Origin of the sequence: Kribbella sp. NPDC051587 (assembly GCF_044453945.1) — a bacterium.
Classification (GTDB): Bacteria; Actinomycetota; Actinomycetes; order Propionibacteriales; family Kribbellaceae; genus Kribbella.
In genome coordinates this window covers 1-113,385 of sequence record NZ_JBITDE010000017.1, presented here as the reverse complement: position 1 = coordinate 113,385, position 113,385 = coordinate 1, and the positions used below count along the sequence as shown (strand labels likewise).

General features: G+C 68.1%; 105 protein-coding genes (1 of these 105 only partly in view). 45 read left to right on the top strand and 60 right to left on the bottom strand.

The window, feature by feature from the left end:
- Positions 1 to 1,615, top strand: partial view of a glycoside hydrolase domain-containing protein gene (locus ACIA49_RS38115; protein ID WP_396383152.1) — the 3' portion only. It extends 872 nt beyond the left edge of the window; 1,615 of the gene's 2,487 nt are visible here — the last part of the coding sequence; its start codon lies off the left edge, out of view; it ends in the stop codon at positions 1,613 to 1,615.
- A gap of 230 nt (positions 1,616 to 1,845) precedes the next feature.
- Here the strand turns inward: ACIA49_RS38115 and ACIA49_RS38110 are convergent, their stop codons facing one another.
- Both ACIA49_RS38110 and ACIA49_RS38105 read right to left on the bottom strand, forming a co-directional pair.
- Positions 1,846 to 2,076 carry a hypothetical protein gene (locus ACIA49_RS38110; protein WP_391543982.1) on the bottom strand — a complete coding sequence of 77 codons (231 nt, stop codon included), beginning with the start codon at positions 2,074 to 2,076 and terminating at the stop codon, positions 1,846 to 1,848.
- A 211-nt stretch (positions 2,077 to 2,287) separates the two neighbouring features.
- Positions 2,288 to 3,049, bottom strand: a complete 762-nt coding sequence (locus ACIA49_RS38105) for an SDR family NAD(P)-dependent oxidoreductase (RefSeq protein ID WP_396383151.1) — start codon at positions 3,047 to 3,049, stop codon at positions 2,288 to 2,290.
- A 95-nt stretch (positions 3,050 to 3,144) separates the two neighbouring features.
- On the opposite strand from ACIA49_RS38105, the gene ACIA49_RS38100 reads away from it, so the two are divergent.
- Positions 3,145 to 3,726, top strand: a complete 582-nt coding sequence (locus tag ACIA49_RS38100; RefSeq protein ID WP_396383150.1) for a MarR family transcriptional regulator — start codon at positions 3,145 to 3,147, stop codon at positions 3,724 to 3,726.
- Here the strand turns inward: ACIA49_RS38100 and ACIA49_RS38095 are convergent.
- Positions 3,723 to 4,550, bottom strand: a complete 828-nt coding sequence (locus ACIA49_RS38095; RefSeq protein WP_396383149.1) for a DUF3152 domain-containing protein — start codon at positions 4,548 to 4,550, stop codon at positions 3,723 to 3,725. The genes ACIA49_RS38100 and ACIA49_RS38095 overlap by 4 nt on opposite strands.
- Before the next feature lie 188 nt (positions 4,551 to 4,738).
- On the opposite strand from ACIA49_RS38095, the gene ACIA49_RS38090 reads away from it, so the two are divergent.
- Together ACIA49_RS38090 and ACIA49_RS38085 are read left to right on the top strand one after the other, a co-directional pair.
- Positions 4,739 to 6,550: a protein-arginine deiminase family protein gene (locus ACIA49_RS38090; RefSeq protein ID WP_396383148.1), complete on the top strand. Its 1,812-nt coding sequence runs from the start codon at positions 4,739 to 4,741 to the stop codon at positions 6,548 to 6,550.
- A gap of 244 nt (positions 6,551 to 6,794) precedes the next feature.
- On the top strand, positions 6,795 to 8,204 hold the full coding sequence (locus tag ACIA49_RS38085; protein WP_396383147.1) for an LCP family protein: 1,410 nt from the start codon (positions 6,795 to 6,797) through the stop codon (positions 8,202 to 8,204).
- A 3-nt stretch (positions 8,205 to 8,207) separates the two neighbouring features.
- Here ACIA49_RS38085 and ACIA49_RS38080 read toward each other — a convergent pair whose 3' ends face one another.
- Positions 8,208 to 8,972, bottom strand: a complete 765-nt coding sequence (locus ACIA49_RS38080; RefSeq protein WP_396383146.1) for an SDR family NAD(P)-dependent oxidoreductase — start codon at positions 8,970 to 8,972, stop codon at positions 8,208 to 8,210.
- A gap of 188 nt (positions 8,973 to 9,160) precedes the next feature.
- Here ACIA49_RS38080 and ACIA49_RS38075 point away from each other — a divergent pair, with 188 nt between their 5' ends.
- The 3 genes from ACIA49_RS38075 to ACIA49_RS38065 are packed head-to-tail and all read left to right on the top strand — an operon-like array spanning position 9,161 to position 11,823.
- Positions 9,161 to 10,009: a virginiamycin B lyase gene (locus ACIA49_RS38075; RefSeq protein ID WP_396383145.1), complete on the top strand. Its 849-nt coding sequence runs from the start codon at positions 9,161 to 9,163 to the stop codon at positions 10,007 to 10,009.
- Positions 10,010 to 10,066: 57 nt separating this feature from the next.
- Complete coding sequence (locus ACIA49_RS38070; protein ID WP_396383144.1) at positions 10,067 to 10,966, top strand: UbiA prenyltransferase family protein; 900 nt, start codon at positions 10,067 to 10,069, stop codon at positions 10,964 to 10,966.
- A gap of 56 nt (positions 10,967 to 11,022) precedes the next feature.
- Positions 11,023 to 11,823, top strand: coding sequence for a phytanoyl-CoA dioxygenase family protein (locus tag ACIA49_RS38065; protein ID WP_396383143.1), 801 nt, complete (start codon positions 11,023 to 11,025; stop codon positions 11,821 to 11,823).
- Here the strand turns inward: ACIA49_RS38065 and ACIA49_RS38060 are convergent.
- The 3 genes from ACIA49_RS38060 to ACIA49_RS38050 are packed head-to-tail and all read right to left on the bottom strand — an operon-like array spanning position 11,820 to position 13,745.
- Positions 11,820 to 12,164 (bottom strand): hypothetical protein, encoded by a 345-nt coding sequence (locus ACIA49_RS38060; protein ID WP_396383142.1) that lies wholly within the window; start codon positions 12,162 to 12,164, stop codon positions 11,820 to 11,822. The genes ACIA49_RS38065 and ACIA49_RS38060 overlap by 4 nt on opposite strands.
- Positions 12,165 to 12,198: 34 nt before the next feature.
- On the bottom strand, positions 12,199 to 12,783 hold the full coding sequence (locus ACIA49_RS38055) for a YdeI family protein (protein WP_396383141.1): 585 nt from the start codon (positions 12,781 to 12,783) through the stop codon (positions 12,199 to 12,201).
- On the bottom strand, positions 12,780 to 13,745 hold the full coding sequence (locus ACIA49_RS38050) for a helix-turn-helix transcriptional regulator (RefSeq protein ID WP_396383140.1): 966 nt from the start codon (positions 13,743 to 13,745) through the stop codon (positions 12,780 to 12,782). The genes ACIA49_RS38055 and ACIA49_RS38050 overlap by 4 nt, the downstream gene beginning before the upstream one ends.
- 181 nt (positions 13,746 to 13,926) lie before the next feature.
- Between ACIA49_RS38050 and ACIA49_RS38045 the strand changes: the two genes are divergently transcribed.
- Positions 13,927 to 15,093: a M66 family metalloprotease gene (locus ACIA49_RS38045; RefSeq protein ID WP_396383139.1), complete on the top strand. Its 1,167-nt coding sequence runs from the start codon at positions 13,927 to 13,929 to the stop codon at positions 15,091 to 15,093.
- A gap of 6 nt (positions 15,094 to 15,099) precedes the next feature.
- Here ACIA49_RS38045 and ACIA49_RS38040 read toward each other — a convergent pair whose 3' ends face one another.
- Entirely contained in the window at positions 15,100 to 15,945 is an 846-nt protein-coding gene (locus ACIA49_RS38040) for an NAD(P)H-binding protein (protein ID WP_396383138.1), read from the bottom strand.
- Positions 15,946 to 16,020: 75 nt separating this feature from the next.
- On the opposite strand from ACIA49_RS38040, the gene ACIA49_RS38035 reads away from it, so the two are divergent.
- Positions 16,021 to 16,956, top strand: a complete 936-nt coding sequence (locus ACIA49_RS38035) for an AraC family transcriptional regulator (RefSeq protein ID WP_396383137.1) — start codon at positions 16,021 to 16,023, stop codon at positions 16,954 to 16,956.
- 326 nt (positions 16,957 to 17,282) lie between these two features.
- Here ACIA49_RS38035 and ACIA49_RS38030 read toward each other — a convergent pair whose 3' ends face one another.
- Positions 17,283 to 17,972, bottom strand: coding sequence for a dienelactone hydrolase family protein (locus ACIA49_RS38030; protein ID WP_396383136.1), 690 nt, complete (start codon positions 17,970 to 17,972; stop codon positions 17,283 to 17,285).
- A 122-nt stretch (positions 17,973 to 18,094) separates the two neighbouring features.
- Between ACIA49_RS38030 and ACIA49_RS38025 the strand changes: the two genes are divergently transcribed.
- The gene (locus ACIA49_RS38025; protein ID WP_396383135.1) at positions 18,095 to 18,958 is read left to right on the top strand and encodes an alpha/beta fold hydrolase; all 864 of its coding nucleotides are present in this window, start codon (positions 18,095 to 18,097) and stop codon (positions 18,956 to 18,958) included.
- A 5-nt stretch (positions 18,959 to 18,963) separates the two neighbouring features.
- On the opposite strand, the gene ACIA49_RS38020 is transcribed toward ACIA49_RS38025, so the two are convergent.
- Entirely contained in the window at positions 18,964 to 20,187 is a 1,224-nt protein-coding gene (locus tag ACIA49_RS38020; protein ID WP_396383134.1) for an MFS transporter, read from the bottom strand.
- A gap of 82 nt (positions 20,188 to 20,269) precedes the next feature.
- Here ACIA49_RS38020 and ACIA49_RS38015 point away from each other — a divergent pair, with 82 nt between their 5' ends.
- The 4 genes from ACIA49_RS38015 (at position 20,270) to ACIA49_RS38000 (ending at position 23,215) form a co-directional block, all read left to right on the top strand.
- Entirely contained in the window at positions 20,270 to 21,163 is an 894-nt protein-coding gene (locus ACIA49_RS38015; protein ID WP_396383133.1) for a LysR family transcriptional regulator, read from the top strand.
- A gap of 123 nt (positions 21,164 to 21,286) precedes the next feature.
- Positions 21,287 to 22,357, top strand: coding sequence for an ABC transporter ATP-binding protein (locus ACIA49_RS38010; protein WP_396383132.1), 1,071 nt, complete (start codon positions 21,287 to 21,289; stop codon positions 22,355 to 22,357).
- Between the two features lie 9 nt (positions 22,358 to 22,366).
- A complete protein-coding gene (locus tag ACIA49_RS38005) occupies positions 22,367 to 22,786 on the top strand; it encodes a protein phosphatase (protein WP_396383131.1) in 420 nt (139 codons plus the stop codon).
- A 33-nt stretch (positions 22,787 to 22,819) separates the two neighbouring features.
- Positions 22,820 to 23,215 carry a RidA family protein gene (locus ACIA49_RS38000; protein ID WP_396383130.1) on the top strand — a complete coding sequence of 132 codons (396 nt, stop codon included), beginning with the start codon at positions 22,820 to 22,822 and terminating at the stop codon, positions 23,213 to 23,215.
- Positions 23,216 to 23,234: 19 nt separating this feature from the next.
- Here the strand turns inward: ACIA49_RS38000 and ACIA49_RS37995 are convergent, their stop codons facing one another.
- A complete protein-coding gene (locus tag ACIA49_RS37995; RefSeq protein ID WP_396383129.1) occupies positions 23,235 to 24,509 on the bottom strand; it encodes an FAD-binding oxidoreductase in 1,275 nt (424 codons plus the stop codon).
- A gap of 42 nt (positions 24,510 to 24,551) precedes the next feature.
- Here ACIA49_RS37995 and ACIA49_RS37990 point away from each other — a divergent pair, with 42 nt between their 5' ends.
- Complete coding sequence (locus tag ACIA49_RS37990; protein ID WP_396383128.1) at positions 24,552 to 25,532, top strand: helix-turn-helix transcriptional regulator; 981 nt, start codon at positions 24,552 to 24,554, stop codon at positions 25,530 to 25,532.
- Here ACIA49_RS37990 and ACIA49_RS37985 read toward each other — a convergent pair.
- Positions 25,522 to 25,923: a hypothetical protein gene (locus tag ACIA49_RS37985; protein ID WP_396383127.1), complete on the bottom strand. Its 402-nt coding sequence runs from the start codon at positions 25,921 to 25,923 to the stop codon at positions 25,522 to 25,524. The genes ACIA49_RS37990 and ACIA49_RS37985 overlap by 11 nt on opposite strands.
- Positions 25,924 to 26,005: 82 nt before the next feature.
- Between ACIA49_RS37985 and ACIA49_RS37980 the strand changes: the two genes are divergently transcribed.
- Positions 26,006 to 26,629: a MerR family transcriptional regulator gene (locus ACIA49_RS37980; RefSeq protein WP_396383126.1), complete on the top strand. Its 624-nt coding sequence runs from the start codon at positions 26,006 to 26,008 to the stop codon at positions 26,627 to 26,629.
- 283 nt (positions 26,630 to 26,912) lie between these two features.
- Here the strand turns inward: ACIA49_RS37980 and ACIA49_RS37975 are convergent, their stop codons facing one another.
- Genes ACIA49_RS37975 through dnaB form a run of 3 tightly spaced genes read right to left on the bottom strand, consistent with a single transcriptional unit; the run spans position 26,913 to position 30,693 of the window.
- The gene (locus ACIA49_RS37975) at positions 26,913 to 27,419 is read right to left on the bottom strand and encodes a hypothetical protein (protein ID WP_396383125.1); all 507 of its coding nucleotides are present in this window, start codon (positions 27,417 to 27,419) and stop codon (positions 26,913 to 26,915) included.
- The gene (locus ACIA49_RS37970) at positions 27,416 to 28,792 is read right to left on the bottom strand and encodes a hypothetical protein (RefSeq protein ID WP_396383124.1); all 1,377 of its coding nucleotides are present in this window, start codon (positions 28,790 to 28,792) and stop codon (positions 27,416 to 27,418) included. The genes ACIA49_RS37975 and ACIA49_RS37970 overlap by 4 nt, the downstream gene beginning before the upstream one ends.
- 44 nt (positions 28,793 to 28,836) lie before the next feature.
- Positions 28,837 to 30,693: a replicative DNA helicase gene (dnaB, locus tag ACIA49_RS37965; protein WP_396383123.1), complete on the bottom strand. Its 1,857-nt coding sequence runs from the start codon at positions 30,691 to 30,693 to the stop codon at positions 28,837 to 28,839.
- Positions 30,694 to 31,055: 362 nt separating this feature from the next.
- Between dnaB and ACIA49_RS37960 the strand changes: the two genes are divergently transcribed.
- Both ACIA49_RS37960 and ACIA49_RS37955 read left to right on the top strand, forming a co-directional pair.
- A complete protein-coding gene (locus tag ACIA49_RS37960; RefSeq protein WP_396383122.1) occupies positions 31,056 to 32,378 on the top strand; it encodes an MATE family efflux transporter in 1,323 nt (440 codons plus the stop codon).
- A gap of 26 nt (positions 32,379 to 32,404) precedes the next feature.
- Positions 32,405 to 32,899 carry a hypothetical protein gene (locus ACIA49_RS37955; RefSeq protein ID WP_396383121.1) on the top strand — a complete coding sequence of 165 codons (495 nt, stop codon included), beginning with the start codon at positions 32,405 to 32,407 and terminating at the stop codon, positions 32,897 to 32,899.
- On the opposite strand, the gene ACIA49_RS37950 is transcribed toward ACIA49_RS37955, so the two are convergent.
- Genes ACIA49_RS37950 through ACIA49_RS37910 form a run of 9 tightly spaced genes read right to left on the bottom strand, consistent with a single transcriptional unit; the run spans position 32,896 to position 42,594 of the window.
- On the bottom strand, positions 32,896 to 33,270 hold the full coding sequence (locus tag ACIA49_RS37950) for a DUF4913 domain-containing protein (protein WP_376033766.1): 375 nt from the start codon (positions 33,268 to 33,270) through the stop codon (positions 32,896 to 32,898). The genes ACIA49_RS37955 and ACIA49_RS37950 overlap by 4 nt on opposite strands.
- A complete protein-coding gene (locus ACIA49_RS37945; protein WP_396383120.1) occupies positions 33,260 to 35,110 on the bottom strand; it encodes a type IV secretory system conjugative DNA transfer family protein in 1,851 nt (616 codons plus the stop codon). Before ACIA49_RS37945 ends, ACIA49_RS37950 begins: the two co-directional genes overlap by 11 nt.
- A complete protein-coding gene (locus ACIA49_RS37940) occupies positions 35,103 to 36,737 on the bottom strand; it encodes an ATP/GTP-binding protein (protein ID WP_396383119.1) in 1,635 nt (544 codons plus the stop codon). The genes ACIA49_RS37945 and ACIA49_RS37940 overlap by 8 nt, the downstream gene beginning before the upstream one ends.
- Positions 36,734 to 38,242, bottom strand: coding sequence for an SCO6880 family protein (locus ACIA49_RS37935; RefSeq protein ID WP_396383118.1), 1,509 nt, complete (start codon positions 38,240 to 38,242; stop codon positions 36,734 to 36,736). The genes ACIA49_RS37940 and ACIA49_RS37935 overlap by 4 nt, the downstream gene beginning before the upstream one ends.
- Positions 38,229 to 39,887: a hypothetical protein gene (locus ACIA49_RS37930; RefSeq protein WP_396383117.1), complete on the bottom strand. Its 1,659-nt coding sequence runs from the start codon at positions 39,885 to 39,887 to the stop codon at positions 38,229 to 38,231. Before ACIA49_RS37930 ends, ACIA49_RS37935 begins: the two co-directional genes overlap by 14 nt.
- Position 39,888: 1 nt before the next feature.
- On the bottom strand, positions 39,889 to 40,806 hold the full coding sequence (locus ACIA49_RS37925; RefSeq protein WP_396383116.1) for a hypothetical protein: 918 nt from the start codon (positions 40,804 to 40,806) through the stop codon (positions 39,889 to 39,891).
- Positions 40,806 to 41,657 carry a hypothetical protein gene (locus ACIA49_RS37920; RefSeq protein WP_396383115.1) on the bottom strand — a complete coding sequence of 284 codons (852 nt, stop codon included), beginning with the start codon at positions 41,655 to 41,657 and terminating at the stop codon, positions 40,806 to 40,808. Before ACIA49_RS37920 ends, ACIA49_RS37925 begins: the two co-directional genes overlap by 1 nt.
- 29 nt (positions 41,658 to 41,686) lie before the next feature.
- Positions 41,687 to 41,926 carry a conjugal transfer protein TrbC gene (locus ACIA49_RS37915; RefSeq protein WP_396383114.1) on the bottom strand — a complete coding sequence of 80 codons (240 nt, stop codon included), beginning with the start codon at positions 41,924 to 41,926 and terminating at the stop codon, positions 41,687 to 41,689.
- Positions 41,927 to 41,976: 50 nt separating this feature from the next.
- Entirely contained in the window at positions 41,977 to 42,594 is a 618-nt protein-coding gene (locus ACIA49_RS37910; protein ID WP_396383113.1) for a DUF6668 family protein, read from the bottom strand.
- 252 nt (positions 42,595 to 42,846) lie between these two features.
- Here ACIA49_RS37910 and ACIA49_RS37905 point away from each other — a divergent pair, with 252 nt between their 5' ends.
- Together ACIA49_RS37905 and ACIA49_RS37900 are read left to right on the top strand one after the other, a co-directional pair.
- A complete protein-coding gene (locus tag ACIA49_RS37905; protein WP_396383112.1) occupies positions 42,847 to 44,298 on the top strand; it encodes a hypothetical protein in 1,452 nt (483 codons plus the stop codon).
- The gene (locus tag ACIA49_RS37900; protein WP_396383111.1) at positions 44,295 to 44,537 is read left to right on the top strand and encodes a hypothetical protein; all 243 of its coding nucleotides are present in this window, start codon (positions 44,295 to 44,297) and stop codon (positions 44,535 to 44,537) included. The genes ACIA49_RS37905 and ACIA49_RS37900 overlap by 4 nt, the downstream gene beginning before the upstream one ends.
- Positions 44,538 to 44,595: 58 nt before the next feature.
- Here the strand turns inward: ACIA49_RS37900 and rplI are convergent, their stop codons facing one another.
- The 5 genes from rplI to ACIA49_RS37875 form a co-directional block, all read right to left on the bottom strand.
- Positions 44,596 to 45,042, bottom strand: coding sequence for a 50S ribosomal protein L9 (rplI, locus tag ACIA49_RS37895; RefSeq protein ID WP_391544027.1), 447 nt, complete (start codon positions 45,040 to 45,042; stop codon positions 44,596 to 44,598).
- 14 nt (positions 45,043 to 45,056) lie between these two features.
- The gene (rpsR, locus tag ACIA49_RS37890; RefSeq protein WP_012924539.1) at positions 45,057 to 45,290 is read right to left on the bottom strand and encodes a 30S ribosomal protein S18; all 234 of its coding nucleotides are present in this window, start codon (positions 45,288 to 45,290) and stop codon (positions 45,057 to 45,059) included.
- Between the two features lie 78 nt (positions 45,291 to 45,368).
- Complete coding sequence (locus ACIA49_RS37885) at positions 45,369 to 45,947, bottom strand: single-stranded DNA-binding protein (RefSeq protein ID WP_396383110.1); 579 nt, start codon at positions 45,945 to 45,947, stop codon at positions 45,369 to 45,371.
- Positions 45,948 to 46,039: 92 nt separating this feature from the next.
- Positions 46,040 to 46,330 carry a 30S ribosomal protein S6 gene (gene rpsF / locus ACIA49_RS37880; RefSeq protein WP_132211461.1) on the bottom strand — a complete coding sequence of 97 codons (291 nt, stop codon included), beginning with the start codon at positions 46,328 to 46,330 and terminating at the stop codon, positions 46,040 to 46,042.
- A gap of 211 nt (positions 46,331 to 46,541) precedes the next feature.
- Positions 46,542 to 47,195 (bottom strand): DUF4241 domain-containing protein, encoded by a 654-nt coding sequence (locus tag ACIA49_RS37875; RefSeq protein ID WP_396383109.1) that lies wholly within the window; start codon positions 47,193 to 47,195, stop codon positions 46,542 to 46,544.
- Between the two features lie 73 nt (positions 47,196 to 47,268).
- On the opposite strand from ACIA49_RS37875, the gene ACIA49_RS37870 reads away from it, so the two are divergent.
- A complete protein-coding gene (locus ACIA49_RS37870; protein ID WP_396383108.1) occupies positions 47,269 to 48,072 on the top strand; it encodes a deoxyribonuclease IV in 804 nt (267 codons plus the stop codon).
- Here the strand turns inward: ACIA49_RS37870 and ACIA49_RS37865 are convergent, their stop codons facing one another.
- A complete protein-coding gene (locus ACIA49_RS37865) occupies positions 48,073 to 48,564 on the bottom strand; it encodes a hypothetical protein (protein ID WP_396383107.1) in 492 nt (163 codons plus the stop codon).
- A 36-nt stretch (positions 48,565 to 48,600) separates the two neighbouring features.
- Here ACIA49_RS37865 and ACIA49_RS37860 point away from each other — a divergent pair, with 36 nt between their 5' ends.
- Positions 48,601 to 49,143, top strand: coding sequence for an NUDIX domain-containing protein (locus ACIA49_RS37860; protein ID WP_396383106.1), 543 nt, complete (start codon positions 48,601 to 48,603; stop codon positions 49,141 to 49,143).
- Here ACIA49_RS37860 and ACIA49_RS37855 read toward each other — a convergent pair.
- From ACIA49_RS37855 to ACIA49_RS37845, 3 genes are all read right to left on the bottom strand, one after another.
- Complete coding sequence (locus ACIA49_RS37855; RefSeq protein WP_396383105.1) at positions 49,112 to 50,320, bottom strand: MFS transporter; 1,209 nt, start codon at positions 50,318 to 50,320, stop codon at positions 49,112 to 49,114. The two genes, ACIA49_RS37860 and ACIA49_RS37855, sit on opposite strands and share 32 nt — an antisense overlap.
- A 33-nt stretch (positions 50,321 to 50,353) precedes the next feature.
- Entirely contained in the window at positions 50,354 to 51,070 is a 717-nt protein-coding gene (locus ACIA49_RS37850) for an SDR family NAD(P)-dependent oxidoreductase (protein WP_396383104.1), read from the bottom strand.
- Positions 51,071 to 51,138: 68 nt separating this feature from the next.
- Positions 51,139 to 51,705 carry a TetR/AcrR family transcriptional regulator gene (locus ACIA49_RS37845; RefSeq protein WP_396383103.1) on the bottom strand — a complete coding sequence of 189 codons (567 nt, stop codon included), beginning with the start codon at positions 51,703 to 51,705 and terminating at the stop codon, positions 51,139 to 51,141.
- A 124-nt stretch (positions 51,706 to 51,829) separates the two neighbouring features.
- On the opposite strand from ACIA49_RS37845, the gene ACIA49_RS37840 reads away from it, so the two are divergent.
- From ACIA49_RS37840 to ACIA49_RS37830, 3 genes are all read left to right on the top strand, one after another.
- Complete coding sequence (locus ACIA49_RS37840; protein ID WP_396383102.1) at positions 51,830 to 52,759, top strand: SDR family NAD(P)-dependent oxidoreductase; 930 nt, start codon at positions 51,830 to 51,832, stop codon at positions 52,757 to 52,759.
- 66 nt (positions 52,760 to 52,825) lie between these two features.
- Positions 52,826 to 53,956, top strand: a complete 1,131-nt coding sequence (locus ACIA49_RS37835) for a lipid II:glycine glycyltransferase FemX (RefSeq protein WP_396383101.1) — start codon at positions 52,826 to 52,828, stop codon at positions 53,954 to 53,956.
- A 4-nt stretch (positions 53,957 to 53,960) separates the two neighbouring features.
- Positions 53,961 to 54,962, top strand: coding sequence for an alanine racemase (locus ACIA49_RS37830; RefSeq protein WP_396383100.1), 1,002 nt, complete (start codon positions 53,961 to 53,963; stop codon positions 54,960 to 54,962).
- Between the two features lie 41 nt (positions 54,963 to 55,003).
- On the opposite strand, the gene ACIA49_RS37825 is transcribed toward ACIA49_RS37830, so the two are convergent.
- Positions 55,004 to 61,288: an RHS repeat-associated core domain-containing protein gene (locus tag ACIA49_RS37825; RefSeq protein ID WP_396383099.1), complete on the bottom strand. Its 6,285-nt coding sequence runs from the start codon at positions 61,286 to 61,288 to the stop codon at positions 55,004 to 55,006.
- Between the two features lie 151 nt (positions 61,289 to 61,439).
- Here ACIA49_RS37825 and ACIA49_RS37820 point away from each other — a divergent pair, with 151 nt between their 5' ends.
- Positions 61,440 to 62,162 carry a methyltransferase domain-containing protein gene (locus tag ACIA49_RS37820; RefSeq protein WP_396383098.1) on the top strand — a complete coding sequence of 241 codons (723 nt, stop codon included), beginning with the start codon at positions 61,440 to 61,442 and terminating at the stop codon, positions 62,160 to 62,162.
- On the opposite strand, the gene ACIA49_RS37815 is transcribed toward ACIA49_RS37820, so the two are convergent.
- Both ACIA49_RS37815 and ACIA49_RS37810 read right to left on the bottom strand, forming a co-directional pair.
- Positions 62,130 to 62,762, bottom strand: coding sequence for a hypothetical protein (locus ACIA49_RS37815; protein WP_396383097.1), 633 nt, complete (start codon positions 62,760 to 62,762; stop codon positions 62,130 to 62,132). The genes ACIA49_RS37820 and ACIA49_RS37815 overlap by 33 nt on opposite strands.
- Before the next feature lie 43 nt (positions 62,763 to 62,805).
- Positions 62,806 to 63,954, bottom strand: a complete 1,149-nt coding sequence (locus ACIA49_RS37810) for an NAD-dependent epimerase/dehydratase family protein (RefSeq protein WP_396383096.1) — start codon at positions 63,952 to 63,954, stop codon at positions 62,806 to 62,808.
- A gap of 132 nt (positions 63,955 to 64,086) precedes the next feature.
- Here ACIA49_RS37810 and ACIA49_RS37805 point away from each other — a divergent pair, with 132 nt between their 5' ends.
- Positions 64,087 to 64,551 (top strand): GtrA family protein, encoded by a 465-nt coding sequence (locus tag ACIA49_RS37805; protein ID WP_396383095.1) that lies wholly within the window; start codon positions 64,087 to 64,089, stop codon positions 64,549 to 64,551.
- Here the strand turns inward: ACIA49_RS37805 and ACIA49_RS37800 are convergent.
- Both ACIA49_RS37800 and ACIA49_RS37795 read right to left on the bottom strand, forming a co-directional pair.
- A complete protein-coding gene (locus ACIA49_RS37800) occupies positions 64,487 to 66,589 on the bottom strand; it encodes a glycosyltransferase family 2 protein (protein WP_396383094.1) in 2,103 nt (700 codons plus the stop codon). The two genes, ACIA49_RS37805 and ACIA49_RS37800, sit on opposite strands and share 65 nt — an antisense overlap.
- On the bottom strand, positions 66,565 to 67,479 hold the full coding sequence (locus tag ACIA49_RS37795) for an NAD-dependent epimerase/dehydratase family protein (RefSeq protein ID WP_396383093.1): 915 nt from the start codon (positions 67,477 to 67,479) through the stop codon (positions 66,565 to 66,567). Before ACIA49_RS37795 ends, ACIA49_RS37800 begins: the two co-directional genes overlap by 25 nt.
- A gap of 481 nt (positions 67,480 to 67,960) precedes the next feature.
- Between ACIA49_RS37795 and ACIA49_RS37790 the strand changes: the two genes are divergently transcribed.
- Positions 67,961 to 71,836 carry a GH92 family glycosyl hydrolase gene (locus ACIA49_RS37790; RefSeq protein ID WP_396383092.1) on the top strand — a complete coding sequence of 1,292 codons (3,876 nt, stop codon included), beginning with the start codon at positions 67,961 to 67,963 and terminating at the stop codon, positions 71,834 to 71,836.
- Between the two features lie 23 nt (positions 71,837 to 71,859).
- On the opposite strand, the gene ACIA49_RS37785 is transcribed toward ACIA49_RS37790, so the two are convergent.
- From ACIA49_RS37785 to ACIA49_RS37770, 4 genes are all read right to left on the bottom strand, one after another.
- The gene (locus tag ACIA49_RS37785; protein ID WP_396383091.1) at positions 71,860 to 72,609 is read right to left on the bottom strand and encodes a hypothetical protein; all 750 of its coding nucleotides are present in this window, start codon (positions 72,607 to 72,609) and stop codon (positions 71,860 to 71,862) included.
- Positions 72,606 to 73,118 (bottom strand): SigE family RNA polymerase sigma factor, encoded by a 513-nt coding sequence (locus ACIA49_RS37780; RefSeq protein WP_396383090.1) that lies wholly within the window; start codon positions 73,116 to 73,118, stop codon positions 72,606 to 72,608. Before ACIA49_RS37780 ends, ACIA49_RS37785 begins: the two co-directional genes overlap by 4 nt.
- Before the next feature lie 263 nt (positions 73,119 to 73,381).
- On the bottom strand, positions 73,382 to 74,479 hold the full coding sequence (locus ACIA49_RS37775; RefSeq protein WP_396383089.1) for a hypothetical protein: 1,098 nt from the start codon (positions 74,477 to 74,479) through the stop codon (positions 73,382 to 73,384).
- Between the two features lie 112 nt (positions 74,480 to 74,591).
- Positions 74,592 to 76,823, bottom strand: a complete 2,232-nt coding sequence (locus tag ACIA49_RS37770) for a transglycosylase domain-containing protein (RefSeq protein WP_396383088.1) — start codon at positions 76,821 to 76,823, stop codon at positions 74,592 to 74,594.
- 173 nt (positions 76,824 to 76,996) lie between these two features.
- Here ACIA49_RS37770 and ACIA49_RS37765 point away from each other — a divergent pair, with 173 nt between their 5' ends.
- Positions 76,997 to 79,459: a family 43 glycosylhydrolase gene (locus ACIA49_RS37765; RefSeq protein ID WP_396383087.1), complete on the top strand. Its 2,463-nt coding sequence runs from the start codon at positions 76,997 to 76,999 to the stop codon at positions 79,457 to 79,459.
- Here ACIA49_RS37765 and ACIA49_RS37760 read toward each other — a convergent pair.
- Positions 79,449 to 80,933 (bottom strand): short-chain fatty acid transporter, encoded by a 1,485-nt coding sequence (locus tag ACIA49_RS37760; protein WP_396383086.1) that lies wholly within the window; start codon positions 80,931 to 80,933, stop codon positions 79,449 to 79,451. The two genes, ACIA49_RS37765 and ACIA49_RS37760, sit on opposite strands and share 11 nt — an antisense overlap.
- Before the next feature lie 213 nt (positions 80,934 to 81,146).
- On the opposite strand from ACIA49_RS37760, the gene ACIA49_RS37755 reads away from it, so the two are divergent.
- From ACIA49_RS37755 to ACIA49_RS37725, 7 genes are all read left to right on the top strand, one after another.
- The gene (locus ACIA49_RS37755) at positions 81,147 to 81,728 is read left to right on the top strand and encodes a helix-turn-helix transcriptional regulator (RefSeq protein ID WP_391544052.1); all 582 of its coding nucleotides are present in this window, start codon (positions 81,147 to 81,149) and stop codon (positions 81,726 to 81,728) included.
- Positions 81,725 to 82,804 carry an inositol-3-phosphate synthase gene (locus tag ACIA49_RS37750; RefSeq protein WP_396383085.1) on the top strand — a complete coding sequence of 360 codons (1,080 nt, stop codon included), beginning with the start codon at positions 81,725 to 81,727 and terminating at the stop codon, positions 82,802 to 82,804. Before ACIA49_RS37755 ends, ACIA49_RS37750 begins: the two co-directional genes overlap by 4 nt.
- A gap of 9 nt (positions 82,805 to 82,813) precedes the next feature.
- The gene (locus ACIA49_RS37745; protein ID WP_396383084.1) at positions 82,814 to 83,644 is read left to right on the top strand and encodes a DUF72 domain-containing protein; all 831 of its coding nucleotides are present in this window, start codon (positions 82,814 to 82,816) and stop codon (positions 83,642 to 83,644) included.
- Positions 83,645 to 84,393: 749 nt separating this feature from the next.
- The gene (locus ACIA49_RS37740) at positions 84,394 to 84,585 is read left to right on the top strand and encodes a hypothetical protein (protein ID WP_396383083.1); all 192 of its coding nucleotides are present in this window, start codon (positions 84,394 to 84,396) and stop codon (positions 84,583 to 84,585) included.
- The gene (locus tag ACIA49_RS37735; protein ID WP_396383082.1) at positions 84,582 to 85,541 is read left to right on the top strand and encodes a hypothetical protein; all 960 of its coding nucleotides are present in this window, start codon (positions 84,582 to 84,584) and stop codon (positions 85,539 to 85,541) included. Before ACIA49_RS37740 ends, ACIA49_RS37735 begins: the two co-directional genes overlap by 4 nt.
- A 100-nt stretch (positions 85,542 to 85,641) precedes the next feature.
- Positions 85,642 to 87,060 (top strand): MFS transporter, encoded by a 1,419-nt coding sequence (locus tag ACIA49_RS37730; protein ID WP_396383081.1) that lies wholly within the window; start codon positions 85,642 to 85,644, stop codon positions 87,058 to 87,060.
- Positions 87,061 to 87,086: 26 nt separating this feature from the next.
- Entirely contained in the window at positions 87,087 to 87,410 is a 324-nt protein-coding gene (locus tag ACIA49_RS37725) for a YciI family protein (RefSeq protein WP_396383080.1), read from the top strand.
- Between the two features lie 23 nt (positions 87,411 to 87,433).
- Here ACIA49_RS37725 and ACIA49_RS37720 read toward each other — a convergent pair whose 3' ends face one another.
- Positions 87,434 to 87,925, bottom strand: coding sequence for a hypothetical protein (locus tag ACIA49_RS37720; RefSeq protein ID WP_396383079.1), 492 nt, complete (start codon positions 87,923 to 87,925; stop codon positions 87,434 to 87,436).
- Positions 87,926 to 88,061: 136 nt separating this feature from the next.
- Here ACIA49_RS37720 and ACIA49_RS37715 point away from each other — a divergent pair, with 136 nt between their 5' ends.
- Entirely contained in the window at positions 88,062 to 89,243 is a 1,182-nt protein-coding gene (locus tag ACIA49_RS37715) for a M20 family metallopeptidase (RefSeq protein ID WP_396383078.1), read from the top strand.
- Positions 89,244 to 89,293: 50 nt separating this feature from the next.
- Here ACIA49_RS37715 and ACIA49_RS37710 read toward each other — a convergent pair whose 3' ends face one another.
- Positions 89,294 to 90,727, bottom strand: coding sequence for a pre-peptidase C-terminal domain-containing protein (locus ACIA49_RS37710; RefSeq protein WP_396383077.1), 1,434 nt, complete (start codon positions 90,725 to 90,727; stop codon positions 89,294 to 89,296).
- Between the two features lie 90 nt (positions 90,728 to 90,817).
- Positions 90,818 to 92,245, bottom strand: coding sequence for a PPC domain-containing protein (locus tag ACIA49_RS37705; RefSeq protein WP_396383076.1), 1,428 nt, complete (start codon positions 92,243 to 92,245; stop codon positions 90,818 to 90,820).
- 165 nt (positions 92,246 to 92,410) lie between these two features.
- Here ACIA49_RS37705 and ACIA49_RS37700 point away from each other — a divergent pair, with 165 nt between their 5' ends.
- Complete coding sequence (locus tag ACIA49_RS37700; RefSeq protein ID WP_396383075.1) at positions 92,411 to 92,848, top strand: YciI family protein; 438 nt, start codon at positions 92,411 to 92,413, stop codon at positions 92,846 to 92,848.
- Here the strand turns inward: ACIA49_RS37700 and ACIA49_RS37695 are convergent.
- Together ACIA49_RS37695 and ACIA49_RS37690 are read right to left on the bottom strand one after the other, a co-directional pair.
- A complete protein-coding gene (locus tag ACIA49_RS37695; protein WP_396383074.1) occupies positions 92,837 to 93,940 on the bottom strand; it encodes a zinc-dependent alcohol dehydrogenase family protein in 1,104 nt (367 codons plus the stop codon). The two genes, ACIA49_RS37700 and ACIA49_RS37695, sit on opposite strands and share 12 nt — an antisense overlap.
- A complete protein-coding gene (locus ACIA49_RS37690) occupies positions 93,937 to 94,353 on the bottom strand; it encodes an acyl-CoA thioesterase (RefSeq protein ID WP_396383073.1) in 417 nt (138 codons plus the stop codon). Before ACIA49_RS37690 ends, ACIA49_RS37695 begins: the two co-directional genes overlap by 4 nt.
- Before the next feature lie 23 nt (positions 94,354 to 94,376).
- On the opposite strand from ACIA49_RS37690, the gene ACIA49_RS37685 reads away from it, so the two are divergent.
- Together ACIA49_RS37685 and ACIA49_RS37680 are read left to right on the top strand one after the other, a co-directional pair.
- Positions 94,377 to 94,991, top strand: a complete 615-nt coding sequence (locus ACIA49_RS37685; RefSeq protein WP_396383072.1) for an alpha/beta fold hydrolase — start codon at positions 94,377 to 94,379, stop codon at positions 94,989 to 94,991.
- 18 nt (positions 94,992 to 95,009) lie between these two features.
- The gene (locus tag ACIA49_RS37680) at positions 95,010 to 96,338 is read left to right on the top strand and encodes an MFS transporter (protein ID WP_396383224.1); all 1,329 of its coding nucleotides are present in this window, start codon (positions 95,010 to 95,012) and stop codon (positions 96,336 to 96,338) included.
- On the opposite strand, the gene ACIA49_RS37675 is transcribed toward ACIA49_RS37680, so the two are convergent.
- From ACIA49_RS37675 to ACIA49_RS37660, 4 genes are all read right to left on the bottom strand, one after another.
- Positions 96,240 to 97,427 (bottom strand): ABC transporter permease, encoded by a 1,188-nt coding sequence (locus ACIA49_RS37675; RefSeq protein WP_396383071.1) that lies wholly within the window; start codon positions 97,425 to 97,427, stop codon positions 96,240 to 96,242. The genes ACIA49_RS37680 and ACIA49_RS37675 overlap by 99 nt on opposite strands.
- A gap of 95 nt (positions 97,428 to 97,522) precedes the next feature.
- Complete coding sequence (locus tag ACIA49_RS37670) at positions 97,523 to 98,215, bottom strand: ABC transporter ATP-binding protein (protein WP_396383223.1); 693 nt, start codon at positions 98,213 to 98,215, stop codon at positions 97,523 to 97,525.
- A gap of 14 nt (positions 98,216 to 98,229) precedes the next feature.
- Complete coding sequence (locus ACIA49_RS37665) at positions 98,230 to 99,525, bottom strand: peptidoglycan-binding protein (RefSeq protein ID WP_396383070.1); 1,296 nt, start codon at positions 99,523 to 99,525, stop codon at positions 98,230 to 98,232.
- Positions 99,522 to 100,589, bottom strand: a complete 1,068-nt coding sequence (locus tag ACIA49_RS37660) for a hypothetical protein (protein WP_396383069.1) — start codon at positions 100,587 to 100,589, stop codon at positions 99,522 to 99,524. The genes ACIA49_RS37665 and ACIA49_RS37660 overlap by 4 nt, the downstream gene beginning before the upstream one ends.
- A 113-nt stretch (positions 100,590 to 100,702) precedes the next feature.
- Between ACIA49_RS37660 and ACIA49_RS37655 the strand changes: the two genes are divergently transcribed.
- On the top strand, positions 100,703 to 101,401 hold the full coding sequence (locus tag ACIA49_RS37655; protein WP_396383068.1) for a response regulator transcription factor: 699 nt from the start codon (positions 100,703 to 100,705) through the stop codon (positions 101,399 to 101,401).
- Positions 101,391 to 103,265, top strand: a complete 1,875-nt coding sequence (locus ACIA49_RS37650; protein ID WP_396383067.1) for a sensor histidine kinase — start codon at positions 101,391 to 101,393, stop codon at positions 103,263 to 103,265. The genes ACIA49_RS37655 and ACIA49_RS37650 overlap by 11 nt, the downstream gene beginning before the upstream one ends.
- Here the strand turns inward: ACIA49_RS37650 and ACIA49_RS37645 are convergent.
- On the bottom strand, positions 103,215 to 104,252 hold the full coding sequence (locus ACIA49_RS37645; protein WP_396383066.1) for a hypothetical protein: 1,038 nt from the start codon (positions 104,250 to 104,252) through the stop codon (positions 103,215 to 103,217). The two genes, ACIA49_RS37650 and ACIA49_RS37645, sit on opposite strands and share 51 nt — an antisense overlap.
- A 9-nt stretch (positions 104,253 to 104,261) precedes the next feature.
- On the opposite strand from ACIA49_RS37645, the gene ACIA49_RS37640 reads away from it, so the two are divergent.
- Positions 104,262 to 104,687, top strand: a complete 426-nt coding sequence (locus ACIA49_RS37640) for an MmcQ/YjbR family DNA-binding protein (protein ID WP_396383065.1) — start codon at positions 104,262 to 104,264, stop codon at positions 104,685 to 104,687.
- Positions 104,684 to 105,292, top strand: coding sequence for a hypothetical protein (locus ACIA49_RS37635; RefSeq protein WP_396383064.1), 609 nt, complete (start codon positions 104,684 to 104,686; stop codon positions 105,290 to 105,292). The genes ACIA49_RS37640 and ACIA49_RS37635 overlap by 4 nt, the downstream gene beginning before the upstream one ends.
- On the opposite strand, the gene ACIA49_RS37630 is transcribed toward ACIA49_RS37635, so the two are convergent.
- The 6 genes from ACIA49_RS37630 to ACIA49_RS37605 are packed head-to-tail and all read right to left on the bottom strand — an operon-like array spanning position 105,289 to position 110,720.
- On the bottom strand, positions 105,289 to 106,233 hold the full coding sequence (locus ACIA49_RS37630; RefSeq protein WP_396383063.1) for an LLM class F420-dependent oxidoreductase: 945 nt from the start codon (positions 106,231 to 106,233) through the stop codon (positions 105,289 to 105,291). The genes ACIA49_RS37635 and ACIA49_RS37630 overlap by 4 nt on opposite strands.
- Positions 106,233 to 106,979 (bottom strand): SDR family oxidoreductase, encoded by a 747-nt coding sequence (locus ACIA49_RS37625; RefSeq protein ID WP_396383062.1) that lies wholly within the window; start codon positions 106,977 to 106,979, stop codon positions 106,233 to 106,235. Before ACIA49_RS37625 ends, ACIA49_RS37630 begins: the two co-directional genes overlap by 1 nt.
- Positions 106,976 to 107,635, bottom strand: coding sequence for a histidine phosphatase family protein (locus ACIA49_RS37620; protein WP_396383061.1), 660 nt, complete (start codon positions 107,633 to 107,635; stop codon positions 106,976 to 106,978). The genes ACIA49_RS37625 and ACIA49_RS37620 overlap by 4 nt, the downstream gene beginning before the upstream one ends.
- Position 107,636: 1 nt before the next feature.
- Positions 107,637 to 108,686: a phosphotransferase family protein gene (locus tag ACIA49_RS37615; RefSeq protein WP_396383060.1), complete on the bottom strand. Its 1,050-nt coding sequence runs from the start codon at positions 108,684 to 108,686 to the stop codon at positions 107,637 to 107,639.
- A complete protein-coding gene (locus ACIA49_RS37610) occupies positions 108,679 to 109,473 on the bottom strand; it encodes an SDR family NAD(P)-dependent oxidoreductase (protein ID WP_396383059.1) in 795 nt (264 codons plus the stop codon). The genes ACIA49_RS37615 and ACIA49_RS37610 overlap by 8 nt, the downstream gene beginning before the upstream one ends.
- Complete coding sequence (locus ACIA49_RS37605) at positions 109,470 to 110,720, bottom strand: acyl-CoA dehydrogenase family protein (RefSeq protein WP_396383058.1); 1,251 nt, start codon at positions 110,718 to 110,720, stop codon at positions 109,470 to 109,472. The genes ACIA49_RS37610 and ACIA49_RS37605 overlap by 4 nt, the downstream gene beginning before the upstream one ends.
- Before the next feature lie 78 nt (positions 110,721 to 110,798).
- On the opposite strand from ACIA49_RS37605, the gene ACIA49_RS37600 reads away from it, so the two are divergent.
- Positions 110,799 to 111,386 carry a TetR/AcrR family transcriptional regulator gene (locus tag ACIA49_RS37600; RefSeq protein ID WP_396383057.1) on the top strand — a complete coding sequence of 196 codons (588 nt, stop codon included), beginning with the start codon at positions 110,799 to 110,801 and terminating at the stop codon, positions 111,384 to 111,386.
- 178 nt (positions 111,387 to 111,564) lie between these two features.
- Here ACIA49_RS37600 and ACIA49_RS37595 read toward each other — a convergent pair whose 3' ends face one another.
- Positions 111,565 to 113,010, bottom strand: coding sequence for a M81 family metallopeptidase (locus tag ACIA49_RS37595; protein ID WP_396383056.1), 1,446 nt, complete (start codon positions 113,008 to 113,010; stop codon positions 111,565 to 111,567).
- Positions 113,011 to 113,385: the final 375 nt, after the last annotated feature.

Sequence of the window (113,385 nt, the reverse complement as noted above, 5' to 3'; positions counted from 1 at the left end):
GAAGTTCTTCACCGACCGCGGGACCGTCAGCAGGCTCGAGGGCTTCTGGGTCAACGCCGGCCCGGGGTACCTGACGCACTGGGACGTCGAGACGCTGGCCCGCGATGCCGACGGCAAGACGGTCAAGAAGAACGTCGTCTGGACCTCACCCGAGGCGGACAGCTTCATCAAGCAGTACGTCGCCGCCGTACGGGATCACGTGAAGGCCAAGGGCTGGGCCTCCAAGTGGTGGATGCATGTCGGTGACGAGCCGCAGGGTGAGTCGGGCCGCGAAGGCTGGTTCGGGATCCACGACAAGATCAAGGCGATCTGGCCGGACGTGAAGCTGGCCGACGCGACCTTCCACGACCCGGTCGCCTCCGAGGTCGCGCAGACGGAAGACATCCTGATCCCGAACCTGCTCAACTACGAGTGGAACCCGAAGACGTTCGACGCGGAACGGGCCAAGGGCAAGGATCTGTGGCTCTACAACTGCAACATCCCGACGCTCGGGTACCTCAACCGCTTCATCGACCAGCCGGAGTACTACCAGCGGCTGATCGGCTGGCTGGCCGCCGCCCGGAACGCGAACGGCCACCTGCACTGGGCGTTCAACAACTGGAACATCTCGATGGACGACCAGGACGTGAAGGGCGACTTCTGGATCGTCAACCCGGACAAGAACCACCCGGACCTGCTCGAGCGGACCATCCGGCTGGAGTCCCAGCGCGACGGCATCGAGGACTGGGAGGTGGTGAACATCCTGAAGAAGACGCATCCGCAACTGGCCATGGACCTGGCCAAGGCCCTCGTCAGTACGCCGGGCACGTTCACCGGCGATGTCACCTTCCTGGACCGCATCCGGACGCTCGTGCTGGACGCCGCCGCCGGCAAGCCGCTGGCCGCGCGGAACCTGGCCGCAGCGATTCGCTCCGGTGGCTCGGTTGATCTCGGGGCGCAGCAGCAGGTCGACGGCGTGTACCTGAAGTGGGGTACGACGCATCCGGCCGAGTACACGATCCAGACGTCGTACGACGGAGTGAACTGGGTCGACGCCGGGAAGCGGACGACGGCCGACGGTGGTGAGGACTTCGTCGGGCTGAACGCGAAGGCGCGCTACATCCGCCTGAAGGCGCCGGCTGAGGGACTGCTCGAGTTCAAGGTCGCGGGCGCGCGGTTGCCGCACGAGAACCTGGTCGCGGGCAGGACGTACACAAAGTCGTGGGAACCGCCGAGCGGCTACCCGGACACGACCGGGCGGGAGTCCACCGACGGCGTGATCTCCGACAACTTCGGTGACGGCCGGCCGTACGTGATCCAGGGCAAATCGGGTGAAACGAAGTCGTTCGACGTCAGCTTCGACCTCGGTGCACGGAAGACCGTGCGCGAGGTGGACGTCCAGGGGTACGTCGAGTACTCGGGCTACCGACCTGACACCGTCCGCGTGCTGACGAGTGACGACGGCGAACACTGGACCGACCGCGGCCCGGTGGTCACCCGCCCGAACGATGCCTCCGGCAACCGGTGGCTGGTCCGGTTCGACCCGGTCCAGGCCCAGCACGTGAAGGTCGCCTTCACCCGGACCTTCACGCCGTCGGCCGACGGGGTGTTCCTCGACGACATCGAGGTCTACTAACCACAAAACGTCCGCACCGGACTGGGGGGACCGGTGCGGACGTGAAAGTTGTTCAATTCATTCAGGCGCAATGCAGAGGAGAAATGCGGCGGCAAGTGAGGAGCAGAACGCCAACGCTCACTTGCCGCCGTACCGATGCCTTTGATGGTCGAGGTGAGGTTCTCGGCCGGCCGTTGTCCGGGTGGGTTGTCTGGTGAGAAACGGACGACGCAAAGGCTTCGGAAGCTTCTCTAGCGGGGTGCTACGTCCCACATGCGCTCGCCGGGCAGGGGGTCGGGGAGCCGGTCGACAGCAGGCATCGGGTCGTTGGTGACCCGCAGGCCGGCGAAACGACGGCTCATGGCGTGGGCGTACCGCTCGGCCAACGCCGGCTCGGCGTTGTAGTCGGCGATCACATGCTCACCGAACCAGACCCGCACGCGACGGCGCTCGATGATCTGGGTGGCGGTGGCGGTTGTCACTGGTCCTCCTGGCAAATTCGCGATGGTCGGCAAGGGAGAATTCGCGGGCGAGCGCGGTGACGATGCGCCGTAGGTGTTCACCGTCACATCAGATCCAACGGAGCATGTGAGCGGTTGGTCACGCAGCGATCTCGATTTCTCCGACTGCGGGCAAACTTTTTCGGACCACCGGTACTCGAATTGTTCGAGCACATTTTCGACTGTCGTGAATTCAGCCGAAGGGGCCGCGGACGGAGACGCCGCCGTCGAGGACCAGTTGCTGGCCGGTGGTGTAGGCCGCGGCGTCGGAGGCCAGGTGGACAACGGCGGCGGCGACTTCTTCGGAGCGGCCGTAGCGGCCGAGGGGGATCTCGTCGACCCATTCGTCCGCCGGCGCGGTGTTGACGGCGGTGGCGATGGCGCCCGCCGCGGCGACGTTCATGCGGATGCCGTCGGCGGCGTACTCGGCGGCGACGGTGCGAGCGAGGCTGAGGAGGCCTGCCTTCATCACCCCGTACGCCGCTTGTTCGGGAGCGGCCATGAATCCGGTGACCGAGCCGACGCTGACGATCGAACCGCCGGTGCCTTGCTCGAGGAAGACGCGTAATACGGTCCTGACCGCACGGGCGACGTACCGGAGGTTGACCTCGTAGATGGTGTCCCAGTCCTCGTCGGCCATCTCGTGCAGCTTCACCGCGGGGACGAACGCGACCTGGCCGCCGACGACGGTGACCAGGATGTCGAGGCCGCCGAGGTGCTCGACCGCGCTGGTGACCATGGCCTCGATGTCGGCGAGGGAGCGCACGTCACCACTCACCCCGTACGCCGTACCTCCGGCTGCACGTACTTGGTCGGCAGCCTCCGCCGGCCGGGCCGGATCGAGGTCCGCGATCACGACCGAGGCGCCCTCGACGCCGAAGGCGTTGGTGATCGCGCGGCCGATTCCGGCTCCGCCGCCACCGATGACCAGGGCTCGTTTCGCACTCAACTGCATGGCCGCGAGGGTAGACCACCCTCGGTTCTGGATTCATAGGGTTTCCTCAGGAACGACACGCCGAGCTGTCGGAAGGACTCCGTACGCTGGATCACGTGACCATCGAAGACGAGGAAACCCAGGCTCTGGCGCTGCGCAAACCGGCAGTCGACGGAGTCGTGGGATCGCCCGTACCGGTTCAAGCGACGGCCTTCGCCGCCGTGCAGACCGAGCACCTGATCGGGAACGCCGGTGACGCGCTGCGCCTGCTCGACGCTGTCGAGCGCGTGCGCGGGCATGCTCATCCGCTGATCCTCGGACTGCAGGACGCCGTCGGTCTGAAGATGCCGGCGGCCCTGGTGCTGAGCGCGATCGCGAACGGCCGGAGCACGGCCGAGGGCGTCGCCGAGCAGATCGGCACGACCACCGCCGAGGCCGAGCTGGCCATCTCCGACCTGGCCGCGCTCGGCATGGTCAAGATCGGTCGACAGGTGGTCGTCACCGGGCTGGGTCAGGCGCGCCTGTCCCAGCTGGACGGTCTGACCGTCCGCGTCCTCGATGTCGTCAACGGGATTCTCGGTCCGGACGATGCTGCTCATCTGGTCCGGCTGCTGCACACCGTGGCGGACGGTCTCGAAGGGGCTGCGGGCCCTGGTCCGAGCCAGGCCGTGCTCCCGCAGGTCTTCCTCCAGAACTAGGTACCGGGGATGGGGTCGTCGTACTTGCCGAGGCGACCCCGGTAGAGCGATCCGTCGCGGTAGGGCCACGCGTACGCCGTACAGCCGTGGAGCCCGAGGGTCTGCTGTTGCATGACCGGCGCGGGCTGGCCGTCGCCGGGGCAGAGCTGGTGAGCGTTGCCGAGGCGGTGCCCGGTCTCGTGGTTGACCATGTACTGGCGGTAGATGGTCAGTGAGGCGCCGTAGTTCGGGACGCCGTGCACCCAGCGGGCGATGTTGAGGACGACCCGGTCGCCGATCCGGCAGCTCGTGTAGCGGTCGGGCGCATAGCCGCAGTACGTGTCACGGGTTTCCGGCGTGACGAACATCAGCCGGAAATCCGCCTGCTCCCCCGGCCCGACCTGCTGGAACCGCCACTTACCGCCGGCGGTCCAGCCCTGCGGAGCGCCGTACGTGTCGCGGACGAACTCGGCCAGCTCCGCCTGGTTGATGCCCTTGATCCCGCCCTCGATCGCGATCTGGAAGGTCATCAGTCGGCCGGCGCGGCCAATCACTCGGTGGGCCGGGTCGCCGGGGAGCACGGTGAAGTTGACCGTGCCGCGCTGCGGATAGGTGATCGCCGGGTCGGGGCGGTCGGGCGCCTTCGACGACTGCTCATCGGCCGGCTTGTCACCCTTTGGCGTCTGTACGACGGTCCGTGCGGGCGGCTGAGCCTGGTCGACCACCGGCCGCTCGGGCTTGCCACCGCGATCGAACGGGCTGGCCGGGAGCTGGAACAGCACTCCGGCGCCGACCACCGCCACGGCGGCGAGTCCGACGATCCTGACAGCAGTCCAGCGGCGCATCCGGTCCCTCTCCTCACGACGCCCTGGCGGGCGTCCATCCATCTCCTCTTGCCTGCAAGCCCCAAAACCCTTCTCAGTGCCCATCTCAGGCCCTGGGTGGAGATCGATTCTCCACCTGCCGGTCCCGATACGACCGTGTTAGTTTCGAGGTGGAAAAAGTACGCTCGTATCACAAAGGAGAAGCTCCGATGAGACGCTGGACCGCGGGCCTCGCCGCCGCGACCCTGCTCGCCGCCGGAACCCCGGTGATCGCTGCCTGGGGCTCCGCACCACTCGCGCACCTGACCGCCGACGTGAACCGCGACGGCCTGCTCACCACCGCCGACGACGCCGGTCGATCCACCTGGACCGACGGTCGCGGCGCGATCTTCCTGCCGAACCTCGACGACGACGAACGCCGCTGCAAGGTCGCGCCGGCCGACCTCGACGCGAGCGACCGCGCGGTCGACGACAAGCTCGCCGCCTGCAACGACGCCGCCGACGACCGCATCAACGGCCCCCGGGATGCCGCGGATCTGGCTCCGCTGAAGATCGATGCCCTCAGCAACCTTTCGTCCACCGCGACGGGGACGTTGACGATCAGCCCCGCGAACAAGGCCCGTCTCTTCGCGGCCGGATCTGGCCGCGACGTGGGTTCATTCATCGATGCTCGGCCCGTCACGAGTCTGACGGCGGCCCAACTGCAGCGCGGCGTGCGGCTTGGGTTGGAGGGGCGCGATGTGGTTCGCGACCCGGCGAAATGGGACGGGCGGATCACGGTCACGCTGACCGTTCGGGACCACGGGCAGAGCAGTAGCGACGTCGTACAGCTGCGGGTTGCGCCTTTGTTGCTGCAGAACGACCTGCAGCCGGCTCAGACCGTGCTCGCGGGACGCCCCAACGACGGACCAGGCTGGTGGGACGGCACTCCGCCGTACCCGGATGGTGTGCCAGGTGAGTGGCAGCCGTTCGCTCGGTCGCTGCGTCAGGCGACCGCGGGGGCGCGACTGAAGTTCGTGAAGGGTACGGCGCATGGCTGGAAGGACATGTGGCTCCAGGACACGTTCGAACCGGCGACCGCGAGCATGCCGGCGGTCGGCGGGCCGCACACGATGCGGATCCTGATCCGGTCCGGCAATGTCTGGGAGTTCAACGGAGTCGCCACTCCCCGTCCGGCCGGTCGGCTGATCTATCGCGACCTGCGCGGCCCGGACGTCGGCGTCGTACAGGAGCTCGCGGCCAAGGCCTCCCCGAGTCTCGACGACCTGCTGAACATGGGCGGCAACCTCGAGGCCCTCCCGCCGTACGACGGTTATCCACAGGGCCGGGTCCTGTACGGCGCCGGTGCGCGGCGACCCGATCCGGCGTACCTGAAGCTGGTCACCGGGCAGGGTTATCAGCCACCAGTCACGATCGACTCCTCCTGGTTGATGGTCGGTCACGCCGACGAGACGACTCACGTCGTACGGGCGAACAACGCTCGCGGCTGGACCCTCGCGGTCGCCGACCCGCGGCTCGCGGCCAAGCTCCTGCGCGACGTGCAGCAGCACGGTGGCGGCAGCCAGCACCTCTTCGCCAACACCAACGCCAAGACCAAGCCGACCGTCGACGAACTGCTCGCCGACGCGAAGCTCGCCGACAACGAGGCCGCCGCCCAGCACATCGACGATCAACTCGCGATCCTGCTCAAGGCGACGGGTCTCCGCAAGGACGAGCTTGTCCGGCTCCCGGTCTTCTTCGACCGCGTTCCCGGCTACGGCCTGCTCAAGGCCATGACGCCCGGCCTCGTCAACGGTCTCTCGGTCTCCGCCCACCAGTTCGCCGCTCCTGACCCGCACGGCCCGCGGCTGAACGGCCGCGACGTCTTCCGCCAGACGGCCGAGCGCGCCCTCGCTCGCAACGGCGTCCACGTCAGCTGGGTCGAGAACTTCTTCTGGTCACACCTGGGCGGTGGCGAGGTGCACTGCGCGACCAACGCGCTCCGGGATATCTCCGGGGCCACCCCCTGGTGGAGGTCGTGATGCCGGCCGCAACCTGGTGAGAGCGATGGCAGAAACAGGACAGGATTCGCGGACCCGCCGAACTTTTTCCAAAGTCAGCGAATCGTAGGGCTGAGCGCGGTTCGGGGCCGCGCTCATTGTCCTGTCGCCGGTTTGATGAGTGGAGCCCATGTCCTCGAGCAGCAGATCCGGGTCCGGGCCTCGCCGTGCGCGGCGGGCCAAACGTCGCGAGCGGTCGGGGATCGCGGCGCTGGCCTTGGCAATCGTGGGAGTACTACTGCCGGGTGTCAGCTACCTGGCGGCCGGGCGGCGGCGCCTGGGTACGGCGGTCACGCTGCTCACTCTGAGTCTGTACGGCGCAGCGGCGTACCTGGCGCTTGCTCGTCGTGATGACGTGGTCACGTGGGCACTGAACCCCACCATCCTGCTCTGGATGGTGGTCGGGCTCGGCGTGATCGCCCTGTACTGGGTCGCGGTCCTGGTCTCGTCGTACAAGATGCTCCGGCCGTTGGCCGCCGGACCGGGAGCGCGGCTGGCGGGGTCCGCGGTGATCGGGCTGGTCTGCTTCGGGATGGCATCCAGTACGGCGCTCGGCGCGCAGACGCTGATGGCGCAGCGGCAGCTCGTCGAGAAGGTCTTCTCCGGCGACCAGTCGAAGAGCCAGACCCGGCCGAAGATCAAGAACACCAAGGACCCCTGGGCCCAGATCCCGCGGCTGAACATCCTGCTCCTCGGCGCCGACGACGGCGAGGGTCGCGACAACACCCGGACCGACTCGGTGATGATCGCGAGTATCGACACCCGGACCGGCAAGACCGCCCTGATCTCGCTGAGCCGGAACTGGATGCGGATGCCGTTCCCCGAGGGCACCCCGCTGCACAAGGAGTACCCGACCGGCTACTGGGACCCCAACGGCCCGAAGGACCAGCCGAACCACTACCTCGACGCGATGTACCGGTTCGTCCCGGCCGAGCACCGCGATCTGATCGGTCCGTCCGACAATCCGGGCGCCGACGTCCTGAAGCTCTCGGCCGGCGCGGCCATGGGCCTGAAGCTGCACTACTACGTGCAGGTGAACCTGGCCGGCTTCGCCCAGCTCGTCGAGGCGCTCGGCGGGATCACCGTGAACATCAATTACAAGGTCCCGGTCGGCGGTAACGACGACAAGAAGATCCCGGCCAGCCGCTACCTCGAACCCGGTCCGAACCGGCACCTGAACGGTGTGGACGCGCTCTGGTTCGCCCGCGGCCGTTACCAGGTCCAGGGCGCCGACGTCGCCCGCCAGGCCCGCCAGCGCTGCACCGTCAAGGCCATCGTCGAGCGCGCCACCCCGCAGAACGTCCTGGCCAACTACCTGGACCTGGCCAAGGCCGGCGAGAACCTGGTCCGCACCGACATCCCGCAGACCATCCTGCCCGCCTTCGTCACCCTCGGACAGCGGATGAAGAACGCCTCGATCACCAACATCGACCTGGACAAGAAGCACAACTACCCCAGCGGCCTGAACCCGGACTACGCCGCTATGCGCGCCCTCGTTCAGCAGCACCTCAACGCCACCGCCAAGCCCAGCACCCCCAAGCCCAAACCGACCACCACCACTCCCCACAAACCCACCACCGCCAAAACGCCCGCCCCCGACCTGGCCGAGGCCTGCGCCTACCACCCCGAGAAGTGAGCCTCAGGCGTAGCGGGTGCTGAGGCCGCCGTCGACGGACCAGTTGGCGCCGGTGACGAAGGCGGCGGCTGGGGAGGCCAGGAAGCAGACGACTTCGGCGACGTTGTCGGGGGTGCCGATGCGGCCCAGGGGGTGGACGGTGGTGGCGTGGTCGCGTTCGTGGGGGAAGGTGGTGAAGAACTCTTCGAGCAGGTCGGTGGCGATGTAGCCGGGGCTGACGGCGTTGACGCGGATGTTGTGGGGGCCGACGTCCAGGGCCAGGGAGCGGGTCATGCCGACCAGGCCTGATTTGGCGGCGGCGTAGGGGAACATGCCGGCGGTGGTGAGGGAGGCGTGGATCGAGGCGATGTTGACGATCGCGCCGTGCCGGTTCTCGATCATTGCCGGGAGCACCTGGCGGGCCATCAGCCACGCGCCCTTGAGGTCGACGTCGAAGACCGAGTCCCACTCCGCGACGGTCATCTGGGTGGCGTCGGCGTACGCGTTCTTGCCTGCGTTGTTGACCAGAACTGTCGCCGGGCCGAGGTCGGCGGCCAGCTGAGCGACTGCGGCCGCGACCGACGCCTCGTCGGTGATGTCGCCGACGACACCGGCTACGCGTGCGCCGGTTGCCTTCAGGTCGGCTGTCGTCGCGGCCAACTGATCAGCCAGTACGTCGATCAGCCCGACCGCCGCACCTTCCGCGGCGGCCTTCTCGGCCACCGCCCGCCCGATTCCGCGCGCAGCGCCGGTCACCAGGACGACTTCGTCGATCAAACGCCCAGTCACGAGAACCCCTTCGGTCGACTCCGTCCGACCCTAGTGCGAATCTCCACCACCCACTAAGTCGGTGCGTCTCCGATGCTTCACGCTCAAGACCTTCCGCTCGAACGGTGTACAGGTGGGTTGGTGGGTGCTGGCGGTCCGCCTGCGGTAGATGATGGGACGGTTTGTTGTCGATCGGGAGGTGTTCGGTGGTGTCGGTTCAGGAAGTCTCGGGTCCGGGTGAGGGGCCGTACGGCGTCGCGGTCGTTGGTGGGGACGTGTGGACGACACTCGTGCATGCGGGCGCTGTGGTTCGGCTGAAGGCGGGTACCACCCAGCGCTACGAACTGCCGGAGAACTCGCGCCCGATGGTGATCACGCCAGGCACCGATGGCGTGTGGTTCACTCGGAACGGCGACGACCACGTCGGGCATATTGATGCCTCCGGCAACGTTTCGGCGATCGCGGTGCAGGGATCGCCGTACGGGATCTGTACCGGGCCGGACAACGCGTTGTGGTGCACGTTGATGAGCACGGACCAGGTTGCGCGGGTGACAGTCGGCGGTGACGTCACGACGTATCCGATCGGGATCGACGGCGGGTTCCCCGCAATGATCACGGCGACCGAGGACGAGCTGTGGTTCACGGTGAACCAGGGCAACGCGATCGGGCGGATGACGACAGCCGGCGTTGTGACGACGTATCCGTTGCCGACCGAGGGCGCCGGTCCGGTCGGAATCAGCGCCGGGCCTTCGGCGGTGTGGTTCGTGGAGATCATGGCGGACCAGGCAGGGCGGATCAATGCCGACGGGAAGATCGAGGAGTTCCCGCTGCCGGCGGGGTCGAAGCCGCACGCGGTGGTGGCGACCGCGGATGGTGGATGCTGGATCACGTTGTGGGGTTCGGGTTCACTGACTCGGCTCGATGCGTCCGGAGCGGTGGTTTCGACACATGAGCTGGGCGAAGGGTCCGAGCCGCACGGGCTGGCGGTCGACGCCGATGGATCGGTGTGGGTCGCGCTCGAGAGTGGTTCGCTTGCTCACATTCACGCTGAGGAGTGAGGGGACTCACGCTGTGAGGTGAGGTGCGGTCCGGGGTTGCGGGAGGAGAGTGGACTCGTGGCCACCACTCTGGCAGCGCATACGAGGGTTCGTGATGTGCTCGCGGTCGGACGGCCGGCGTTCTGGGTCGTCTCGATCGTGCCGTACTACGTCGGCATCCTGCTCGCGACGCGGCAACTGATCCCGCCGCTGGAGGAGTGGCCGCGCCTCATCGTCGGCGCGGTCGTGATGGGTCCGCTGGTCTGGCTCGCCGTGCTTGCAGTCAACGACGCGTACGACCTGCCGAGCGATCGACTCAATCCCCGCAAGGCGAAATCGCCGTTGCTGGACGGGCGCATCACGCTGCGCGCAGCGAAGCGACTGGCGTTCGCGGCGGCGGTGGCTGCGGTCGGCATCGCGATGCATGTCGGCATCGTGTTCGCGCTTGGCGTGCTGCTCGCGGTGCTGCTCGGCTACGCCTACAGCGTGCCGCCGGTGCGGTTGAAGACGCGCGCCGGGTTCGACGTCGCGGTGAACGCGCTCGCCCTGGGCGCCTTCGGCCCACTCGCCGGCTGGGCCGCGATCAACCCTGACCTCAGCGACTTCCCGTGGCTGATGGGCCTGCAAGGAACGCTCGCCGCCATCGGCCTCTACCTCCCGACCACGCTGGCCGATCTGGATGCCGACCGCGCCGCCGGGTACCACACGATCGCGGTCCGGTACGGCGCACAAACGACGTACAGACTCGGGTACGGCGCTTGGATCGCGGCGGCGGCGTTGTCCGTCGTACTAGCTGCGACGGACACGATCATCCCGCGCAGCATGCTCGCGCTCGAGGTCGTCATGGTCCCGGTCCTGGTCGTTGCCTACCGCAAGCTCATCGGACCGAAGCAGTCGTTCAAGGGGATCATCGTCCTGGCGTCGCTCTTCCTGCTACCGTGCGCCACCTTCGCCCTCACCTACACCGGAGTGCTCTAGCCCGGTTTCCCCAGGCCCCTTTACATCGATAGATGCGGCGGGAACCCTGGTGTCCTATGGATGCCACCGATCTGGAAACCGCCTACGCCCTCAGCCAGGTCGACCGCGCGCACTTCGAGCAGCAGGGCTTCGTGAAACTGAAGAACGTGCTGAGCCCGGAGACGATCGCGGCGTACGCGCCGGAGATCACCGGCAAGGTGATCGAGTTGAACACGCAGGCAGTGCCGTTGGCGGAACGGGACACGTACGGCAAGGCGTTTCTGCAGGTCACCAACCTGTGGCAGCACAGCGCGAAGGTGCTGGAGTTCGTGTCGTCACCACGGCTGGCGCGGATCGCTGCCGAGCTGCTGGGAGTGCAGTCGGTGCGGCTGTACCACGATCAGGCGCTGTACAAGGAGTCCGGCGGTGGGGTGACGCCGTGGCACGCGGACCAGTACTACTGGCCGTTCGCGACCGACCGGTGCGTGACGGTGTGGGTGCCGTTGCAGGAGACGCCGATGGAGATGGGTCCGCTGTCGTTCGCCGCGGGTAGTCAGGTGTTTGAGCACGGGCGGGATCTGCCGATCAGCGATGAGTCTGAACGCGTGCTGCAGAAGGCGTTGGCGGAGCAGCAGTTCCCGGAGGTGTCGGAGCCGTATGAGCTGGGTGAGGTGAGCTATCACCTCGGCTGGACGTTCCATCACGCGCCGGCCAACACGAGCGACGTGCCGCGGCGCGTGATGACGATCATCTACGTCGACACGGCGATGGTGATCGCCGAACCCGTCAACGACGCGCAGCGCAACGACCTCTCCTGGATTCCCGGTGGGAAGCCGGGTGAGCTCATCTCGTCACCGCTCAACCCCATCCTCTATTAGACCCGAGCCTCTACTAGCTCGAGCAGAGCCTCCTGACCGTCGGTCACCGGGAAGTAGGCGAGGAACGTGACGCCGTCCGGCCCACCGTCGAAGCGGATGGGCTCGTCGGCAGGCTCGTAGAAGAGGTCACCGGGCAGCAGCACGACCTCAGGCTCGTCGCGTAACTGATAGATGGCGGAGCCGGTCTCGATACTGCCGAAGACCGGTCCGTTGTGGGTGTGCACCCCGACGGCGGTGTTCGGACCCATCGTGATGCGCCGCGCCTCCACGCGTCGTACCGGAAGGTCGGCGGGCAGGGTCTGATCGAGGACAACCTGGCGGGTGATTTGGTCAACGGTCATAGCCGGGAGTGTACATACCAATAGGTACAGACAGCTACAGCGAGCGCTTCTGGGGGTAGATGGTTTCGCCGCGGGACAGTTGTTCGACGAACTGGGCGATGCGGCGGGCCCGGGTCTCCTCGCGTTTGGCCTCGTTGACTCGGTGGACGACCGCGAAACGGTTGGCGCTGGTGAGGATGTCGAACATTGCTTGCGCAGCCGGTACGGCGGCCACCGCGGCAGCCAGATCAGCCGGGATCTCGAGGTTCGCGGCGCCGCCGTAGGCCTTGTCCCAGCGACCGTCGGCTTTGGCCCGGTCGACCTCGGCCCAGCCGGCCGGTTGCATGCGGCCGGCCTTGTCGAGGCGGGCGATGTACTCGACGTTGCGCTTCGACCAGGTACTGCGGGGGCGGCGCGGGGTGTAGCGCTGCAGGAAGGTGGACTCGTCGCGCGCCTTGCGCTGGCCGTCGATCCAGCCATGGCACAGCGCCTCATCGAGGGCGTCGGCAACCACCAGGCTGGTCGGGTCGGTGACGTCCTTCTTCGCCAGCACGAGCCAGACGCCGTCGCTGGTCTGATGATGTTCGCCGAGCCACTCATGCCAGGCGGCCGCGTCGGCGAGGATCAGTTCTTCGGTCATTGGGCGGTCTCCTGGAAACGGGTGGCGATGTGGTGAGCGGCGGCAACGAGTTCCGGCGGACCGACAAGCTCCAGGTCGCACTCGAACATGGCGAATCGGGCGGCCAGGCCGACCCAGGACCACGCGGTCATCGTCACCCGGCAACTCGTCGGCGTGACCTCCTCGACCATCGTGTCCTGGCCGGACCACGGCGCGACCTCGTCCGCGGGCAGCTGCAGCACCGCCTCACCGCGGCACGGGAACTGATCCTTGGTCTTGAACTGTCGCGCGATGTACTCCGCAACGTCCGCAGCCGGTAGTTCTCGCGGCGTGAACCGGGGTCCGGTCGGCGTCTTCGGCGTCATCCGGTCGACCCGGAAGGTGCGCCAATCCTTGCGGCCCAGGTCCCAGGCGATCAGGTACCAGCGCCCACCCCAGGTCACCAGGTGATGCGGCTCGACCTGGCGCGGCGGCGGCCACTCGCCTTCCGGCGCCCCCGGCGACTGGTAGTCGAACCGCAGTACCTCCTGCGCGCGAACCGCCATCCCGATCGCGATCAGCTGATTCGAGTCCACCGTCGTACGGCGGTTCGGGTAGCGGTCGATCGTGGTCACCTGCAGCGCGTCGACGCGCTGGCGGAGCCGGGCCGGCATCACCTGGCGCACGGTGGCCAACGCCCGCAGTGCGCCTTCCTCGATCCCGGCCACCGTGGTGGTCGCGGTCTGCAGGGCGACCGCGACCGCGATCGCCTGGTCGTCGTCGAACAGCAACGGCGGCAACTCGGCGCCCGCGTCGAGCCGGTAGCCGCCGTCCGGACCCTTGATCGCGCGGACCGGGTAGCCGAGATCGCGCAACCGATCGACGTCACGGCGTACCGTCCGCGGGCTGACCTCCAGGCGCTCGGCCAGCAAAGCACCTGGCCAGTCGCGGCGCGCCTGGAGCAACGACAGCAGCGAGAGCAGTCGGGCTGAGGTTTCGGACATGGGACTAGCTTGGCAGCAATAGCGGCCTGTTTCTGTCCGCTACCCCAAAGCGTTGCGCCAAGTCGCTCAGCAGGTACATCGATTGACGCATTTGGGCCATGACTCGGATATGCCTCGTGCGTAGTGACTCGCATCACTTACGGTGTCTGGCAGATCACCCACCGCCCCCAAGGAGATCTCGATGAGGCCCCGCCCTGCCTTCCTGACCGTGTTCGGATCGCTCGCCGCCGCCGCGCTCGCCGCGACCAGCGCGATGGCCGCCGTACCGTCCGACGGTCCGCACGCTGCCCCCGCCGTGTCCCAGGCGGTGCTCGCGACCGACACCGACGGCGACTCGCTGCCCGACATCTGGGAGACCAACGGGTACGACGCCAATGGCGACGGCGTCGTCGACGTGAACCTGAAGGCGATGGGCGCGGACCCGAAGAAGAAGGACCTGTTCGTCGAGATGGACTACATGGACGGCCGGCTGGCCAGCGTCGCCGCGCTGGACCGGATCGTCCAGGTCTTCGCGCAGGCCCCGGTCAGCAACCCGAACGGCACCACCGGGATCAAGATCCACCTCGACGCCGGCTCCGCCCGCGGGACGGCGTACAACCTCGGCGGTGGCAACCTTGTTGCCTACGACAACGACCTGAACCCGTCGGCGACCCAGACCAACGCGATCAAGAACGCCAACTTCGCCGCGGCCCGGAAGGCGATCTTCCACTACATGCTCTGGGCCGACAGCTACGACAACAACTGCAGCAGCGGCCAGGCCTTCAACATCCCGAACGACACGTTCATCGTCACGGTCGGCCAGCGCTGCAACTGGAACGCGACCGACAACACCAACGTCGGCACGTTCATCCACGAGCTCGGGCACAACCTCGGCCTCAAGCACGGCGGGTCGGACAACGGCAACTACAAGCCGAACTACCTGAGCGTGATGAACTACTTCTTCCAGCTCGGCGGTGTTCCGAAGGCCGACGGCTCGCTCTACTGGAGCTACTCCAACGTCGCCCCGCCGGCGCTGAACGAGAACAGCCTCACCGAATCGGCCGGCCTCGGCAGCTCGGCCTCGGCGTACAAGACCAGCTGGAAGTGCCCGAACGGCACCAGCCGGACGACGAGCGGTGCCGCCAGCGGCCCGATCGACTGGAACTGCGACGGTGACGCCACCGACGTGACCGCGGCCGACATCAACGACGACAACGTCAACAACACGCTGACCACCCAGAACAACTGGGCCAACATCGCGTTCGGCGGCGGCGCCGTCGGTCAGGGTGCGAACGTGCAGTCCAAGACCGCGAAGGCGGACCTGCAGGAGATGACCCACGACGAGTGGACCGACCTCCAGCAGCACTGAGCGCGGTCAGACAGTCCAGATTCCGGTGGCGGCGGTTCCGCGGGCCCAGTCGGTGAAGTCGCGGGGTGGGCGGCCGAGGATCTGCTGTACGCCGTCCGACACGTACTCCGAGCGGTGGTTGCGGATGACGGCGAAGAGGTCGCGAACCGCCTCGGCGTCTTCGGCGGGCACGCCCTGTTCGAGTAGTTCGGCGACGTGTTGTTCGGGGTCGAGGTCGACGTACTTGATCGGGCGGCCGGTGGCGACGGTGAGCTCGGCGGCGACCTCGGCCATGGTCAGGGTGCGTGGTCCGGAGACGGCGATGGTCGCGCCGGTGTGGGCCTCGTTCAGGAGGGCCTCGGTCATCACGTCACCGACGTCATTGGTGTCGATCCACGCCTCACCACCGTCACCGGCCGACAACCGGATCTCGCCGGCCAGAACGTCGTACCGGAAGAAGTCCTCACTGAAACCCTGCGCGAACCAGGCGGGCTGGATGATCGTCCAGTCCGCACCACTTTCCTGTACGGCGTGCTCGAGTCCGAGCTGACCCTCGTAGACCGCGAACTCGCGACCGGGGCTGCCGACGCCGCGGCCGGAGAGGAGGACGATGCGCCGCAGTCCTTCATTGGCCGCCTGCTGGACGAAGCGGCCGGCTTGAGCGAGTCCGGTCGGTCCGACCGGTGGTGCGAGGTACGCGGTGTCGGCGTTGGCGATGGTCGGGGACCACGTGCTTTCGTCGTACCAGTCGAAGCGCAGCGCGCTGGATCGGGAGGCGAGGCGGTAGGGGACGTTGCGAGCGTCGAGCTGTGCCGCGACGCGGCGGCCGGTCTTGCCCTTGCCGCCCAGGATGAGAATCGGTGTCGTTGTCATGGCTCTAGTTCATCGCGACTGAATGAGCTTAACCATGGCTGTTCGGCGCAATTGGATGTCCGATACGCTCAGGCTATGGACGTGCTCGATGACCTGCTGGCCGGAACCCGCGCGGTGGACGGGGTGTTCAACCTCGGCATCCTGGAGCCGCCGTGGGCCCTGGAGATCCGCGAGGAGGCGCCGCTCGCGCTGGCGACGATGGTGCGCGGCGAAGCCTGGGTCACCCGGGACGGGATCGAGCCGCTCCGGATGGGACCGGGTGATGTCGCGGTCTTCAAGGGCACCACGCCGTACGTCGTCGGCGACAGCGTCACCACCGCACCGCAACTCCGGATCCTGCCCGGCAACATCTGCCAACCGTTGCCTGGGGCCCCTATCGACTACAGCGAGCGGCTCGGACTGCGCACGTACGGCGGTCGCGCGGAGGGCTCGGCGATGATTGCCAGCGGCACCTATCAGGTCGCCGGTGACGTCAGCCGGCGACTGCTCAACGCGCTGCCGTCGGTGCTCGTCGTACCGGCGGCCGACCTGGCCGGGCCGGTGATGGAGATGATCGCGAGTGAGATCCGGCGCGAGTCACCCGGTCAGCAGAGTGTGCTCGACCGCTGGCTCGATCTCGCGCTGATCGTCACGCTGCGCGCGTGGTTCGACCGGCCGGAATCGCAGGCGCCCGGCTGGTACCAGGCGCAGACCGACCCGGTGGCCGGCGGTGCATTACGGCTGCTGCACGAGGATCCGTCGTACCCGTGGAGCGTCCCCGAGCTCGCCGACCGCGTCGGCGTCTCCCGCGCCAGCCTCGCCCGCCGCTTCACCGCGGTCGTCGGCGAAGCACCCATGAGCTACCTCACCACCTGGCGCATCACGCTCGCGGCCGACCAACTCCGCAGTACCCAGGACACCGTCGAAACCATCGCCCGCCGAGTCGGCTACGCCAACGCCTTCGCCCTCAGCGTCGCCTTCAAACGAGTCCGCGGTACGACGCCCACCGCCCACCGCCGCCAGGCCGCCTAACGCCGTTCTGAGTGTTCTCGGCGTTCTCGGCTGCGTTGCGCTCGGCTGCGGCCGGTCCGGTACGGCGTGGGTTGCTCGCCGCTGCGGCCGATCTCCAGTGACGGGTGGCTGGCATGGGTGCCTGGCTAAGGGGGATGGTTCGGTAGGCGATCGCCTGCCCGTTGCCTGAGCTTCCGGGCTGTGGTTCCCGCCGCCGGTGACGAGGTCCGCTGGCTAACCCACCGTGGTGGTCGCTGGGGAGACATTTGCACCCAAATCGGCCCGAAACTCTCCCCAGCACCCGCAGCCAACCTCATCCGTTCACATTGCGGAGAGGCGGGACGGGGTTAGGTGGTGGTGGTTTGGATGAAGGCCAGGGCTTGGGGCCAGGCGAGTTTGTAGGCGGTGGCGTTGACCTCGTTGGCGTGGCGGGACTTGTCGGTGAAGCCGTGCTCGGCGCCGGGGAAGTAGTGGGTGAACGTCGCGCCGGTGGGGCGGGACTGGAGTGCTGTTTGGAGCGCCTCGAAGTCGGCGTTCGTGACGAGGGTGTCGGCGCTGGGGTAGCTGACGAGCACCGGGGCAACGATGCCGGTCGCGTCGGAGGTGGCGTCGTACGTGTGGTGTGGCGGGAGGTCCGAGGGGATGGTCGGATGGAAGGCCACCACGTTGGCGAGGCGCTGGTCGCGGGCGCCGAGCAGGAGGGCGAACCGGCCGCCGAGGCACCAGCCGATCGTGCCGGCCTTGGTGCAGCCGAGGTCGTTGAGCAGGTAGTCCAGCAACGCTTGCTGCTCGGCCAAGGCCTGGTCGTCGTTCAGCTGGCTGCCGAGCGGGAAGAGGTCCTCGCGCGCCGTGTTGTCGAGGCTCCGGCCCTTGAACGGATCCCAGACCAGCGCCGTGGTCCCGGCGGCGGCGAGCTCGTCGGCCCACGCGCGGATCTGCTCGCCGATGCCGGTGATCATCGGCAGCAGCAACATGCCGCCCTGGCCGGCCCGCGCCAGATATGCGTCCTGGTCTCCAACTTTGACAGTCTCACCCATTGGTCGTCGGGGGTGCCCTGCCGTTGCCGGCATGGTTCCCCATCCCCTTTCCATCTGTGCGCGTGGTTTCCCGCCATTGTTGCCGCACTGGTCCAACTGCCGGCGGTGCCTAGAATCCTGGCATGAGGCAGCTCGAAGTCAGCGGCGGACGGGTTCTGGAGTACGTGGTCGAGGGGCCCGCCGGTGGGCGGCCCCTCGTGTTCCACCATGGCACGCCTGGGGTCGCCCTGACTCTGGAGCCGGTGGCCGAGGCCGCGGCGCGGCATGGTCTGCGCTTCGTCACGCACAGCCGACCGGGCTACAGCGACAGCACCTCGCAGCCAGGTCGCCGGGTCGCAGACGTCGCGGACGATGTCAGCGCACTGCTCGACGCACTCGGAGCGGACGATTTCATCACGATCGGATGGTCGGGTGGCGGCCCGCACGCTCTTGCCTGCGCGACCTTGCTGCCGGACCGGTGCCGGGCCGCGGCGATCATCGCGGGCGTGGCACCGTACGACGCCGAGGGGCTGGACTGGTTGGGCGGCATGGGCGAGGAGAATGTCGCCGAGTTCGGAGCCGCGGCGACCGGCAAGGATGCGCTCGACACGTTCCTCGCCGAGGCGAGCGTCGAGTTGAAGGATGTCCAGCCTGGCGACATCATCGCCGCCTTCGGTGATCTGCTGTCCGCGGTCGATCAGGCCGCGCTGCGCGGTGGCCTGGCCGACTACCTGGCCGCCTCCTGTCGCGCCGCCGTCTCCCGCGGCTACGACGGCTGGCGCGACGACGACCTCGCATTCCTCGCCGACTGGGGCCTTGACCTGGCGAGCATCCGGATTCCCGTCTCGATCTGGCAAGGCGACCAGGACCGGATGGTGCCGCTGGCCCACGGGCGCTGGCTCGGCGACCACGTCGCCGGAGCCACCACCCAATTGGTACCGGGTGAAGGTCACCTGTCGCTGATCAGCAACATCGACTCCATCGTGGCCGCCCTCGCCGCAGCCTGACCTCACTACTGAGCTCGAAGCATCCGCGGTACGGCGGCGTTCACGAGGATGAAGATCAGTACGGAGAAGATCAGCAGGGCGGTCGCTGCCGGGAGAAGCGCGATGCCGAGGCCGATGGCGAGGACGGGGAGCGCGAGACCGGCGTACGCGATCAGGAACAGTGCGGCCAGCACCTCACCGCGCGAGCCCGCGTCGGCCAGGGAGGCGGCGGTGGCGACCGCGCCGCGGAAGACGAGGCCGACGCCGGCTCCGGCGATGACGCCGCCGATGACGAAGAGCGCGAGGCTCGGGATCAGGCCGCCGACCGCGATACCGATCAGGCCGACCGACATGAAGACCAGGCCGAGGCGTAGTTGGTTGCGGCGTTCCATCCGAACGAACACCACCTGACTGCCGGCTCCGGCGATGAAGACGGCGAAGGTGACCACGCCGGCCAGGATGCGCGACGGCTGATGCAGTACGCCGGCCAGGAAGGTCGGCGCGAGCGAGGTGAACAGCCCGAAGATCGAGAACGCTGCGAACGCGCCGATCGCGCTGGCGAAGAACAGCGGCTTGGCGGCCGAGGGCAGGGCAACGCGCTGCGGCCGGTACGCCGGACGCTCCTCCAGCCGCTCGACCGTCTCGGGAACCAGCGCGATCCCGATCGCGCTCAGCAGCAACAACACGAGGAAGATCTCGTACGGGCGCTCCAACGGAGAGGCGACGTACTGGGCGAGGATGCCGCCGACGAGCGGACCGAAGGCCAGACCACCGAGGTTCACCATGCTGGAGATCAGCGCCGAGCGACTCGGGTCCTCCGCCGGCCGGGCGATCTTGCGCAGTTCGGACAGATGCGCGGTGGCGGTCGCGGTCAGCACGCCGACACCGACGCCGGAGATGAAGCGCGCGATCAACAGGCCGGGGACGTCCGGCCAGATCAGGAAGAGCGCGGCCGCGACAGCCTCAGCCAGTACGGCGAGCAACGCCACTCGGCGTCGACCGAGCCAGTCGCTGACGTGGCCGGCGAGGTACAGGCTGACCATCACGCCGACCGCGTACGCCGCGAAGATGATCGTGATCAGGTACGTCGGGAATCCGTCCCGTCGTTGGTAGATCGCGTAGAGCGGGGTGGGGACCGTGGAGAACGCCATCGTGATCAGGAAGGCTGCCGCGATCACCCAGAAGCCCGGACCGTGGGTGAACCGAACCCGCGACTCGACCGGGCGGGACGACGTCAGTGTTGTGGACATATCAACAGAGTCCCTCGCCTGATCTATCGAGTCCAACGAAAGTTCTTGCACTGTCTTATCGAGACTGGCGATAATTTGATCTGTGGACAGCCGGCAGCTCGAGTACTTCGTCGCGGTCGCGGAGGAGCTGAGCTTCACCCGCGCGGCGCAGCGGCTGTTCACCGTGCAGTCCACGGTGTCGGCCGCGATCCGGGCGCTGGAGACTGATCTGCGGACGACGCTCTTCGACCGGTCGACGCGCCGAGTGACGCTGTCGACCGCGGGCGCGGCGTTGCTGCCGGAGGCGAAGGCGGCGCTGGAGGCGCTCGACCGGGCGCGTTCGGTGGTCGAGGAGGCCTCGACCGGGCTGCGCGGGAACCTCCGGATCGGCACGATGACCCGACTGGGAATCGTTGATCTCGCGCCGCTGCTCGGTGCCTTCCACCGGAAGTATCCGTTGGTCGACGTCCAGGTCACGACGTCGCCAACCGGTTCGAGCGGCCTGGCCGACGACGTACGGCATGGGCGGTTGGACGTCGCCCTGCTCGGGTTACCGCCCGCGGAACTGAGTGGGCTGGACGCGCGGGAACTGGCCGCGGTGCCGTTCGGAGTCCTGGTGCCGCCTTCACATCGGCTCGCCGGTCAGGCCTCGGTGACGCTCAAAGAGCTGGCCGGGGAGCGGTTCGTCGACATGCTCCGCGGGTTCGGCAATCGGCGGATGGTGGATCAGGCCTTCGAGCGGGCCGGGATCCCGCGGCAGGTGCAGGTCGAGGTGCCGGACCTGAGCGAGGTACCGGAGTACGTCCGCGCCGGGCTCGGGATCGCCGTTGTACCGGACGTCGCACCGACGGTGACGGATGTGGTGCATCTGCGCCTCACCGAACCGGAGCTGGCGTGGACCTTGTCGGTGGCAACGATCGCCGGGCGGGCGCCGAGCAGAGCCGTCGTCGCCCTCCAGGAGCTGCTCACCGACGCCGCCCGAAGCGACTACTTCTGACTTACTTCACTCAGGAATACATTGCCGTTGCGCCGGGTTCTTGCCAAGAGACACCCACATCCCTGGGGGCCTTTGCTACGGACCGTCCGGCACGTTCCTGCCGGCTGAGGAAGGAAGCGCGAGATGGCAACTGTCTCGTTCAAGGGAGCAACCCGGATCTACCCCGGCGGTGACATCCCCGCCGTGCAGCAGCTGGATCTCGATATCCAGGACGGCGAGTTCATGGTGCTCGTCGGTCCCTCCGGTTCCGGAAAGTCGACCGCGCTGCGGATGCTGGCGGGGCTGGAAGAGGTCAACGACGGAGCGATCTACATCGGCGACCGCGACGTCACCAACGCACCGCCGAAGGAACGGGACATCGCGATGGTGTTCCAGAACTATGCGCTGTACCCGCACATGTCGGTCGGCGAGAACATGGGCTTCGCCCTGAAGATGCAGGGCATCCACAAGGAGGAGCGTGCGCGGCGGGTCCTCGAGGCGGCGAAGCTGCTCGGGCTCGAGGAGTACCTCGACCGGAAGCCGAAGGCGTTGTCCGGTGGTCAGCGTCAGCGCGTCGCGATGGGTCGCGCGATCGTTCGCAGTCCGCAGGTCTTCCTGATGGACGAACCGCTGTCGAACCTGGACGCCAAGCTGCGCGTGCAGACGCGGACCCAGATCGCCGAACTGCAGCACCGGCTGGGCGTCACCACCGTCTACGTGACCCACGACCAGGTCGAGGCCATGACGATGGGCGACCGCGTCGCCGTACTGAAGGACGGCCAGCTGCAGCAGGTGGACACCCCGCTGAACCTCTACGACAACCCGGTGAACAAGTTCGTCGCCGGCTTCATCGGCTCGCCCGCGATGAACCTGCTCGACGCGGAGATCGTGGACGGCGGAGCGCGCGTCGGCGACTACGTCGTACCGATCGCGCGCGATGTCCTGGCCAAGGCTGGGTCCGACAAGACCGTGACGCTGGGCGTGCGCCCGGAGGCCTTCCACCTTGCTGACGAAGGCATGCCGGTCAACGTCGCGGTGATCGAAGAGCTGGGGTCGGACGCGTTCCTCTACGGTACGGCGGTCCACACCAACCAGCAGATCATCGCCCGCATCGGAACCCGGCTGCACAACGACAAGGGCGCCGTCGTGCACCTCGCCGCGGACCCGTCGAAGCTGCACCTCTTCTCCACCTCGACCGAGGAGCGCCTCGTCTAGGGTTGGCGGATGTGGTCCAAAGGGGCACCGGGAGTGCTCGAGCTGCCGTCGGGACGGTTGGTGCGCGGACGCGGTCTGCGCAACGGCCCGGCGGCAGCGCCGTTTCCGACGTACGGCGTGTACCTGTTGGGTTCCGAGCCGCCTGCCGTCGACTGGGAGTCGCGGTGGCTGCGTTGGCCGGACTTCCGGTTGCCCTCTGATCGCGCTCTGGCCCGCGAGGTTTTCGCGGAGGCGTTGGAGCGTTCGGGTTCCGAGCTCGTCGAGTTCGCTTGCGCCGGCGGGCGAGGACGGACCGGTACGGCGCTCGCCTGCCTCGCCGTACTGGATGGTGCGCCCGCGGCCGAGGCGGTTGCGTATGTGCGCCGTCACTACAGCTCGCATGCGGTCGAGACCTTCTGGCAGAAGCGGTACGTGCGTCAATTCAGTTGACCTACGCAACGGTGATCACGTTGGCTCGGTCGGGTGACGATCTCTCGTACGAACCCGGACGGACTGCACGCGACGCCCGGCTACCACCACGTGACCACTGTCCAAGCCGACACCCTCATCTACCTCGCGGGCCAGTGCCCGCTCACGCCATCCGGTGACCTCGCCGACGGCGGGCTCACCGGCCAGACCACTCAGGTGATCGACAACATCCTCACTGCGCTCGCCGCGGCCGGGGCTGGCCCGGAGGACGTCGTACGGACTGTCATCTACGTGAACAGTGCGGACCGCGATGAGCTGGCTACCGTCTGGACCAAGCTGAACGAGTCTGCGCTCGCTCCGGCCTTCAAGTCCGCCAGCACTTTGCTCGGTGTGGCCCAGCTCGGGTTCGTCGGTCAGCTCGTCGAGATCGACGTGACGGCTGCGCTGTGAAAGCACCGGCAAGACAGCGCTAGAGCTCGTGATTCGCGTTGAGGCGGCCGGTGGGGTCGTAGTGCTTGCGTAGGCTGATGAGCCGCTGGTGATCGCTGGGGTCAAAGGCTTCGGTGATCTCCGTGGGCGTCAGGTTGGCGTAGGTGAAGTTGAGGAAGCGGCCGATGGACTGCGCTCGCCAGGGCTCGAGGATGGCGTCTTGCAGCTTGCGCGTCTCGCGTTCGCCGGGGATCAGGACGGTGAGTGCGTACGACGCGTCGCGATGACCGACGGCGTTCGGGATCGCCGGCTCGTGACGGAGTGCGCCGCCTAGGTGGCGGATGGCGATGATGGCCATCGCTTCCGCTCCTGGGCCGGCCAGCTTCGGCAGGGTCGCGAGGGCGTCGGGGTCCAGGTCGCTGAGCAGGACGTTCTGCGAGCGGTAGCTGTCGGGGCGTTCGGGCTCGGCGAAGATCTTGCCCGACTCCTCGTAGGGGAGCTCGCCGAGCGTGTCGAGGACCGGCGTACCGATGGCTCTGAGGGGTTCGACGACGTCGGCGCCTTGCAGGCTGGCGACCTGGAGCTGGGCGATGTACTTGCCGCGGAGTGGCGCCGGGACCGGCGGGATGTCCGGGAACGGGATCATCGCGACCGCGGAGGTCACCTCGTCGGGGAGGTCCTGGGTCCACTCACGCCAGACCTCGACGGCGTTCGGGGACTCGGCGAGGTCGTAGTACAGGCTGCCGCCGTACAGGGTCGGGACCTCGAAGAGGGCGATCTCCATCCCGGTCACGACGCCGAAGTTGCCGCCGCCACCGCGGAGCGCCCAGAACAGGTCGCCGTCAGCGGCCCGGCGGGTGCCATCTGCGGTGACGACCTCGATTCGGTTGACGTGATCGGCGGCGTACCCGTACTTGCGGGCCATCAGCCCGAGTCCGCCGCCGAGCGTGTAGGCGACCGCGCCGACGCCGGGGGAACTGCCGGACAACGGCGCCAACCCGTACGGCGCGGTGGCCGTCAGCACGTCTTGCCAGGTCGCGCCGGCTTCGACCCAGGCGGTCTTTGCGGTCGGGTCGACGCGGACGCCGTTGAAGTGGCGGGTCGCGATCAGCACGCCTCCCTTGATCCCGCGCGTCAGCCCGTGACCGGCGCCTTGGACGGCGATGCGGTGATCGTGGTCGACGGCGTACCGGACCGCCTCCTCGATCTCGGTCGCACTCGTCACCTCGAAGATCACCTCGGGCCGGTGCGGGTCGAGCCGCTGGAAGCCGAGCCGGGCGTCGTCGTACTGCGGGGCTTGTCTCGTCAGCATCATGCTGCTGACGCTAGGAGCCCTTGCGGACTTATCCTGTCCGCAATGAGCGCGCGCAAGGAGATGCCCGGGCGGATGCTCCGGTTGCTGTCGCTGCTGCAGAGCCGGCGCGAGTGGTCCGGCCGTGAGCTGGCCGAGCGTCTCGGCGTGACCGAGCGGACGGTACGGCGGGACGTCGAGCGGCTGCGTGCACTGGACTACCCAGTCACCGGCACCACCGGTACGGCGGGCGGCTACCGCCTCGGACCCGGTACGACGTTGCCTCCGCTGCTGCTGGATGACGACGAGGCGATCGCGGTCGCGCTCGGCCTGGTGAGCGCAGGCAGTGGTGGCGTGACCGGGATCGCGACGAGCTCGATGAGCGCGTTGGCCAAGCTCACGCAGGTACTGCCCGCGCGGTTGCGGCCGCAGCTCGCGGCGATGGGATCCGCGGCCTCGTCGATCCCCCGCCAAGGCGCGCCGCAGGTCGATCCGGACACCCTGGCGACACTGGCCCGCTGCTGCCGGAACCATGAGCTCGTCGCCTTCGATTACGTGAGCCGTCGGGAGGCGCCGTCGCGGCGGCGGGTCGAACCCCATCAGTTGGTGACAGTGTCGTGGCACTGGTACCTGTTGGCGTTCGACCCCGCGCGGGACGACTGGCGGTTCTTTCGGGTCGACCGGATCTCCGCGGTCGATCCCACGTTGCATCGATTCGTTCCGCGTCCATTGCCGGGTGACGACGCGGCGTCGTACCTGGCCGAGTCGTTCGCGCATGCGTCGTACCGGCATAGTGTCCGGCTGACTGTGCAGCTGCCGGCGGACGAGGTGGCGGCTCATTTCTACGGGTTCGTCCCGGGCCGGATTACGCCGGTCGGGTCTGCTGCATGTGTTGTCGAGTTCTCGGCCGAGACACCGTCGCTGCTGCTGCAACTGGTGGCCGGGATTGTTGCCTTGGGCGCCGATTTCTCCGTCGACGAGGCGTCGCCGGAGACGGCTTCGCTGATTGCCGAGGCGGGGGTTCGGTTGCAGTCGTTCAGGCCGTGATGAGTCCGATCCCCAACGTCAGCACGCCGACCGCGAGTGACGCGGCGCCGATCCAGAGCACCCACAGGAACTGATTGGGCTGCGTGCGCCCCTTCCCGGCGGACGAGGCGAAGAAGCCGCCGGACATCAGGATGGCGGCGAGCGGGATGGCGATTCTGGCGATCCAGAGCGGTACGCCGGTCAGGCCCGTCTGGTCGACGTACAGGAGTCCGACCAGACTGAGGATCACCAGCACGCCGGCGTGCGCGTGGCCGGCCCGGGCGAACGACTTCTGGAAGTCCGTCATCGGCACCTGCCCCCGGACGATCTTGGTCATGAAGTAGCCGCCGAACTCGATCGTGACGATCGTGAGCAGGATGACGCCGGCGATGATCCGCGATGCGTCGGTCATTCGTCCACCTCTTCTATGGATAGCTTCGGTATCCGTTAATGGATACTGATACTATCCGTCGTACGGCGACGAAAGGCAAGCGATGCGGATCGGGGAACTCAGCAAAGCGACCGGAATCCCGGTCCCGACGATCAAGTACTACCTGCGCGAAGGCCTGCTCGCCCCCGGCGAACTCACCAGCCCCAACCAGGCGTCGTACGGCGAAGCCCACCTCCGCCGGCTCCGCCTCATCCGCGCCCTCGTCGACCTCGCCCAGGTCCCGGTCGCCCAGGTCAAAGAGATCGTCGACTCCCTCGACGCCGACGACATCCCCCTGCACGACCAGATCGGCCGCACCCACCGCGCCCTCACCCCCACCCGCAAACCCACCGCCTCCCCCGAAGCCCGCGCCGCCGCCGCGGTCGAGGTGAACGCCCTCCTCACCCGCCGCGGCTGGACCGTAGAACCCGAAGCCCCCGCCCTCACCACCCTCATCGAAACCGTCGCCGCCCTCCGCTCCCTAGGCCAGGACAACCTCGTCAGCTTCCTCGACGCCTACGCCGAAGCCGTCGAACGCTTCACCCAGCTAGAAGTACAAGCCGTCTCCGCCCCCACCCGAGACCAACTGGCCGAATCCGTAGTCATCGGCACCATCCTCGGCGAAACCCTCATCTCCTCCCTCCGCCTCCTCGCCCACGAATCCACCTCCGCCAAACTCTGGCGCTAAAAGCGGACCCGCCCCACTCACCAACCCATTCCCGAGCCGCCCCGAGCGAGGTGCGCTGAGCGTGAACGCGACGAACCGCGCAGCGTTACTGAGTGGCGGCGGTCCGCCTCCACCCGCTACCGGATCGCCCATGAGCACGGTGGGCCTCACTCGACGCTCGACCACAAGCAGCCCTCCATCGACTGTGCTGAGAGTGCCGTCGGTAATCGATGGACAACGCCACAGTGGTCACACTCAACGACCGACTCACCGCAGTCGACTCCACCTCCGCCAAACTCTGGCGCTAGAAGAGCGAGGCGAGCTCCCGGACGTCGTACGTCGGCTCGCCCAGGAACACGTCACGCTCAGGTGATCCGTGGAAGAGGTTCAGCGTGTCCAGGCGATAGACCCAGTCCTCGCCCCAATGACTCGGATACCGGTAGTTGATCTGCCACCTGACCCACTCATCCGGCGCCAAGCGCACCGCCCGCGCTCGATTCGGCCGCTGCGGCATCCCGTACGGCGTCACCGTCAACCGCACCCGGATCGCACCCTCGACAGGCGTGATCTCGACTCCGCTCTCCAGCCGTTCCCGACCGCGGGTCACTGTGACCTCACCAGGCAGGCCGGCCTGAGTCCCCTCCCACACCTTGAAATCGTCCTGCTCCCGCATGACCACTCCATGCACGAAGGGCGCCTCGTCGTCCGGCAGCCGAAATCCCATCGGGAGCGCGTTCCGCCGGCTGGCGCCCGGCTCACCCCGCGACCGTTTCGTCCACGTGGTTCGCACCCACTGCACGACGACCGTCATCGGATGCCTGCGTGGAATCTGATCTGGCGTGCGACGTCGGGGCTGAGGGCTACGTGAGTTAGGTGGGTGCGGATGGCTTCGCGTTCGGTGGGGAGGAGGGGCTGGAAGGTGCTGGCGGAGTGGAAGGTGAGCCAGATGGTGAGGTCGTCGGTGGCCGAGCGGACCAGCTTGGTGTCGGGGTCGCGCAGGGCTTCGAGGTCGGCGCGGACTCGGTTCCAGGCGCCGAGCTGGTGACGGACTCGCCAGGCTGCGCGGCGGTGGGTGGCGTGGGGTGAGGTGGCTGCGTCGGCGAGGTCGTCGTACCGGATGCCGGGGGTGGCGGCCAGGAGGCGGGCGACGTGTTTGACAACAGCGCCGCTGGGGTCGGCGAGGAGGGTCAGGAGGAGGTCCTTGGGCGGAAGGTCGGTCGGCCAGACGTGCAGGGCCGCCAGTCGCCGGGGCGAATCCGGACTCGTCAGAGCGGTGCGTGCTTCGGCTTCGGTGAGGCGCTGGCCGGTTTCACGCAGTCCGAGGAGAGCAGCGTCGTTGGTCTTCCAGTGCGAGCGATAGAACTGCGCCGGGTCGTGTCCGGCCCGGCGGTACCGCCAGCGCGCGGCGGTCTGGATCCGACGGGATCGGTCGAGCATGAGGGTCTCGAGCTCGGACCGCTCGAACAACTCGTCCGTCCCGTCGAGCAACACGGTCAGCCGGCCCTCGACGTACCGGGAACTGAGCAGCCGCCCCTTCGCCTCGACCGGATCGATCGCCATCCATCGCTCGGCCAACTGCCGCCGCAACCACTGATCCGTCTCGACCTCCAGCCGCCGCGCGATCTGATCGGAGTCGAGCTGCGACATCACCTCGTCATACGCAAATCGCCGTACGGCGAGATCGGGCTCAGCCAACAGCTCCGTCAGCTCAAACTCACCCCGGTACGACGTGAGCGCGGTCGGCCCGTGGACGCGGTCCCGCATCCGCACCAGCACACCCAGCGCGACCACATCCGGCCGACCCGTGAGCCCAGTCAGCGCAATCCGCCGTACCGGCTCGATGTGATCGACCGCCCGCAACGCCAAACAGCGAGCAACCACGTCACCCTCACGCGACGCCAGCAACCGCGTCGCGTGCTCCCGCAGATACCCATCCGCGTGCATCGACGCCACGCAGTCGGGCAACAGATCGCCCCGACCCACCACCCGATCCCAGTCCGCCCGCACCCCCAACGGATAGTTGACAGACCAAGACCACCACCGCGCCCGCTCATCAAGCCGCACCAAGTCCGCCGGCCGCAACTGCCCCAACCACTCCAGCAGCTCACCCCGCGCACCCACATCCGCGCCCAGACAAGCATCCCGAAGCCGCGCCAGCGCAGCATCAGCGTCGTACGGCGTCATCACCCCTCGATGATCGCCGACCTCACATCGCCAACGCGAAGCCTTTAACTGTCGTGCGCCATGTCCACGAACCGCGAGTAGTGACCCTGGAACGCCACAGTGATATCGGCAGTAGGACCGTTGCGGTGCTTGGCCACAATGAAGTCCGCCTCACCCGGCCGCGTCGACTCCCGCTCGTAAGCATCCTCACGATGCAACAGGATCACCATGTCAGCGTCCTGTTCGAGCGATCCCGATTCGCGGAGGTCGGAGGCCATGGGGCGTTTGTCGGAGCGTTGTTCGGAGCCTCGGTTGAGCTGACAGATGGCGACGACGGGGAGCTCCAGCTCCTTGGCGAGGAGCTTGATGGAGCGGGAGAACTCGGAGACTTCGAGTTGGCGGGACTCAACTTTTTTGCCGGACGTCATCAGCTGGAGGTAGTCGATGATGATGAGGCGGAGGTCGTGGCGCTGTTTGAGGCGGCGGGCCTTGGCGCGGATCTCCATCATGGTGAGGTTCGGGGAGTCGTCGATGAAGAGTGGGGCTTCGGAGACCTCGCCCATTTTGCGGGCGAGGCGGGCCCAGTCCTCGTCGGTCATCTTGCCGTTGCGCATGTGGTGCAGGGGGACCTTGGCCTCGGCCGACAGCAGACGCATGGTGATCTCGTTGCGGCTCATCTCCAGGGAGAAGACGCAGGAGGTGAGGCCGTGCTTGATCGAGGCGGAGCGGGCGAAGTCGAGGCCGAGGGTGGAGTTGTGGGTGGGGATCATGGTCTTGCCGGCCAGGTAGAGGTGGGCGGCGTTGTCGACCTCGACGCAGCGGACGGGGACGCTCGGGACCTCGTCGATCCATTCGATCCGGCGGTCGCCCTCGCTGGAGAGCGCGGCCGGGAAGCCGTGCCCGGTGATCTGGCGCGGCGCCGACCCGGGGATCGGCGGTGTCAGTCCGGGACTCGCTGACATCGCCGTGAACAGGTCGGCGGTCGTGCAGACCACCGGGCGACGGCCGTCTTCGACGAGCCACTGGTGCTCGGCGTCGGCGACGATCGCGCTGCCGTCGGAGAACGACAGCCGGAAGCAGGGGCGGTCGACCATCACCTCGGTGGCCGCGACGACCGTGGTCGGCAGGCCTTCGGCGTCGAGGAGCTGGTCGCCGACGGCGACCTCGGCCATCGTGGTCCAGCCGGTCGGGGTGGGCAGCGGGGTGTCGAGGGCCAGCGCCTTCCCCATGGCGGGGCGGGCGGCGACGATGATCATCTGGCCGGGGTGCAGGCCGTTGGTCAGCTCGTCGAGGTCGGTGAAGCCGGTCGGGACGCCGACCATCGAGTCACCGCGGGAGTCGATCGCCTCGATCTCGTCGAGGGCGCCCTCCATGATGTCCTTCAGCGGCGCGTAGTCCTCGGTGGTGCGCTTCTCGGTGACCTGGTAGATCTCGGCCTGCGCCTCGTCGACGACGTCGTCGACCTCGCCCTCACCCGCGTAGCCGAGCTGGACGATCTTGGTGCCGGCCTCGACCAGCCGGCGCAGGATCGCCTTCTCGCGGACGATGTGCGCGTAGTAGCCCGCGTTCGCCGCGAGCGGCACCGAGGCGACCAGGGTGTGCACGTACGGCGCGCCGCCGATCCGGGCCATGTCGCCGCGCTTGGTCAGCTCGGCGGCGACGGTGATCGCGTCGGCCGGCTCACCCCGCGCATACAGGTCGGTGACGGCGTCGAAGACGGACTCGTGCGCCGGGCGGTAGAAGTCCGTCCCGCGCAGGGTCTCGATCACGTCCGCGATGGCGTCCTTGGACAGCATCATCGCGCCGAGCACACACTGCTCCGCGGCCAGGTCCTGTGGCGGCGTGCGATCGAACCCCATCTCGGGGTTGCGCTCCTCGCGGCCGCCGCCGTCCTGGCCGCCGCGGAACTCCGCCACGCTCATTGTCCGACCTCCGTCGTTCGCCGCTGCCCCCGGACAGCCAAGTTTCGAACACCTGCTCGAACCCTAGCCGCATCAACCGACAGAAATCCGCCGCGCGATCTGCCGCGCCCATGTACCCAGGCACGCGACCGTACGCCGGTCGTGTCCCCAGGTGCCAGCCAGCCGTCCACAGGGGGTGTGGAAGAGCTGTGGGAAACCCCGGGAAGCCCTGTGCACAGGTTGGGAACAACCCTGTGGATATCTGGGGACAACAATCCCCAACAGGCCTCTGACCTGCGGTTTCTCCAGTGCACAACTGTGGAGAGAAAAAAGTCACCAAGCTTTCACAGGCGGACCCACAGGCCGTGGGTAACCTCGCTCCAGTGAGCCGCAACCGCTGGGTCGGGGACCAGGATCGGGAGATCCTGCGCCTGGCCGTTCCCGCCTTCGTGGCCCTGGTCTCGGAGCCGCTGATGCTGCTCGCGGACTCCGCCATCGTCGGCCACCTCGGTACGCCGCAGCTGGCCGCCCTGGGCATCGCCGGTACCGTCCTGCAGACCCTCGTCGGCATCTGCGTCTTCCTCGCCTACGGGACCACCTCGGCCGTCGCACGCCGCATCGGCGCGGGCGACCACAAGGGCGCACTGGCTCAGGGCATCGACGGACTCTGGCTCGCGCTGCTGCTGGGCGTCGTACTGGCTCTGGCCGGTCTCCTCTTCGCACCGCAAGCCATCAACGCGTTCAACCCCTCCCCCGACGTCGCCGACTACGCGGTGACCTATCTGCGCATCTCCTGCTTCGGCATCCCGTCCATGCTGATCCTGCTCGCGGCTACCGGCGTACTGCGTGGTCTGCAGGACACCAAGACCCCCATGGTCGTGGCCATCTCGGCCAACCTGGCCAACATCGTTCTGAACGTCGCACTGGTCTACGGCCTGCACCTGAACATCGCAGGCTCAGCACTCGGTACGGCGATCGCCCAGACCGGAGCCGGCGTCGCACTGGTCGTAGTGGTGGTCCGAGGTGCCCGACGCGACGGTGCGAAGCTCAGCCCCGACCTGCGCGGGATCCTTGCCTCCGCACAGATGGGGATCCCGCTGATCGTGCGGACCCTAACGTTGCGTGCGGCAATCATTCTGCTCACCTTCGTCGCCACCGCACTCGGTACGACGTCAGTCGCGGCACACCAGGTCGCCTTCACCCTGTGGAACTTCCTGGCGCTGGCACTCGACGCCATCGCCATCGCCGCCCAGGCACTCACCGGCCGCGCCCTGGGCGCCGGAGATGTCGCAGGTACTCGTTCCATCACGCGCCGGATGATGTGGTGGGGCCTTTGGTCCGGAGTGATCTGTGGGCTCGCGCTCTGGAGCCTGCGCTCGGTCTACGTGCCGTGGTTCACCACAGACCCAGCAGTGCGCCACACACTTGCCGCAGTGCTCCTCGTCGCCGCCATCTGGCAGCCCCTGAACGGCGTGGTCTTCGTCCTGGACGGCGTACTCATCGGAGCAGGTGACGGCCGCTATCTGGCGATTGCCGGCGTGATAGCCCTCCTCGTCTACGTACCGCTGGCTCTGAGCGTGCTGTGGTTCGACGGCGGCATAGTGGCGCTCTGGTGGGCGTTCGGCGGGTTCATGCTGCTCCGGCTGCTCACTCTGGTCACCAGGGAGCGGCGGGACGCTTGGCTGGTCACAGGGGCTACCCGCTGACCCCGGAGATGCGGCATCGTGGCCCCATGGCCGACAAGGACGACGAACTGGTCGAGGAGCGCGAAGAGCTCGAGCGAGCTGCGCACGAGGAGCGCGAGCTCGAGGAGGTCCGCGACCGCCGCGAGACGCTCGACGCCACTGCGGAGACCACCGAGGCCATCCGCCTCGCGGAGGCCAACGACGCCGCGAGTGCCCGGCACCGTGAGCTGGCCGACGCCGAGCGGCGCCAGGCCCGCAGCGACCATGCCCACGGCAACCATCTGCTCGACGAGGCGGCCGCTCACCCGGACGAGCCCGGTGCCGATGCCACCGCCGCGGCAGGTCGCCGCTACCAGCGCGCCGGCGACCGCGAGGACAGTGCAGCCGCGTACGACGACCACCTCGCCGCAGCACCTCGTGAGCAGGCACCAGCGAGCGACGCCGCCCGGCGGCCTGCTCAGCCGCCGGAGGCGCGCAAGTTCGTCCAGCCCCGGAAGATCAAGAAGCGCGAGAAGAACCCAGGTCTCGACCTGGAGCTCTAGATCCCCCGCACGTTCGGCTGGCGCTGGTCGAAGAACAGGCCGGCCGGTGGCTCCTCGACCGGGAGCGGTGGGATCGGGTAGTCGGTGTGCGTACCCCGGCAGGCCGCGAACGGGCCGTCGGGGTCGAGCAGCGTCATCATGTGCGGGTCCGCGTGGTCCCGCCACCAGACCGACATACCGGTCGCCGGGTCGAGCCGCAGGTGCTCCCAGGCGCGCCAGATCGAGTCCAGCCGGCTCAGGGCCTCGGCGTGCCGGAACCACTCCGGGCACCACACGTACTGCTGCCCGATCCGGCGTGAGTACAGGTAGATCAACCGGTCCTCGACGAACGCCGCCACATGCGGGTAGAAGAGTTCCTGCTCACCATCCACGACGCTGCTCCTCTGTCTGTTCCCACACCGGTACGCCGGTCGGCAGCGGCGGTGGACCGCTCTGCTGACCGCCGGTCACCCACGGGTTCGCCCCGGCCCCACCCTGCGTGACCTGCGGCGCCGAAGCACCCGGGTCGTACTTCGCCAACGACGCCTTGACCACTCCGGCGTCCGCACGGGTGAACCACGGCACGGTCTTCACCATGGTGGCCGGGATACCGGACGGGAACACCACGGCCCGGCCGGGCGGCATCGCCGCGAGATCGGAGATCTCCAGGATGTTCTGCCGCTGCGTCTGCCGGCTGGTGCCGCGCTTGCCCTCGTTGTACGAGACCGAGTTGGAGATGATGTCGTAGTCGCCGATCAGCTTGCTGAGCCGCTCGAGGAAGTTCGCGTCGGACGCGCCACCGCCGTACACGCGGATGTTGGCCGCGGACCACAGCTTCTCCATGCCGTGCTCGCCCCAGCACTCCTGGCCCTGCGCCCACGACTGCAGGATCGTCATCAGCACGATGCCGCGGGAACCGAAGTGGCTGTAGAGGTCGGGCAGGTTCTTCCAGCGGCAGACGTTCGCCGCCTCGTCCAGTACGCCGACCAGTGGGTTCGGCATCCGGCCCATCGGGCAGCCCTTGGCGAACTCCTCGGCCGCCTCCACGACGGCGACGGTCAACGCGGTGACCAGCGGCCCCGCCGTACCGGCTCCTTCTTTGGAGAGGCTGTAGAGCGTGCCGCCCTGGCGGACGAACTCGTGCGGGTTGAACTGCGGCCGCGTGTCGTTCGGTCCCTGCGGGATGACCCAACGGGTCACCTTGCGGTTGACCAGGAACTGCGCGCTCTGCTGCGCAGTGCCGTAGACACCGGCGCGCTGCTTGTCCGGTGCGTTGATGACACCGGACAGTGCGTCAGCCGACAACTGCAGGCCCGGTGTGTTGCGCAGGATCCGCTCCGGCTCGTCGTTGCGCTGGTCCGCGAGCCATGTGTAGACCTGCGTGATCGGACGCTTGGCCACGGCCGCAGCGAGCAGCAGACCGGCCAGCAGGTCGGTACCGGCCGAGTCGAAGAACGCATCGGTCTGAGCACCGACCTGACGCTGTGAGGCGACGAAGTGCTCCGCCATCTCGCGTGCCTTGGTCTCGTCGGTGATGTAGGTCAGCGGGTTCCACCACCAGTTCGGCGGCTCCTCACAGACCTCCTGCGGGTCGAACACCCACACCGGGCCCTTGTCGAGCCGCGGGCCGCGGGTGGCGTCCACGATGTCCCGCTTGTTCGAGGTGGCGACCACGGAACCAGGCGCGTCCAGAATCGCCGGTACGGCGCGGGAGGTCGTCTTACCGGTACGGGGTCCCCAGATGTCGACGTGCATGTCTTCCCAGGACCCGAAGACCTCCAGGTTGTCCCGGACGGTCCGGCCGATCAGGATGCCCGGACCGGCGTGCCCGGCGCCGAGCCGGTTCGCGATGCCCTGCGCACCCTCACGGGTGAGCTTGTAGATCTCGGAGCGCTTCGACATCAGGAACGCCTGCTTGTCGACCCGCCCGACCGACTCCTGGCGGCGCCGGAGCAGGAACCAGACCGTGCCGGCGATCAGGATCAGCAGCACGATCTCGAGGATCAGTACGCCGGTCGCCGAGCCGGACCAGCGCAGCCGGCCCTGGATCAGCTGGGACAGCGCGCTGACCGGGTTACCCGGTACGGCGCGCGTGCCGTCGATCGCAGCGGCGGCCTTGAGCGCACCCCAGACCCCGCCGACGACGACTGCGAAGAGTCCGCAGCCGATGAAGATCAGGACCGTCTCGACGGACAGCCCGCCCGGTCCGGTGGTGCGTTTGCCGTCAGCCATGGCTCCCTGTCTCCGTCCGTGCCGGCTCTGTCCGTGCGACGACCCGGGTGGTCGGGTCGGGCGGCGGCAGCATCGCCGGGTCGTCGAAGCTGTACTCCTCGACGACCTCCTCGGTTCCGTCCTCGGCGACCTCGACCTTCAACGGCCGTCCGTCGGCACCGGTCCGCCAGAGCTTGTTCGTGTCGTTGATCTCGCGCTCGACCGAGGTGAGGCCGACGTGCACCGGGATGCCCGGGCGGCCACCGACCTTGACCAGGAAGTTTCCTCGGCCGGGAGGCGCCGCCTCCTCGCCGGTGGCCGGGTCCCACGCGGGCGGGTCCTGCCAGCCGATGAGCATGTTCCGCTCTTCCTCCGACATCGGCACGACCTCGTTCAGGTTCTCCATCTCCGCGCGCGGCAGACCACCGCAGATGACCATGCCGGACCGCTCGACGAAGCCCTTGGCCTTCATCCGGTCCTCGGGGTGCTCGAGCGCGAGCAGGTCGGACATCGTGTGCGAGATCATCGCCATCCCGACACCACGCTGCCGGTTCAGCCGGGTCAGCGCGTCGACGCGGTCGACCAGACCACGCCCGGCGCGCAGTACCCGCCACAGCTCGTCGAGGATGACGAAGTAGTGCCGCCGCGGTTCGAGGCCGGCATCGGCCAGCGCCTGCGAGACCGCGACCGCGCCGAATCCGTACGACCAGCAGGCCAGCAGTACGGCGGCCTGCAGGTTGGTCTCGGAGTCGTCGATGTTGGAGACGTCGAAGACGACCGGCCGGTCCATCTTCATCGGGTTGTCGGTCTGCTCGGAGAAGATCTCACCGAGCCGGCCACCGCCGACCAGACCGATCAGCGAGGCCTCCAGGCCTTCGGTGATCTGCCGGTAGCGGTCCAGGCTGCCGCGGTCCAGGGCCACGTTGCGGACCCGGTCCGGCGCGTCCTGGACCACCTTCAGCAGGTCGCGCAGCACCGGCGTACCGGTGTGGCGTTCGTCGAGGACCTTGAGCGCCTCGTCGATGATCGTCTCTTCGCGGTCGGTCGGCGGGGCCGAGCGCATGATGGAGATCAGCGCCGAGACCATCGTCTGCCGGCGGCCGTGCGCGTCGGCCTGGATCGCCTCGCGGGCCTTGCCGGTCAGCCGCAGCGCGGCCTCCCGCGACTCGCCCGGGTCGAGGATGTTCAGGTGCCCGCGGCCACGACCGAGCTGGATGACCTGGCCACCGAGGGCCTCGATCAGGTCCTTGTAGTCGGGCTTGAGGTCGCCGAGCACCAGCGGCTGGATGCCGTACCCGGCGAGGCCGAGCGCCATCCGGCGGGTGATCGTCGACTTGCCGAGACCGGGCTTGCCGAGGACGAACATCGACGGGTTCGAGATCAGCTTGGCGCGCATGAACCAGCTGATCGGGTCGCAGCACATGGTCGCGCCGGAGAGGATGTTCCGGCCGATCGGTACGCCGACCATCGGGCTGCCGGTACCGGCCGAGAACGGCCACATGCCGCACACCTGGACCGTCGTACCGCGCCACTCCTGTGGTGCTTGGACGTACGTCGAGTAGCCGGCCGCCGCTCCTGGCCAGCCACGCGGCATCGGCCGTTTGCCGCCCCGGGAGGGGTCGGTCGGGGTCTGCTTCTTCTTGCTCACAGCGACTCCCGCAGACCGGCCGGGACGGCCAGGTGGCTCTGCAGTACGACGCCCAGCGGCAGCGCGGCCACGAACGCCGAGTCCTGCGACCCGTACGCCGGTCGCAGCAGCACCCGCGCCGTCGCGCCCAGGTTGTCGATGGCGGCGATCATGTCCGGGATCTGCTCGGCGCTCATCACGGTTCCGGTGACGACCATGCCGAAGTTCACCAGGCCGGCCCCGCGCGCTTCTTCCTGCGCGGTCCGGTCGGCAGCGCGCGCCTCGGCCATCGTCCGGGCCGAGGGCCGGTTGGTGGTCGTGGCGCGGAAGGACGCGTTGCGCTTGTCGGCCTCGACCATGCGCGCCGCGGTGGCCGCGTCGAGCGGCCGGTAGAGCAGGGTGACGCGCTTGCGGTCGATGTCGTTGTGCGGACCGACCAGCTGCGACAGCACCGACGAGAACACCTCGCCGCGCGGCGCCTGCGTCATCTGCCAGGTCACCGACCAGGCCGAGTCGTGCCGGTACTTGTCCCAGAACGCCTGCGCACCGGCCGGACCGACATCGGTCCACTGCATCTCCGGCGCCATCCCCTGGCTGCGCGCTTCATCGATCAGTACGGCGGACGCCGGGTCGTAGGCGATCCGGATCGTCTCGCACAGTTCCTGCGCGGTGACCGGACGGGCCGCGCCGGCGCCGGTGGCGTTCAGGCTCTGGGTGAGTGCGGGAAGCCGGGACGCGAGCTCGCGGCCCATGTCCTCTTCCTTGCGGCGCTTGCCGTTGCGATCGGTGCCCTTGAAGGTCAGCGCGACCCGGGCCGACACGAGTGCCGAACCCTCGGGGTAGCTCTGCACGACCTCGGCGAGCATCGCCTGCGCGATCGCCGGCGAGCCCGGCTGGACGTTGTGGTTGACCTCGCGACGCAGCCGGATGCCCGTGTCCGGCGCGCTCTCGACCGTCACCGAGGCGGCGACGATGCCCGGCTCGTGGCCGAGCGACGCGAGCCACTGGCCCCAGTGCGCCACCCAGATGTCGATCTGCTCCTCGTCGACCAGCGACGCGCCGTCCGGCTCGGCGTTGATCACGACGCTGAAGTGCCGCGTGCTCGGGTAGAACAGCAGCGCGAACGGCCGGCCGTACGAGTCCTTGAACTCGCTCAGCTGGGAGGCGGCGGCCAGCCCGGGGATCTGGAACTTGCCCCAGGCGGTGCGGCCGAGCGGACCGGAACGGTAGATGTTGTGCTTCGCCATCTTTGCTCGTTGCCATCCAATGCGAGTCGAGAGCCGTTGCAGGGCGGACAGGTTGTGTTTGTCCTTGGTCATCAGCAGCAGCAGGATCACGCCGACGACCAGCAGGCAGATCACCGCGCCGATGAGGCCGCCGGCCATCATCGAGAAGATGGTCGCCAGCAGGCCGCCCATCATGATGGCGGTACCGAGCGACCCCAGGCCGGCGATGCCCGCCGAGGCGGGCTGGCGCCAGTTGCCGTAGGTGCGCGGAGCGCTTCGTACGTTGTCAGCTGCTGCCACGCGGTCCGTCCGGTTCTCGTCTGCCCTGGTCACGGTCGTCGTCGCGGAACTGGCGTTGTTCCCGCTGCCGGTCCCGGTTCACGTCCCGGGGAGATCCTCCACTGCCCGACGGTCCATCGCCACCACCGCCCTGGCTGCCACCGCCGCCACCGCCCTCGGGTTGAGGCCCGTCGAGGGTCTCCGCCGCGAGGTGCTCGCCGACCTGCTTGGTCGCCTTGACGCCGGCCGCGACGATCGCGACCGGAGCCGCCACAGCGGCTGCCGGGCCCAGCGCGGCGGCCGCACCGGCACCACCGGCCGCAGCGCCACCACCTGCCGCGGCTCCACCAGCCGCCGCTCCACCGCCACCGCCGGCTGCTCCGGCTGCTGCACCGCCGCCACCGCCACCGCCGGCACCTGCGGCAGCACCTTGGCCACCACCTGCTCCGCCGCTCGCGCCTTGGCCGGCACCGCCACCGCTCTGGCCGCCAGTGCTCTGTGGCTGGTTCCGGGCGCGTCCGACGTTCTGGGAGCCGGTCGGGCCGTCACCGCTGCCGCCCTCGCTCCCGCTACTGCCTTCGTCGATCGAGTCCTGCATCTTGCCGGCCAGCTTGTCCGCGCCGACCATCTTGGCGGCGATCATGCCGGCCCCGGCCTGACCCGCGGTCGCCGCGACCATCGGCACGATGAACCGCATCAGGCCGGGCAGGGCGAACAGCGCGAGCACCAGCAGGGTCAGACCGGTGACCATGTTCATCACCGAGCTCGCCGCTTCGCCACCGGTGTTGACGTTCAGGCCCTGGCCGTTGTTCGAGGTCAATCTGATCGCGGTCGCATAGATGATCGCGGCCACCGGTTTGTAGAGCACGAAGGCGAACATCCAGCCGAGCAGCTTCTTGAACCAGTTGCGGCCCATCTCGGTGTGCGTCGCGGCGGCCGCGATCGGCAGCATGCCGACCAGCAGGATCAGCAGCGCACTGCGCACCACCATCAGCACGATCTGGATCACGCCGGCCAGGATGGCCAGGATGCCGATCGCGATCGCCAGCCCGATCCCCATCGGGCCGACCGTCGCCGAGACCGACAGCATCGCGGTCATCGCGCCGCCGAAGCTCTTGGCCTTGCCGTCCGCGGCGGCCGCCACCAGGTCGCCGGGATCGCACTTCCACGGGCTGTCCGGGCTGTCGATCAGCGAGGTGGTGACGATGCACCGGGAGAACTGGTCACCGAACTCGATCAGCGCCTGGCAGACGCCGACCGCCAGCGCGGAGGCGACGCCGAGCGTGATCAGCGAGCGGAGGATGTCGCGGGCCGACTCGCCGCGCTGGGTGTAGGCGAGTTTGATGCAGGCGGCCAGGACGCCGATCACCGCGACGAAGAACGCGATGTACTGCGTGTGGTCCCACATCCACTGCACTGTCCCGGCGGCCGGGCGGCCCGGATCGTTGCCCATCGTGTCGGTTCCGACCGGCAGGGTCGGGACGTAGACCCAGAAGGTGCCGATCGTGCCCATGATCACCGTCACGGCCGAGGAGATCGCGTCGAGAATCGGCTGGAAGATCATGCCAATCAACCACTTCACTTGGTCGCCGATCCAGTCCTTGATGGCCTGCCACACACAGTCCAGCCAGCTTCCGCAGAGCGGGATCAGGATGAGGGGGCTCATGTCAGGACGTCTTCGGCGAGACGAAACGGAGAATGGCCGGTAGTGCGACCACGGCGAGCAGCATCATGGTCACGCCCATGATGATGTTCATCAGCTGCGGTGTCCCCTTCTCCGCCGTGACCCCGTCGGGGACCGTCGGCGTGTGGATCATGAAGATGGCGGCCGCGTAGATCAACGCGGCCACGGGTTTGTAGATGATGAATCCGGCCAGCCAGGCCAGCGACCGTTTGAACCACATCATCCCCATCTCGGTGTTGGTCGCCGCGGCGGTCAACGGGAAGATCCCGGCCAGGAGCACGAGCATCGCGTATCTGACGATCATCAGCGCGAGCTGGATGATCGCGGTGATCACCATCAGGATGCCGATGAAGATCACCAGGGCGAACCCCAGTAACTCCCCGGGATCCTTGAGCGGATCGACCATCACCTTCGTCAGCATGGTCGGGAAGTCGTGGTGCTCGGCCTTGTCGGAGGCGAGCGCCTCGTTGATGACCCACTGGGAGAACTGGTCGCCGTACTGGGTGAGCGCCGAGACGACCGACAGCAGGCCGGCGTTGACCACGACCATCGTGAGCAGCGACTTGAGGATGTCGCGCAGCGGCTCACCCCGGTGCGAGATCGCCATCTGGATCGCGCCGATGATGACCGCGATCGTCGCGACCGAGAGCATGATGTACGTCGTCCGGTCGTGGATCCAGGAGACCGCGCCACTGTCGTCGGCCTGCGGCGTGGGCAGGTAGACCCAGAGGAAGCCGACCGCCTTCAGGACCGCGGTGACCGCCTCGATGACCACATCGGCGATTGCCTTGAGCAACAACTTGAAGATCGGCGTGAGGGTCCGGCGGACCACCTCGCCGAGGAACTCCTCGACGCAGTCGTCCCAGTCCCAGGGCGCGAGCGAACAACCGAGAACGATCATCACGCCCCCTGGAATCCGACGTAGCTCTCCAGGGATCCGAGCAGGTCCGGCTGGGTGCTGCCGTTGAAGCTGCCGTCGGGCTGCAACTTGCCCTGCCAGTCCTTGCCGTTCCAGACCATGGTGACCGGCAGCGCACCGACCGTGCGCTCGTCGAACCGGACGGCGATCGAGATGATCGCGCGGTCCGGCTGGTAGTCGATCACCTTGAAGCCGGCGAACTGGCCGGACTGGTTCTCGTCCCGCGGCGTCGGGGTGGCCCGGTTCTGGGCGATGGCGGCGTTCCGGCCCGGTCCCGGAGCGACCCGGGTGGCCAGTACGTCGGCGGTCAGCGCCGGGTTCTTGATCTGGGCGAGCAGGACGAACGTCGCGAACACCGCGCCGGTCGGCGAGTGGGCGAAACACGAGCGGACCCCGTTGCGGTCCATCGCGGCCGGGCCGGCCGCCTGCTGGGCCGGGAACAGCATGTCGTCCTCGAACTGCCAGGTGACACCGACCGGCGCCACCCGCGGAATCCCCTGCGGCGGGTTGGCTGTCTTACAGCCGCCGGACCCGAGGACCGGCGGCTTGGTCACCGTCGGCGTCGCGGTCGGGTCATCGGTCGGCGTGGCAGGTCCGCTCGGCTCGTCCGTGGGCCCACTGGTCGGATCGGTGACCGTCGGTACCGGCGTCGGCCGCGGCTGCGCGTCCGGCGTACCGGAGCCTCGGAGAACCACCCAGAGCACCAGACAGATGACCACCGCACCGAGCACGACCGCGGCGGCGACGAACCCTCGCTCCTGCCAGAAGCCGGTCGACTCGCCGTCGCCGCCGCCATCGTCGTCGGAGCCGGAACTCCTGCTGAACAACCCCACCGTCGATCAGACTCCCGTCGGGACTACCGTCAGCCCTTGAGCGCGCCGACGAGCAGCGACGCCGAACCGATCACGATGCAGGCCGCCAGGACCCAGCCGAGCCGGGCAGCGTGCTCGCCACCCTCACCGCGGCGCTGACCGACCGCCATCATCGCGCCGGCGATCAGGATGCCCAGGACGCAGATGGTGAAGGCGATCCAACGCACCCAGTCGATGACGAGATCGAGCTTCTCCGCACCCGGGGGCCGCTGGCCGCCGAGCGGGAGCATGGAGGGAACCTCCGTGATCAGGTGTGCCAACATCATCGCAGTAGTGCCTTTCAGTACGGGGCGGGATAGTCCGCTGGGTTTGACGCGCGAAGAGCGTAGATGGATTCAAGAACTTCGAAAACCTCGTCGGGGGTATTGTCGGGCGAGGGAGCCTCCCCTCTGCGCCACTCCTCGATCCAGGGAATGTCCCAGACTCTGGGGACGCCGCCACCGACGATGTCGGCGAAGTCGTCGAGCACCCGGGGCAACCGGCCCGAGGCGTCCGCGATCAGCACCAGGCCGAGCACCGCGACTCCTTGGACGACACCGGAGGCCCACTCGGTCGCGGCCCGCTGAGCGGCCCGCAGGCCCGACCCGCTGGTCCGCGCGACCAGGATCACCGGCGTCGGTACCGGAGGCGGCGGGATCGGCCAGCGGTGGTTGGCTGCCCGGGTCCCCGGGAGCAACTGCGCCATGGTCGATTCGCCGGAACCGCCGTGCACGCCGACCCACCACAGGGTGTCGGCGGCCGGGATCGCGAACTTCGGCAGCCGCTGGTCCTCGGCGGGCGCCGGAACACCGTGCTGGGGGGCGGACGGCCCCCGCGGCGTCAGGTTCGCAGTCTGGGCAGGTCCCGGTGGCGGACCCGGCTCCGGCTGTTGCTGCCGGGTCCACGGGTTCTGCGTCATGAGACCTCCTCTCCCGCTGCGTCACTGACTGTCGCCCACAGTATTGTCTCGCTTTCCGGGTGTACGTTCGTGACCCATCCACAGGCGAGGATGTTTCTACCCCCTTGTCGGGGTCAGCGGAGCCGCCGGGCTCACGGGGTTTCTGCCTGCCGGAAGTCTCCTGGCATGCCTTCGGGTGCGGGGGACATGCTAGAACGAGTGCGTCGGCTCCGGATGAACGAGGGAGATCTGTGGCTGTAATGAGAGGTCGTCGTGGCTGAGAAGATCCCGTCCTGGCCAAAGGTCACGATTCGGCTTTACGACGACCACAACGCCGAGGTCAAGATCGCAGGCCGCAGCCACCCGGTCAACCACCACGATCCGCGGCAGGCCGCGATCGCGCTGGTGACCGAGCGCGCGGCCCAGCTGGGCCGGGCGATGAAGGCGACCGCGGTCGAGGCCGACGGCACGTCGTGGCCGCTGGTCATCCACCCCGACGGCGAGGTCGAGGCCGTCGAGGCCCAGACCCGCAAGCGCAGTGGCAGTGGCGGTGGCGGCGGTGGCGGCGGAGGTGGCGGTAACGCGCAGAAGCCGATCTGGCCGATCATCGTCGCGTTCGTGCTGGCCGGTGTGCTGATCTTCGGCACCGTCCTGTACTTGAAGGTGTTCCGCAACTCGGGTGGTCCGCCGGTCGCGAAGACCGAGCCGGGCAAGCTGCCGCCGCTGCCCGAGCCGAGCGTCGCGCCGGACCAGTTCTCCGCGCGCCCGGTACCGCCGGGCTGGACGACCAAGGCCGACTGGTCGGTCGACATCGCCGCGAACACCACGCCGGCGGTCTCACCGGACGGCAACGAGGTCGCCGTACTGACTCCCGATCACAAGATCGCGGTCTTCGACAGCGACGGCAAGGTCAAGTGGCAGGACAAGGTCCCGAACGATGCCAAGAGCCCGGTCTACACGACTGTCGACTCCAAGCGCGTGCTGGCCGTCGCATCCGAAGACACCTTGTACTACTGGCCCGGTGACGGTCTCGAGGCGATCGAGGTCGAGCTGCCGAACTCGTCGGCCGTCCAGTTCTTCGGTACGTCGCCCCTCGTCGACCTGGCCGGTGACGCCGGCGCCAGCGTCGTCTCCGGCAAGGACCTGCAGACGGTCCCGAACCAGCCGCGACTCTCCACCGTGCTCCTTGCCCAGGGCACCAAGGCGCTGTTCGCCCGGTACGCCGGTCCGCTGTACTGGAGTGAACCGGGCAAGGAGCTGCAAGAGGTCGACCTGAAGAAGCCGGGCGGTGGCAAGGACGTCGAGCGGGTGGTTGCCGCGAGCCCGGAGCTCGTCCTGTCGTTCTACACCAACGGCAAGAAGGACGAGGTGATCCCGACCGTCCAGTCCACCGCGACCGGCGCGGTCGTCGCCACCTGCCGTGCGACCAACGTGAACGAGGCGCAGAACTGGCAGTGGCTGCCCGACCCGAACCGCAAGATCGCGGCCTGGGGCGCGTGCCTGATCAACTTCAGCAACGGCCGGACCTCGATCCTGCCGAACTTCCGGCCGTACTCGATCACCGGTACGACGATCTTCGGCACCACCGGCAGCAACCTGATCGCGATCACGCCGGGCGGCAAGCCCAGCACGCTCCCGACCGACACCGCGCGGCCGTGGGGGATCGCCGGCAGCCACGCGATCATCCTGCACGACTCCGTCGTCTACGCCCTGGCCAAGAAGTGAGGCGGCTGCCGGCGGCCGTCGCCATCGGCGTACTGGCCGCTGCCGCCTGCCTGAGCCCGGCGATGGCGACCGAGGACGATCCGGGCCCGGACAAGTACCCGCAGATCAAGAAGCCGGACAACGGCGGCGCCTCCGGCGATCCGGTCAGCGCGCAGTATCCGCGGATCGAGAAGCCCGGCGCGGTCGGCGGCGACGAGGATCCCAAGCCGCCGGCCTGGCCGGCCCCGAAACAAGGCTGAACACACGAAGGCCCGCGGTCCCCGAAGGGAACGCGGGCCTTGCGCTTTGCTGCCTGGGTCAGCCGGCCGCGACCTCGAGGCGGACCGTAGCGGCCACCTCCGGGTGCAGCTGGACCGAGACCTGGTGCTTGCCGGTGGTCTTGATCGGCGACGCGATGTTGATCGCGCGCTTCTCGACCAGCGGGCCGCCGGCGGACTTGATCGCACCGGCGATGTCGGCCGGGGTCACCGAACCGAACAGACGACCGGTGTCACCGGCCTTGACACCCAGCGAGACAGTGAGCTGCTCGAGCTGGTTCTTGACCTCGCTCGCGTGCTCCTTGCCCTGGATCGCCCGGGCGTCACGCGCCCGCTTGATCGACTGGATCTGCTTCTCGGCGCCCCGCGTCCAGCCCAGGGCCAGACCGCGCGGAACCAGGTAGTTACGGCCGTAGCCGTCCTTGACCTCGACGATGTCGCCGGGGGCTCCGAGGCCCTCGACCTCCTGCTGCAGAATGAGCTTCATGTGTCGGACCTCCCTCAGCGAGCGGTGCTCGTGTAGGGCAGCAGAGCCACCTCACGAGCGTTCTTGATAGCGGTGGCCACGTCGCGCTGGTGCTGCACGCAGTTCCCGGTCACCCGGCGGGCGCGGATCTTGCCGCGGTCCGAGATGAACTTGCGCAGCAGCGCGGTGTCCTTGTAGTCGACGTACGTCGCCTTGTCCTTGCAGAAGCCGCAGACCTTCTTCTTCGGCTTCCGAATGATCTTGGCCATTGTGGTGCTCTCTTCCTACTAGAGCCCGGCACGAGTGCCGGAATGGTCTGTCTTACAGGTCTCGATCCGGGGGCCGGATCAGAACGGGGGCTCCTCCATCGAGCCGCCGCCCTGGCTGGCCCAGGGGTCGTTCTGCGGGGCGGACTGACCGCCACCGCCTTGCGGGGTCGCCCAGGGGTCGTTCTGCGGGGCCGCGCCACCCTGGCCGCCACCACCGCCGAAGTTCCCGCCACCCTGGGGTGCGCCACCGCCACCACCGAAGTTGCCGCCGCCGTCGCCACCGGGACCGGACCGCATGGCCTTGGTCACCTTGGCGGTGGCGCTGCGCAGGCTCGGACCGACCTCGTCGACGTCGATCTCGAAGACCGTGCGCTTCTGGCCCTCACGGTCGTCGTACGAGCGCGACTTCAGCCGGCCCTGCACGATCACGCGCATTCCGCGCTGCAGCGACTCGGCCACGTTCTCCGCGGCCTGGCGCCAGACGGAACAGCTCAGGAACAGCGATTCGCCGTCCTTCCATTCACCGGACTGCCGGTCGTACGTCCGTGGGGTCGACGCGATCCGGAAGTTCGCGACGGCCGCACCGGACGGCGTGAACCGGAGCTCCGGATCGTCGACAAGATTGCCGACCAGTGTGACGACGGTTTCGCCTGCCATTGCCGTTCCTCCTGCTTTCGGGTGTGACTGTGTCTACAGCTATTGGTACCGGCTGGTGCCGACAGTACCGATGGCTGCTGACGACCCCAGGCTCAGTGCTGGTCCGGCCGGATGACCTTGGTGCGGAGAATCGACTCGTTCAGCGTGAGCTGACGGTCGAGCTCCTTCACCACCGCGGGCTCCGCGGTCAGGTCGATGACGGCATAGATGCCTTCGGCCTTCTTCTTGACGTCATACGCAAGCTTGCGGCGGCCCCAGATGTCGAGCTTCTCGACGGTGCCACCTTCCTTGCGGACGATGTTCAGGTACTGGTCGATGGACGGCTCGACCGTGCGCTCATCGAGCTCCGGGTCGAGAATCACCATGACTTCATAACGACGCATGCGCGAACTCCACCTCCTTCGGACTTTGGCGGCCACGGTCTTTCCGTGGCAGGAGGGCGATGCGATTGCACTTCACACCGGCACTTGCCGCTGGTGTCAAGCAACGAGCCCGGTCGATGGACCGGGCCACATCCAAAGAATACCAGCGTTCGGACCCCGGATTGACCATATCCACAGGGCAACTCCAGGCGTGGCGATCACCTGTTGTGGATCAGTCGTCACTCTCCGGACCCACGACCAGCAGGTCGATATGGATCCCGAGGGTGCGACCCGCGGCGTCCACCGTGCGCACCACCGGGTACGCGCCGTCACCCCAGCCGGAGTGCGCGAGGACGAGATTCTCACCCGCCGTGGCCAGTGGCAGCACGATGTTGGCGCATCCCTCGCGGTAATGGTCGGGCGAGTCCATCCGATCGAACCAGCTGTCCTCGTCGAACTCCATCAGGTCGCCCCAGTCACCCTCCGGCATCTTGGTCCGGACCGCCTCGGCATCCGCGAACGCGACCGTGCCGGCGTCGACCGGGACCAACCAGAACTCGTCCTCGCCGAGCTCCTCGTCCCCACTGGTCGCCGCCTCGACCCTGGCGACCTCGCCCTCGGCCACCAGCAGCGACAGGTACGCCTCGCGCAGGTGACTGCCGTCCTGGGCATCGGACACGTCCGCGACGGTGACGAAGGCCGGATAGTCCCCCGGCGGTACGTCGACCACCGGGCCCTCGCCCAGGGTCACGAACGGGTCGGATGCCTCGAGCCGCCCACTGGGAACCCGCAGCACGCCGAGCTCATGAACGGTCAGGGACCACGTCCGGCCGTCGACCTCGACGGGACCGGGGCGCAGCGCGCGGAACAGGCTCGGAGTGATCACCCGATCAGCGTACGACCACGAGATCGCGGTGAGCGGGATCTGAATTGTCGGCGGGCGGTTCTAGGGTGGGTGCATGAGCTTGAAGCTGGGTGCACACGTCGACCAGGAGGACCCGCTGGCCGAGGCGGCCGACCGGGGCGCCGACCTGGTGCAGTTCTTCCTGGGCAATCCGCAGGACTACAAGGCGCCGAAGGTGGCGTATGCCGACGGCGAGGAGGCGCTGCGTGAGCGGGCCGCCGCGGCCGGCGTCGACCTGTACGTGCACGCGCCGTACCGGTTGAACGTGGCGAACACGAACAACCGGATCCGGATCCCGAGCCGCAAGCTGTTGCAGCAGACGCTCGACAAGGCGGCCGAGATCGACGTCAAGGGCGTCATCGTGCACGGCGGGCACGTCGGTGACGAGGACGACCCGGAGGCGGGCTTCGACAACTGGCGCAAGTGCATCGAGCGCGCCGAGCTGCCGGTCCCGCTGCTGATCGAGAACACGGCCGGCGGCGAGAACGCGATGGCCCGGCAACTGGAGCGGATCGAGCGGCTGTGGGAGGCGGTTCAGGCGTCCGGCAACGACCGCCTGGAGAACGTCGGCTTCTGCCTCGACACCTGCCACTTCCACGCGGCCGGTGAGGAGTTGCCGAGCATCGTCGAGAAGGTGCTGGCGATCACCGGCCGGATCGACCTCGTGCATGCGAACGGTTCCCGCGACGAGTTCGGCTCCGGCGCCGACCGGCACGCGAACTTCGAGGACGGCCACATCGACCCGGCGCACATCGTCGCGGTCGTCGAGGCCGCCGGTGCGCCGGTCGTGGTCGAGACGCCGAACGCCGACCACGGTCAGAAGACCGACATCGACTATCTGCGCTCACACCTGAGCTAGCTACTCGGCTTGCTCAGCCTTGTCGGCGTCGGCCTTGTCAGCGCTCAGGTGGTAGAGCCAGTAGCCGATCCCGAAGGGGAGCAGCAGGCCTAGCGTGGTGGTGTCGCGTGGCGGAATCAAGACTCCGACCAGCACTCCCGCCACGCACAGGATCGTCGACACCTGGAACAGGTCAAAGCGACCGAAGACACGTTGCCGCAGATCGGTGCGCTCCAGGGCGCACAGCGCATAGAGACCGGCCAGGGCGAGCAGCAGCACGGTCAGGACGACCAGACCGAGGACGGCGAGGACGTCGAACCCGTCCATCCCGCCGAGGCTGTGCCCGTACTGGAACGCGCCCACCAGCACGGTGACCGCGGCACAGATCCAGAACAGGCTCTTCGGGCTCTGCTTGGCCGGTTCAGTCTGTTCGGCCGTCTCAGCCGTCTCAGCCGCTTCAGCCGGCTCGGCTGGGTCGGCCGGCTCGGCGTCGGGCTCGGGATCTGGGGCCATGGCCGCGACGGTAGCGCACCGAAGGACAATGGCGGGATGCAGACCGAGGAATCCTGGGCCGAGCAGTTCCCCGAGCTCTTCGCTCCCGGCCACTGGGCCTGGGGCGAGCTCGACGTCCGGTTCACCGTCGAGGAGCCGCCGGACGAGCTGATCAGCAACGTCCACGTGCTCTGCCGGACCACCGGCGGAATTGTTGTCTGCGGCAACGATCTCGGCTGGCGCTTCCTGCCCGGCGGCACCCGGGAACCGAACGAGACGATCGAGCAGCTCGTCGACCGCGAGCTCCTCGAAGAGGCCGGTGCCCGGCTGACCGGCCCGATGACGTGGCTCGGTGCTCACCGCGCCGACCATCGGCGGCCCACGCCGTACCGGCCGCATCTGCCGCACCCACTGTCCTACTGGGCCAACGTGGTCGCCGACGTCGTGGTCGATCAGGCGCCGACCAACCCCGAGGACGGCGAGCAGGTTACCGAGGTGCTTATCCTGCCGCCGGCCGAGGCCGCGGCCTGGCTCGAGGAGCAGTCGGACGGCGTGATGGGCCCGATCGTCAGGCTGGCGATGGCAATGGGGCTGGTTTAGCCGACCGCCATGGCAGCACGAAGGCGCTCAGCAGAGCGCACGCGCCGCCGACGTACATCGCACCACGCAACCCCAGTACGGCGGTCAGCAGTCCGCCGAGCGCGATGAACGCCGGCTGCACGCTTCGTGAGGTGATCGACCAGGACGTCAGCACGCGCGCCATGTACCTGTCCTCGGTCACCTCCATCCGGTACGTCGCGAACGACGGGTTGAACGCGCCGGCCGCCACCAGCAACGCGGTCTCGGCGATCAACAGCCAGAAGAACCCCGCCATGCCGTCCGGAGCCAGTGGCAGCAGCAGCGTCCACGGTGCCCGCAGTACGCCGAACCACAGCAGCATCCGATGCAGCCCGAGCCGCCGGGTGAGCCTCGGCGCGAGCCACGCACCGAGCACACCGCCGAGGCAGGAGACGCCCAGAAACAGTCCGTAGCTCCACGGCGCCAGGTGGAGATCGCGCAGCATGAACACGGTCAGCAGCGGCGAGATCATCATCACCGGACCGCCGAACAGCTGCGCGTTCACGAACAGCACGGCCAGGCCGCGGTTCTTGAAGATGTACTTCCAGCCGGCAGCGACATCACGCTTGCCGGTGTGCTCGACAGGCTTGGGCTCCGGGTGCTGGATCCGCCGGATACCGAGGGCAGACAGCAGGAACGACACCGAGTCCACAGCCAGCGTCAGCGTCGCACCGACCAGGCTGACCAGCCCACCACCGATCGCTGGCCCGACGCTCATGGTCAGCCAGAAGACCTGCTCGAACTTGCCGTTCGCCTCGGCCCGCCCCTCCGGCCCGACCAGCGCCTTCAGATGCGTACCACTCGCGCTCATGAACGCGATCTGCGCGGCCGACTGCAGGACGCCGACCACACACAGCTGTGGATAACTCAGCACATCGAAGGCCACCGCGATCGGCACACTGGCCAGCGCCCCGAACCGGATGATGTCCGTCGCGATCATCACCGGCCGCTTCCGCCGCCGTTCGATGAAGTCGCCCATCGGCAACGCGAGCACCGCCGCCGCCAGCGCCGAGATGGCGGCGAGCATCGACACCTGCACCGTGCTGACATCAAGCACCAGTACGGCGACCAGCGGCAGCGCGCCGTACCCGATCCCCGACCCCATCGCACTGACCGCGTTCGCGAACCACAACCGCCGGAAGTCCGGCCCCAAAGACATCCCGCGATCGTAGGAGCGGCCACCGACAGAAACTCAGCGCAGGTTGAGACCGCCGTCGAGGAGGACGACTTCGCCCGTCACATAGGTGTTGTGGATAAGTGCTGAGATCAGGTCGGCGACGTCCGCCGGCTGGGCGGATCGACGCATCGGGCTTGAGGTTTTCCACAGGTCTTGAGCGCCGGTCCAGTCGGCGGTCATCGGAGTATCCACAAGTCCTGGCGCCACCGCGTTCACCCGGACCTCGGGTCCGAGTGCGGCGGCGAGCAGCTTGGTGACGTGGTTCAGGGCGGCTTTGCTGGCGGCGTACGCGATGGAACTGCCTTTCGGGCGGACACCGGCATGGCTCGTCACGTTCACGATGCAGCCGCCCGATGACCGCAGCGCCGGGAGCGCCGCCGTACACAACAACCACGGGGCGATCAGGTTTACGTCGAGCACCCGCCGCCAGTCTTCCGCTGACAGCCCATCGAGCTCGGCATGCGGTACCGGCCAACTGATCCCTGCGTTGTTCACCAGTACGTCGAGTTGCCCGTGCTCGGCCAGCACCTCCGGTACCAACTCACGGGCCGAGTCGTCATCGGCCAGATCGGCCTGGTGATACGACCCACCCAACTCCGCCGCCAGCGCGATCCCGGCCTCCCGGCTGACGCGCGAATGCACCGCCACGGTGAACCCATCCGCCGCGAGCCGCCGAGCCACCCCGGCGCCGATCCCCGAGACCGACCCCGTCACCAACCCAACCTTCGCCATACCGCCCCTTAAAACTCACAGCGTCCGAAAACACGCCGACCACGTACTGCGTTCGTTCGGACGTTAGGTCAGGGGCGGTAGCGGAGGCCGTCCAGGAGGAGGTCGAGGAGTCGGCCGGCGGTTTCGCGGTTGTCGCCGGCCGCGAGCGCCACGCCGCTGATGCCCTTGAGGATGTCGTCCGCGGAGATGTCGGAGCGGAGTTCACCGGCGGCGACCCCGGCGGCGAGGAGTGGTTCGATCGCGCCGACGAGCAGCTCGAGGCTGTGGTCGTACGGGTTGGCGCCGGCGGCGATGATCGCGCGCAGGGCGTCGGCCATGCCCATCTTGCGGTGCATGTAGTCGGCGAAGCGGTCCATCCAGGTCCGCAGCGCCTCGGCCGGCGGGAGTTTGTCGAGCAGCGCGGGTGCGGCTTCGCAGACGGTCGCGAGCTCCTTGCGGTACGCCGCTTCGATCAGCGCCTCGCGAGTCGGGAAGTGCCGGTAGAGCGTGCCGATGCCGACGCCCGCATCCTTCGCGATCCCCTCGAGCGTCGCCTCCAGCCCGCACTTCGCGAACGCCCGTGCGGCCGCGGCCAGCACCTGGTCGCGATTGCGCTGTGCGTCGGCCCTGAGCGGTCGCGCCTTCGCCTCGGTCATCTTCCCCTCCTCCCGACCTCACCCAGAACCTAGCGGACTTGATATCCGGAGGCGCCTCCGCTTAACTGGGTTTATCCGGAGGCTCCTCCGGATCAAGACTAGCTCGCAGAACGGGATCAACCCCATGAGCAGATTCACCACTCCTTTCGGATATGACTCCACGGCCGCCGAGGTGATCGCGGGGACCGACCTGACCGGTCGGCGCGCGATCGTCACCGGTGGCGCCTCCGGGATCGGCGTCGAGACCGTCCGCGCCCTGGCCGGGGCCGGCGCCGAGGTCACGCTGGCCGCCCGCGACAAGGTCGTCGGTGAGCGTGTAGCCGCCGGCATCATCGACTCCACGGGCAATAGCAAGGTGTACGTCGCTCCGCTCGAGCTCGCCGATCGCGCCTCGGTGCGCGCCTTCGCGGCGAATTGGGACGGGCCGCTGCACATCCTGGTCAACAACGCCGGTGTGATGGCCGAGCCGCTGAACCGCACTCCCGAGGGCTGGGAACACCAGTTCGCCACCAACCACCTCGGCCACTTCGGCCTCGCGCTCGCGCTGTACGACGCGCTCACCGCGGCCGACGGCGCCCGGGTCGTCGCGGTCAGTTCGAGCGCGCACCTGCGCGGCAACGTCGACTTCGACGACCTCCACTTCGAGAACCGCCCGTACGACGAATGGACGGCGTACGGGCAGTCGAAGACGGCGAACATCCTGTTCGCGGTCGAGGCGGCCAAGCGCTGGGCGAGTGACGGCATCACCGCCAACGCCCTGATGCCGGGCGGGATCCGGACGGCCTTGCAGCGGCACGTCGCTGACAGCCTGACGCCGGAGATGCAGGCGGTCTGGGACAACTACAACTGGAAGACCACCGAGCAGGGCGCCGCCACCTCGGTCCTGCTGGCCGGGTCGCCGCTGCTCGACGGTGTGACCGGTCTGTACTTCGAGGACAACAACGAGGCACTGCCCAACGTGCCCGGCGAAAACACCGGAGTGGCGCCGTACGCGCTGGACCCGGAGGCCGCCACCCGGCTGTGGGAGACCTCACTCGAACTTTTGAGCAAGTAAGGGGCGTTCACTCAGGTTGCCGGCTCGACTGGGGTTCCTCCCCGCGGGCCGGTAACCTGACCGACCGTGAGTGACTTGAGCATCCGGATCATCTCGGCCGACGAACACGCCGCCTTCATCGCGGCACGTCCGTCGGCCAGCTTCCTGCAGACGCCTGGGTGGGCGGCGGTGAAGAGCGAGTGGAAGGCCGAGTCACTCGGTTGGTACGAGCCGGGCAACCCGGCGGAGCTCGTCGGGGCCGGTCTGGTGCTCTACCGGCAGATGCCGAAGGTGAAGCGCTACCTGGCCTACCTGCCCGAGGGCCCGGTGATCGACTGGGACGTGATCGACCTCGGCCGCTTCCTGCGGCCGCTGGCCGCGCACGCGGAGGCGCAGGGGGCGTTCGGCCTCCGGATGGGCCCGCCGGTGCCGACCCGGCGCTGGGGCGCGAAGACGATCAAGGACGCGATCGCCGCCGGCCAGCAGCCGCGGCTGCGCGAGGTCCGCCCGGACGTGATCGAGCCGTCCGGTGCCACCGTCGCGAACCAGCTGACCGCGCTGGGCTGGAAGGCCCCGCGCGTCACCGAGGGATTCGGCGCCGGCCAGCCGCGGTACGTGTTCCAGATCCCGATGGCCGGCTGTACCCCGGACGACCTGCTGAAGAACATGAACCAGCTCTGGCGGCGCAACATCAAGAAGGCCGACAAGATGGGCACCGAGGTCACGGTCGGTGGCCTCGAGGACATCAAGGCCTTCCACGCGCTGTACGTCGAGACGGCCGCGCGGGACAACTTCACCCCGCGCCAGCTGCCGTACTTCGAGAAGATGTACACCGCGCTGGCGAACCAGCCGGCCGGGTGCTGTGACTTCCGGGTCTACAACGCCCACCACGAGGGCGATCTGATCGCGTCGACGATCTGGATCCGGGTCGGCGGCCATTCGTGGTATGTCTACGGTGCCAGCTCGACCGCCAAGCGGGACGCGCGTGGATCGAACGCGATCCAGTGGCGCATGATGTCGGACGCACTCGCCGAGGGTGCGACCGTGTACGACCTACGGGGCATCACCGACACCTTGGACCCGAACGACCCGCACGTCGGGCTGATCCAGTTCAAGGTCGGCACCGGCGGCGAAGCCGTCGAGTACGTCGGTGAGTGGGATCTGCCGTTGAACAAGGCGCTCTACACCGCATTCGACCTCTACATGAGACGGCGTTGACACCATGCCCCTGACCCTGCACGTCGATTCCGATCGATGGCGCGATCACCTTCGTTCCACGTGGAACCCCGATATCGTCCCGGTGGCCAAGGGCAACGGCTACGGGTTCGGCAACCACCGGCTGATCGCCGAGTCGCGCGCGCTCGGTGCCCGGACGGTCGCGGTCGGCACCTACTTCGAGGTGCCGCCGGACCCGCGTGAGGACGTCGTCGTGCTGACGCCGTGGCGGCCGTTCCTGGAGATGTCGCAGAGCAAGAACGTGATCCACACGGTCAGTCGGCTGGCCGACCTGGTCTCGATCCCGGCCGGCAGCCGGGTACTGATCGAGGTCCAGACGTCGATGCGCCGGCACGGGATCGGCGCCCGCGAGCTGCGGCACACGATGCTGCTGAACGCGCTCGACCGGATCCGCTTCGAGGGCTGGTCGCTGCACTTCCCGATGGGCGCCGGCGGTACGTCGGCCAACGTCCGTGAGGCGGCGCAGCTGGCCAAGGCGGCGACCGACGTACGGCGGGGTCCGCTCTGGGTGTCACACGTCCCGGCGCAGAAGCTCGGTGACATCGGCGAGAACGTCAAGCTCCGGATGGGTACGGCGCTCTGGCTCGGCGACCGTGGTGCGCTGACGGTCCGCGCAACTGTGCTCGACGTGCACTCGGTCCGTCGCGGCGAGCGCGTCGGCTACCGCCAGCGCCGGGTCAGCGGCGACGGCCACATCCTGGTCGTCTCCGGTGGCACCGCGCACGGCGTCGGCCTGGAGGCCCCGACCGCCGCCGCGACTGTCCGCCAGCGCGCGATCGCGATGGCCAAGGGCAGCCTCGATGCGGCCGGCATGGCACTGTCGCCGTTCACCATCGAAGGCAAGCAGCGCTGGTTCGCCGAGCCCCCGCACATGCAGGCCAGCATGCTCTTCCTCCCGTCGGCCGTCGCGCCGCCCGCCGTGGGCGACACGATCGGCGTCGACGTCCGCTTCACCACCACCTCCTTTGACCGCGTCTCGATGGACTGACGGGTGGTCGCCCCCGGCTGCAAGCCAGGGGCGACCAAGCCCTACCGTCCGCCGATCACCGGCGGCGGCTGCACCGACTGCCCCTGCCACGGCCCGGGTGCTCCCGGCCCGCCGATCACCGGCGGAGGCAGGACCTGCTGCTTCGGCATGTCGCGGTAGTTGGTGCCACCGACGTAGCCCGGGGCGCTCACGAACCACCTCCAGAGCTTGCTCCAGTTCATACCGCCCGGCCCCATCGAGTCGTTGTAGGCAAGACCTCCGACGATGATCCCGCCACCCGTGCCGATCAAGGTTCCGGCGATTGCTCCTACGACCGTTCCGGGGCCAGGGAAAACCGAACCGATGACGGCACCGGTCCCGGCCCCGATCAGGGCGTACTCGACGCCGAACGCGGCCATCACATAGATCTTGACCGGCAGGTCCTCACTCGGGCTGTCAGGCTCGATGTTGATCCCCGCGGGCGGGCTGCCGCCGCCTCCCGTGGAGGTGAGCACCATGGTTTTCTTGGCCCAGCTCGTGGTCGCGTTCTGGAACGCCAGCAGAGCGGTGATCTGCGCCCAGGTCGCCTGCGAGCCTTTGCTCGGATCGGTGAGCTGGATCGCGGAGCGGGCGATCTGGTCGAGGCTGTTCTGTTCGTCCGGGCCCACGTAGCGGCGGATGACGCGAGTGACCCGGACGACCTCGCGGATGGTGCGGTTCCGGACGATGACGATCTTCTTGGTGACGCGCTTGTACGCCGTTCCCATGCCTCGGTAGGCGGCGGCCATGGCGTGCATGCCGAGGGCGTCGGCCATCTTGGCCTTGTTGCTCAGGTCCCGCGACATCGCGGTGTACTTGATCAGGTACGTCTGGTACGTGACCACGCGTTCGGTCAGCGTGCGCAGCCGGACGCGGGTCTCCTGGATCACGTCGGTGACGTAGCGCTTGCCGTCGGCGTCGCTGAAGACGACGGGGTTGTTGTTGGCGTAGGAGTAGCCGTTGAGTTGCTGGGGATCGCTCGGATCCACCACCGGGTCCACCGAGATGAAGCGGCCACGGGTCGGATCGTATTCACGAGCACCCAGGTGGACCAGCCCGGTGGAGTCGTCGATGGTGCCGTTCACGAAACCGCGGGTCCCCGGCCAGGCGGTCGGGGCAGCTCCACGAGTCTCGCCGTACGGCGTGGTCCGGCGACGCTGGACGGCGAGGGTGGCCGCGTCGATCGAGGCGGTCGCCGTACCGTGCAGGTCGGAGGCGATCCAGTCGATGTCGTTACCGACCCGGACGGCGACGGTCGCGCCGCCGAACGTGTAGTAGCGAGTGCCGACAGGCTGAGCGGTACCGGTCTTGAGGAACAGCTCGGTCCCACCGAGGTAGAGAGTGGTGCCGGTCGGGTCGCGCTTGATCAGCCGGTTGCCGTCGGCGTCGTACAGGTACGACGTCTTCTTCCCGTTGCCGGCCACCTCGTTCAACCGGCCCTCGCTGTCGAACGTCATCGTGTCGGTGACGCCGTTGAGGTTCCGGGTCTTGAGGTCACCCCGCTCGTTGTAGGTGTACTTGTCGGTCCTGGTGGTCGCACCGCTCGTCGTCACGACGTTGTCCAGCGCGTGCGGCTTGTCGGTCAGGTAGGTGTACTTGCTCGTGGTCACGCCGGCGGTGGTGGTCCGGGTCTCACTCCTCCGGTTGCCGGTGACATCGAACGTCCAGCTGTGCCAGTACGGCGCCGGTCCGCCCAGTGCACCAGCTGTCGGCGCCGTCTCGCACTTGCCGTCACCCGGCGTCCACGCTGACGTGAGGCGCCGGTAGCTGTCGTACTTGAAGCACTGGTAGTCCGCCTGCTGATCAGCCCCGGTATCGGAGATCCGGGTGATGTTCCCGGCCTGGTCGTAGCTGTACTCCGTCTTCTCGACGTTGTCGGTCAGCGCCGTGTTCACCTGCGCACTGTGGAGCCGATGCGTTCCCAACTCGTAGCCGAACTGCTGCTGGACCCACTGACCGTTGCGGCCGAGTGCGAGCTCCTCGGTCTCCTTGAACGGCGTGTACGACGTGCCGAGCACGTAGGTCTGATCCTCGTGACCCTGTACTCCCAGCGACTGCGGCAGGTTGACTTCGTTGTACGTCGTCTCCAGCGTCTCCTCGGGCAGTCCGCCGACACCTGGCAGCTTGGTCGTCTTCACCTGACCATCAGGCGTGTAGGTGGTCGCCACCGAGTACGTCTTGCCGAGAGCACCTTCGGTCGCCGGAATGACCACATCACTCCCGGTCGGCAGGCTGGCGTTGTCGTAGCTCGTGTACTTGATCGTGTACGGCTGTCCGTTCACCCAGCGGGTAGCGCTGCTCAGTGAACCGGGCTTGACGTCGTCGTACTTCCACTCCGCGAGCAGCACCCCGGTGCTCAGGCTGCCCTGGTACATCGCGGTCTTGCGACCCATCTCGTCGTACTTGTAGGAAAGCGTCGACTTGGTCGCCTCCTCGGTCGTGGAGGTGACCTGGTCCAGGTCGTTGTAGGTGTAGGTGGTGACGCCCTTGTCCGGGTCGGTGTCCTTGATCTTGCGGCCGCGCAGGTCGTAGTCGTACTTCCAGACGTTGCCGGCCGGGTCGGTCACCGTGGCCAGCTGACCGGCCGGGTGATACGTGTACGTCGTCTTGTCAGGGGTGGTGGTCGCCGGGTCGCCCGGGTACTTGAGCAGTTCGGTGACGCGCCCCTCGACGTCGGTGATCTTCGTGGTCGCCTGCTCGCCGTTCGGCGGGACGACGGTCTCGGAGTTCGCGGTGACGGTGTGGGTGGTGTGCCAGAGCTCCTTGCCCAGCGAGAAGAACCGCTCCACGGTCGGACGGCCCTGGTCGTCGTACTCGATCGTCTTCTTCTCCGGCAGCGCCGACTCATCGGTCGGTACGACGAAGTCCGGCGACGGCGGCGCACTGTTGTAGTACGGACCGAGCTGAGCGACCTCGAGCCCGCGGGCGTCGAAGACGTGGTCGGTGATGACGCGTCCGCCGCCCGGCGCCGCGGCCTGGGTCTGGCGAGTCCTCAGCAGTCCGTCACTGAGCTGCATCTCGACGGTCCGGCTGCCGTCGTCGTTCAGCGTCGAGGTGGTCACCGTGTTCGGCTTGGTCGTGTTCACCGAGTAGGTGCTCTCGGAGTTCGCCGTACCGCGGTCCTGGCCCGGCAGGAAGGTCTTGACCACCCGTCCGAGCGGATCGCGCTTGGTGTCGGTCGCACGCCCGGCCGGGTCGATCACTGTGCTCTCAGTGCCCCAGGCGGGATCCAGCAGGGTCTTGGAGGTCTGTCCGTTCGGCTCGGTGACGGTGGTCTGAGTAAGCGGTGCACGGCCGACCGGGAGGTAGTCGGCCCGGGTCTGCTTGTCATCCGCGTTGGTGGAGGTCTTCACCCGACCGACCTCGTCGAAGGTCGACGTACTGACGGTCTGGTAGACCGGCGCGCCCGCAGTGTCGAAGCCGGACAGTCGCCGGATGGATGCGGCATCCCCCTTCGTCACCGTGGTTCCGTTGTCGTAGGCGGTCAGCTCGTCGCCGAGCACCTGGTTGTTGGTGAAGGTCTTGTCACAGGCAACCGAGACCGTCTGCTTGCGAGTAGGTAGCTCGGCGATACCGAGTGCCGCGTTCCCGGTGTACCAGTAGCGGGTGCAGGTGTCGTCGGTCGTCTTGGCGACGTCGTGCGAGTCGCTCGTCCACTCCAGGACGCCGTCGGCGGTGAAGTGGTTCTTCGACGCGCTCTTGCGGGTCCCCCCGCCAGGGAGCGTCTGGCTCTGCTGGGTCGCCTCCTGCTCGATCTTGTACGACTTGGTGACCGTCCCCCAGCTGTTCTTGCGGCTGGCGGTCGCGGCCGAGACCCAGTGGTCGGTGATCGCGCTGTCCACGACAGCGGTGCCGTCCAGCGTGGTCTGTTCCCGGACCGCGCCGGACAGCGTGTTGGAGTCGGGGATCGCGACGCCGTCCGACCCCTTGACCGTCGCCGTCTTGGTGCTGCCGTCCGCCTTGAGGTCACCGTCCATGCCACGGAAGTAGACGTTCTCGGTGACCTCGGGCGCCGCACTGCTCGCGCCCTTGGTGACCTTCACCTTCCCGTAGCCACGCCACTGCGACCAGGTCTTGTTGTCGACCTCGACCAGGCCGTCCTCGTCGTCGTGCCGCCAGGCCGGCGTCCCCTCGTACTCGACGGTCGTCTCCACCGGCACACCGCGTCCGGTGGTGTCGTTCTCGGTCACCCCGGTGACGAGGTACTTGTTGAACCAGTCCTGCCGCTCCGCCTGGTCTTTCGGCGTCCACTTGATCGGGTGGCAGAGCTTGGTGTTGTTGGACGGGTCCGTCGGCAGGTTCCCCGCCGAGCACTGCGCGGTGCTGTAGGCGACGACGAGCTGGCCGCCGGTCCCGCTGGTCACTGCCCCGACCCGCGGCCACGCGAACCGTGGATATCCGTCACCTTGGGAGACCACCCGGTTGTCCCGCCACTCCGCGGCGAACGTGGTCTCCGGAGTGGTCGCCGTACCGCCGACCAGGCCGGTGTTCGTGATGCCTTCCAGCCAGAGGATCGGCGAGCGGCTGTTGTCGTTCGGATCGAGGAACGAGTAGCGGTAGTCCCACTGCTTCACGCCGGAGTACGCCGTACCGCGCCAGACCGACGTGGTGACTCGGGAGAGCCGCTTCTTGGTCCAGAAGGTCGGGGTGTAGTGGTTGGTGCAGTCCGTGTGGCTGGCGCATTCGAGGTCGAGCGGGGTGTCGGGGAACTCCGACGGCGCGCTGCACACGATGCCGGTGCGGCACCGATCGGCAGTCGTGAAGTCGACCGCGGCGACCGCCGGGTCGCGGTAGACCTTGCCGTCGGCCTGGCCGTACTCGATCCGGCTGATGTAACCGGACCGGGTGTACGTCGAGACCGAGGTGGCCGTCAGGTTCCGCGCGTACTGGTTGTCCTCCTTGGTGTAGAACAGGCTCATCGTGTTCCCGTGGGTGTCGACGACGTAGTCGAGGTTCCACCGGTAGGCCTGGTCGCAGAACGAGTCGGCGAAGGCAGTCTTGTTGCAGGGCTCCGCGCCGTTGTTGCCGGCCACCGGGACGGTCCAGGTGGACTGGGTCTCCCGGTCGTTGGTCTGGAAGCCGGGGAGCCGGTTCAGGCCGAAGTAGAACTTGGTACCCGCCTTGTCGGTGATCACCCAGTACTCACCCGCCGCACCGGGGCCGGTCCCGGCCTGGCCACCGTCACCGTTGAGAGCGCCGTACTTGCGCTCGATCCTGGTGCCGTCGTCGTTGCGCGGGTGCCAGATGTCGCCGGTCTCGTTGTCGTCCTTGACCAGCTCGCCACCGCCGCCGTTCAGGGTGAAGGTGGCGTTGTCGGTCCCCCAGCACAGGTCGCCGACGGTCTTGGTGCCGTTGTTCCCGTTCTGCTGGCTCTTGATCGAGCACGGCGCGTACCGGCGCTCGATGCTGCCACCGGGCGCGAGCTCGAAGCCGGCACCGGCCCAGGAGGACTGGCTGTTCGCCGACGTGGTGCGGCCGTCGACGCTGCCGGAGGAGTAGCTGAGACCGATGTCCGCCTTGGGTCCGCCCAGACTCGGCGGCACCTCCATCGGGTAGTTCCAGGTGAAGTCACCGGACGATCCACCGACCTGCCAGGTCGCGGTCGGGGTCAGCGAGGTCGCACCGGAATCCCCGGCCGTGCCTGCGGCCGCGGCCACCAGCGCGTACGTCGTCGGCCGGTCCGCGACTGTCACGTCGGCACTCGCCTCGCCCTGACCGGCGTTCTTGGTCGGCAGCGGTACGGCAGCGCAGTCGGCCCGGTCCGGCGTCTTCAACGCACAGTCGGGGAGGCGGACGAGCTGGAGCCGGTTGGCCCAGTCACCGCCGTACGCGTGTGAGAAGGCCGAGTAGTCGACCGTGAGTGAGGCCGCCCCGGACGTGGCGACGCCGTCGGCCCGGCTGAGCTGGACGCGCAGCTGGGACCCGGACCGGCCGAGCAGGTCGACCTTGACCTTGCCGGGTGTCGCGGCTTTCGCGCCGCGCGTGGCGGTCGCACTCGGACCGATCTTGATCGGCAACCCAGTGGCTGCGGCCTTGGCAGCTGTCCCCAGGTCGACGACAGCCGAGGCGGCCTGCGGCCAGGCGTTGGCACCCGGCGCGGTCACCGGTACGTCGCGGTCCGGCACACCCTTCGTGGGCACCACGACCTTCACCGGCACGGACTGCCGCTTGGCAACCGGCTTCGGCTGAGCCGGCGCGGCGGCTGGAGCAGCGACCGCGGGGAACTGGGCGGCACCGGACAGCAGCCCGGTGGTGAGGACACCGACCATGGCTATGGTCAGCACGCGGGGGACGGGATGGCGAGGCATGCGGATCCTCCAGACAGACGGGCGTCGGCCTCAGTGCAAGCCCTCCCCCGTGGTCCGGACAATCGGTTTCACCGGCGTGGAATGGTCTCGTTCGGTTGTGCCCGAAACAGGTCCTTGACTTCAGGTGCACCTGAAGTTGCAGCGTGGGGTCATGGGGTTTCTGGAACGGATCGAGGAGCGGCCCGGAGCCGCTGAGCTTCGGGCCGAGTCGTACCGGCTGCTGGGTCTCAAGCGCGGCGCGAGTGTGGTCGACGTGGGCTGCGGTGCCGGGCACGCGGCCGAGGAGCTCGCGGGACGGCGGCTGAAGGTGACTGCGTTGGACGCCGACCCAGAAGCAGTCGAAGCAGCTCGCACCCGAGTGCCGGGAGCGATGTTTCACGTGGCACATTCGGACGACCTGCCGCTCGCCGACGAGTCGATGGACGGCTATCGGGCGGTGCGGCTCTTCCACCTGCTGGAGGACCCGGTCCCGACGATCGCCGAGGCCTATCGGGTACTGCGGCCCGGCGGCCGGATCGTGGTCGGCGGCCAGGACTACGGCTTCCTGCTGATCGACAGCTCCGATCAGGACCTGACGGACGTCATCCTGCTCGGTCTCGAGTCCCGCTCGGTCGCGCCCCGCGCCGTACGGAATCTTCGTGATCTGCTCCTGGACGCCGGGTTCCGCGACGCCGAGGTCGTTGTCCACACCGATGTCGTCACCGACTATGCGGCGATGGCTCCGCAGCTCGCGGCCGCCGCGACCGCAGCCGTCGACAAGGCCCTGATCACGCGGGACGATGCCGACGGCTGGCTGGCCGAGCAGAAGGACCGCGGTCGCCGTGACCGCTTCCTCACGGTGCTACCGACGTTGCTGGTCAGCGCTCGCCGTTAGCGCGGCAACGATCGCGCCGGCCGACAACACGGTCGCGAGCCCGATCATCGACGGCAGCAAGGCCACGTGCTGGATCAGCACGCTGAAGCCGATCGACGGCAGCCCCATGCCGAGGTAGGCGATGACGAAGAACACCGCGAGGACACCCGCCCGGGAGGCAGGCTGCGCGGCGATGACCGTCTCGGCGACAGCGCTCTTGAAGAGCAGCCCCGCACCGGCACCCGACAGCGCGGCACCGACCAGCAGCACCCAGAGCGTCGGCCGATAGATGGCTACCGCAGTCAGAACCAGGCCTGCTGGATACAGCACGGCACCGATGATCAGCGTCCGCGATCGGTCGACCCGACCCAACGCCATCTGCGCGACCGCGGAGGCCGCGAAGACGGTGAAGGGCGCCAAAGCAGCCACGAAGTACGACGTGATGCCGAGCTCGCCGCGGACGATGATCGCCCCGAGCGAGGAGAACCACCCCATCACCGCGAAGGCGATGGCTCCGAGCGCGGCCGCCGCGACGAACGCCCGCCGCTGCCCGTCCCGCAGCGCGAACTGTCGGGCACTCAACTCGCCCGGCGAGTCGACCTGGTGCTGCCGGCCGGCCACGCCGCGACTCCGGCGGCGCGCCGGTTCGCCGAGCTCGTGCGGTCTAAGGTGCGACCCGCCAGTTCACTGTTGGCAGCAACGCCTCCAGGCTGACCCGATCCTTGTTGGCGGCAACAATGTCGAACATCGACTCGATCAGCGTCTCCGACAACAGATGCGGTTGCAGACCGAGCCCGACCAGACCGGTGTGCTTGACGTTGTAGTAGTGCTCGGCCTGCTCGACCCGCGGGTTCTCCAGGTGCTCGACCTGCACCGGACCGGGGAAGCATTCGGCCACCAGGGTCGCCAGCTGACTGACCGAATAGCTCTCGGTCATCTGATTGAAGACCCGGAACTCACCTGCATCGGCCGGGTTCTCGACCGCGAGCCGGATGCACTCGACGGTGTCCCGGATGTCCAGGAAGCCTCGCGTCTGCCCGCCCGCGCCGTACACGGTGAGCGGCTCGCCGAGCACGGCCTGGATGACGAAGCGGTTGAGCACGGTGCCGAAGACCGCGTCGTAGTCGAACCGGGTCGCCAGCCGCGGATCGAGCACCGTCTGGTCGGTCTGCTGCCCGTAGACCACGCCCTGGTTGAGATCCGTGACGCGCAATCCCCAGACGCGACAGCCGAACTCAAGGTTGTGCGAGTCGTGCACCTTGCTCAGGTGGTAGAACGAGCCCGGCTTCTTCGGGTAGAGCATCCGGTCGGTCCGCCCGTTGTGGGTGACCTCGAGCCAGCCCTCCTCGATGTCGATGTTCGGAGTGCCGTACTCCCCCATCGTGCCGAGTTTGACCAGGTGGATCTCCGGGTCGTGTTCGGCGATCGCGTACATCAGGTTCAGCGTGCCGATCACGTTGTTCTGCTGGGTGTAGACCGCATGCTGCCGGTCGATCATCGAGTACGGCGCCGCCCGCTGCTCGGCGAAATGAACGATCGCTTCAGGCGCGAAGTCCTGCACCACCGTGGCGAGGAACTCCGCGTCCAGCAGATCACCGACGTACGGCGTGATGCTGTGCCCGGACACCTCCTTCCAGGCTGCGACTCTGGTGTCGAGGTCCTCGATCGGCACCAGACTCTGCACGCCCAGCTCGCGGTCGTAACCGCGGCGGGCGTAGTTGTCCAGGACCGCGAGGTCGTGGCCGCGATCGGACAGATGCAACGCGGTCGGCCACCCTAGGTAACCGTCACCGCCCAGGACGAGTACGCGCACAGCGCTCGCCGCCTTCCGGTCTGGGGATATTGGCTCACTTTCATTCCTATCCCGGGTCCCGACCGCGCAACCTCAAGAAGCCTGGCAATTGCCTGTGAATGCGGCCTTCTGCCCTGGTGCACAATGGGTGCCGTGCGCATCCACCGACGGCTCGCGAGGCGCTTCGGCCTGCGCCGGAGCCGATTGTTGCTGTGGGCGAAGTACTCGGCATCCTCGGTGATCTCCACGGCGGTGAGTCAGGTCGCCTTCGCGCTGTGTTACTGGTTCGGCGCCGCGCCACTGCTGGCCACCGTGGTCGCCTGGGTGGCCGGCGGGATCCCGAACTACGTGCTGACCCGCCGCTGGGCCTGGGAACGCCGCGGCAGAGTGTTGCCCTACGCAATCATCGTGGTCGGGAACGCCGCCGTCGCCGCACTGGTCACCAGCCTCACCGACAAGGCCGCGCAGGCGTGGATCGACTCGCTGTTCTGGCAGACCATGCTGGTCAGCAGCTCGTACTTCCTCACCTTCGCGGTGCTGTTCGTGGTCAAGTTCAAGCTGTTCGACCGCTGGGTGTTCGCCGAGCCCGTCGCAGTACGTACTCCCGCAGCCACGTAGTGGTCATCACCCTCGCGTAGTTCGCGCCGTACACGAGGCCGGGGCCCTTCTTGCTGGTTCCGTCGCCCCGCCGACGCATCGTCATCGGCAGCTCGACCACGCGCGCCTTCTGCGCGAGCACTCCGAGCAGGAGCTCCGAGGACTGGTACTGCGGCTCGCGCAGCGTGACCGCGGTCGCGAGCTCGGCCCGCATCGCGCGGAACCCGAACGACGTGTCGGTCAGCCGCCGCCTGGTCAGGATCGACGCCAGTACGGCGAAGACGCGCACGCCGAGCCAGCGCAGTCGACTGTCCGCATCCTCGGCGCCGAGCCGGCGCGACCCGGTGACGAAGTCCGCGCGGTCGTCGAGAATCGGCTGCAGCAGTACGTCGAGTTCGTCGTTGGCGTACTGACCATCCGCGTCCGTCGTGACGATGTACTGCGCTCCGCCCTGCGCCGCAACGTGATACCCGAGACGCAGCGCGGCCCCCTGTCCACGGTTGCTGTCGGCAACCACCACGGAGGCTCCAGCCTGCTGGGCAATCGCCGCGGTGTCATCGGTCGCGCCGTCGACCACGACGAGGACGTCGACCGGCATGCCTGCGCAGATCTTCGGCATGTTGGCCAGCACCGGGCCGATGCCACCGGCTTCGTTGTAGGCGGCAATCACCACGACGATCGGCGCGAAGGCCTTGGTGAATCCCTTGGTGGCCTGGGCGTCCACCGGGTCCGGATAGGCGGCGAGTGCGGGGCGAGCCTGGTCCTTGCCGAGGAGTGCGCGCAGGCCGATCGCGCCCGCGAGCGGGAAGAACACGAGCGCTGGAAGCTGGTACCGCCAGGAGAACTCGAATGCTGCGGAGCCGAGCAGCAGAACGATGCCGGCCGCGGCCGGGAACAGCGCGGCGCGCGCGATCGCCGCCTCCGAGGCTCGACGGGTGCCTCTGCCATGCACCCCGGCGACCAGCGCGATCAGCGCCCCCAGCCCGAGCAGCGTCCCCGATGTGTAGCCACCGTTCAGCTGGTACGCGCGGAGGATCGCTGCGGGCGTGTGGACTACCTGCGGCTCCTCGCCGCCGAACTTCACCGCGAAGGCAGCCGTGTTGATGTCCTGGAGGTTCGGGTAGGTGAGCTGGAACTGCCACCGGCTGAGCGGTACGTCGTTCGGTGAGGTGGTCCGGGTGGGGGCGAATCCCTTGGCGAAGTCCTTCAGCACGGCCCAGGCGACGTCGAGCGGCTGGTGCTTGATGACCTCATGGGCGAACGCCGTGGCCTGCGCCGGCGTCGTACCGGCGGGGAGTGGGGTGTGAGCGTAGTAGTCGACGCCCTGTCGCTGGCCGAGCGGTTCCTTCGGGCAGAGCGGGCTTGGAGCACAGTCCGCGACCACTGCGGTCCGCCCGTAGAGCACCTGGCTTCCAGCACCGGTGAAACCCCAGCGGCCGGTCTCCGCGTGGAAGTAGCCGACGTAGGCACCAGCCACCACGGCAAACCCGGCTATGACCACCAGCGCCCGCCGCCAGCCGACGTACAGGACCACAGCGAGCAGCAGAGTGACGCCGATGGCTCGGACGGAGAAGGCAGCGCCTACGAGGACACCGACTGCGGCAGCCGTCTTCCAGTTCAGCTTGGCGAGGAGCAACCAGAGGATGCCGACGAGCAGTACGTCGAACAGCGTCTCGGCCATCACGTTCTGCTCGATCTGGACCTGGTAGGCGTCCAGCAACAGCGGAGCTGCGGCCAGCGCGGACAGCCAGCGGTAGGCGGTCAGCCGCCGGGCCAGGGCGTAGATGGCGATCCCCATCAGCAGCCCGGCCACGTGCTGCACGATCACCACGAACGTGATGCCGCCCAGGTCGATCAGTGGCTTCAGTGCGATCGAGTAGCCGATCGGGTTGAGCTGGTCCGGCTTGAGCAGCTCTATGTTGAACAGGTACTGCTGCGAGTCCACATAGATGATCCCCGGCTGGTACGCGATCGTCGCCAGCACGCGTAACGCCGTACCGGCCACCAGGAAGACGGCCAGCAGCCAGTGGCGTCTCAGGACTGCTGGAAGTACTGCCACGTCCGCGCCAGGCCCTCGTCCAGCTCGACCGTCGGGGCGTACCCGAGGTCGTTCGTGATGTCCACGATCACTGCGGGCATCTCGCCGGCCGGGGCCTCGATGTGCTCGGCCGGGAGCGGCTTGCCGGTCGCCGTGCGGACCGCCTCGATCATCTCCAGCACCGACACCGACCGGCCGGAGCCGATGATCGCGCGCCCGTTGAAGTCGGTCTCGAGTGCGAGCAGTACGGCGTTCACCACGTCGTCGATGTAGACGAGGTCCCGGCGCTGAGTGCCGTCGCCGTGCACCCGCACTCCGGTACCGGCGAGCGCAGCGCGCATCATCCGCGGCACGAAGCTGTCCTTGTGGGACATGCCCGGTCCGTAGACGTTCGTGAACCGCAGCGCGGCGGTCGCCATGCCGTAGCTACCCGAGTACGCCGCGAGCAGCATCTCCCCGGCTGCCTTGGTCGCCCCGTACGGCGTGAGCGGGCGGAGCGGCAGTTCGGAGGTGATGGTCGCCGTACCGACGTCTCCGACGACCGCATTGGTCGAGGCGAGCACGAACCGGTCCACACCACTGCCTCGGGACAGCTCCAGCAGCACCTGGGTGATGGTCACGTTCTGCGCGAACGTCGCCATCGGGGCGTCCACAGAGCGCAGTACGGAGGTCAGGGCGGCCAGGTGGACCACTGCGGTCGGCCGGGTCTCGAAAGCGCCGATGCAGACCTCCTGGTTGGCCAGGTCCCCGGTCACCACGGTCACGCCGTCGTCCCACGTGGGGTCCGGCGGCTCCCGGTCCACGGCCGTCACCGGTACGTCGCGCTCCCGCAGGGCCTTGACCACCGCCCGCCCGATGAAGCCTGCCGCACCTGTGACCAGCACCCGTTCCGTCGCGCTCTCAAATGACACAGCGATCAACCTACGCGGACCCGGCAACTGAGGCGTAGCCGGAAGCGGTCCGCGACAAGGCCTTGACCAAGCGTCATGAAGATAGGGAAGATCACCCCGGACGCGGGCTGACAACCTTGTCATCGGGGCCGCGTAAAACCTCCGGCACGACAGCTCAGGCTGGCGCGCCGGTCCGGCCGTGCAAGGAGCGTGGATGAATCTCCGCCGCCCACCAGTGCCCCACGTCGGTAGTTGTTCGAGTGATTGCGGTGTTCAGGCGCGTGCATCGTGGTGGCGGAGGGGCAGCCTCGATGCTTTTCCATCGTGGCTGTTCCTCCGCTGCCGCGAGGTGCGTGCCTGGGCGCCGCAAGCGCCGAAGAACTACCGGCGTGGGGCACTCGGGGTCGTCGCGTCGCTCGGGTTGGTTGTGACAATGTCACCTGCTATGACGTCAGCGCATGCCGTCCCCCCGAGCACCTCGGCCAGTCACAACGAGCCCGTGGTGAGCGGGACCTCGTTCTTCACGTCCTTCGAGTCCGGGCAGCCGCAGCCGGGATACACCGACACCGCCGAGAAGGCGGACGGTGTCCAGGGCCCGACGCCGACCGGCGTCGGCGGCAGCGAGATGGACAAGGTCACCAAGGTCACCGCGAGCGGTGAGAACACCGGCGGCGGCGAGATCGCCTCCAACGCCGCCGACGGCGACAAGTTCACCAAGTGGCTGGTCTTCACCAAGACCGGCTGGCTGAACTACGAGACCTCGGCCCCGGTCGTGATCCGGAAGTACGCGCTCACCTCGGCCAACGACGCCGACGGCCGCGACCCGCAGAACTGGACCGTCCAGGGCTCGAACAACGGCACCGACTGGACCGTGCTCGACACCCAGACCGGTCAGAGCTTCGAGAACCGGTTCCAGACCAAGGAATACAGTTTCGCGAACGAGACGGCGTACAAGTTCTTCAAGTTCGACGTCACGCTCAACCACGGCGAGGACATCGTCCAGCTCGCCGACTGGTACCTGTCGAACGGCGCCCCGCTGCCGCCGCCGGGTCCGGTCGCCGAGTCGCGCCTGGACTCGGGCCCGACCAGCGCCTACAACGCCCGCGCCCGGGTCGGCTTCACCGGCGTCAAGTCGTTCCGGTTCGCCGGGCACCAGACCGCGACCGGCCGGGGCTACACCTGGAACAAGATCTCGGACGTCGACCTGTCGGTCGGCCGGGACACCCGGCTGTCGTACAAGATCTTCCCCGAGTTCATCGACGGTGACCTCAGCTACCCGAGCACGTACACCGCGATCGACCTGCTGTTCTCGGACGGGACGTACCTGAGCGACCTGAGGGCGAAGGACCACCACGGCTTCGGGCTCAGCCCGCGCGGTCAGGGTGACTCCAAGGCGCTGTCCACGAACCAGTGGAACAACATCGAGGCCGACCTCGGCAAGGTCGCGGCCGGCAAGCGGATCAAGCGGATCCTGATCGGCTACGACAAGCCGAGCGGCCCCGCCGACTTCCGCGGCTGGGTCGACGACATCCGGATCGCCGGGGCTGTGAACCCTGACGATGCCGCTGCTCGCACGGCGGCGAAGCACCCGTCCGATCTGGCGCTGACCACCCGGGGCACCAACGCGACCGGCGGGTTCTCGCGGGGCAACAACTTCCCGGCGACCGCCGTACCGCACGGCTTCAACTTCTGGACCCCGGTCACGAACGCCGGATCGCGCTCCTGGCTGTACGACTACGCCAAGGCGAACGACGCCGAGAACCGGCCGTCGCTGCAGGCGCTCTCGATCAGCCACGAGCCCAGCCCGTGGATGGGTGACCGGCAGACCTTCCAGGTGATGCCGTCGACCGCGGCCACGCCCACCGCGAACCGGGCCGACCGGGCCTGGACGTTCAGCCACGACAACGAGGTCGCCCGGCCGTACTACTACGGCGTCGAGTTCGACAACGGGAACGCGGCGGAGATCGCGCCGACCGACCACGCGGCGATGCTGCGGTTCAGCTTCCCGAAGGGCGGCGCGTCGCTGGTCTTCGACAACGCGACCAACGAGGGCGGTCTGACGCTCGACCCGGAGACGGGAGTCGTCACCGGCTTCAGCGACGTGAAGAGCGGGCTGTCGACCGGCGCCGGCCGGCTGTTCGTGTACGGCGTCGTCGACCAGAAGGTCGTTGCCTCCGGCAAGCTGTCGAACGGTGGCGGCGCGAATGTCGGCGGCTACTTCGGCTTCGACCCCAAGGTCACCCACGTGCAGCTGCGGCTGGCGACCTCGCTGATCAGCACCGAACAGGCCCGCAAGAGCCTCGAGATGGAGCTGCCGGCCGGGTCGAAGTTCGGCAAGGTGAAGGACGCGGCCCAGGACTTGTGGGACGCCAAGCTGCGCACGATCGAGGTCGAAGGTGCCACCGCGGACCAGCTGACCACGCTCTACTCGAACCTGTACCGCCTGTTCCTCTACCCGAACAACGGCTCGGAGAACACCGGCACCAAGTCCAAGCCGGTCATCACCTACGCCTCACCGACCTCGCCGAAGGTCGGCGCGGACACGCCGACCACGACCGGCTCGAAGATCGTGGCCGGTCAGACCTTCGTGAACAACGGCTTCTGGGACACCTACCGCACGGTGTGGCCGGCGTACTCGCTGTTCGCCCAGGACGAGGCCGCCGACCTGGTCAACGGTTTCGTCCAGCAGTACAAGGACGGCGGCTGGATCTCCCGCTGGTCCTCGCCGGGCTACGCCAACCTGATGGTCGGTACGTCGTCCGACGTGGCCTTCGCCGACGCCTACCTGAAGGGGATCAAGGGCATCGACGTCCAGGCCATGTACGACGCCGCGGTGAAGAACGCGACCGTCGTACCGCCGACGGAGAACGTCGGCCGCAAGGGCATGGACCTGTCCACGTTCAACGGCTACACGGCCAACACCACCGGTGAGGGCTACAGCTGGTCGATGGACGGCTACATCAACGACTTCGGCATCGCGAACATGTCGAAGTCCCTGTACGACAAGGCGAAGAAGAGCGACCCGCGCAAGCAGGAGTACCTGGACAACTACAAGTACTTCCTGAACCGGGCCCGCAACTACGTCACGCTGTTCGACCCGACGCTGGGCTTCTTCCAGGGCAAGGCTCCGGACGGGGTCTGGGGCACGTCGCCGGCGCAGTTCGACCCGCGCGACTGGGGCAACGACTACACCGAGACCAACGCGTGGAACATGGCGTTCTCCGCACCGCAGGACGGCGCCGGCATCGCGGCCCTGTACGGCGGCCGCGACGGGCTGGCCAAGAAGCTCGACGAGTTCTTCTCGACGCCGGAGGACGCCCTGCACACGGGCGGGTACGGCGGCACGATCCACGAGATGCTCGAGGCACGCGACGTCCGGATGGGTCAGTACGGGCACAGCAACCAGCCGTCGCACCACCTGACCTACATGTACGACTTCGCCGGTCAGCCGTGGAAGACGCAGGCCCTCGTCCGCGAGGCCGTCTCGCGGCTCTACCTGGGCTCGGAGATCGGCCAGGGGTACCCGGGTGACGAGGACAACGGTGAGATGTCCGCCTGGTACCTGTTCAGCTCGCTCGGCTTCTACCCGCTGCAGGTGGGATCGCCGACGTACGCGATCGGTTCGCCGCTGTTCAAGAAGGCGACCGTCCGGCTGCCGGGCGGGAAGAAGCTGGTGGTCAGCGCTCCGAACAACAGCACGAAGAACGTCTACGTGAAGAGCGTCCGGATCAACGGCAAGAAGTGGACGTCGACGAACCTGCCGCACGCGCTGATCGCCGGCGGCGGGAAGATCGAGTTCGAGATGACGGACAAGCCGTCGAACTGGGGTACCGGCCGCAACGACGCCCCGCCGTCGATCACCACCCCCGGCCAGGACCCGAGCACGTGGCGGGACTCCACCTCGGACGAGGGCGCCGTCGTCACCGGCCCCGCGGATGTGACCGCGCTGACCGACAACAACGCGAAGACCCAGGTCACCCTCACCGGTGACAAGCCCACCGTGACGGTCGCCCTCCAGCAGGGTCGCCCGGTCGGCATGTACACGCTGACCAACGGCACCACCGGTACGGCGCCGTCCGGCTGGACGCTCGAGGGGTCGAACGACGGGACCACGTGGAGCACCGTCGACAAACGGACCGGGGTCACCTGGCCATGGACGTCGTACACGCGGTCCTTCAGTGTCGCGTCGCCGAAGGCCTACACGCAGTACCGGCTGGTGCTGACGCCGGCCGGGACCGACGGAGTGACGCTGGCCGAGTTCGAACTGCTCGGCACGCTGAAGGGAATCGAGACCGGCACGCATCCGAGTGACCAGCGGATCGCGCAGACCCGGCCGAGCCCGACCCCGTCCCAGCCGATCGACCGCAACTACGGCTGATCGCGAGTCGCCGGTTCCTGCCGCTACTTGTGGCTGCAGGAACCGGCGAACTTCAGCAGGGTCTTCTCGTCCCAGCCGAGGTTGACCGCGTCGTTGGTCACCACGATGACGCGCGCACCGGTCTTGGTCTGCCGGACGAAGACCTCACTCAGCCCGTCCTGGTCGGTACTCACGGCGTCCTTGCTGCCGGCCTTCACGTGCGGCAGTTCGGTCCAGGGCACGCCGAACTTGTCCGGCACCAGCCCGTGGCCCTCGTCCCGCATGAGCGCCCAGCGGAGGTTGACCTCGTAGGTGTGGTCGCGATACTGCTCGGGGTTGCGCAGGTTCGGGTCGTACAACTCAAGCTGCTCGTACTCACCGCCCTGGAAGAGCTTGATCGCCCAGCCCTTCGGGACCAGGTCACAGGTGACGCCGCCTGGGAAGGGTGTGGTCCGAGCCACCAGCTCCACCGGTACGGCGGGCTTCGGGGGCAGTGGTCCCGAAGGCCGGCTCGGTGGGCGGAGCATGGGGGTCGGCTTCGGAGTGTTCGGGGTGGTCGGCGTCGGGGTGGCCGAGGCGACCTGGGGCTCGGGGGTCGCCGTCGGCAGGCCGGGGAGCAGGGCCCAGCCGACGCCGATCACGGCGGCGGTCGCCACGGCTCCGGCGCCGATCCCGGTGATCCGACGGCGTCGGACGGCGCGGCGGCCGCGGTCGAGGTCAGCGGTCAGATCGGTGTCGGTCAGGGCGGGCTCCTGGCCCGCGGCGTCGTCGAGCAGGGACTTGAGGTCGGTCATCGCAGGCTCTCCATCGTCTCGAGGGGTTCGTGCAGGAGATCGCGCATCGTCGCGAGGGCGCGGGACGTCTGGGACTTGACCGTGCCTTCGGTGCACCCCATCAGTTCGGCGGTGGTCCGGACATCGAAGTCGCGGAAGAACCGCAGTACGACCACGGCGTGCTGCCGGCGGGGCAGCGCGGCGAGCGCGGCCAGCACCGTCAGCCGGTCCGCCGGGTCCACACCGGACGGCGGCGCGGCGTCGTACAGGCGCTCGGTCGAGGCCTCCCGGCGGCGGAACATCCGGCGCCGTTCGTCGAGGAACGCGTTGACCAGGATGCGGTGGGCATACCGCTCCGGGCCCTCGTCGTGCCGGACCTTCGCCCAGTGCACGTACAGCCTGGTGAGTGCGACCTGCACCAGGTCCTCGGCCCAGTGGTCGTCCCCCGACGCCAGTAGCCGCGCCGTCCGGAGCATTCGGCCGCGGTGCGCGGTCACGTACTCGAGGAACTCCGCTTCGCGATCGCTCACGGTCCGCCCTCCCTTCGTCGGTGATCTCACCCTGCATCTACTGGGTGCGCACCGGTGGAGGTTGCAAAAGACCTCGGGCGGCGACCGGAAATCGGTCGCCGCCCGTTGTGGTCCACCCGGCGGAGCCTGCCCCTGAGAGGTTCCGCCGGAAAGTGAGGAGGGGTGGCGGTCCCCGCCCGGACTGCCACCCCTTCACCCCTATCGACGGCCGGAACCAGCGAGGGGTTGCCTTTCAGTCCAAAGAGTCCATATGCCGGACAAAGTCACCCGGCCCAGCGGCCGGTGAAATAGGCAGCCGCCCAGATCGCGGCCAGTGGGATCGCCACCGCGAGGTAGAGCCGCCCGAGCCAGCGATGCCGGTGTACGACGACGGCCAGGCCGATCCAGAGCGGCCACCAGAGCAGGGTGGCCCGGGTCAGCGAGTAGACCCAATACGACGTACAGAAGGCTCCAACCGTGGCGGCGATCCAGGCGGCTTCACCCCAAGAACGGCGCCAGAGCAGCCAGCCGAGCACGATCAGACCGATCACCAGCGCGACGAGCTCGGCCCGGAACATCCAGGTCCAGTCGCTGCGGTCCCCGGAGAAATAGCCGGTCGACGCGGCGTCGAAGGTGTGCGAGAGCGCAGTCCACGGCCAGGTGAACTCCCGCTGCCACCCCTTCTCCTGCGCCTGCTGCCAGGCGAACCAGGAGCCGTAGACCTCCTTCAGGTAGGCCATGAACCCGAGCACCGGTACGGCGGGCAGCAGCAGCCACGGAGCCGACGGCCAGTCGCGCTTCTTCGAGGTGAGGAACTCGACCACCAGCGCGAAGGCCAGGAAGATCCCGGAGACGCGGACGGTCGCGGCCAGCCCGACGAAGACAGCCGCCCGGGCCCAGCGGCCCTGCCGCGCGGCTAGCCACGCGGGGAAGGCGAAGGCGCAGAACAGGGACTCGGTGTACCCGGCCGCGAGGAAGACGCCGACCGGAGCGCCGAACCAGACCACGGCCGCATTCGGGCCGAGGCCCTTGAGCTCCGGGAACTCGTACTGCGCGAGCCGGGCGAGGTAGACGCCCGCGATCGCACTGGCCGCGGCCGAGACGACGATGCCGGCACCGAAGTACCCGATGCCGGACCACTGGACGATGTGGACCAGGAGCGGGAAACCGGGGAAGAACGCCGCGAGCGGCGCCTGCGACGGCTCACCGTGGGTGTAGCCGTACTCCGCGAGTGCCTTCAGGTGCCAGACGTCCCACTGCACCCAGGCGCGCCAGACGTTCGGGTAGTCGCTCCCGCGGTTGAACAGCAGCGGCGCCGAAACGGACAGCACGAACAGCCCCATCCGGGTGACCAGCCACCACCCGAGCACCTCGCGCGTCATGGCCGCCGGCAACCACCTCCGCAGCCCGACCCCGTCCACCCGAGCCCGCCGCGCACGCCCCGCGCGCGCCTCAACGGCGGGCGGGGGCTGTTCCGGGGGCGGGGCGGCTGGGCTACTGACCACCGCCGCCGGGATTCTCCGGCTCACTCGGGTCGCCGCCACCTGGTGGAGTGATGGTCGGCCAGCCCGGGGGCTTGGTCGGCTTCGTCGGCTTCGTGGGACCGCTCGGCGTGTTGGTCGGCGGTCCGCTCGGCGTGTTCGTCGGCGGTCCGCTCGGAGTGTTCGTCGGCGGTCCGCTCGGGGTGTTGGTCGGCGTACTGGTCGGGGTGCTCGTCGGCGTCTTCGTCGGCGGGGCCGGGTCCTCGAGGCCGTCGTCGTCCTGCGGCTCGACGAACTCCGTGGGGTCCTGCGCCGCGAGGGCCGGCTTCATGAAGGCCAGCCAGGTCTTCAGGGGCCAGTTTCCCCCGAAGAACGCCTCGTCCTTCGAGTACGGGTCGAGGTCACCCTCACCGGTCTTGCCGGCCCGATAGAGCACGGAGGTCGACATGTTCGGCGTGTACCCGGTCCACCACGAGGTCAGGGTGTCGGTGCCGGCCTTGCAGCCGTCGCACTTCTTGTCCGCCGCGCGGTGCTCGACGGCGACACCACCGGCGGTACCGGTCTTGCCGGCTACCGGGCGCTTGAGCGCCTGGGCGCCCTCACCCGTGCCCTTGTCGACGACGTTCTCCAGGATGTTGTTGACCGTCCGGGCGATCTCCGGATCGAAGGCGTCGTTCTTCTTCAGACTGCTGTCCGAGAAGACCACCTTGCCGTTGTGATCGGTGATGGTCTTGATCGTGTGCAGTTCGACCTGCTTGCCGTCGGCGGCGAAGGTCGCGTACGCGTTCGCCATGTCGACCGGTGACGCGTACGGGTCCGGACCAAGCACGGTCGACGGGTTGTTGCGGCCGTTCTCGAGCGCCGTCGTCTTGGGGATACCGGCCGCCTCGGCCGCGTTCACCAGCTTTTCCGGCCCGTCGTCACCCAACTTGTTGTCGATCAGGTCGTAGAAGGCGGTGTTGATCGACTCCTGCGTCGCATACTTCAGCTTGACCGGGCCGTAGTCGTGGTTGAACTCGTTGTTGAGTTCCTGGCCCTGGATCCGGATCGGGCTGTCACCCTGCAACTCGTCGTTCAGGTCCCAGCCGTCCTTCAGCGCCGCGGCGACCGCGAACGGCTTGAACGACGATCCGGGCCGGGCCTTGGACGTCGCCCAGTTCAGCTGGCTCTTCAGGTAGTCCGGACCGCCGTACATCGCCACCAACTGACCGGTGCCGGGCCGCACCGAGGCCATCCCGATGTGCAGGTTGTCCTTCTTGTTCGGCACCCTGGTCTCGGCGGCCGCGACCATCTTCAGCTGAAGATCCTTGTCGAAGGTGGTGACGACCTTGAAGCCGCCGCCGGTGATGTCGTTCTCGGAGTACCCGCGGCGCAGCAGTTCCTTCTTCACCATGTCGAGCAGGAAGCCCGAAGGGCCCTTGTACTTGTTGTTCTTCTGCGGCTTGTCGATCTTCGGCAAGGCTTTGGCGTACTGCGTCTCCTGGGCCTCGGTGATCGTGCCGCTCAGCCGCATCCCGTCGAGGACGTACCGGTAGCGCTCGATGATCCGCTGGTGGTTCGACTTCTTGTCGACATCGAACAGCGTCGGGTTGTTCAGCACCGTGGCCAGGAACGCGGCCTGCTGTACCGTCAGCTTGGCCGGGTCGGGCTGCTTGAAGTACGCCTGGCCCGCGGCCGAGATTCCGTAGGCACCTTCACCGAAGTAGATCGTGTTGAGGTAACCCTCGAGGGTCTTGCTCTTGTCCTGCTGGCGGCTGAGCTTCGTGGCGATGAACAGTTCCTTGAACTTCCGGGACGCCGTTCGGTTCTGGTTCAGGTACATGATCTTCACGTACTGCTGGGTGATCGTCGACCCACCCTGCAACTGCTCGCCGCGGGCGATGTTGAAGGCCGCCCGCGCCATGCCCTGGGGGGAGATACCAGGGTTGGTCCAGAAAGTCCGGTCCTCGGCTGCCAGCACGGCGTCCTGGACGCGCTTCGGGATCTGCCGCAACGGGACCGAGGTCCGGTTCTGCTCGTAGAACGTGCCCATCGTGTTGCCGTTGCTCCAGGTCACCGTGCTGGTGTTGGCCTCGAACTCCTTGTTGACGTCCGGGATCTCGGTCTGCTGGTAGATGATGAAGAACGCCGCGGTACCGGCGATGATGCCGAGGAACCCCAGAGCGAGGAGCCAGCCCAGCACCCGGAGCGCCCAGTGTCGCTTGTGCCGGCGCGGCGGAGCGGCCTTTCTACGAGCTTCACTCACAGTGCAATCCTCGACGATCTCGCGGAAGTCATTGCCCCACAGACTACGGCGGGTGTGGTAACGGGCCCGAATCCGCTCCGGAGGGTACCAACTCCCGGGTTCGGGGGCGAACTGGTCCACAGCTGTCTGGACCGGATCTTTACAGCACGACGGGAATCGGTTTCCGTGGCAGCATGCGAGCGCGTCCGGTACGGCGGCTGATCGCCGCGATCGTGTCCCTTTCGGTACTCCTCACCGCCTCGGCGTACGCCGATCGGCCCGCTCCGGCGGGTTTCGCGAACCCGGTGACGGCGGGCTACTCGGCCGACTTCCCGGATCCGGCGGTGATCAAGGGGCGCGACGGCTGGTGGTACGCGTACTCGACCGGCGGTCCCTACGCGAAGGACGGGCACGACGGCGACGGGTACAAGATCGCCCGCTCGCGTGACCTGACTCACTGGGAAAAGGTCGGATCGGTCTTCGACGAGACCAACCGGCCCACCTGGGCGGACCCGACCAGCGGGTTCTGGGCGCCGGACATCCGGTACGTCGACGGTCGGTATGTCCTCTACTTCACTGTGCACAACACGACCACCACCCCGGACAACTGGGACTACGCCATCGGCGCCGCCACCGCCCCGACGCCCTCGGGCCCCTGGACCGACTCCGGCGCACCCGTGGTCGCGCCCCGGCCCGCCGCGGACGGTGGATTCGAGTGGACCATCGATCCGGCGGAATTCACCGACTCCGACGGCACGCGCTACCTGTACTGGGGCAGCTACAACGGCGGCATCCACACCGTCCGCCTCACCCCGGACGGCCTCCGAACCGTAGGAGCAGTCACCAACGTCGCCCGCGACCGCTTCGAAGGCCCGTACGTCGTCAAACACGACGGCTACTACTACTTGTTCGGCTCCTCCGCGAACTGCTGCGCCGGCCCAACCACCGGCTACGCAGTCTTCGCCGGCCGCTCCCGCAGCCCCCTGGGCCCCTTCACCGACCGCGAAGGCAACAACCTCAACGCCTCCCGGACCGGCGGCACCCCAGTCCTGGCCGCCAACGGCAACCGCTGGGTAGGAACCGGCCACTCCGCAGTCGTCACGGACCTCAGCGGCCAGCAATGGTTCGCCTACCACGCCGTAGACCGCACCGACCCCTACGTCACCAACTCCAACGGCTGGCTCCTCCGCCCCATGCTCCTGGACCGCCTCGACTGGATCCACGGCTGGCCCACAGTCAACGCCGGCACCGGCCCCACCGACTCCAGCAAAACCTCCCCAGTCACCACCTCCTCAACCGCACCCCCTCCCGCGTCACCACCCACCACCTCCTCGGCCGTGTCCACCTCCTCGGCGGCGCCCACCTCCTCACCACCCACCACCTCCTCGTCCGCGCCCGCTCCCTCCTCACCACCCACCACCTCCTCGTCCGCGCCCACCTCCTCGTCCGCGCCCACCTCCTCGGCGGCGCCCACCTCCTCACCACCCACCACCTCCTCGTCCGCGCCCACCTCCTCGTCCGCGCCCACCTCCTCGGCGGCGCTCGCTTCCTCGGCGGCGGCTGCCTCCTCGGCGGCGGCTGCTTCCTCGGCGGCGGCTGCTTCCTCGGGCGAGGTGAGGCTGGAGGCCGACACCCAGCCCCGTCTCCCTGCAACCAACGGAGGCACGCGCAGCGTGAGCCTCTCTGGCGGCGGCTCAGCCCAGGGGGTGTCCGCGCGGGACGGGCGCGTGCGGGCGGTTGTGGATCACGGCTTCCTCCGCCTCACCACCGAGCGGAGCACGCGCAGCGTGCGCCTTCCGCTCGACGTGGCCGGCACGGTCTCGCTGGAGATTCGCGGTGGGCAGGCGACTGCGGAGTTCAGTGAGGACCGGTTGGGCGACCCGCTCGCCACGCTCACGCTCCCCACGCGTGCACGCGGCCAACGCGCCGTACCGATCGGAGGTGCGAGCAACTTCTCCGTCGCACCGCTCTACACGCCTGTCACGCGGCCCGCCCCGACACCACGGGTCGGCCGCATGGATCCGGCGTACTCGGATGACTTCGCCCACGGCCTCAACACCGGTTGGACGTGGCGCAACACCAGTCCAGACGCGTCCGTTGCCGACGGCAGTCTGCGGTGGCCGACCGAGACGAACGACCTGACCGACAACGCGACCGCCAGCAAGGCTGCACTGCTCCTCCGCGACCAGCCGGCAGGCAACTTCGTCGTAGAGACCAAGCTGCACCTCGACGTCGGCGCGGACACCATTCGCAACTACCAGCAGGCCGGTCTACTCGTGTACGTCGACGACGAGAACTGGATGCGCCTCGACCACGTTGCCGGTGGCACCGGACGCTTCGTGGAGTTCGGCAAGCGCATGCGGTTCCAGCCCGTCGGAGCACCGTCCAACGTCACCTTCGGCGGCGCGATGATCGGAGCACCCGCCGCGACCACCTGGCTCCGGCTGGCGCACGACGTCGTACCGGCGACTGGTGAGCACCGCTACCGCGCAGCCTCCAGCACCGACGGCAAGCACTGGGTCTGGGGCGCCGCCTGGACCCTGCCGGCCAACTCCGCCCCACGCATCGGACTGGTCTCCCAAGGGTCGTCGGCAGCGACGGAAGCCCAGTACGGCAAGGCAACTGCGCAGTTCGACTACTTCCGCGTCACCCGGTGATGTGCGGCGCCAGGAACGTCACGGCGATCAGCGCGGCCGGGAAGCACGCCAGGAACATCGTGAACGTGTACCCCATGATGTCGCGCGCCTTCAGCCCCAGAATCGCCAGCGTGGGCAACATCCAGAATGGCTGCAGCAGATTGGCACTCGCCTCACCGAGGTCGTACACGATGACCATCCACCCAGCGTCCACATGCAACGCGTTGGCCGCCTGCAACACGTACGGCGCCTCGATCACCCACTTGCTACCACCACTCGGCACGAAGATCCCGAGGATGCACGAGTAGATCGCGACCAGGGGTGCAAACAGGAATTGACTGCTCGCCTGTACCAACCAACCCGCCAACCGCGCCGAGATGCCGGTATAGGCGATCATGCCGAAGATCCCGCCGTACAAGGGAAACTGCAGCAGTACGCCGGCCGCCGCGGGCGCCCCGTCCCGCACTGCGCGGGCCATCCGCCACGGACGCCAGTGCAGCAGCAAGGCAAGCAGGAACAGGATCAGGTTGACGGTGTTGAGGTCGAGAGCACTGAAGAAGCTCTTGCCGTCGAAGTACCGCACCAGATACAGCGCGCCGAGCAACACCACGAGCAAACTGAACAGCGGTGAGTGCTCAAGCCAATCACCCGGCCGCCGCTTCTCACTCTGCTCTCTCTGACCGTTGTACGCCGATCCACGCCCGATCAGCGGTTTGAGCTCGATCCCCAAGTGCTCCGCAGTCCGCGAGCTCCCCTCACCCGGTGCGATGAACCACGCCATCACCACGCCGACGACGTACACAATCAGCGTTGCCAGCAACGCCTGCCAGGTGAAGATCGTGTCGCTCAACGGGATCAGCCCCGACGCCCGACCGCCGGCCTTGATGACCTCCTGCACCGGCGCGGGGCTGCTGCTCGCACTCGCAACCTGCAGTGCAGCCGACCCCGACAACCCCTGCGCCCACACCGTCCCCAGCCCCAGGAACGCCATCGCCCCCAGCGCCCGGTAATCCGCCTTCGGCACATTCCGCGCCACCTCACGCGCCAGGATCGCGGCGAAGATCAGACTGAAAGCCCAGTTCAGGTACGACGCCAGCATCGCGACCGCGGCCACGAACGCGACCGCACTCCGCGGGTTCTTGGGGATCCGCGCCAACCGCGTGATCAAGCGGGCGATCGGTCCGCTGGTCGCGACGGCGTACCCGCCGATGATGATCATCGCCATCTGCAGCGTGAACGTGATCAGGCTCCAGAACCCGATGCCCCAGGCATCGACCAGCCCGAACCCCTTGGTCGCCGCCGGATCGTCCGGCCGCTTCAGCAGCGGCTCGCCGGTGACGAGCCCGAACAACAGCACCACGAAGGTCCCGACCAGCACGAAACCGAACGCGTCCGGCAACCACTTCTCGGTGAACGCGGTGAACCGCAGCGCCACCCGCGCCAGTCGGCTCTCGTCCTCGAGCTCGTGCTTGGCGTGCTTTCCATGCTCGGTCATGACGCTGTGCTCCTGGCTCACGACTGGGTGTCAACCGATTAACGCAGATCGGCGCCTGACGTAACAGCTTCCGCGGGGCGCGCCGTACCGCTGAGGTGACAAAGCCGACCTTTGTCATGAGTTGTCCACAGCTCGGAGCTCTGCTTACAGTGGCGCCACGATGTATCGAACCGATACATCAGGTTCTGACAAACTGGATCGAGGAGGTGGGTCATGGGAAACCGCAGCGGGGTCCTGGAGCTCGCCGTACTCGGTCTGCTGCACGAAGCGCCGATGCACGGTTACGAGCTCCGCAAGCGCGTCAACGCCCAGTTCGGCTGGGGACGCGTGCTGTCGTTCGGATCGCTCTACCCGGGTTTGAAGGCGATGCTCCGCAACGGCCTGATCACCGCCGACCCCGGTACGCCGGAGTCCGGGCGCAGGCCGAAGATCGTCTACACGATCACGGCCGACGGCAAGGACCACTTCGCGCAGGCGATGCACGATGCGGGTCCGTCGGCCTGGGAGGACGACACGTTCGGCGTCCGCTTCTCGTTCTTCGGCCGGACCGATCCGGCCACCCGGCTGCGCATCCTCGAGGGCCGGCGCGCCCGGATGGAGGAGCGGCTGGCGAACTTCCGGGCCGCGATGAGCCGGACCGCGGAGCGGGTCGACGCCTACACCCTCGAGCTGCAACGGCACGGCCTGGAGTCGGCCGAGCGCGAGGTCCGCTGGCTGAACGAGCTGATCGACGGCGAGCGGCGGCAACAACCCTCCCAATTTCCCCCACCGCCTGACCAAGGAGATTCCAGATGACCTCGATCCGGGTAGCGATCGTCGGCGTCGGCAACTGCGCCAGCTCGCTCGTCCAGGGCGTGCACTACTACCGTGACGCCAAGCCCGAGGAGCGCGTCCCCGGTCTGATGCACGTCCAGTTCGGTGACTACCACGTCCGCGACGTCGAGTTCGTCGCCGCGTTCGACGTCGACGGCAAGAAGGTCGGCCTCGACCTCGCCGACGCGATCGGCGCCAGCGAGAACAACACGATCAAGATCTGCGACGTGCCGCCGAGCGGTGTCACGGTCCAGCGCGGTCACACCCTGGACGGTCTCGGCAAGTACTACCGTGAGACCATCACCGAGTCCGACGCGGCCCCGGTCGACGTCGTCGCCGCCCTGCGCGAGGCACAGGTCGACGTCCTGGTCTGCTACCTGCCGGTCGGTTCGGAGCAGGCGGCCAAGTTCTACGCCCAGTGCGCCATCGACGCGAAGGTCGCGTTCGTCAACGCGCTGCCCGTGTTCATCGCCGGCACCAAGGAGTGGGCCGACAAGTTCACCGAGGCCGGCGTGCCGATCGTCGGCGACGACATCAAGTCGCAGATCGGCGCCACCATCACGCACCGCGTGCTGGCCAAGCTGTTCGAGGACCGGGGCGTCACCGTCGACCGGACCTACCAGTTGAACGTCGGCGGCAACATGGACTTCAAGAACATGCTGGAGCGCGACCGGCTGGAGTCCAAGAAGATCAGCAAGACCCAGTCCGTCACCTCACAGCTGGTCAACGACATCGACCCGCGCAACGTGCACATCGGTCCGTCGGACTACGTGGCCTGGCTGGACGACCGCAAGTGGGCCTTCATCCGGCTCGAGGGCCGTAACTTCGGCGACGTCCCGCTGTCGCTGGAGTACAAGCTCGAGGTCTGGGACTCGCCGAACTCGGCCGGCATCATCATCGACGCGATCCGCGCGGTGAAGATCGCCAAGGACCGCGGCATCGGTGGCCCGATCCTGTCCGCGTCGTCGTACTTCATGAAGTCGCCGCCGGAGCAGTACGCCGACGACGTCTGCCGCGACCTGGTGGAGAAGTTCATCCGCGGTGAGGTCGAGCGCTAGATTTGACCGATGCGGCTTCACGTGGGGTGTGCTCAATGGACGCACCCCGCGTGGCCGCAACCCTCCCGCGACAAGCTCGCCTCCTACGCAGCATGGGTGAACGCGGTCGAGGGCAACACCACCTTCTACGCAACGCCGTCCCGGTCCTCGGTCGAGAACTGGGCCGCACAGACTCCACCTGACTTCCGCTTCGTCGTGAAGCTCCCGCAGACCATCACGCACGAACGCCGGCTCAGCAACATCGCCACCGAGTTCTACGCCTTCACGGCCGCGGTCGAGCCACTCGGTTCCCGCAACCACGCGCTGTGGATCCAGCTCCCCGCATCGTTCGCGCCCAGCGACCTGGGCATGCTCGCCGCCTTCCTCCGCGGCGCACCCCGCGAACACCGGTACGCCGTTGAAGTCCGTCACCCCGCGTTCTTCGACGACCCCCGCATCACGCACCAGCTGGAAGACATCCTGGTCCGCGCCGGAGCCGAGTGGGTCCCCTTCGACACCGGCACCCTCTTCGGCCGCCGCCCCACCAGCCTCGCCGAACGCGACGCCTGGACGAAGAAACCCCGCGTAGCCCGCCGCACCACCGCCCTCACCGCGTTCCCGATCGTCCGCTACATCGGCCGCGACTCCATCGACGAAACCGTCGAAGGCTGGTCCTACCTCACCGACCTGGTCCACACCTGGCTGCTGGAAGGCCGCTCACCCACCATCTTCCTCCACACCCCCGACAACGCCGAGGCCCTCAACCTCGCCCGCCTCTTCCACACCACCCTCCGCAACCAACTCCCCGCCCTACCTCCCCTCCCCGACCCCATCTCCCCAGAACCCCCCACCCTCTTCTAATCCCCCGCCCCCACCTCCACGCCGACCGAGCCCGGCCAGTCAGCCAGCACCCCTGCCAACGAACCACCCCCGCGCCAACACCCAAAGGCCCGGTACGCCGTCCTCCCGGCCGCGACCGGACATCCTCCCCAAACCGCTTCGGGGCGGATGTCGGACCGATTCGGGGGCCAAACCCTCCCCAGATCCCTTCCCGCACGGCGCAAACTCTCCCCAAACCGGTTCGGGGAGGAAACACCGCACCCAGCACCCAGCCAGCTCGGGGCCCGGCCAGCTCCGGGTGCGGCCGGCTCGGGCCCGCCCGGTTGGGGCGGATGTTGGACCGATTCGGGCGGTAAATCCTCCCCAGATCGCTTCCGCACGGCGCAAACTCTCCCCAAACCGGTTCGGGGAGGAAACACCGCATCCAGCATCCAGCCGGCTCGGGGCCCGGCCGGTTCGGGGCGGATGTCGGACCGATTCGGGGGGTAAATCCTCCCCGGATCGCTTTCTGGGCGGGGCGAACTCTCCCCAAACCGGTTTGGGGAGACATCACGCGACAACCTCCTCAGCGGCGGTCACACTCCGCAAGCCCTGCCCGGCCGGCCTCATCACAGTTGACGTCCGAAGAACCGGAGACGGGCTCTCCGAACGTTCGGACGTTAGGTGATCGGAGGAGCTGGGCCGGTTATCCACAGGTGGGAAGTTTGGTGTTGGGGAGGGGGTGAATCTCCGTATGTTCTCCGCCGAGATCCGAACTCGGAGGAGAAACCATGGAGCACGTCGAGACGACCCAGAGCACTGGCCGGCCGCGGAGCAGTGCGGCGGAACACCGAGCACGCGCGGAGCGGCTGGTTGCCGAGCTGCGACAGCTGGCCGATGCGACCGCCAGCCCGGTCGAGCGCGCCAACCTGCATCGGTCGGCTGACTCGCTGATCCGACTCGCCACGGCGTACCGACCATGAGCGGCGGCAAACCGGCTTCGCTCGAAGAGCTTCTGCTGCGCAGTGGGCAGGCTGCGCTCGAACTATCGGGGGCGCAGCAGAGCGCGTGGAACGGTCAGATCGTGGAGTCGGTCGACGACGTACTGGGGCTCGCGCATTGGGACGGCACGCTGCACCTCGACCGCGAGTACATTCTCGATCCGCTCCGGGAGATGTACGCCTTGGCCGGCAAACGACATCCGACTCCACAACTCGCCCGGTACCGCGAAGCGCTCGCCACGATCCTGCACGAGCACTCGCACTTCCTCGGCCCCACCGGCGCGACCCAGGAGGCGGCCCGCGCAGCCTTCGTCCGCCCCGGCAGCCGCCAACTGGAGGAGGGTGTCGCCGAAGCCTGGGCACAGGACCACCTCAACGAGTACCTGCACCACCTGGGCGTCGACGAGGTTGCCCCTGGCATCGATTCCTTCCGTACCAACGGCCACTACGCGCCGTACGTCACCGCCGTCCGGATGCTCTGCACCGACCTGGAGTCCCGAGCCGACCTGAAGCCCGGCACGGTCCTCACCGCACTCAACAACCAGACCGCCGAGCGCCAGGTCGAGCTGCTCGCTGTCCTCTACTACAACTCCAGCCGCCTCCCCGACCTGGAACCCTCCGGCCCCCAAACCCGCCTCCACCTCGAATCCCTCCTGCGCGACTCCCTCCCCGCCCTCGACAACCACCTCCTCCTCCCCCACCCCCAAGCGCTCGCCCGAGCCCGAACAACCACCGAAACCTTCCTCTCCCACCTCCACTCCGAAATCACCCGAGCCGAGTCCCACTACACCCAGCGCCGAATCCCGCACCCCGCCCAAACCGCCTTCGCCGGGCTTCCTGCTCCCGGTACCAGCGGGGACGTCGGTCCCCGGCCGCCAGTCGAGAGCGCCAGGCTGCCTGGGCTGGGCCGTCGAGCTGCAGCCGTCCGGACAGCCTGAGTCTTTTTCGCGGCGGTTGTCGGATCAGGGCCGGGAGGTTCGTAGCAGGGATGAGAGGCAGTCCAGGAGGGGCGGCCCGGCACCAGAGAAGGACTTCCAGGTGACTACTTCGACCAGATCGGCGACCGTCAGCACACACCGTTCCAGCCGCTCGATGTGGGCGATTCTGGGGCTTGTGCTGCTGGCCGACGCCGTCGACGTGATCGATGCGACGATCACGAACATCGCGGCCCCGACCATTGCCCGTGACCTCCACGGTGGCGAGGGCCTGATCAAATGGCTGGGGACTGCCTACATGCTGGCCATGGGCGTGCTGCTCGTGGTCGGCGGGCGGCTCGGAGACAAGTTCGGTCAGCGTCGGCTCTTCCTGGTCGGCCTGAGCGGATTCACCCTGGCCTCGGCGATCGCCGGACTGTCACCGGATCCGACGCTGCTGATCGCGGCCCGGGTCGCCCAGGGCGCGTTCGGGGCACTACTCATCCCGCAAGGCATGGCCATCATGGTCAAGGCGTTCACCCCCGAGATGCTCGCCAAGGCGTTCGGGCTGTTCGGTCCGGTGCTCGGGGCGACCAGCATCTTCGGTCCGGTCCTGGCCGGGCTCCTCATCGGCGCCGACCTGTTCGGTCTCTCCTGGCGGCCGATCTTCCTCATCAACGTCGTCCTCGGCGGTATCGGGCTGGTCGTCGCCACCCGGATCCTGCCGCGCGACGACGGCGACCGATCCATTGCGATCGACGGCTGGGGTTCCGGTCTGCTGGCGGCGACCATGTTCGGCCTGCTGTACGGCTTGATCGAGGGCGCGTCCAACGGTTGGGGTGCCACCGCTGTCACCTCGATCGTCGCCGGCGTCCTACTCCTGACGGCTTTCGGCTACCGGCAGCGCACCGCCGCCGACCCGCTGATCAAGCCCTCGCTGCTGCGGAACCGGGGATTCAGCGCCGGAATGCTCGTGGGTCTGGCCATCTTCGCCGCGACCACCGGTCTGCTCTACGTGCTGTCCCTCTTCATCCAGGAAGGGCTGCACGCCGGCCCGCAGCAGACCTCGATGGCTCTGCTACCGCTCACCGTGGGCATCATCGCCACCGCTTTCGCCGCGATGGCCGGCCTGATGGCCAAGCTGGGTCGCACGATGATCTTCCTCGGCCTCGTCTTCGTCCTGGCCGGTTGCGCCTGGATCCTCGCCGTGGTCCAACACTCCGGGACGAACGTCAGCCTGTGGACGCTGGCTCCGGCGTTCTTCGTCACCGGCGTCGGCATCGGCGGTATCGGCATGATCTACACCATCGCGCTCGGCGACACGGCCCCTGACGAAGCCGGCAGCGCCAGCGGCTCGCTCAGCTCGATCCAGCAACTCGCCTCCGGCATCGGCTCGGCCGCGGTCGCCACGATCTTCTTCCACGGCGCGGCGTCCGGGCTGGATCACGCCCTGAAGGTCAGCCTGGTCGTCGTACTGATCGTCACCGCCGTCAGCATCCCGGCGGTCGGGCTCCTGCCCCGCAGAGCACCGCAAGAATCCTGACCCTGAACAGAGGAGATGATCCACAGATGAGATATCTGGTGTCCGTCATCGACGACAAGGAAAACCCCGGCAGCACAGACCGGCAGCCCGTCATCAGCGAGTTCAACGAGCGCCTGATCGCGGACGGCTACTGGGTCTTCGCCGGCGGCCTGGCCGACACGACCGCCGCCACGGTCATCGACAACCGCGGCAACGAGGCGATCGTCAGCGACGGCCCCTTCGTCGAGTCGAAGGAGTACCTGGCCGGCGTCTGGGTCTGGGAGGTCCCCACCCCCGAACTGGCCCAGGACCTCGCCACCCAAGCCTCGAACATCTGCGACCGCAAAATCGAACTCCGCCCGTTCCAATAGGCGCCCGGTGGAGGGACCGGCGCTCAAGGGAGTCGTGGGTCGGCCAGCAGGACCACATTGTCGGCGGCGGGGTCGAAGCCGAGTACCGGCTGGTTCCGGCCCCAGCCGCCCTCGTCACCCATGAGCACCGGCTTGGCCAGCCGACGGCCAAGCGTGCACAGGAAAGCGCTCAGGGTGTCGACCCCTTGCTGCCCCTGGAGCTCGCGCAGGTCGACGTCGAAGTTGACCTCCACGGACTGCATCGGGCGGAAGATCACTCGCACGCCCACGGCGGGGTCGACATGCAGGTCCGCCAACTCGGCGTCGGCCGGGCGTGACAGGACGTCGGCGGCGCGTGGGAGTGGCTGGGCTCTTCCGCCGATCAGGAATGTCCAGGTCCACTCGCTTGACTGCACGAGGTCGAAGACTGATTGCCAGTCTTCTACCGTGCTGTCCGGTATCCACAGGTCCGGTAGCGCACCCATCAGGTCGGGGTCGAAGAAGTTCTGAACCTCTTCCCATCGCAGGTGAGTCACAGTGCGCCCCCGCGTTCTCTGGACGAGTTATCGCCTTTCGCCAGCGTAGCCGGGGCCGTGCGCACCGACCACGGAGTTAGTTGTCACCGTGTTCGTTCGGTGCTTGGGGGACCGGGTGGGCGGGTACGGTGGCGCGATGGATCTGGTGCGGGAGAGTGGCGGGCTGGCGGCGGGGTTGGTGGAGCTGCGGCGGGAGTTGCATCGGGATCCTGAGGTGGGGTTGGTGTTGCCGCGGACTCAGTCGAAGGTGCTGGACGCGGTGGCGGGGTTGCCGTTGGAGATCTCGACCGGGCGTGAGGTGACGTCGGTGGTCGGGGTGTTGCGGGGTGGGCGGCCGGGGCCGACGGTGTTGTTGCGCGGGGATATGGACGCGCTGCCGGTGGTGGAGGAGACGGGGCTGGCGTTCGCGGCGGAGAACGGGAACATGCATGCCTGCGGTCATGATCTGCACACGGCCGGGTTGGTGGGTGCGGCGCAGTTGCTGAGTGCACATCGCGAGGAGCTGCAGGGAAACGTCGTGTTCATGTTCCAGCCGGGGGAGGAAGGGCTGGGTGGCGCCGGGTACATGCTGCGGGAGGGGTTGCTGCAGGCGAGCGGTGACAAGCCGATCGCCGCGTACGCCGTGCATGTGTGGTCGTTGGCGGCGAAGGGGCTGTTCCAGACCCGGCCGGGAACGATGATGGCCGGCTCGAATCAGCTGCACATCACCGTGCACGGGCGCGGTGGGCATGGGTCGACACCGCACACGACGGCGGATCCCGTGCCGGTGGTCGCGGAGTTGGTGTCAGCGTTGCAGACGTATGTGACACGGCGGGTGAACGTGTTCGACCCCGTGGTCATCACGGTCACGCAGTTGTCGGCGGGTGTCGCGATCAACGTGATCCCGAACTCGGCGAAGCTCGGCGCCACCGTCCGGACCCTCTCGAACGAGACGTTCACCCAATTGAGCCAGGAGCTGCCCGCGCTGGCGGAGTCGATTGCCAAGGCGCACGGATGCACAGTCGACGCTGCGCTCAACCTGCAGTACCCGGTGACCATCAACGACGCCGATCGCACCCAGCACGCGATCAGCGAGCTCACCACCCTCTTCGGCCCCGAGCACGTGGAGCCGATCGCGAACCCGTTGATGGGTGCTGAGGACTTCTCGATGGTGCTGCAGGAGGTGCCGGGCACGTTCATCATGCTCGGGGCGCGGCCGGACGACGTACCGGCTGGTGAGGCGCCGTCGAATCACTCGAGCATCGTGCGGTTCGACGACGAGGTGCTTCCGCTGCAAGCCGCCGCACTGGCTCAGCTGGCGGTCTCGCACCTGACCTGACCTGCGGCTGGCCTACGCCAGATGTTGGCCAGCCGCAGGGGTTCAGTGGGTCAGGCGGTCGCGATCTTGACGGTGTAGGCGCCGCGGCTGCCGTACGTCGAGTAGCCCGTGTTCAGCGGGTCGCCGTACCCGACGTTGTCGATCCGGACGTAGTAGGTGCCCGCCGCCAGGTTGGCGGTGACCGACGCGCTGAGGCCGGTCGGAGTGGCGGCGTCGGTCTGGCCCGAGGCCGGGTCGGCCGAGGCGACGACGGTGCCGGCGCTGTTCAACAGGTCGAGCTTGATGTCCAGGTTCCCGCCGGACGCCGCGGCGTTCGCGGTCGCCGTGTAGTTGCCTGCGGCACCGACCGTGACCTTGTAGACGTCGGTGTCGGTCTCGGCGGCGATGTAGCCGGTGGCCGGCGTACCGACCGTCAGTGCGGCGGCAGCAGACGTGGTGTCACCCGCTTCGTCCGCGCGCAGGGCGAGGCCGTGGGTGCCGACGACGCTGTAGTCGTCTTCCTTGTTGTTGGCGTCGGCGTACTCGCCCTTGCTCCACTGGCTGATGCCGCGGTAGTACCCGACGCCCATGATCGGCGCCCAGGAACCGTGACCCTGGTAGTAGCCAACGGTCGAGGTGCCGTCGTGGCTGAGGCCGACGTTGTGACCGGCCTCGTGCGAGGCGGCCTCGGCGAGGTTCTTCGCGCCGGTCCCGACACCCTTCGTGAAGACCAGCGCCGGCTGGTAGTAGTCGTGCTGGCTGCTGTTGTCGTAGACGCCGACGTACGCGACGCCGCCGCAACCACAACCGGACTGGTACCAGGTGTCCGGGTCGATCAGCACACGCGTTCCGTACTGCAGGTCCGACGCACCGGACCGGTCGATCGCGGACTGTGCGGGAGCCTGCGTGGTGACGTCGACGTCGAAGGTCGCGTAGTCCTCCGCAACCCGCGCCCAAACATCCCGTACGACGTCCTGCTCCGCGGTGCTGTAATTCGCCGGGTCGCCGTCGGTGTCGTACGCCGAGACGTTCACCGGGTCGATCGACTTCGCCGCGTTCCACGCCGTGCCGGTGATGGTGTGGCCGTCGAAGTCCAGGTAGAGCACCCGGTTCGAACCGGGCTTGCTGTGCAGTTCGAACGCCGGACCGGTCGCACCGGCGACGGCCTCGGTCGCCCAGCGCGGGGAAGCCTCTTCGGACTTCTGCGTCGGGGACAGCTGCGGCTCGCGGTAGAACAGGCGGCTGCCGGCGTCGAGCCAGGCGGTCTTGTCGGTGGCCAGGATGCGCTGCAACTGGTCAGGGGGCAGACCGTTGGTTGCGGCTACCTCGGCCAGCCGGCTCTGTACCTTGGCCAGCGCCGTGACGCCCGGCGTGGGCTGTCCGAGCAGCTGGTCGATCGGTGTGCTCTGTGCGTCGGCGCGAGCGCCGGCCGCGACGGCCAGGCCGCCGAAGATCACTGCACCGGTACATGCGAGCGCGCCGGTACGGCGGAGTTGTTTCCTCACGAAGGTCCTCCAGGGGTTGGGCGGTTGATCCCCCCAGAAACCCGGGGCCGTCGATCTCGGTGGGAACGACGGCCCCGGGCAGCTCTGGTACTACCCGGCTGTCACACGCACCGTGTACTTGCCACGGCTCCCGTACGTCGAATAGCCGGTGTTGAGCGGGTTGCCGTAGCCGACGTTGTCGACCCGCAGGTAGTAGCGGCCCGCCGCGACCTGACGGCTGATGCTCGCGCTCAGGCCGGTCGGGGTCGCCGAGTTGGACTGTCCGGCGGCCGGGTCGGCGGTGACGACGACGTTGCCGGCCGAGTCGAGCAGCTGGAGCTTGATGTCCACGTCGCCACCGGACGTGGCGGCGAAGTTGAAGGTGCCGGCCGCCAGGTCGATCCGGAACACGTCGACGTCGGAGTCATTGGCGTAGATGCCGGTGGTCGCCGTACCGAGGGTGAGCGCGCTGGCGTCCGCCGTACCGTTGCCGTGGTCGTCGGCGCGCAGGGCGAGGCCGTTCTGGCCGATGACCGCGAAGTCGTCTTCCTTGTTGTTCGCGCCCGAGTACTCGCCCTTGCTCCACTGGCTGATCGCCTTGGAGTAGCCGACGCCCATGATCGGGGCCCAGGCGCCGTGACCGGCGTAGTACCCGACCGACGCCGTACCGTCGTGGCTCAGGCCGACGTTGTGACCGGCCTCGTGGGCCGCGGCCTCGGCGATGTTCTTCGCGCCGGTGCCGACACCCTTGGTGAAGACGAGCGCGGGCTGGTAGTACGCGTGCTGGCTGGTGTTGTCGTAGACGCCGACGTAGGCGACCCCACCGCAACCACAACCGGACTGGTACCAAGTGGTCGGGTCGATCACCACGCGCGTGCCGTACTGCTGGTCGGACGAACCAGAGCGAGTGATCGCGGACTCAGCCGGTGCCTGCGTGGTGACGTCCACGTCGAACGGCGCGTAGTCCTCGGAGACCCGGGCCCAGACATCCCGTACGACGTCCTGTTCCGCGGTGCTCCAGTTGTTCGTGTTGCCGTCGGTGTCGTACGCGGTGACGTTGACCGTGGCCGGCTTGCCGCCGGTGTTCCACGCGGTCCCGGAGATGGTGTGGCCATCGAAGTCCAGGTAGATCACGCGGTTCGAGCCGGGCTTGCTGTGGAGCTCGAACGCCGGACCGGTGGCGGCAGCGACTGCCTTCGTGGCCCAGCGCGGGGAGACGGCGGTCGTGGTCTTCGCACCGGTCGTCGGCTCGCGGAAGAAGAGCTTGCCGTCGCGGTCGAGCCAGCTGGTCTTGTCGGTGGCCAGGATCTGCTGCAGCTTGGCGGCGGCGATCCCGTTGCGGTCGGCAAGCTCCGTGAGCCGGGACTGGACCCGGCCGAGCGCGGCCTTGCCCTGAAGCTCGGAACCGAGCAGCTGGTCGATCGGAGTGGGGGTGGGCTGCTGGGCGTCGGCCGCGTTGCCGGCCACGACAGCCAGGGCGCCGAACGCTACGGCACCGGCGCCGACCAGGGCACCGATGCGGCGGGGGCGGGTGTGCATAGAGGGGTCCTCCTCAGGGACTCCGCGTGTCTCACTTGACATTGCCTCACGAGCGGTGTGCGAGACCGCACTGTGCGTAGCCTGCCTGATGGGTTGCCCCGCTGTATACAGTTTTCGGCGGATTTAACGGTTTGCTGTGGCCTCTTGCGGCCGCAGGATGGGGCCATGCGATACGTGATGCTGATGCGGGCCAACGCCGGTTCTGAGGCGTGGGAAGAGCCGAGCGCGCAGAGCCTGGACGAGATGACGCAGGTGATGGCCGAGATGGCCGAGAAGGGCGTGCTGCTCGCGGGCGAGGGGCTGCTGCCGAGCTCGGAGGGGTTCCGGCTGGTTCCGGACGGCGGGAAGGCGCGGATCGTCGACGGGCCGTTCGCGGAGACCAAAGAGCTGATCGCCGGGTTCTGCCTGATCGAGGTCGCGTCGCGCGAGGAGGCGCAGGCGTGGGCCGAGCGCTGCTTCGCCGCCGATCACGGGAACACGGCCGGGATCGAACTGCGGCGGGTCGCGACGGCCGACGACTTCGGCGACAACTTCACGCCGGAGGCCCGGGCCCGCGAGGAGAAGACGATGGCCATGCTGGAAGCCCGCCGGCTACAGGACTAGCACCTGGCGGATCGACGTACCGGCGGCGAGGGTGTCGAAGGCTTCGTTGAGGTTGTCGAGACCGACGGTTGCGGTAAGCAAGCGGTCCACCGGGAGCCGGCCCGCCTGGTAGAGGGCGATGTAGCGCGGGATGTCGCGGCTCGGGATCGCGGAGCCGAGGTAGGAGCCCTTCACCGTGCGCTCCTCGGCGACGAGGCTGACGGCGGGCACGCTGAAGGTCTGCGACGGGTGTGGGAGGCCGACGGTGACGGTGGTCCCGCCGCGGCGAGTGGCGGCGTACGCCTGCTCGAGCACCTTCCCACTGCCGACCGTCTCGAAGGCGTAGTCGGCACCGCCGGACGTCGCCGCACGGACCTCCTCGACAGTGTCGGGGCCAGCGGCAACGGTGTGGGTGGCACCGAGTGCGCGGGCAAGCTCAAGCTTCTCCGGTACGACGTCCACCGCGACCAGGGGATGCGCACCAACCAGTACGGCGCCGAGCAAGGCGGACAGGCCGACCCCGCCGAGACCGAAGACGACCGCACTCCGACCGGCCCTGACCTGCGCGGTGTTGACCACTGCACCCACGCCGGTCATCACTGCGCAGCCGAAGAGGGCCGCGATCTCAGGCGGTAGGGCCGGGTCGATCTTCACTGCGGAGCGGGCTGACACGACGGCGTGGTCAGCGAAGCCGGAGACGCCGAGATGGTGGTGCACCCCGTCCAAGCGCCGTACGCCGGACAGTAGGGTACCGGCCGTGTTCGCGGCGGCACCTGGCTCACACAGCGCAGCACGTCCCTCCGCACACGGACCGCATGAGCCACAGGCGGGGACGAATGCGAAGGCGACCGCATCACCCGCAGCGAATCCAGGAGCCTCTGACTGAACCACCTCACCCGTGGCCTCGTGGCCGAGCAGCATGGGCATCACGCGTGGCCGTGAGCCGTCGATGACCGACAGGTCCGAGTGACACAGCCCTGCGGCGCGGATGCGGACCAGGAGCTCACCAGGTCCAGGCGGTGCCAGGTCGACCTCTTCGATCTGCAGTGGCCGGGAGTCGGCGTACGGCTTGGGTAGGCCCATCTCCTGCAGTACGGCGCCGCGCACGATCATCCGGTGATCCCCTCCAGAGCCTCACGCAGGCGGTCCGGAATCGGGACCGGCCGCCTGTCCTTCCGGTCCACGAACACGTGCACGAACCGCCCGGTCGCAGCCGGCTCATCAGCCTCGGAGCGGAACAGGCCGATGTCGTAGCGCACGCTCGAGTTCCCCAACTGGCCGACCCGCAGCCCGGCGTCGACCACGCCCGGAAACTCCAGCGACGCCTTGAACGTGCACTGCGAGTCCACGCACAACCCGATCACCGCACCGCCATGGATGTCCAACCCACCGCTGCGGATCAGGAAGTCGTTGATCACGGTGTCGAAGAAGCTGTAGTACTCGACGTTGTTCACATGTCCGTAGACGTCGTTGTCCTTCCACCGCAGTGTGATCGGCAGGAAGTGCTTGAAACCGGCCCGGTCCATCCAGCCACCATAAGGTGATCGGCATGCGATTTGTCTTGATCCACGGTGCGGCCAGCTCGGCATGGCACTGGAACCTGCTGGCCACGGAGCTGACGAGGCGGGGGCACGAGGTGATCGCGCCGCAGCTGCCGTGCGACGACCCGGCCGCCGGGCTCGCCCAGTACGTCGACACGGTGGTGAACGCCGTACCGGACGGCGACCCGGTCACCGTGGTGGCGCACTCGATGGCTGGGTTCGTTGGAGTGCTGGTGTGTGAGCGGTTGCCGGTGCGGGAGTTGGTGCTGGTGGCGGCGATGATTCCGGAGCCGGGCGAGCGGATCGGCGAGTGGTGGGGAAACACGGGATTGAAGTCCGAGGAGGGGGACGTGTTCTTCCATGACCTGCCGGCGGAGCTGGCGGCTGAGGCGCGGACGCACCTGCGGGAGCAGTCGCGTGGGCCGATGAACGATCCGTGTGATTTCAAGGAGTGGCCGGAGCGGACGCGGGTGGTGATCGCGCGCGACGATCGGTTGTTCCCGGCGGAGTTCCTGCGCAGGGTGACGCGGGAGCGACTGGGCGTGGTGCCGGACGAGCTGCCGGGCGCCCACTTCCCGATGCTCGGGCATCCGTCGGCGATGGCGGACTATCTGGGGGCCTAGAGTTCAGGCGTGCGGTTCATGCGGGACCTCGGGACGTTGCTGCGACGGCGGGATTTCCGGCGCCTGTTCGCGGTGCGGTTGACGTCGCAGTTCGGCGACGGTGTCTTCCAGGTCGCGCTGGCGTCGTACGTGCTGTTCTCACCGGAGCGGGCACCGGATGCAGCGGCGATCGCCGGACTGTTCGCGGTGGCGCTGCTCCCCTACTCCGTGCTCGGCCCGTTCACCGGCGTACTGCTGGACCGCTGGTCGCGGCGGCAGATCCTCTTCGGCGCCAACCTGACCCGAGCGGCCCTCGTCTGCGTCGTTGGCGTGATCGTTGCGGCAGGCAATGCCGGTGTGCCGTTCTACCTGGGCGTTTTGCTGACACTCGGCGTCAACAGGTTCCTGTTGTCGGGCTTGTCGGCCGGGCTACCGCATGTGGTCGAGCGCGATGAGCTGGTGATGGCGAACGCCGTCACCCCAACATCCGGTACGGCGTCCTTCCTGATCGGCGGCGGGGTCGGGGCCGGGGTGAAGATCGTGGTCGACTCCGATCTCGCCGTACTCGGGCTGACGGTGCTCGTGTACGTCGCTGCCGCCCTCCTCGCGCTCCGGCTGCGCAGGGATCAGCTTGGACCGGATCTGCAAGGCGATGAGCCGGGCCTGCTCGAAGCGATCCGGACGATCGCGAAGGGCCTGCTCGACGGCGGCCGCCACCTCCGCGAACGTCGACAGGCCGCGCTCGGGCTCGCGGCCATCGGCTCGCTGCGGTTCTTCTTCGGGCTGATCACGGTCGCGATGATCCTGCTCTACCGCAACTACTTCTACGGCCCAGGTCAGCTGGACCAGGCCTTCGGTGCGCTGGCGATCGCGACCGGGATGGTCGGAGCCGGCATCTTCGTGGCCGCGCTCGTCACGCCGTGGGCGACCCGGGTGATGCCGCTGCGGCGGTGGATCACGCTGTTGTTCATCGGCGCCGCGGTGGTGACCGTCGTACCGCTCGGGCTGTTCACGCAACCAGCGCTGATCGTCGGCGGGTTCCTCACCGGGTTCTGCGCGCAGGGCGTGAAGATCAGCGTCGACACCCTCGTGCAGACGAAGGTCGACGATGTCTTCCGCGGCCGGGTCTTCTCGCTCTACGACATGATCTTCAATGTCGGGCAGGTCTCCGCGGCCGCGCTCGGTGCGGTGATCCTGCCCGACAACGGGAAGTCGTACCCGGTGCTGGCCCTTATCGCGCTCGGCTTCGCAGTGACCGCCGTGCTCTATTCACGCGCCGCGCAGCGCGGTGATCGGCTGGATGGCGGAGGCCTTCCAGGCGGGGTAGGTCCCGGCGATCAGGCCGATGACCGCGCCCAGCAGGGGTGACCCGAACGCCAGCGAGTTGTCCAGGATCGGCGTCCAGTCCTTCGCGAACGACACCCCGACGGTGAGCAGTACGCCGACCGCCGTACCGAGTAGTCCACCGAGCAGTCCCACGATCACGCTCTCGACCAGGAACTGCGCGGCAATGTGTCGTCGCGCGGCGCCCAGGGCTCGGCGCAGTCCTATCTCGCCGATCCGTTCGAGGACCGAGAGCAGCGTGACGTTGGCGATGCCGAGACCACCGACGAGCAGCGCGACCGCGCCGAGCAGCAGGAACAGTGCGTTCAGGTCGCCCTCGACGCCCTTGCGGACCGCACCCTGCTTCGGGGGCGAGTCGACCTTGAGCGTGCTCGGGTCGTTCGGCTGCAACGCCTTCGGTGCCTGACCGGCGATCAGTTGCGCGGCACCGACCGCCGTACGGATCTCGACCGCGTCCGGCGACTTCAGCTTGTACGCCGCCTTGGCCGTCCCGTTCGGCATGATCACCGCGTCGTTGAGCTCGGCGCGACCGCTGACCGATTCGAGGATGCCGATCACGGTGTAGGGCTCGTCGCCGATGAAAACGGCCGGAGCCGAGTCCACCCGGTTGATGCCGAGCCGCTCGGCCGCATGCTTGCCGAGGACAACGACCTTGTCCCCGCGCTGGTCGTGACCGGCGTCGAAGAACCGCCCGGTCTTCAGGACGGCGCGGATCGCGTCGAAGAGCCCGGCCGAACCGGACATCACGGTGAGCGCCTTGCCCTCGCCACCGTTCAGCCCGGCCACACTGCGGACCAGGTCGCCGCCGACATCGAGCGTGCTCACCGTTCCGACCGCGTCGACGCCGTTCAGCTTGCCGAGCCGGTCAGGTGCGTCCCACGGCAGCTCGGCCGCCGCCTCACCCTCCTGCCCGTTCTTGTCCTGCGGCTCCACGACCACCCGCGTCGCCTGCGCCAGATCGAACTTCTCGCTGATCTGCCCGGCCGCGGTCTGCCCGAGCCCCACGGTCCCGACGAGCGCAGCAACGCCCAGCACCGTGCCGAGCGTGGTGAGGATCAGTCGAGTAGGCCGGGCCGCAACACCAGCCAGTGCCTCGTCCAGGACGTCGCGCACCGCCGGCCTGGAACGTCGCGGGGCCCCTCGCCTCCGCGACGTTCCAGGAGTGGACGGCCCGCCGGTGGGAGAGTCCGGGGGGCCTGCTGGTGGGGTCACCATTGGAGCGTCCCGTCGACGATGCGGACGCGGCGTTGGGCACGTTCGCTGACGTGGTCGTCGTGGGTGATGACCGCGAGCGTCATGCCGCCGGCGTGGAGTTCGTCGAAGAGCTCGAGGATGGCCTCGGCGTTGACGCTGTCCAGGTTGCCGGTGGGTTCGTCGGCGAGCAGGAGGCTCGGTTCGGCGACCAAGGCGCGGGCAATGGCGACGCGTTGGCGTTCACCACCCGAAAGCGTGGTCGGGCCGAAGTCCATTCGGTGCGAGAGGCCGACGCGTTCCAGCGCCACCCGTGCCCGTGCCATCCGCTCGCGACGCGGAACACCGACGTACACCATCGAAAGCGCGACGTTCTCGAGCACGGTTCGATGTGCGAGCAGGTGGAACGACTGGAAGACGAACCCGATCCGCTCACCACGCAGTACGGCGCGCCGCCGCTCCTTCAGGCTCATCGTGTCGACCCCGTCGAGGCGGTAGACCCCGCCGCTCGGGTTGTCCAGCAGACCGAGCAGGTGCAGCAGCGTGGACTTGCCGGAGCCGGACGGACCGACGATCGACAGGTACTCACCCTGCCGGATCACCAGATCGACGTCCCGGATCGCCTCCACCTCGGGCGGTCCGGGGAAGACCCGCCGGACACCGATCATCTCGACGACTGGTGCCGGCAGCGCGACCGCGACCGGCGACATCTCGAGCGTGGAGCTCATGTTCCGACCACCACTTGGTCACCCTCGCCGAGCTTGGCGTCGCCGATCGGTTCCACCGCTGCGAACCCGTCCGCCGACAGCCCGACCTTGACCGGGACCAGCTCGGTCTTGCCGTCACGCTGCACCTCGACCCGCGAGCCGCCGTCCGATCCGGCCGAGAGCGCCGCGACCGGCACGGTCAGGACCTTGCCGTTCGTGCTCTTCACCGGAATGGTCACCTTCACGTTCGCGTCGCGGAGCTGCTCGAGCTGCTTCGCGGTGAGCTTGTCCGGTCCGACGACGACGTCGTACGAGTCGCCCTTACGGTTGAGCCGCTTGACCTTCGCCTTCACCGTCGAGCCGTCGCCCAGCGTCAGCTCGGCCGCCATGCCCGCCTTCAGGTGCTCGGCGGACGCGGAGTCCACCTTCACCGTGACGACCAGGGCCGCGCCACTCGCCGACATCACCGCACCGCTCGCCGTACCGCCGCGCTCGACGTTGACCTTGTCGACCCGGCGCGGCAGCGACTTCACATAGACGATCTCCGAGACCGGCAACGGCGTCGCCGCCTTCAGCTCAGCATCGTCCTGAGCCTCGCGGGCGTCGGCCAAGCTCTCCTTGGCGTCCGTCACCGCGCCCTTCTGGACGGTCAGGTCCGGCGCGTGCGCCTTCTGCGCCTGAGCGAGCTGCGACTGCGCCTGGCGGAGCGCCTTCTTGGCCGCGTCGACGTTCTTCTTCGCCGCGTCCACCGCATCCTTGAGCGGCTGATCCGCCTCAGGCGCGTCGTACCCGGCCTTTTCATACAGCTCCCGTACGGCGCGCGCCGTACCGGTGTCGTATTTACCGTCGACGCTGCCCGGGTCGAAGCCGAGCCGGTCCAGCGTCTTCTCCAACTGCAAGACGTCCGGACCCTTGCTGCCCGGTGCGAGCGCCCGATACATCGGGAGGACGCCGGCCAGCGCGATGACCGGCCGGCCGGTGATCTCCAGCAACGCCTTGCCCTCGGTGATGGTCGAACCGACCGCCGGGACCTTCCCGGTCACGATCGCCGGCGTGGTCAGGCCGCTGGTCTCGACGCGGATGTTCACCGCACCGTCGAACGACGCGTCACCGCGCCCGACCACCTTGCTGGCCAGCGCCTTCTTCTCGACCGGCACCGTGATCTGGGACGCCTTCGGAGCGGCGGTCTTCGCGGCCGCGTCCTCCGGCGACGTGATCCGGGCGCCCGCCACGACGCCGACCCCGAGCGAGGTGGCCGCGAGCGCAGCCACCCCGACCAGGATCTGGCGCCGCGACTTGGGACCTGCGGTCATCGGTTCGCCATTCCGTCCCGGTACGCCTCGAGCTCGGCCTTGTGCTGGGCCACGAACTCCTTCTCCATGGCGTACTGCACCTTCTTGAACGGCTCGTCGTACGTCTTGGCCTTGCACTTCTGGTCGGCCACCGCGAGCTCGGTCTCGGCCTTGCGCAGGTCGCCCAGCTTGGCCGCGTCGACCTTGTCGAACGACGGCGGGCCGCCGATCGTGACGCTCGCGCCGGAGTCGGCCTTGCCCGGCACGTCCGGCTTGTTCCCGGTCAGCGCGTCCAGCTTCTTCTGGATCGATCCGCGGGCGTCCTCGAGCTTGGTGAACCCGGGGTGGCCGGCGTCGGCCAGGCAGTCCGACCAGTTCTTGGTCGCGTCGACGACCTGCTGGTCGTTGTTGATCCGCTTGTTCAGGGCCTCCAGGTCCTTGAACAGCGCGTCGTACTTCTTGAAGTCGTCCTGGGACTTCGACGGGTCGCCGTACGCCTCGCTGAACGCCTTGCCCCGGCAGCCGACATCCTCCGGCTTGCCCGAACCGTCCATCGGGATCGCGACCGCCATCCCGTTCCCGGAGCCCTTGCCGTTCAGCGCCTCGTCGTACGCCTTCTGCGCCGACGGCGAGAGCGCGTTGCGGATCTTCTTGTTCGGGTCGTTGGCGTCGTCCTCGGCACCGGCCTTCGACCAGTCGATCGTGCTGATCCCGTAGCCGTACTGCTCGGCGAACTTGTCCGGCGGCAGGTTGAACGCATCCGCGAACTTGCTCTTGGTCTTCTGCTCCGGCGGTACGGCGACGTACTCGAAGCCGGCCGTCTTCATACAGCTGACGGTCGACTCCTCGACCTTGCGCTGCTTGGCCAGGTCCGCCTCGGTCGGCTCCTGCTGGTTGGGACCGATCGCGCGGGTGGCGACCATGCCACCGCCCGAGGAGCCGATGAACCCGTCACCCATGTACTCCGCGAGCGGGCTCTTGTCGCTCTTGCTGTCGCCGTCGACCGGCGCCTTGTCCTGGTTGTTCCCGCAGGCTGCCAGCGCCAGAACGGCCAGGGCGGCAAGTGCGGTCCGTGAGGTTCTCATGGCAGCCGAGCGTGCCGTCCGGGCTGTGAAGAACCTGTGAAGGACCGGTATGCACTCGATGCTCTCAGTCGATCTTCATCGGATTCTCATCATGTTCCGTCATATTCAGGGACATGCCTGCCCGGATCCTGATCGCCGAAGACGACGTCAAGCAGGCGGAGCTGATCCGGCGCTACCTCGAGCGCGAGGGCCATCTGACCGTGGTCGTCCATGACGGCCGGGCCGCGATCGACGAGGCCCGCCGCCGCAGTCCCGACCTGCTGGTGCTCGACGTGATGATGCCGAAGGTCGACGGTCTCGACGTCTGTCGCGTGCTCCGCGCGGATGGCCGTGACAGCTCGGACGTACCGATCATCATGCTCACCGCGCGATCCACCGAGGACGATCTGCTGCTGGGGCTCGACCTTGGCGCGGACGACTACATGACCAAGCCGTACAACCCCCGTGAGCTCGTTGCCCGGGTCCGGACGGTACTGCGTCGTACGCGGAGCCGTGGTGAGGGCGAGGTCTACCGCGTGGGTGAGTTGGAGATCGACCCGAGCCGGCACGAGGTGCGGCTGACCGATGAGCTGGTGGAGGTGACGCCGGCCGAGTTCAAGATCCTCGCCTGCCTGGCCGCGTCGCCGGGGCGGGCGTTCTCGCGGCAGCAGTTGCTGGAGCACGCGTTCGGGTTCGACCACTACGTGTTCGACCGGACCATCGACGTACATGTGATGAACCTGCGGAAGAAGTTCGGTGGGTCGACCTATCTGAAGACGGTGTACGGCGTGGGCTACAAGCTGACCGACAAGGTGGTGTCCGATGCGTCGTAGTCTGCTGATCCGGTTCCTGGGTCTCTCGCTGGCTGTCGCCCTGGGCGCGGTCGTCGCCACCGCGGTGATCGCGACGTACAGCACGCGGGAGAAGCTGCAGGGTGAGATCGACGCGAACACGGGCCAGTTGCAGAGCGACGGCCAGGTGTACGCCGAGCTCAGCGAGTACGCGCTGAATCACCCCAGCTGGTCCGGTGTCGACAAAGAGGTCCATCGACTCGCCGACGAGACCGGGCGCCGGATCGCGCTGATCACCAACGACGGAACGGTGATCGCCGACTCCGCCCGGATGCTCGGCGCCGCGCCGGAGCTCCCTTCGGTGCCTGCGGCAACCATCGACGCCCGGCAGCAGGGCGTGGCGTTCAGCGGTACCTCCGGGGCGCTCGTCTCGGCTCGTGCGATCGCCACGCCGGCGGTGCCGATGGCCACCGTCTCGCGGGCGGCCATGCTCTCCTTCGACGCCCAGTGGGGCCTCAGCGACGCAGAGAAGGAACGGCGCAAGCAGGTCGCCGACGCAGTGAACCGCTGTTACGAGGCCAACGGATTGACCTCGACGATCACGGTCACCGCGGGGCGGCCGCTGCTGGCCCAGAACTCCGACAGCGCATCGGTCGACCTGGCCGTGAAACCCACGGCACCGACCTCGGTGGAGTACGGCCCCACGAACGACCCTTGCTACGCCCCGGAGCTCTACGCTCCGAGTGCCAAGGCGAAACTGGTCAACGACGACCAGATCCGTCGGTCGGAGGAGTGCCTGAAGACAGCCGGGATTCCGTATGTCCGCGCGACATCGCCGGACGGTCTTGGCGTGGTGACCCCGCCCGAGGGCTACGAGGACCAGGCCGGCAAGTTCTACCAGTGCGTGGCCACGGCGCAGTCGCAGGCAATCACGCCGTACGTGGCACCGGCGGCCAAGCTGTACCTGGGCTCCAAGAGCTCCTTCAACGTGTTCTCCGGCGAGGGCATGCTCCGTACGGCGGCCACCGCGCTCGGCGTGATGCTGATCGCGGCCCTGGTGATGTTGCTGACCGGGCGGCGGCTGGTGCGGCCGATCGTCGCGCTGACCGGCGCGGCCCAGCGGATGCGGAACGGCGATCACGCGGCCCGGGTGCCGGTGACCGGCAAGGACGAGGTCTCCCGGCTCGGGCACGCCTTCAACGCGATGGCCGAGTCGATCCAGCGCAGCGACTTCCAGCGGAAGGCGATGGTGAGTGATGTCGCCCATGAACTCCGAACACCCCTGGCCAACATCAAGGGCTACCTGGTCGCGTCGGAGGACGGCGTCGTACCGCTCGACGCAGAACTGGTCACGTCGCTGCTGGAGGAGACCAGCCTGCTCGAACACCTCGTCGCCGACCTGCAGGACCTCGCCCTGGCTGACGCCGGCATGCTCCGCCTGCACCCGTCCCCGCGAGACCTGAGCGAACTCGCCCAGCAGGTCGTCCTCGCCCACCGCCCAGCCGCCGAGACCGCCGGCGTGGCCCTGACAGCCGACGTACCGGCTGAGGCTGTCGCCTCGGTCGACAGCTCCCGGATGCGCCAAGCCCTCGGCAACCTCGTCTCCAACGCCATCCGCTTCACCCCCACTGGCGGCACCGTCGTGGTCGGCGTCCGCCGCGTCGCCGACGGCTACAACCTCACGGTGACCGACAACGGCGCCGGCATCGCCGAACAGCACCTCCCCCACCTGTTCGACCGCTTCTACCGCGCCGAACAGTCCCGCAGCCGCTCCACCGGCGGCAGCGGCCTCGGCCTGGCCATCACCAAACACCTCGCCGAAGCCCACCGCGGCCGCATCACCGTCACCAGCAAGCTAGGCGAGGGCTCGGTCTTCACGCTCCGGATCCCGGCAGATCCCCGCTAGGTAGCTCCGCGGGATCCCGGCCCGCGCCCGGAGCTCGACCGGATCGGCGTACGGGACCAGGCGGACCCACGCGACGAGCCGGTGCACGCGCTCGAGCACCTCGGTTGCTACCAGGTCGTCGCGTCGCCCACCTGCGACGGCGAGATAGACGTCGTACAGCTCGTCGCGATCTGCCGGGGACAGCGGTGCCTCTGTCCACTCGACGACGGAGGTGAGGAAGCTGTGCAGCGACACGGCGGGATGTCCCCAGATCGCGTTGCCGAAGTCGAAGAAGCGTGGGCCGTCGGCGAAGATGTTCGCGGCGTAGACGTCGTTGAGCTCCAGACCGAGCGGAACGTTGAGGTGGGCAACGGTCCGATCCAGTACGTCGGCAGCTGCCTCAGCCTGGACTAGTTCGTCAGCCTCAAGCCGAAGCGGATGCCCAGGCGGCTGCCCCGCCCATTCCCGGGCGATCGCCCGCACACGACCCCCTGCGTCCGCGGGTGCGAGCCTGACCATGCCGGGCTGCGCTCCCCGCTGACCCCGTACGGCGTTCTGCAAGCGGGCGAGCGCATCAACCACGAGACACCGAGTCCGTTGGTCGGCCACATCAGCACGGGTGAGCGTCGTACCGTGGTCCGCCGTGAGAAGCCAGCCGCGCTCCAGGTCGACCGCGAGCGGAACGATCACGGCATCAGGTGCGAGTCGCGCCAGCGCACTGACAAGTCCGGCCTCGAAGAGATGTCCAGGATTGTTCTCCTTGAACCACACCAGCCCCTCGGCCGTCTCGTAACACCGAACCACCGACCAGAACCGCGCTCGGTAGGTGACGGCCTCCCCAATGATCGGCCCGCCGAGCCGACTCGTCACCCACGCATCGACCATCCGGGTCCACTCAGGCGAGAGCCATCGGCGTACCCATTGTCCTTCGGCATCCGGACCAAGCGGTCGCGCAGCGGGCAGCATGCGCAGGACGGTAGCGGCCGGGACGGACCATTTCTCTGTCACACTGCGATCGTGGGCACGGCGGACCGCAGGGCACGAGTGGGGGATGTGCATGCGGTGGCGCGGGGGATGCCGTTTGTCACGGTGTGGGAACGGGAGGACGGGACGGACCGGCCGGTGTATCAGATCGGCGGGAAGTCGTTCGTATTCTTCCGGACGGCTCGGCCCGATGCCGTCGATCCGGAGACCGGGGAGAAGTACGACGACGTGATCATGATCTGGACCGAGTCCGAGGACGAGAAGCTGGCGCTGGTGGCGGACGAGTCGACGCCGTTCTTCAGTACGCCGCATTTCGACGGGCACCCGTCGGTGCTCGTGCGGGCCAGCCGGATCGGGGAACTCGGCAAGCAGGAGCTGACCGAGATCATTCAGGACGCCTGGTTGTCCCGGGCGTCCACTCGCCGAGCCACCACGTGGCTCAAGGAGCACCGCCTGTGAGCTACCAACCGCCGGGCGGCCCTGCCGCGCCCGACTACGGCCGCCCGCCGAAGAAGAGCCGAGCCGGCTTGTTCATCGTGCTGATGATCCTGCTGCTGGTCGCCGTCCTGGGGTCGTTCGCGTTCGTCGCCACCCAGGTGTTCACCGACCTGAGGGCAGCTGACCCTCAGCTCCCTCCCGACACGCAGCCTGTCGCTCCCACCCCGAAGCTCACCACCCCGGTCAAGCCGAAGCCGGTCAAGCCGACGCGCACCCGTCCGGTGCCTACCGTTCCGGTCAAGCCGGTGCCAATCACGCCGTTACCTCCGGCCCCGACCGGGTCGGCCCAGCTCGCCGCGCAGTTCGTCGCGCGGGTGAACGCGAACGACACCAAGGGCGCGACGGCGCTCGCGTGTGCGGACACCAAGCAGGCGATCGCGCCGACGATGCAGACCCTCGTACGGCGTCCGGCCGCGCTGACCGTCAGCAGGGCTTCCGTGACCAGCGGCGGCGGACCGATCGAGGTGTATGCCCTGGCGGGCACCATGAAGGGAGCCACGACCAGCGGGATCCTCGTGATCGAGGTTGCTACTCGGCCGTGTGTGAAGTCGTTCGCGGTGCACTAAGGCGCGAGGGCGCGGGCTGTGTCGATCAGGCTGGTGCCGGTGGGCAGGGTGGCGATGATCGGGGTGTCGAGGCCGTTCTCGACGTACCGGTCGATGTGGGCCCGGCACTGCTCCGCCGTACCGTGCACGATCAGGTCGTCCAGGACCTCGACCGGTACGGCGGCCATCGCGGCGTTGCGGTCACCCGCGGCCCACGCCTCGCGCATCGGCTTCATGGCGGGTCCGCGACCGAGCCAGTCGTGGAAGGCGGCGTACCCGGGGACCGTCAGGTAGGTGGCGATCAGGAAGCGGCCGATGTTGCGGGCCATCTCGGCGTCCTCGGTGACGCAGACGAAGATCCGCGCGGCCAGCTCCTTGTCCGGGCCCAACTCGGCCCGCACCTGACGTACGTCGTCCGCCGACAGCCAGTTGGTGATCGCACCGTCGGCCTCGCGCGCGGCCAGCTTCAGCATCTGCGGGCGGAGCGCGGCAAGCATCAGTGCAGGCGGTACGTCGGGCGCCTTCTCCAGCCGGAACCGGCTGATCGTGAAACTGTCGAACGTCCCGTCGACCTTCTCCCCCGCGAACGCCTGCCGCAGGAACCGCAGGACGTCGCGAGTCCGCGCGTACGGCGGGTCGTACGCGATCCCGTTCCACCCGGTCACGATCGTCTCCGACGACGCCCCGATCCCGAGCACGAACCGCCCGGGCGCGAGGTCGGCCAGCGCGGCCGCACTCATCGCGAGCGCAGCCGGCCCACGCGTGTGCACCGGTACGACGGCAGTCCCCAACCGCAGCTGGTCATCCCACTCGGACGCCAGCACCAGCGGCGTGAACGCATCCGCACCCGCCACCTCGGCCGACCAGAGATCGGTATAACCCAGCGAGGCGAGCTCGGTGATCAGCGGCTTGTGGTCGCGGATCGGCACCCCGGTCAGCGGAACGGTGAGACCCCAGCGCATCAGATGATCCTCTTCAAGATCGGCAGCGGCACAACCTTCATGAACCGCGCGAGCGGCACCCACGGCCAGGCCGGGACATAGGCGTTGGCCTTCTCCGCCTCGATCGCGGCGACCATCGACCGGACCCCGGGGACGGTGTCGACGATCAGCGGCGTGTTCTTCACCTTCTCGTTCAGCGCGGTCCTGATGTAGCCGGGATAGATCGTGCTGATCGTGATCGGCTTGTGCAGCATCTCCATCCGCAACCCCTCGGCCAGCGAGGCCACGCCCGCCTTCGCGGCGGCGTACGCGGTGATCGTCTTCGGTAGACCGCGGAGCGCGGCGGCCGAAGCGATGAAGACCAAGTGGCCGGCGTTCCTCGCGCGGAAGAGCTCCATCGCGGCCTCGGCCTGGGTGAAGGCAGCCATGAAGTTCGTCTGCAGCGTCTCGCGGTTCACCTCGGGCCGGCCGGTGCCGACGGGGGCACCTTTGCCGATCCCGGCGTTCACGATGATCCGGTCGAGCTGACCGTGCTCCTTGTCCGCGTCGCGGAAGACCGTGAACACCTGCTCGTCATCGGTGACGTCGAGCTTGTGGATCGTGATCGTCAGCCCGGGATGCTTGCCGAGCAGCTCGTCCCGGAGCGCGGCGAGCCGGTCCTCGCGGCGGGCGGTGAGCGCGAGGTTGTGTCCCTTGGCCGCGAACTGCCGCGCCATCTCCTCGCCGAGCCCGGCACTCGCGCCGGTGATCAAGATGTTCCGTCTCATCGGTACGTCAGCTCCTGCTGATCGAGGTGACCGTGCTCGTTGTAGCTGACCACAGTCAGTCCGCTGCGGCCGGACACGACCTTCGTGATGGCCGTGTTGATGGTGACCGGATTGAGTTTGGCCCACAGCCCGTCGCCCCCGGACAGCAGCCGGCCGACGACCGCCGCGATCGGTCCGCCCGAGGTGAACACGAGCGCGGTCTCGCCTTTGCCCAGGCGCTCGGCGGTCCGTCGTACGGCGTCGTCGGACCGATCGCAGAAGGCCTGGAACGTCTCTGCGTAACTGTCCGCCCCGCCGATCCAGCGGTCGGTCGCGGCGGTGAACATCTTCTGGAAGGCCCGCTGCGGGTTCCCGGTCCGGGCCAGGTCCGCGAGCATCAACGCCCGCACCTTGTACGCCGGTTTGTGCGCCACGATCACCTGGTCATGGTCGAACTCGTCGTACCCGTGGTCGACCTCAGGCTCGAATCCGGCCAGCTGGGCCGTCTGTGCATGCCGGTGCATCGACCCGGAGACGACGAGATCAGGCCGGATCGCTCGTGCTTCGAAGGTGTTGCCGAGAGCAACGGCTTGACGTTCGCCGAGGTCGGAGAGTTTGTCGTAGTCGCGCGCCCCGAATGACGCCTGCGCATGGCGGACCAAGTAGATGACTGCCACGTCAGGCCTGCCGCATAATCCGTCGGCAGCGTCGCTCGAGCAGGTTCACCGGGAGCCAGAAGCTCTTGAACCGCGGGTTACGGGTCTGCTTGTGGTGGTAGCGGTAGTAGATCTGCTGCGCGATCACCGCCAGCCGGAACAGACCGAACACCTCGTAGAACGCCCAGTTCTCCGGCTTCAGCCCGGACCGTTCGGTGTAGTAGGCAACGATCTCGTCGCGGGTCAGCATCCCCGGCGCATCCGACGGCTGCAGCCGGAACCGGCGGAACGCCCAATCGTCATCGGCCTGCACCCAGTACGCCAGCGCGCCGCCGAGATCCATCAGCGGATCGCCGAGCGTGGCCAGCTCCCAGTCCAGGATCCCGGCCACCCGCTGCGGATCGTCCGGAGCCAGTACGACGTTGTCCAGGCGGAAGTCGTTGTGGATCACGCAGGTGCGGACGTCGGCCGGCTGATTCGCCGCGAGCCAGGCCATCACCTTCTCGTAGCTCGGTACGTTCCACGTCTTCGCCTTGCGGTACCGGTCCGACCACCCGCTGACCTGACGGCCGACGTACCCCTCGCCCCGCCCGAGGTCGGCGAGCCCGGCCTCGGCCGGATCCACCTGGTGCAGGTCGACGAGCCGGTCGATCAGCGTGCGGCAGAGCTGGCCGGTCTGCTCCGGGGTCAGGTCCACGCCGAGCGCGGAGCGGCGCGGGATCGTGCCCGCGACCCGCTCCATCACGTAGAACTCCGATCCGATCACCGCGTCATCGGTGCAGTGGGCAACCATCGTCGGCACGTACGGGAAGACCGGTTTCAGGGCGGCCTGGATCCGGTACTCGCGACCCATGTCGTGCGCGCTCTTCGCCTTGGTCCCGGCCGGTGGTCGGCGCAGGATCAGGTCGTGCCCGGGGTACTGCAGCAGGTAGGTGAGGTTGGACGCGCCGCCCGAGAACTGCTTGACCGTCGGCTCACCGGCCGGCAGCTCGGTGTGCTGCCGGAGCCAGGTATCCACCGCCGTGACGTCGAAGGCATCCTCGTCCCGTACGGCGCGAGCACCATCACCCATGTGTTTGCTGGGCCTTCTCTGCCCGGCTGTGTGCCTTGGCGGCGACCTTGCGCATCTGCCAGTCGTACAGCGGGCGGGCCCAGCGCTTGGTGAGGTAGCCGAGCCGCGCGGGCCGGTCCGGGATGATCAGGAAGCGCCGCTTCGCGATCCCGGCCAGCACCACCGTCGCGATGTCGTCTGCGGTCCGCGGTGACTTCTCGATCAGCCGGCGACCGGACGAACTCATCGCCGTGTCCGCACCCTGGAACGAGTCGGCCAGATTGGTCCGGAAGAACGACGGACATACGACCGACACGTTGACGCCGTACGGGTGAAGTTCGTGGGACAGCGTCTCGGAGAGCGCGACGACGCCGGCCTTGACGGTGTTGTACGAGCTCATCATCGGCGGATGCATGAGGCCGGCCGCGGACGCCGTATTCACGAAGTAGCCGGAGTGCTGACGCTTGAAGACCGGTGTGAAGGCGCGGCAACCGCGGACGACACCCATCAGGTTGATGTCGATCACGCGGTCCCATTCGTCCAGCGTCTCGACGTCGATCCGGCCGCCGGTCGCGATCCCCGCGTTGTTGACCAGGATGTCGAGACCGCCCCAGTGCTCCTCGCACCAGGCGACCGCGGCATCCCAGTCGGCGGGATTGCGGACATCGAGTTGCAGGTAAGGACCGGTGTCCCCGGCGTACGTCGTACCGATGTCGGTGCGGAGCACCTGGTGGCCTTGGGCAACGAATTGCGCGACCAGTGCCTCACCGAGACCGCTCGCACCACCAGTGACCAGTACGCGGCTCATGCTTTGACCTCTTCTTCCTTACGCTCGGCCAGATAGCGGGCCAGCTCGATGCGAGCGACCACCCCGCGGTGCACCTCGTCCGGACCGTCGGCCAGCCGCAGCGCGCGGGCACTCGTCCACGCGGCCGCGAGCGGGTAGTCATCGGAGAGACCGCCACCGCCGTGCAACTGGATCGCCATGTCGATCACGTCCTGCGCCATCCGCGGAGCCACGACCTTGATCTGGCTGACCTCGCTCAGCGCACCCGCGAGCCCGACAGTGTCGAGCAGGTACGCCGTCTGCAGCACCAGCAGGCGGGCTTGGTTGATCGCGATCCGGGCGTCGGCGATGCGCTCGCGGTTGCCGCCGAGATTGACCAGCGGCTTCCCGAACGCTTGCCGGCTCGTGCCGCGTTGCAGAGCGAGCTCGAGTGACTTCTCGGCCAGGCCGATCAGGCGCATGCAGTGGTGGACCCGGCCCGGACCCAACCGGCCCTGGGCGATCTCGACCGCGCGGCCGGGACCAACCAGGATGTTGCTCGCCGGCACCCGGACATCCGTGAACGACACCTCGCCGTGGCCGAAAGGTTCGTCGTACCGGCCCATGGCCGGGAGCAACCGTTCGACCTTGACGCCCGGCGTGTTGATCGGGACCAGGACCATCGTGTGCCGCGCGTACCGGTGCGCGTCCGGATCGGTGAGGCCCATGAAGATCAGCAGCTCGCAGTCGGGGTTGCCGACGCCGGTGCTCCACCACTTGCGGCCGTTGAGGACGACCTCGTCACCCTCGACGATCGCGGTCGCCACCATGTTGGTCGCGTCCGACGACGCGACGCCGGGCTCCGTCATACAGAACGCCGAGCGGATCGTGCCGTCCAGCAAGGGTTCCAGCCACTGCTTCTTCTGCTCGTCGTTGCCGTAGCGCAGCAGCACTTCCATGTTGCCGGTGTCGGGCGCGTTGCAGTTGAAGATGTACGGCGCGATGAACGACCGGCCGGTGAGTTCGGCGATCGGGGCGTAGTCGAGGTTCGGCAGCCCCTCGCCGTACTGCTCGTTGCCCGGCTCGGCCGGGGGCAGGAACAGGTTCCACAGACCCTGGGCGCGAGCCTTGTGCTGCAGCTCCTTGAACAGCGGCTGCGGCTGCCACGGATCGGCGGCGGTCCGGGTCGCGGCGTGGAGTTCCGCCTCGACAGGCTCGATCTCGGTCCGGATGAATTCCTCGACCCGTACGATCAGATCCTGCGCGCGGGCCGACGGTTCGAACCCCATGGCACTCCTTCCGGAATCCGGCGGGGGTACCACCGGGTAATCTTGACCGTAGCGCCCTTTTGAGCAATGCTCAACAGCGTGGACAACAGGTTGACCGCGGAAGATCGGAAGAAGCAGCTCGTCAAGATCGGCTTGATGATGTTGCGCGATCAACCGATCCACGAGCTGTCGATCGACGCCATCGCGGGCCAGGCCGGGATCTCCCGCAGCCTGCTGTTCCACTACTTCCCGAGCAAGCGCGACTACTACGTCGCGGTCATCTCCGCGGCCGGTCGCCGGCTGCTCCGGGTGACCAAGCCGGACGAGGATCTCCCGCCCGAGCAGGCGTTGCGCGAGATGCTCGTGCAGTTCGTCGCGTTCATCGAGCGGCGGCGGACGGCGTACATCTCGTTCGTCCGTGGTGCCGCCGGCGGCGACGACTACGCCGTCGAGGTGTACGACGACACCCGGATCGGCCTCTGCCGCCGGATCCTGACCTACCTCGGTACGCCGGAGGTGGCCGACAACCGGGCCTCCGCCGAGTACCTGCGGGTCCACGCCTGGCTCAGCTACGCGGAGGACCAAGCGATCGAGTGGTCCGGACTGCCCGAAGCCGACCGGCCGCTGACGGCCGACGCGCTGATCGACCACTCGATCGAGGTCCTGCACATCCTCCGCAAGCTCTGACCCACCCCCACCACCCGCCATTCGCCACCGCCTATTTGCCTGGCTAGGCAGGCAAATAGGGGGTTATCCACTCTGGTTAAGGGTGTAGAACCCCTCATTTGGCTGGCCAGCCAGCGAAATGAGGGCGTGAGCTGCGGCCGGGGTCGGCCGGGCCGGGTCGGGGGCGGATGAGGTGGGATCAGATGAGGTGGGGGGTTAGGGCGGGGGTGGGCATGTCGGGGTCGAAGGGGAAGAGCGGACGGTCGACGCCGTGGTGGCCGAGTCGGAGCAAGTCCTGGTCGACGCCTCCCGGGGTGAGGGCGAGCAGCCAGTCGGCGGCGAGGGTGTAGAGCTCCGGCTCCAGGTAGCCGATCTTCACGATCACGAGATCGGTGGTGGCCGGGTCGAGGCCGAGCAGGGTGAAGTCCGCGAGGTGGTGGTACGGCTTGCGGCGTGAGGTCAGGATCGCGTGTAGACCGCCGATCTGGATCACCGCGACGGTTCCGCCAACCGGGTCGTCGGTGATGGAGAACACCGTGCCGGTCACCTCGACCGGACCCGCGGGACCGGAGTCCACCTTGCCGCCCGCAGCCACGCTGATCGGGTTGCCGACGCCGGCCGCGACACAGGCCTTCACCGCATCCGGGTCGGTGATGCTCGCGTGGATCGCGGTCGCCTTACCGCTGGTCAGGTCTTCGACCATGAGCAGTTCGCGCAGCGTCCACGACACATCACCCGCGCCACCCGCGGTCGGGTTGTCACCGGAATCACTGATCAGGAACGGCCTTGCGGCGCTCTTCAGCCCGGCATCGACACACTCGTGCAGCGTCCCGGTCGGCGCGACGAACTCGAAGTCGGCCCGCGCATCCCAGTACGCCGTGGCCAACTCGGTCGCCCGCGTCTTGATGAGTGCCTCGTCATCACCCATGACCACCACGGCCGCCTTGCACCGCGGCTCATCGGCCCACGCATACCCAACCCACACGGCCGCATCCAGTACGCCGGGCTCATCCGCGATCTCGCCGACCCGCTTGTAGATGGATGCCGCCGGCTCGATCCGGGTCGACGTCTTCTCGCCAGGCAGGAGCACCGGCACCTGGATCCACGCCTTCTTCGGCTTACCGAGTCCCGACTTCAGCCGCTCGACGAGATTGCGCGCGGTCCGCTCGCGACTCTCCATCGCGTCCTCATGCGGTGCCATCCGGTAGCAAGTGATCAGATCCACCGCACTACCCAGCTCACGCGACACGTTCCCGTGCAGGTCCATCGACGTCGAGATCATCACGTCGTCACCCAACGCAGCCCGCACCCGCGTCGCCAGATCCCCCTCGGCATCCTCGCGCCCGACCACACTCATCGCGCCGTGAATGTCGAAGAACAGCCCGTCCAGATGCCCCGCCGTACCGATCCGCTCGATGATCTCCGCGGACAGCTCGTCATAGAACTCACCCACCACCGCCCCACCCGGCAACGACCGCGCATGCACCAACGGCACCCACTCAACCCCCTCGGCCCACTCCTTGCCGAGGAAGTCATACCGCTGCAGCAGCGCATCCCCCCGCCGTACGTCGAAGTCGTCCGCGCCGGCCCGATGCGGCGAGAACGTACTGGACTCGATGGCCATCCCGGCGATCCCGATCCTCATACCCTCAACTTTTCACACCCCCACCCCTCAGCCCACCCCCATTCCACCCCCCGACCCCCAAACAACCTCAGCACCGCCCACCCCGACCGCCCGTCCAGCCTCAGCACCACCCACCCCGCTCGCCGGTCCAGCGCTCCCTACCCCCAACTCCGCCCTCCCGGGCTCGCCCACGCGTACTCGCCCCTATCCGCTCTCTCACCCGCACTCGCCCCGGGTCCCTCCGCCTCCGGCAATTTGAACGGATATCCCCGCAAGTGGTCCCTTCTCCCCTGAAAATTCGGGCTCTCCTGTCGTATGTGTGGGTCAGTTTCGTGCGGGGAGGGTGGGGTGGTGGCGTCCGAGGCGGAGCATGGCGAGGGCGATGAGGGGTTCGGC

Bases quoted from the DNA above. Each gene is read 5' to 3' on its own strand.
- ACIA49_RS38025 (WP_396383135.1), top strand. From the start codon at position 18,095: ATGAGGCAGCTCGAAGTCAGCGGCGGACGGGTTCTGGAGTACGTGGTC.
- ACIA49_RS37915 (WP_396383114.1), bottom strand. From the start codon at position 41,926: ATGCTCCCGCTCGGCGGCCAGCGGCCCCCGGGTGCGGAGAAGCTCGAT.
- ACIA49_RS37715 (WP_396383078.1), top strand. From the start codon at position 88,062: ATGGATCTGGTGCGGGAGAGTGGCGGGCTGGCGGCGGGGTTGGTGGAG.
- ACIA49_RS37775 (WP_396383089.1), bottom strand. From the start codon at position 74,479: ATGACGCGCGAGGTGCTCGGGTGGTGGCTGGTCACCCGGATGGGGCTG.
- rpsR (WP_012924539.1), bottom strand. From the start codon at position 45,290: ATGGCCAAGATCATTCGGAAGCCGAAGAAGAAGGTCTGCGGCTTCTGC.
- ACIA49_RS37885 (WP_396383110.1), bottom strand. From the start codon at position 45,947: ATGGCAGGCGAAACCGTCGTCACACTGGTCGGCAATCTTGTCGACGAT.
- ACIA49_RS38040 (WP_396383138.1), bottom strand. From the start codon at position 15,945: ATGACAACGACACCGATTCTCATCCTGGGCGGCAAGGGCAAGACCGGC.
- ACIA49_RS37840 (WP_396383102.1), top strand. From the start codon at position 51,830: ATGAGCAGATTCACCACTCCTTTCGGATATGACTCCACGGCCGCCGAG.
- ACIA49_RS37830 (WP_396383100.1), top strand. From the start codon at position 53,961: ATGCCCCTGACCCTGCACGTCGATTCCGATCGATGGCGCGATCACCTT.
- ACIA49_RS37750 (WP_396383085.1), top strand. From the start codon at position 81,725: ATGACCTCGATCCGGGTAGCGATCGTCGGCGTCGGCAACTGCGCCAGC.
- ACIA49_RS37925 (WP_396383116.1), bottom strand. From the start codon at position 40,806: ATGATCGTTCTCGGTTGTTCGCTCGCGCCCTGGGACTGGGACGACTGC.
- ACIA49_RS37980 (WP_396383126.1), top strand. From the start codon at position 26,006: ATGCGGATCGGGGAACTCAGCAAAGCGACCGGAATCCCGGTCCCGACG.
- ACIA49_RS37700 (WP_396383075.1), top strand. From the start codon at position 92,411: ATGCGATACGTGATGCTGATGCGGGCCAACGCCGGTTCTGAGGCGTGG.
- ACIA49_RS37610 (WP_396383059.1), bottom strand. From the start codon at position 109,473: ATGAGCCGCGTACTGGTCACTGGTGGTGCGAGCGGTCTCGGTGAGGCA.
- ACIA49_RS37975 (WP_396383125.1), bottom strand. From the start codon at position 27,419: ATGACGGTCGTCGTGCAGTGGGTGCGAACCACGTGGACGAAACGGTCG.
- ACIA49_RS38090 (WP_396383148.1), top strand. From the start codon at position 4,739: ATGAGACGCTGGACCGCGGGCCTCGCCGCCGCGACCCTGCTCGCCGCC.
- ACIA49_RS38105 (WP_396383151.1), bottom strand. From the start codon at position 3,049: ATGCAGTTGAGTGCGAAACGAGCCCTGGTCATCGGTGGCGGCGGAGCC.
- ACIA49_RS37755 (WP_391544052.1), top strand. From the start codon at position 81,147: ATGGGAAACCGCAGCGGGGTCCTGGAGCTCGCCGTACTCGGTCTGCTG.
- ACIA49_RS38050 (WP_396383140.1), bottom strand. From the start codon at position 13,745: ATGTCCGAAACCTCAGCCCGACTGCTCTCGCTGCTGTCGTTGCTCCAG.
- ACIA49_RS38045 (WP_396383139.1), top strand. From the start codon at position 13,927: ATGAGGCCCCGCCCTGCCTTCCTGACCGTGTTCGGATCGCTCGCCGCC.
- ACIA49_RS38035 (WP_396383137.1), top strand. From the start codon at position 16,021: ATGGACGTGCTCGATGACCTGCTGGCCGGAACCCGCGCGGTGGACGGG.
- ACIA49_RS37605 (WP_396383058.1), bottom strand. From the start codon at position 110,720: ATGGGGTTCGAACCGTCGGCCCGCGCGCAGGATCTGATCGTACGGGTC.
- ACIA49_RS37630 (WP_396383063.1), bottom strand. From the start codon at position 106,233: ATGCGCTGGGGTCTCACCGTTCCGCTGACCGGGGTGCCGATCCGCGAC.
- ACIA49_RS37785 (WP_396383091.1), bottom strand. From the start codon at position 72,609: ATGACCGACCTCAAGTCCCTGCTCGACGACGCCGCGGGCCAGGAGCCC.
- rpsF (WP_132211461.1), bottom strand. From the start codon at position 46,330: ATGCGTCGTTATGAAGTCATGGTGATTCTCGACCCGGAGCTCGATGAG.
- ACIA49_RS37625 (WP_396383062.1), bottom strand. From the start codon at position 106,979: ATGAGACGGAACATCTTGATCACCGGCGCGAGTGCCGGGCTCGGCGAG.
- ACIA49_RS37995 (WP_396383129.1), bottom strand. From the start codon at position 24,509: ATGATGCTGACGAGACAAGCCCCGCAGTACGACGACGCCCGGCTCGGC.
- ACIA49_RS37735 (WP_396383082.1), top strand. From the start codon at position 84,582: ATGAGCGGCGGCAAACCGGCTTCGCTCGAAGAGCTTCTGCTGCGCAGT.
- ACIA49_RS37910 (WP_396383113.1), bottom strand. From the start codon at position 42,594: ATGACGCAGAACCCGTGGACCCGGCAGCAACAGCCGGAGCCGGGTCCG.
- ACIA49_RS37820 (WP_396383098.1), top strand. From the start codon at position 61,440: ATGGGGTTTCTGGAACGGATCGAGGAGCGGCCCGGAGCCGCTGAGCTT.
- ACIA49_RS37990 (WP_396383128.1), top strand. From the start codon at position 24,552: ATGAGCGCGCGCAAGGAGATGCCCGGGCGGATGCTCCGGTTGCTGTCG.
- ACIA49_RS37930 (WP_396383117.1), bottom strand. From the start codon at position 39,887: ATGAGCCCCCTCATCCTGATCCCGCTCTGCGGAAGCTGGCTGGACTGT.
- ACIA49_RS37705 (WP_396383076.1), bottom strand. From the start codon at position 92,245: ATGCACACCCGCCCCCGCCGCATCGGTGCCCTGGTCGGCGCCGGTGCC.
- ACIA49_RS37695 (WP_396383074.1), bottom strand. From the start codon at position 93,940: ATGATCGTGCGCGGCGCCGTACTGCAGGAGATGGGCCTACCCAAGCCG.
- ACIA49_RS37680 (WP_396383224.1), top strand. From the start codon at position 95,010: ATGCGGGACCTCGGGACGTTGCTGCGACGGCGGGATTTCCGGCGCCTG.
- ACIA49_RS38020 (WP_396383134.1), bottom strand. From the start codon at position 20,187: ATGTCCACAACACTGACGTCGTCCCGCCCGGTCGAGTCGCGGGTTCGG.
- ACIA49_RS37765 (WP_396383087.1), top strand. From the start codon at position 76,997: ATGCGAGCGCGTCCGGTACGGCGGCTGATCGCCGCGATCGTGTCCCTT.
- ACIA49_RS38055 (WP_396383141.1), bottom strand. From the start codon at position 12,783: ATGACCGAAGAACTGATCCTCGCCGACGCGGCCGCCTGGCATGAGTGG.
- ACIA49_RS37740 (WP_396383083.1), top strand. From the start codon at position 84,394: ATGGAGCACGTCGAGACGACCCAGAGCACTGGCCGGCCGCGGAGCAGT.
- ACIA49_RS37685 (WP_396383072.1), top strand. From the start codon at position 94,377: ATGCGATTTGTCTTGATCCACGGTGCGGCCAGCTCGGCATGGCACTGG.
- dnaB (WP_396383123.1), bottom strand. From the start codon at position 30,693: ATGAGCGTGGCGGAGTTCCGCGGCGGCCAGGACGGCGGCGGCCGCGAG.
- ACIA49_RS37665 (WP_396383070.1), bottom strand. From the start codon at position 99,525: ATGACCGCAGGTCCCAAGTCGCGGCGCCAGATCCTGGTCGGGGTGGCT.
- ACIA49_RS37655 (WP_396383068.1), top strand. From the start codon at position 100,703: ATGCCTGCCCGGATCCTGATCGCCGAAGACGACGTCAAGCAGGCGGAG.
- ACIA49_RS38010 (WP_396383132.1), top strand. From the start codon at position 21,287: ATGGCAACTGTCTCGTTCAAGGGAGCAACCCGGATCTACCCCGGCGGT.
- ACIA49_RS37615 (WP_396383060.1), bottom strand. From the start codon at position 108,686: ATGGGTGATGGTGCTCGCGCCGTACGGGACGAGGATGCCTTCGACGTC.
- rplI (WP_391544027.1), bottom strand. From the start codon at position 45,042: ATGAAGCTCATTCTGCAGCAGGAGGTCGAGGGCCTCGGAGCCCCCGGC.
- ACIA49_RS37760 (WP_396383086.1), bottom strand. From the start codon at position 80,933: ATGACCGAGCATGGAAAGCACGCCAAGCACGAGCTCGAGGACGAGAGC.
- ACIA49_RS37870 (WP_396383108.1), top strand. From the start codon at position 47,269: ATGAGCTTGAAGCTGGGTGCACACGTCGACCAGGAGGACCCGCTGGCC.
- ACIA49_RS37845 (WP_396383103.1), bottom strand. From the start codon at position 51,705: ATGACCGAGGCGAAGGCGCGACCGCTCAGGGCCGACGCACAGCGCAAT.
- ACIA49_RS37865 (WP_396383107.1), bottom strand. From the start codon at position 48,564: ATGGCCCCAGATCCCGAGCCCGACGCCGAGCCGGCCGACCCAGCCGAG.
- ACIA49_RS37985 (WP_396383127.1), bottom strand. From the start codon at position 25,923: ATGACCGACGCATCGCGGATCATCGCCGGCGTCATCCTGCTCACGATC.
- ACIA49_RS38005 (WP_396383131.1), top strand. From the start codon at position 22,367: ATGTGGTCCAAAGGGGCACCGGGAGTGCTCGAGCTGCCGTCGGGACGG.
- ACIA49_RS37660 (WP_396383069.1), bottom strand. From the start codon at position 100,589: ATGAGAACCTCACGGACCGCACTTGCCGCCCTGGCCGTTCTGGCGCTG.
- ACIA49_RS37595 (WP_396383056.1), bottom strand. From the start codon at position 113,010: ATGAGGATCGGGATCGCCGGGATGGCCATCGAGTCCAGTACGTTCTCG.
- ACIA49_RS38065 (WP_396383143.1), top strand. From the start codon at position 11,023: ATGGATGCCACCGATCTGGAAACCGCCTACGCCCTCAGCCAGGTCGAC.
- ACIA49_RS37670 (WP_396383223.1), bottom strand. From the start codon at position 98,215: ATGTCGCCGGTCGCGGTCGCGCTGCCGGCACCAGTCGTCGAGATGATC.
- ACIA49_RS37650 (WP_396383067.1), top strand. From the start codon at position 101,391: ATGCGTCGTAGTCTGCTGATCCGGTTCCTGGGTCTCTCGCTGGCTGTC.
- ACIA49_RS37690 (WP_396383073.1), bottom strand. From the start codon at position 94,353: ATGGACCGGGCCGGTTTCAAGCACTTCCTGCCGATCACACTGCGGTGG.
- ACIA49_RS37825 (WP_396383099.1), bottom strand. From the start codon at position 61,288: ATGCCTCGCCATCCCGTCCCCCGCGTGCTGACCATAGCCATGGTCGGT.
- ACIA49_RS37945 (WP_396383120.1), bottom strand. From the start codon at position 35,110: ATGGCTGACGGCAAACGCACCACCGGACCGGGCGGGCTGTCCGTCGAG.
- ACIA49_RS37860 (WP_396383106.1), top strand. From the start codon at position 48,601: ATGCAGACCGAGGAATCCTGGGCCGAGCAGTTCCCCGAGCTCTTCGCT.
- ACIA49_RS37955 (WP_396383121.1), top strand. From the start codon at position 32,405: ATGGCCGACAAGGACGACGAACTGGTCGAGGAGCGCGAAGAGCTCGAG.
- ACIA49_RS38030 (WP_396383136.1), bottom strand. From the start codon at position 17,972: ATGGGTGAGACTGTCAAAGTTGGAGACCAGGACGCATATCTGGCGCGG.
- ACIA49_RS38095 (WP_396383149.1), bottom strand. From the start codon at position 4,550: ATGCGCCGCTGGACTGCTGTCAGGATCGTCGGACTCGCCGCCGTGGCG.
- ACIA49_RS37850 (WP_396383104.1), bottom strand. From the start codon at position 51,070: ATGGCGAAGGTTGGGTTGGTGACGGGGTCGGTCTCGGGGATCGGCGCC.
- ACIA49_RS37725 (WP_396383080.1), top strand. From the start codon at position 87,087: ATGAGATATCTGGTGTCCGTCATCGACGACAAGGAAAACCCCGGCAGC.
- ACIA49_RS37745 (WP_396383084.1), top strand. From the start codon at position 82,814: ATGCGGCTTCACGTGGGGTGTGCTCAATGGACGCACCCCGCGTGGCCG.
- ACIA49_RS38060 (WP_396383142.1), bottom strand. From the start codon at position 12,164: ATGACCGTTGACCAAATCACCCGCCAGGTTGTCCTCGATCAGACCCTG.
- ACIA49_RS37855 (WP_396383105.1), bottom strand. From the start codon at position 50,320: ATGTCTTTGGGGCCGGACTTCCGGCGGTTGTGGTTCGCGAACGCGGTC.
- ACIA49_RS37970 (WP_396383124.1), bottom strand. From the start codon at position 28,792: ATGACGCCGTACGACGCTGATGCTGCGCTGGCGCGGCTTCGGGATGCT.